Below are 114,652 nucleotides of genomic sequence, written 5' to 3'. Positions count from 1 at the left end.
AAGAAGACCGCATCGAGGAACACTGTCTCCAAGACGACTGCCTCCGCGCCGACGAAGGCGACTGTGCCCAAGCCGCGGCCGAAGGCCGTGGTCCGTGCCGCGCCCCAGCCCAACCCGTCCGACGAGGTCGACAGCACGTACCAGGACGACGATGTCGTCGTCAGGAAGTTCCTGTCGAACCGCCGCAAGCGCCGTCAGCTCCGTGCTCTGAAGATCGCCAGTTACGTGCTGATCGGCTGTTTCCTGGCAGCCCTGGGGCTCACCATCTGGCAGTTGACGATTCCTTCCATGTTCGCTGGGGTGTACGCGGGGCTGACCGGCGTCTTCGCCACCTGCATCGGCGTCTCCGTCACCGTCTACCACTACCGCCGCAAGAGCGACCGAGACGACCCGCGCACCTGACTACCGAACAACGGTCAACTACCGCGATGGGCCGCACAGAATGCTGGGCGGCCCGTCGCCGTACGAGACAGTGGCTTGGGTTCAGAAAGGGGGGTTGGTCGGAGGAGCCTTTCGTCGAAGTAGTCGGCGCAGGCCCGGACAAGTCAAAGATCGACGCGGTCCTGCGTGCCGTGTGCAGCATCAACGGCCCGGCCCCGACAGTCGGCGCCGGCCGGAGCCAGCTGCCGCATCGTCAAATTCGTGCGGTAGGACACGGCCACCAGCAGCACAGGCTCGGCCAGCGGCAACCGCCACGGACGCCCCCATCCGCACCCTTCGCCGCCGCGTTCACACACCGCCCTCAGCAGCCGTGCGAACTGATCCGCCCGAAGCCCGGTGAACGCATCAGCCGCGTGGAGGCGGATCGGCGTCACACCCGCCGGCCATAGCGGCGCTCCGGCCGGCCCGCGACGCCGTAGTGCAGGGACACATCCGCGCTGCCCGTGGAGTGGAAGTACTCCAGATAGCGGCGAGCGCTGACGCGGGAGACGCCGGTGAGGGCGGCGCATTCGGCGGCGGAGAGGGTGCCGTCGGTGCCACGCAGGGCGCGTTCGATCAGCTCGGCGGTCTCCACGCTCATGCCCTTGGGCAGGGTGCCGCCGGACGTGGGTACGGCTGTTCCGGCCAGGACGCGGTCCACGTCGGCCTGGCCCCGTACGACGGTGGTCATCAGGCGGCGGCGCTGGGTGGCGTAGCGCTCCAGGCGCGGCTGGAGGTCCTCGAAGTCGAAGGGCTTGAGGAGATAGTCGACGACACCGTGGCGTACGGCGCCGCGCAGCGCGTCGGCCTCGCGGGCGGCGCTGATGACCATCACGTCGCAGTCGTGTCCGGCAGTGCGCAGCCGTGGGATGACGTCGAGGCCGAACATGTCCGGCAGATAGAGGTCGAGCAGAACCAGGTCCGGGCGCAGCTCCGCCACGGCGCCGATCGCGCGCTCTCCGGTGCTCGCCGCGCCGACCACCCGGAACGGCTCGACACGTTCGACGAAGGTCGGCCTTCGCCTGACGACCGCCTCACGGCGCCTGCTGGGTACGCGCAGGCGCCCGGGCCTGGCCCCGTGGGGCCCTGCCCGGGCGCGTGTCCCCCGCCCGTCCGGTCAGCCGGTGGCGGTCAGTTGCTGCTGCGTGCTGCTCTGGGGCGCCGTCGGCTGGACCCGGCGCAGTCCGGTCAGGCTGACGAACACCAGGGAGAACACACCCGCTATGGCGAAGGCGGTGAAGCCCGCGGTGGTCGAGCCGGTGGCGAGCAACTGGCCTCCGAGCCACGGGCCGAAGACAGCGCCGAAGCGGCCCATGCCGGAGGTCCAGCCGACCGCGGTGGCGCGGTTGTCGTCATTGGAGCGAGCGGCCACGGTCGCGTAGATCATCGCCTGGGCGCTGAAGAGGAACATGCCGGTCAGGAAGACGACGGTGTAGGTGAGGGCCAGCGGCATGTGGATGCTGAGCGAGTAGATGCCGATGGCGGTGGCACCGAACCAGATCGCGGAGATGAGCGAGCCGCCGAACCTGTCGGTGAGCCGGCCGCCGATCAGCATGCCGACGATGCCGCCGAGGTTGATGACGATGACGAAGCCGATCGAGGACCCGAGGTTGTAGCCGTTGGCCTTCATCAGCGACGGCAGCCACTGCGAGACGCCGTAGACCAGCAGGAGGCCGCCGAAGGAGGCCACCCAGAAGAGCAGGGTCTGGACCCACAGGCCGCCGCGGAACAGGGCGGCCACGGCGCTGAATCGGTCGGCGGCGGCCGGGCGCTCCTTGTCGCGGGCTGCGAGTTCGACGCCGTAGCGGTCGGCCAGCGCCAGGGCTTCCGTGTCCCGGCCCTTGGCCTGCAGGAAGGCCATCGACTCGGGCAGGAACTTGGCGGCCAGCGGCACGCCGATGAAGAGCGGGATCACACAGATCCAGAAGGAGACCCGCCAGTCGCCGGTCCACAGCGCCACGAAGCCGGCGACGATACCGCCGGCCTGGTGGGCGGTCATCAGTGAGCCGACGATCAGGGCGCCGCGGCCGCGCGGGGCGTACTCGGTGACCAGAGTGATCGCGCTCGGCAGCAGGCCGCCGAGGCCGAGGCCGGCCAGGAAGCGGCCGAAGCTGAAGACGCCGAGGCTGGAGGCGGAGGCGCAGACGGCGGAGGCCAGGGAGAAGACGGCGGTCGACACGATGATGGTCTTCTTGCGGCCGACCCAGTCGCTGACGGTGCCGGAGGACAGGGCACCTATCAGCATGCCGAAGGTGGCGTACGAGCCGACGTCACCGGCCTTGCCGGGGTCGATGCCGAGCGCCTTCGTCTCGAGCATGTGCGGCAGCACGGAGCCGTAGATGAACATGTCGAGGCCGTCGAAGAGGACGACCAGCCAGCAGAGGCCGACGACGAGCGCGGCCAGTCTGCCGCCGCGAGCGGGCAGGGCGAGGGAGGAGGACATCGTTGTTTCCTCTCGTCCAGGAGGCGTGGGCCCTGGAAGGGGGATCGGTGAGGCGGGTCGATGCGGCGCGTGCGGCTGACCCGATTGTGCCCCAGACGCTAAGGATTGGTTTCAAGAGTGTCAACGATTTTGTCAACAATCCTAGAAACAATCTGGCCACCGTGAGGACGCTGCCACGGGGAGCTGAAAAGCAGGTGAGAAAGGCGCGGGCGACACATGATGACGTGCCGCCCGCGAGTGTGCGATGGCTGGAAACAGCCATGAAATCCTCGGCCGGGGAACGCCCGGCAGGAGGGATCAGCCGAGCGGCGGCGTGCCGTGGGTGTGGAAGGACTCGATGGTCTTCAGACCCCAGGCCTGCCCCTTCTTCCGCTCGTCCTCGGTCCAGATGACCAGGGGCCAGTCGGGCGCCAGGACCAGGCGGGTGAGCGGGTTGCACAGCTCGATGCGGTTGCCGCCCGGCTCGTAGACGTACAGGAAGAACGTCTGCTGGATGGCGTGCTTGTGCGGGCCGGTCTCGATGAACACGCCGGTGTCGATGGCGAGATCGGCGGCGCGCAGGATGTCCTCGCGGGTGTCCGTGGCGAAGGCGATGTGGTGCAGGCGCCCGTTCGAGCCGGTCCAGTCCTCGGTGTAGACGATGTCGTACGACTTGTTGCTGAAGGTCAGCCACTGGGCGGCGATCTTGCCGCTGTTGAGCCGGATCTGCTCGGTGGGGCGGGCGCCGAGCGCGTCGCGAAGGAAGTCGCCGTTGGGCGAGACGTCGGCGGCAAGGTAGTTGACGTGGTCCAGACGGCGCACGCCCACCCCGTGGCCGGGCTTGGCCTGCGGCTGGTTCTTCAGGGCCGGCTTCAGCTCGTCCGGCGCCCGGTACCACTCGCTCTCCCAGTACAGGGCGAGTTCATGGCCGTCCGGGTCGCTGGTGACGTACAGCGGGCCGAGGCCCGGTTCGTCCTCGACCCAGCGGCCCCTGCGGCCGCTGTTCTCGATCTCCTTGACGCGCCGCTGGAGGGCTTCCTCACTGGAGGCCCGGAGGGCTGTGCGGCGGATTCCCGAAGTCGAGTGGGCGGTGAGGGTCAGGCTGTGGTGTTCGTAGTCGTCCCAGGTCCGCAGGTAGACGGAGTCTCCCGAGCGACCGTTCTCGGTCAGGCCGAGGTAGTCGGTGAAGAACCGGACGCTGCCGTCCAGGTCCGGGGTGAGCAGTTCGACATGCCCGAGGTGGGCGATGTCTCCGAGGGGCGGCGCCATACGGGCCTCCTTAAAGGTGATGTGCGGCTCCGGCCGGCCGAGGGAAGACCGTGCCGTCGAAGATCTTCCGGGTGGTGCGTACGACGGCGGTGCGTCGGGCCACCGGGGCGGCGCGCTGAGGGCCGTACTCGACACCGGCTTCGATGTCGAGGAAGCCAGTGGGGTGTTCGATGCGCAGCCGGTCCCCCCTCTCGGGCAGGCGCGCCACGGCCTGCCCGACGCCGCCCTCCACGCGCAGCCCGGCGGCGACGCTCGCGGCGCCCAGGACTCCGATGGAGGTGTGGCAACGCACCGGGATGAAGGTGCGGGTCATGACGGCGCCACCGTGCCGGGGCGGCGCCAGCAGGGTCAGCTTGGGCACAGTGGTGTTCTCGACGTCGCCGAGGCCCATCAGCTTCCCCGCCTCCAGCCGGATCTCCCTCAGCCGGTCGGCGAGGGTCAGGTCCTCCTCCAGGTCCTTGGGCGACTCGTAGCCCGTGACGTCGAGGGAGGAGGCGGCGATCAGTACGGTCGGCATGCCGTTGTCCACGCAGGTCACCGGTGTGCCGGCGACGAGGTCGCGGGCCCGGCCGGTGGGCAGCAGTGGGCTACTGCCCTGCGGGAACTCGATCACCACCGGCGCGGCGGGGCCTGGCACACCGGAGATCTCGACGGAGCCGGTATACGCGACGCGCCCGCCGGGCGTGGGGAAGCTCGCGACGGCGAGATCCCCGGTGTTGCGCATACGGATCCTTACGGAGGTCCGCTCCTCCCCCGGCACGACCAGTCCGCGCTCGACAGCGAAGGGCCCCACCCCGGCCAGGATGTTGCCGCAGTTCTGCCGGTCGGACACCTCGGGTCGGTCGACGGCGACCTGCAGGAACAGGTAGTCGACGTCCGCCTCGGGGTCGGCCGATGCGGAGACCACGGCCACCTTGCTGGTCAGGGGGTGCGCCCCGCCCAGGCCGTCGATCTGGCGCGGGTCCGGGCTGCCCATCACGCGCAACAGCAGGTCATCGCGCGCGGCGGTGTCGGAGGGCAGCTCGTCGGCCAGGAAGTAGGCGCCCTTGGAGGTGCCGCCGCGCATGAGCATGCAGCGCACCTCCTCGAGTTCGGTCATGACTGCGCTCCGTCCCGCTCGTACGCCCCTCCCCGGACGTATTCCTCGTACGACTGGCAGGTGACGCCGAGTCGCACGAGTGTCTCGCGCAACCCGTAGCGGTCCAGGCCGAGTTGGCCCTCGATGAAGGCGGCGCGGGCCGCCGCCTCCTTGTTCTCGCGGGCTTCGGACGCCTCAGCGGCGCGCCGGGCGCCCTCGCGGGGCACGCACACCACACCGTCGTCGTCGGCGAGGATCACGTCGCCGGGCCGGACGATCTGGCCGCCGATGGCCACCGGTACGTTGACCGAGCCGCCGGTCGCCTTGACCGTGCCCTGCGGGCTGACCGCCGCGGCCCAGGCCGGGAAGCCCATGTCACGCAGCTCGGCGGTGTCCCGGATGCCCGCGTTGATGATCAGGCCGCGCACACCGCGCCGCTGGAGCGCCGTGGCGAACAGCTCACCGAACATGCCGTCGCTGGAGGGCGAGGTGGTGGTGACGACCAGGATGTCGCCCTCGCCGCACTGCTCGACGGCGGCGTGGATCATGAGGTTGTCACCGGGCCAGGAGAGCACCGTGACCGCGGTGCCCGCGACGCGCGTGCCCTGCTGGTTCGGGCGCAGGTGGGTGCCGAGCAGGCCGGTGCGGCCCATCGCCTCGTGCACGGTGGCGACACCGTACGCCCCGACCGCCTCGACGTCCTTCGCGTCGGCCTTCGGCGGATTGGTGACGATCAGGCCGCTCATGCCAGCTCCTTCGTGATCTGCGGGTACGGACGCATGTAGGCCTCGGCCATGGTTTTGTGGGCCAGGCCCAGGTTGGGGCCGGCGTTGCGCCTGAGCTGCATACCGCGGCGGACGGCGAGGTCGGTGTAGTAGTCCCACAGGTGCTGTTGGGCGCCGAGGCATTCCATGGCCTTGCGCTTGGTCTCCCACACCTCGGTGATGTCGAGAAGGACCTCGGGCTTGAAGCCGCTCATCTCGGGCTGGTGCGGCTCGAAGTAGAAGACCGGCGGAGCACCGATGATCTCGCCCGGACCGGGGTAGCCGATGGCCTGGGCGAGGACGCGGGCCTCCAGAGCCATGCGATGGGCGGCCGGGTGGTCGCCGTTGTACGGGTCCTCGGTTGGGTGGGTGAGAACGACGTCCGGCTGGGTCTCGCGGTAGACGGCCACGAGCTGATCGGTCAGTTCGGCGGTGGCGGTCAGCGGGTAGTCGCCGGCATCGAAGAAGCGGACCTCGCCGCCGAGGGTCGCGGCGGCGCGCTCCGCCTCGTCCCGGCGCATGGCCTTGATCTCTTCCAGCTTCTTGCCCTCGCACCACGCCTTGGCGGACTCGCCGCGCTCACCGAAGGTCAGGCACGCGATGGTGACCTTCTCGCCCCGGGAGGCGGCCAGGGCGATGGCTCCCCCGGCGCGCCACACGAAGTCCCCGGCATGCGCGGTGACGACCAGCGTCGATCGTGGGGTGTCGGGCGCTTTGCCGTGCGTCATTGCAGAAATCTCCTTGGTGGACAGGTATACGTCCACCTCGGTCTGGTCCGTCGCACAGCGCGCCGGCCGCGCGGTACGTCAGTCGCGCAGCGCGTCGATCACACTGCCGAGGTGGACGCGGACGGCCGCTTCGGCCGCCTGCGGGTCCCTGGCCCTGATCGCTTCGATCATGGCCAGGTGTTCACTCAGGGACTGCTGGGCACGCCCCGGTCTGAGCGCCAACTGGAAGCGGTGGCGCACCAGCTGAGCGTTGAGGCGCTCCAGGAGCTCCACGGCCACCTGCTGACCGGAGAACTCCCTGATCCGGGCGTGCACTTCGTGATTGAGCTCGGAGTAGGTCACCGGCTCGCCGTCGGCGACCGCCTTGGACATCGCCGCGCCCAAGTCGTCCAGCTCGGCCAGCTGTTCATCGCTGGCCGCGATGGCCGCCTTGGCCGCACACAGCGCTTCGAGGGCCATGCGGCACTCGGTGATGGCCACCGCTTCCTCGACCGTCACCACCCGCACCCTCGATCCGCGGTTGCGGATCCGCTCGACCAGTCCCTCCGATTCCAGCTCGATCAGCGCCGCCCGGACGCTGGCCCGAGTGACACCGAACTGTTCGGCGAGTTCGTTCTCCACCAGCCGCTGGGCCGGTGCCATCTCGCCGCGCAGAATCGCCTGCCGCAGCTGCACCAGTGCGTGCTGCTTGGCCTGCTCTCCGGTGCCTGGACGGGCTTCCTTCTGCATTGCGCCCTCCCTGAGTGAGTGCCTGTCGAACGTAAATCTAGTCCAACAAGATTGTCAACAATTTTGTTCTCCATGTTGGCGACAGGAACGGTCGGCGCTTCGAGCGCACGACTGCTGCGCGCGGGCCCCTGATGCCCCCTTCGTGACGGACAAGAGCAACTATGTCTGCATCAGTTGTGGACTGACCAATATCACCATGCAATTCTTTAACAACTGAACGCAAAATTCGGATCATCAAGCTCTCTCGCACCTGTTCCGCATCGACGCGACATCGCTCAAGGGCAGGAGAAGCATGACCGGACATCGTTGGAGAGGCTGCTTGTCGGCCGCTCTGCTGACATTCGCACTGGCTCTCACAGGACTCCCGGCGCTGACCACCACCGCGACGGCGGCCGGCGGTCCCGATCTCGCCGCGGGCAAGGCCGCCACGGCCGGCAGCTCGAAACAGGAGTACGGCGCGGCCCACATCACGGACGGCAACTCCGCTACGTACTGGGAGAGTTCGGGAGCGGACTTCCCCCAGTGGGTTCAGGTCGACCTCGGCGCGTCCAGCCGGGTGGACGAGGTGGTGCTGAAGCTCCCCCCGTCATGGGAAAGTCGTAATGAGACGCTCGCGGTCCAGGGCAGCGGTGACGGCACGAGCTTCGACACCATCAAGTCCTCGGCGTCGTACGCCTTCGCGCCGAGCGCGGGCAACACGGTGACGATCTCGTTCCCGGCCACTCAGACCCGCTACGTACGCATCAGCCTCACCGCGAACACCGGCTGGGCGGCCGCGCAGCTCGCCGAGCTGGAAGTGCACGGCGCGACCGACTCCTCGGGCAACCTCGCCGCGGGCAAGCAGTTCACGGCGAGCAGCTACACCCAGACGTATCTCCCCGCCAACGCGGGCGACGGCAACCGGGCCAGCTACTGGGAGAGCAGGAACGACGCCCTTCCGCAGTGGGTCCAGGTCGACCTCGGGTCCTCCGTGCGCGTCGACCGGGTGGTGCTGCGTCTGCCGGCCAACTGGGGCGCGCGGACCGAGACCCTTACGCTCCAGGGCAGCACGAACGGTTCGGACTTCAGCGACCTCACCGCCTCGAAGGCCTACGACTTCAACGCGGCGAACGACCAGTCGCAGACCCTCGGCTTCGACGCCACCACCACGCGGTACGTGCGCGTGCTGGTGAGCGCCAACACCGGTCAACCAGCGGGCCAGATCTCGGAGTTGGAGGTGTACGGACCCACCACGGGTGACACCCGGGCACCGAGCGCCCCCACCGACCTGGCCTACACCGAACCCGCCACCGGGCAGATCGAATTGACGTGGAAGGCCGCCACCGACGACGTCGGGGTCACCGGCTACGACATCTACGCCAACGGCGAGTTGAGGACCTCGATCGGCGGTGACGTCACGACGTACACCGACACCCAGCCCTCCTCAGTGACCGTCGCGTACTACGTGCGCGCCAACGACGCGGCGGGCAACGTGTCCGCCAACAGCAACACCGTGACCCGCAAGGGCGATTCGGGCGACACCCAGGCACCGACCGCACCCGGCAACCTAGCCTTCACAGAGGCCACCAGTGGTCAGGTCAAGCTCACCTGGCAGGCGTCGACGGACAATGTCAAGGTCACCGGCTACGACGTGTACGCCAACGGCACCCTGCGTCAGAGCGTCGCCGGTGACGTCACGACGTACACGGACAGCCGGCCCGCCTCGGCGACGGTGACGTACTACGTACGCGCCAAGGACGCGGCGGGCAACGTGTCCGCCAACAGCAACTCCGTCACGCGCACCGGCTCCACGAGCGACGATGCCAACCTCGCCGTGGGCAAGCCGATCACGGCGTCGTCCAGCGTGTACAGCTTCGCCGCGGAGAACGCCGACGACGACAGCACCAGCACCTACTGGGAGGGCGGCCCGGGCTCCTATCCGAACAGCCTGACCGTGCGGCTGGGGGCCAACGCCGACGTCAACTCCGTGGTCCTGAAGCTCAGTCCGGACGCGGCCTGGGCGACCCGTACGCAGCGGATCCAGGTCCTCGGGCGGGAGCAGAAAGCCGGCTCGTTCACGAATCTGGTGGACGCCAAGGAGTACTCGTTCGACCCGGCGAGCGGGAACACGGTGCGCATCACCGTCTCGGCCCGAGTCGCCGAAGTCCAGCTGGTGTTCACCGCCAACTCGGGAGCGCCCGCCGGGCAGGTGGCCGAGTTCCAGGTGCTGGGCAAGCCGGCCCCGAACCCCGACCTCGAGGTCACCGGCATAGCCTCGGTCCCGGACAACCCGGTCGAGTCCGACGCCCTGAAGCTGACCGCGACCGTGCGCAACACGGGTACGGAGGCCTCGGACGCCACCGACGTCCAATTCCAGCTGGGCGGCACCAAAGTGGGTTCCGCCTCCCTCGGCGCTCTGGCGGCCGGTGCCTCGGCGACGGTCACCGCGGACATCGGCGCCCGTGATGCCGGGACCTATCAAGTCGGCGCCGTCGTCGACCCGGACAACAAGGTCATCGAGCAGAACGAGGGCAACAACTCCTACACCAGCCCCACCTCCCTCGTCATCAAGCCCGTATCCACCTCCGACCTCATTGCCTCACCTGTCGGCTGGTCGCCGAGCGCACCGGCCGAGGGTGACACGGTCACCTTCTCCGTCACCCTGAAGAACCAGGGCACGATCGCCGCCGCGAACGCCAGCCACGGCATCACGCTCAGCCTGCTCGACTCCTCCGGTGCGACCGTGAAGACGCTCACCGGCTCCTACGACGGTGCCATCGCCGCGGGTGGCACCACCTCCCCCGTGAAGCTCGGCACCTGGACCGCCGGCAAGGGCAAGTTCACCGTGAAGACCGTGATCGCGGCCGACGCCGGCGAACTGCCGGTCAAGCGCGACAACAACACCAGCAGCCTGCCGCTGTTCGTCGGACGCGGCGCCGACATGCCGTACGACATGTACGAGGCCGAGGACGGCACGGTGGGAGGCGGCGCCCAGACCGTCGGGCCCAACCGCACCGTCGGCGACATCGCGGGCGAGGCCTCCGGCCGCAAGGCCGTCACGCTCAACAGCACCGGCAACTACGTGGAATGGACCACCAAGGCCGACGCCAACACCCTGGTGACCCGCTTCTCCATCCCGGACTCCCCGGGCGGTGGCGGCACGAACTCCACGCTCGACGTCTACGTCGACGGCGAGTTCCTCAAAGCCATCGACCTCACGTCCCAGTACGCCTGGCTGTACGGGGCGGAGACCGGTCCGGGCAATTCGCCGGGCTCGGGCTCACCGCGTCACATCTACGACGAGGCGAACCTGATGCTCGGTCGCACGGTTTCGGCCGGCAGCAAGATCCGTCTCCAGAAGGACGCCGCCAACGACTCGAAGTACGCGATCGACTTCGTGAGCCTGGAGCAGGTGTCGGCGATCCCCAATCCGGATCCGGCGACGTACGCGGTCCCGGCCGGGTTCGCGCAGCAGGACGTGCAGAACGCGCTCGACAAAGTGCGCATGGACACGACGGGCAAGCTCGTCGGCGTCTATCTGCCGGCCGGTGACTACGAGACGTCGAGCAAGTTCCAGGTGTACGGCAAGGCGGTCAAGGTCGTCGGCGCCGGGCCCTGGTACACCCACTTCCACGCGCCGTCGGCGCAGGAGAACACGGACATCGGTTTCCGGGCGGACGCCACGGCCAAGGGGTCGTCGTTCGCGAACTTCGCGTACTTCGGCAACTACACCTCCCGCATCGACGGTCCGGGCAAGGTGTTCGACTTCTCCAACGTCTCCGACGTCACCATCGACAACATCTGGAACGAGCACATGGTGTGCCTCTACTGGGGCGCCAACACCGACAGCATCACCATCAAGAACTCGCGGATCCGCGACATGTTCGCCGACGGCGTCAACATGACCAACGGCAGCACCGACAACCACGTCGTCAACAACGAGGCGCGGGCCACCGGTGACGACAGCTTCGCGCTGTTCTCCGCGATCGACGCGGGCGGAGCCGACGAGAAGAACAACGTCTACGAGAACCTCACGTCGATCCTGACCTGGCGCGCGGCGGGCATCGCCGTCTACGGCGGCTACGACAACACCTTCCGCAACATCCACATCGCCGACACGCTCGTCTACTCCGGTATCACCGTCAGCTCGCTGGACTTCGGCTACCCGATGAACGGCTTCGGCACGGATCCGACGACCTTGGAGAACATCTCGATCGTCCGCTCGGGCGGTCACTTCTGGGGTGGACAGACCTTCCCCGGCATCTGGATGTTCTCCGCCTCGAAGGTCTTCCAGGGGATCCGCGTCAACAACGTCGACATCGTCGATCCGACGTACAGCGGCATCATGTTCCAGACGAACTACGTGGGAGGACAGCCACAGTTCCCGATCAAGGACACCGTCCTCACGGACGTGACGATCTCCGGGGCGCACAGGAGCGGCGACGCGTACGACGCGAAGTCCGGCTTCGGACTGTGGGCCAACGAGCTGCCGGAGGCCGGGCAGGGTCCTGCCGTCGGTGAAGTCACCTTCCACAACCTGAAGTTGAGCGAGAACGTACAGGACGTGAAGAACACGACGTCCACGTTCAAGATCAACCTGCTGCCCTAGCGACACCCTGCGCGGCAGGTGGTGGCACGCCGGGTGACGGGGCCTCCGGTGCCCCGTCACTCAGGCATGCAAGGCGTCAGGAGCCCATCATCTCGCGGACCAGCGGTGCCACTTCGGTGCCGAACAGCTCGATGTTGGTCATGAGCGCGGAGTGCGGCATGCCGTGCATCCCGTACTTGAGGTCGAAACGGGTCGCGTCGAGGTCCTTGAGGGTGGCCGTGATCTTGCGGGCCACGGTTTCGGGCGATCCGACGTGCAGCGCGCCACCGGGGCCGACATCGCGCATGAGGCTCTCGCGGGTGGGGGCGCGGAAGCCGCGCTGCTTGGAGACGCTGCGGATCACGGCTTCGAAGGCGGGCAGAAACTCCTCCAGCGCCTGTTCGTCGGTGGCGGCGACATGGCCCGGCGCATGTACGCCGACGGGTCGCCGGGGTTGCCCGAACTTCTCCAGTGCCTGCTGGAACAGCTGCGAGAACGGCGCGAAGCGGGCCGTTTCGCCCCCGATGATCGCGAGCATCAGCGAGAACCCGTACCGGGCGGTCCGGACGACCGACTGCGGGCTGCCGCCGACGCCGACCCAGGTCGGAATCGCTCCCGACTCGCTGTGCGGGTAGACGGACATGCCGTCGAGGGAGGGGCGGGTGTTCCCGGACCAGGTGACGGGCTTCTCCTGCAGGAGCTCGGCGAAGAGTTCGAGCTTCTCCTCGAACAGTTCCTCGTAGTCGCTCAGGTCATACCCGAAGAGCGGGAAGGACTCGGTACTCGATCCCCTGCCGAGGATCACCTCGGCGCGACCGCCGGACACGCCGTCGAGGGTGGCGTAGCGCTGGAAGACACGGACGGGATCGTCGGAACTGATCACCGTCACCGCCGATCCCAGGCGGATGTGCGACGTGCGCGCCGCGATGGCCGCGAGCACGACGTCGGCAGCTGAGAGCGGCATCGTGTCGGTGTGGTGCTCGCCGATGCCGAAGTGGTCCAGGCCGACCTGGTCGGCGAGGACGCCTTCCGCCACCAGACCGCGGATGGCCTGGCCGTGGGACAGCGACCTGCCCTCGGCGTCGTTCGTCACGTCACCGAACGTGTCGAGCCCCAGCGTGACACCTCCCCCGCCGGTCGGATCGATCGAAGGGTTGGACATCTCGTACTCCTCGGTTCTTCGCTCGGTGCCTCAGGGCGCGATGCGCTGCAGTGCCTCGACGAGCAGCGTCAGGTCGGTGCCTTCGAGGTGGTCGAAGACATGGCGCCGGGCGCTGGCCAGATGGGCGGGCCACGCCTCCTCCAGCCGGGCGAGGCCCGCGTCGGTGAGAACGGCGTTCCACCCACGGCCGTCCTCGTCGCACCTGGTCCGTTCGATCAGGCCCTGTTTCTCCAGACGGGTGACGACGCGGGTCATTCCGCTCAGCGAAAGGTTGGCGGTGGCGGCGAGCTCACTCATCCGCATCCGCCGGCCCGGGGCCTCGGAGAGGTGCATCAGGGCCGTGTACTCGGAGACCGGCAGATGCTGCTCGCGCATCATGTCCGCGTCGATCACACGGGGCAGGACGATCATCACGCGACCGAGTTGGCGCAGCAGCGCTTCCTCGTCCGCACTCAGGGGTTGCAGTGGCTGCTCGGCGGTCGGCATGCATCACATCCTACTTGCTTGACGCAGCAAGCATTGCATGATTACTTGACGGAGCAAGTACTTCTCGCTGATGGATCCGCTGGACCGGAGACATCGGATCGAGATGACCAGAGAGTCTTTGAGGGACAGCCATGACCAAGATCGGAATCATCCTCGGCAGCACCCGCCCCGGACGCAACGGGGAGGCCGTCGCCCGCTGGGTGCACGAGGTCGCCGCGCAGCGCACCGACGCGGAGTTCGAGCTCGTCGACCTGCTCGACTACAAGCTCCCCCACCTCGACGAGGCGTACCCGCCGTCACTGGGCCAGTACACCCAGCCGCACACGCTGAACTGGGCCGACAAGATCGCCTCGTTCGACGGCTTTGTGATGGTGACGCCGGAGTACAACCACTCCACCTCCGGCGCACTGAAGAACGCCATCGACTTCCTGTACGCCGAGTGGAACAACAAGGCCGTGGGGTTCGTCAGTTACGGCTCGGCCGGCGGCACCCGCGCGGTGGAACATCTTCGCCTGATCGCCGGCGAACTCCAGATGGCCGACGTACGCGCCCAGGTCGCGCTGTCGCTGTTCACCGACTTCGAGAACTTCAGCGTCTTCAAGCCCGGCGACTTCCAGCGCGAGGCCCTCGGCACCACGCTGGACCAGGTGGTGGCCTGGAGCCGGGCTCTGGCCCCACTGCGCGCCGCCTGAGGGAAGCGCTCACCGCGCCGGTGCCCGCGGCATGACGCGGACACCGGCGAGCCTGTCGAGGATGCACTGGTCGGATCGGGGCCGGGCGCCGCGGGCTGCCCGGTGCTCCTGGGAGTGTCAGGGACAGTCACCTCCGGGAGAGCCGACCTACCGTGGTCGACATGGACACCACGAACGCGCTCGGTGCGTTCCTGTGCGTCGGCGGGAACCGGTGCGGCCGGAGGATGTCGGCCTGCGCAGTACCGGGCTGCGGCAGGTGACCGGGCTGCACCGGGAGGAAGTGGTGATCCCCGCCGGGATCAGGCACCTCCTTTGATGGGTCATGTCGAGTGGGCCATGACGCCCGCTTGATCGACCTCGGCGGCCACCCGAGAGCCTGCGAGCTCCGTGCTAGCATGACCGCGCGATTGCCAGGAATCCTGTCGGTTGGCGACTCGGCTCGACGAACGGAACCGTATGTCCCTCCTCGCCCGGCCCGCGGTGGCGTCCTTCGCCGCCACATCGATGCAGCGCCTCGCTCTGTTGGCGGACCGGCGTTCGGGCGGCCGGGGCTCCGCGGCCGCTTCCCACAGCCGCCTTCCGGAATTCCCGCGCAGCGTAAGCGAGTTGAAGATCCCGACCTCGGTCGCCGACGCCCGGGTCGTGGTGTACCTGCCGACCACCGAGGGTCCACCTCCGCCGGTTCACGTCAACTTCCACGGCGGCGGCTACGTCATGTCCCAGACGGAGATCGACGATCCGCTGTGCCGTTTCCTCGCCGCGGAGGCGGGAGTCGCCGTGATCAACGTGGACTACGTCGTCGCCCCGCAACACCGGTTTCCCGCCCCGCCCCGGCAGGCCTTCGAGGTCGTCCGGTGGATCGCCGGACACGGCGGCGAACACGGCTGGGACGGCAGCCGCCTCTCCGTCGGCGGACAGAGCGCCGGAGGCGGTCTCGCCGCGGCCGTGGCCCGTCAGGCTCTCGAGGAAGGCGGGCCTTCGATCGCGCTGCAGGTCCTTCACTACCCGCCGCTCGACCTCGCGACCAGCGACAAGGACAAGCGCGCCGCCATTGCCAAGCCGCTGCTGCGCCCGTGGATGGCTGAAGTCTTCGACACCTCGTACGTTCCGGACCCGCGCCGGCGCACCGACCGGCTGGTGTCGCCCGCCCATCCGTCGGACACCGCCGATCTCTCCGGCATCGCCCCGGCCCTGGTGATCACAGCGGAGTTCGACCTCCTCAAGGCGGAGGGCGAGCGGTACGCCGAGCGCCTTCGGCAGGCCGGGGCCCTTGTCGAATACCACGACGTCCCCCAGGCCGATCACGGTTACGACGTCAACGACGACGTGAAGGCCCGGGAGGTCTACGCCCTGATCGCCCGGCATGTGCGGCGCGCCGTGAACGCCGAGGCGCCCGACGCCGGTTGAGCGGGCGTGAGACCGCCGCGGACGGACCGGACGGGCGCCTCGGGCGGGACGGGGTGGGCGGACACGTCAGGGCCGATGAGGGGCCCGGGCGCATCGGGGCTCCCTGAGGCGCCGGCACCCTTCGAGCGCTGATGAGGCGCCCGAGCCCTTAGGGGCCCGATGAGGCGCCCAGGACGTCGGGGCGGAGCGAGTGGCCGGGCGCGTCGGGGCGGACGAGGTGGCCAGGGTGTCCCACCGCACCTGGTACGCCCCGGCCATCCGCCCCTCCATCCCCCTTCATGGAGACTGTGCCGGCCCTACGACCGGGCCTCGGGGGGTGTGATGCCGAACTTCCCGGCGCTCTCCGTCAGTTCGCGTCACACCTTCGGCGCCACGGGTACCCCGCTGCTCGGCACGCTCCACGGCCACCGCGGCGCTGCGCTCGCCGGGATAGAACACGCCCTCCGCGCCGTCCGCCGACGGCAGCCCCTTGAGGGTGCTCAGGGTGGCGTCGACCGTCGCGGCGAAGTCCTCCGCATCGCCGAAGGCCGCCGGGTCGATGGCGATGAGCAGGGCGTTCTGGCGGTGTTGATCGGCCAGTCGAGGACCTCGGAGATGCCGAGGCCCGTGATCCACTCAAGCTCCTCGGGCGTGAACTCCCAGTGCCTGGTGAACTGTTCGATGGTGTCGGTGTAGGTGATGCCGTGGCCGAGCAGGCGGGTGATGTCGGTGCCGTAGAAGCAGCGCCGCGGGCCCATCCTGTCGACCATCTCGCGCACGTACTTCTCGATGTTCTTGTTCGGGAAGGGCTGCGTCGAGTAGCCGGGCAGCGCCGAGACCTTTGACGTAGATGTTGGGGTGCTCGGCGAGGTCGGCGGTCTCCTGGACCCAGTAGCCGATCGCGTCGTCCACGCAGCGGGCCATGATGCCCATGCGGTCGATGATGATCTTCAGGCCGGGGTGCTTGGCGGCGATCTGGCCGAGCTCACGCTTCCAGATCGGGGCGTGCACCATGGTGGGGATGGAGAGCTCCTCGGCGATCGGCCAGTACCAGTCGTTGGTGCCGTCGATCATCCAGTTACGGTCCTGCGGGCGGTGGAAGGTGAGCCGGGTGCCCTTGATGTGCGGGTTCTGGGCGAAGTCCTTCAGCAGGGCCGTGCCCTCGACCGGGTCGTCCTGCGGGACGCGGGCCATGATGTCGAAGCGGTCCGGGTGCGCCTCGCAGGCCTCCAGGGCGTAGTCGATGCGGTTGCCCTCCCACGACGGAGGCAGGATCAGCGCCCGGTTGACACCGGCCTCGTCCATGAGCTCAAGGGCTTCCTCGTACGAGAAGGGGTCCTCGCGGTGCCCGTTGAGGCGGATGCGCTCCCGCGCGCCCGGGACCCAGGGGCGCTCCGGGGTCTCTTCCTTCCAGATGTGGATCTGCGTGTCGACAACGAACATGTCTTCAACTCTTCCTTTTTAAGCGGGTGTTCGGGTGCTACGGAAGGAACGCTAGGCGGGACCCGAGGCCTTGCCGAGTCCTGGGAGTGCAAGCTGTTCTTGCGTGAAAGTGCGCTGCACCCAGGGCATTTTCAGATTGCGGAGGCGTCGTCGAGGACGGCGTCGACGATGTGCTCGGCGATCGCCATGGACGCCGTGGCGGCCGGCGAGGGCGCGTTGCGCACGGCGGTGATCCGGCCCACCTGGTGGATGCGGAAGTCGTCCACGAGCGTGCCGTCCGGGTCCAGGGCCTGGGCGCGCACCCCGGCCCCGCCGCGGACCACGTCGCGGACGCCGACCCCGGGGACGTACAGCTCGGCGTCCTTCATGAAGGCCGCCATGGACAGCGAGCTGCGGTACTCCTTGATGCCCGTCCTCCAGTGCTGGGCGGCCATCTTCCAGGAGCCGGGGTAGGCGGCGAGTCCGGCGAGGTCCTTCAGGGAGAACCTGCTGAGCCTGTAGCCCTCCCTGGCCAGGGCCAGGACGGCGTTCGGCCCGACCTCGACCGAACCGTCGACCCGCGGGGTGAAGTGCACGCCGAGGAAGGGGTAACGCGGGTCCGGGACCGGGTAGATGAGACCGCGCACCAGGTCCGTGCGCTCCGGTTTGAGGAGCATGTACTCGCCCCGGAACGGGATGATCTTCGGTTCTCTCTTGTCCTGGGCGAGCTTGGCGACGGCGTCCGAGTGGAGGCCCGCGCAGAGGATCAGCCGGTCGACGCGGACGCGTTCCTGCCCTGAGGCCACCTCGATGCCGCCCGGGACGGTGGTGATGGAGGTGACCGGGAAACCGAGCTTCACCTCGCCGCCCGAGGCCTCGATGTCCCTGGCGAACTCCCGTGCGATCGCCGGATAGTCGGTGATCGCGGTGCGCGGGGAGTGCAGCGCCGCGATGCCCCCGGCGTGGGGCTCCAGCTCCTTGATCTCCTCCTTGGAGATCTTCCTCAGGTCGGGTACGTGATTGTTCCTGGCCCGCGCGTAGAGGTTGTCCATCCGGCCCAGCTCGTCCTCGCGCACCGCCACCACGAGCTTGCCGATCTGCTCGTACGGCAGCCCCCGGTCCTGACAGTACTCACGCAGGACGGCCACGCCTCGCACGCACAGTTCCGCCTTGAGGCTGCCCGGCGCGTAGTAGATGCCGGCGTGCACCACGCCCGAGTTGTGCCCGGTCTGGTGGACCGCGACCTCCCGCTCCTTCTCCAGCACCACGACCCTGGTGCCCGGGCGGCGCAGCGCGCTCTCCCGGCCGGTGGCCAGGCCCACGATGCCCGCGCCCACGATGCCGATCGTCTCGTCAGCCATCGGCATCCTCCTCTCTCTCGACACTGAGGGCGCGCTCAGGCGCCCAGGTGAATGGCGACCGTCTTGACGCGGGTGGAGAACCGCAGGACCTCCTCGCCCTGCTCCTTGTAGGCCGTACCGGAGTCACGGAACCCGCCGAAGGGCAGATGCACGTCCCAGCCGGTGGTGGTGGTGTTCACCGCTATCTGCCCGCACTCGGCCTCGTCCGCGAAGTGGTGGGCGCGGGCGAGATCGCGGGTGAACACGGCGGCGGCGAGCCCGAAGTCGGAGTCGTTCACCGCCTCGACGGCCTGCGCGAAGTCGTCGACGGCGCGGACGGCTAGGACCGGTCCGAAGACCTCCTCGCGCCAGATCGCCGTCTCGGCGGTGACGTCGGCGAGGACGGTCGGCTGTACATAGCAGCCGTGCGCCCGCTCGCCCTCGGTGTCCGCCCTGCCGCCGGTGAGAACGGTGGCGCCCTGCTCGATCGCGCGGCCCAGGTCCGCGAGGACGGAGTCGCGCTGCTGGGGACTGGACAACGGGCACAGGGTGGTGGCCGGGTCGCTGCCCGGGCCGATGGTCAGCGCCTCGACCTCGGCGACGAGGAGCCGGGTGAACTCCTCGTACACCGGCCGCTCGACGACGACCCTGCTGGTGGCGGTGCAGCGCCGCCCGGCCTGACCGAAGGAGGCGGCGACGACGGCCTTCGCGGCGGTCGGCAGGTCGGCGTCCCCGAGGACCACGGAGGCGCTCTTGCCGCCGGGTTCGCCCTGGAAGCGGACGTTGCGGTCGGCGAGACGGCGGCGGATCCGGTTGCCCACCGCGTTGGAGCCGGTGAAGGTGATGCCGACGATCCGCGGGTCGTCGAGGAGCGCCTCCTCGATCTCCGCGGTGCGGCCCGTCACCACGTTCAGGACTCCGGCCGGCAGGCCCGCGTCGTGCAGGGCGCGGGCGAAGTGCAGTCCGGAGAGCGGGGTCTCGGTGGCCGGCTTGAAGACGGCCGCGTTGCCTGCCGCGAGCAGCGGGGCCAGCTTGCGGGCCGGGGTGATCAGCGGATCGTTCCACGGGCTGATCACGAGGATCACGCCGATCGGTTCCCGCTGGATGTGCGTACGTGTGTGGGGGCGAGCGTCGTGCAGCAGGGTGCCGTAGCCCTGGCGGGCCAGGCCGGCGTAGTAGTCGAGGAAGTCGGCGGCCTTCAGGGTCTCGCCGCGGGCCTCGGCCGTGGTCTTGCCGTTCTCGGCGGTGACGTCGGCCGCGATCCGCTCGACCCGCTCGCGGATCAGCCGCGCCGCGTCGGTGAGGATGCGCGCCCGCTCGAAGGGGCTGGTGCGCTTCCAGCCGGCGAACCCGCGCTCTGCGTGGTCGTAGGCCCGGGCGACGTCCTTGGCGGCGAGCGCGGGGATGCGGGCGACCGGGGTGCGGACATCGGCCGGGTCGTGGGCATCGATCCACTCGCCGGTCGCCACCCACTCTCCACCGGAGAGGGTTTCCAGGGTTCGCATGAAGATCACTTCCTTCGTCCGCCGCGGTGCGGGTCCGCGGTCTGCGCAGTCGGCGGCCGCAGTGGGCCAGATGCGACAACACACCATGTCGGGGCAGGGCCGCCAGCCCCGCGCAGGCAGGCATTGCTTGCGCCGCGCGCGGTTCGACGGACGGGTGATCCGTGCTGGAATCGGCAGGCCGGACGGCGTGTTCCATGCCGCCGGGAGCCCATATTCCGCTGAGGAGAGACAGCCATGGCCTACGCAGTCATCGCCCGCTACCACTGTGAGCCCGCCGACGAGGCCACCGTGCGTGCCGCGCTGCTCAAGGTGCGCGAGCACACCCGTGCCGAGCCTGCGAACCTGGCGTACGAGGTGCACGCCGAGGCGGACCGGCCGGGGAGTTTCGTGCTGTACGAGCAGTACACCGACCGCGCCGGTTTCGACGCGCACAAGGCCGCCGACCACTTCGAGGAACTGATCGTGGAGACCGTGTGGCCGCTGCTGACCGAGCGCACGGTGACCTTCGCCGAGGTCCTCTGAGGCCCCGCCGGGAAGCGCGGGCACGCTTCCCGGCTCCCCTGCGGGCCACCGGCTCAGAACTCGTTGCCCCAGCAGTAGCGGGCGAGCGTCTCCACCGCCGTGCCGCCAGGGCCTCCACGGCCAGCGCGTCCTCGAAGGAGAGCGCACCGGGAGCGGCGGGTTCGGCGGCGACCTGGCCGAGCAGCAGCGGGTTGTCGAGCTGGATCAGGCGGACACCGCGGGACACCAGGAGCTGGATCTCCGCCCGGATGATCTCCGCGAGGGCCTCGCCGAGTTCGCGGGCCGAGGCCGGGCCGCCGGAGCCGACCAGTTCGGGGTCGAAGGTGGTGGCGGCCAGGTAGGCCGGGGACGGCAGCGATGCCTTGGGAGCGATCACCGTCAGCTGGGCGAGCCGGGCAGCCCAGTCCGCGAGCAGCGGGCCGTTGGCCTTGGGCAGGGACTCCGCCACCCAGCCGGCCAGACCCTCGGGTGTCACCTCCTGTGTACGACGGAAACCGGAGACGGCGTCGAAGACGGCGCCGCGGAAGTCCTCGCGGGGAAAGTCCCCGTCGGTGACGACCGTGGAACGGATCCTGCGCTGGAAGGCCACCGCCTCCTGGACCGCCGCGACTTCGGCCTGGTGCAGGGCCTCGGGATCGCCCGCCGCCCGGGCCGCGCGGAGCTCGGCGGGGCGGACCAGGCTGCCGCGGGGTGAAGGGACTTGTAGTCGAAGCCCCAGTTATCTGGTTGGTGCTGACCGCTGTCGGCTCGGCCGTCAGTGGTGCGGCCGGGCGTCCGAGTCCGGCCAGCCCGGCGACGGCGAGCAGGAGGACGGCGCAATGAATGCCTGCGCGTCTCAAGAGGCGTGTGAGACACAGCGTGTTCGAAATAGGGGACATACGGCTCTCCCTTGAGCGGTTTATTCGCAGACTCGAACAAAAGTCAACGAGACTCGCCATATGGGAGCGGTCTTGTCTGTCCCGCGTCAAGTCCCTTGCCGGAACGGGCCGTTCACCTTCGGCCACCAGGCGCGTGGTGTCCGTGAGGGCGGCGGCGGCCCGCCCCTGCGCTCGCGATACCTTCGCCCTGACGCGGCCCCCTTCGGCCGTGAACAGATTTCAAGCGTCGGGATGGTCATGCGCGAGGATGCGATCGTTGAGGCGGCCGCCGGAGTTCATCTGGTCCACGGCAGCAACACCAACTGGGTGGTCCTGACCGACGGCGACGCCGTCACTCTGATCGACACGGGGTATCCCGGGGACCGCCAGGAACTCCTCGCGTCGTTGGAGGCACTCGGCCACGCGCCCGAGGCAGTCAGCGCCGTGCTCATCACCCACGCGCACAACGACCACCTCGGCTCCGCCGAGTACCTCAGCGCCACCTACGACATCCCGGTCCATCTGCACGAGGCGGAACTGCCGCACGCGCGACGCGAGTTCCTCCAGCAGGTCAGTGTGGGGCAGGTGATGCGCCAGGCATGGCGCCCCGGCGTGCTGCCGTGGGCGGTTCACGCCATCCGGTCGGGCGGGACCACGGACGTCCACATGACCCGGCCCGAGGCGTTCCCCAAGGAGGGGCCGCTCGACCTGCCCGGCCGTCCGCTTCCGGTGCACACGCCGGGCCACACCGCGGGTCACTGCGTCTACCATCTGCCCGATGCCGGAATCGTGATCTCCGGTGACGCCCTGGTCAGCGGTCACCCGACTTCACGTGTACGGGGCCCGCAGCTGCTGCCGACGATGTTCGACGCAGACCGCGACGGTGCTCGCGCGTCGCTCGGGCGCATCGAAGCTCTCGCGGCAGATGTCCTGCTCCCGGGTCACGGTCCCCTGTACCGCGGCCCGTTGCGCGAGGCCGCCGCACGCGCACGGGAGCTGGCCGGCTGACGCGGTCCGGCTGAACCGCCGCCGGATGGGCCGGCAACGCGTCCCGGTTGCGGGCCGGCGCAGCACCGCCCTGCCCGCCTACGCGCTCCCGCTGTCGGGTCTGCTCGCCCTGTCCACGGCCGCCTTCCGCGCCATTATGACCCAACTGCTGCCCGCGGGGCACTGTCCCCGACGGCCTCAGATCTCGGCGTCTCCGACGGGCGCGCCGGGTTCCTGGTGACCCGTTACGCGCCGACCTCCTCCTCGCCGCCGCCCCGCGCACGGCGGCGCTGCGCGATCTGCCCGGCCGCCAGGTGCCGATGGGGACACTCGTGGGCTTCGCCTGCTGCAACGTGCTCACCGCCCTGTCGTCCTCGTACCCGCTGACCTTCGTGGCCCGGCTCGTGGCCGGGGTCATGGGCCGCACGCTGTGGGCGATGCTCGTCGGGTATGCGGCCCGGATGGTTCCGGCCGAGCGGCGCGGTCGCCCCATCGCGCTCGTGCCGGCGGGCATCACCTTCGCACTGTCAAGGAAGTGTCCGCGCTCACCGCACCGGCCGAAGTCCTCGGCCAGGGCGCGGCCTTCACCGTACTGGCCGTGCTGACCCTCACACTCGCGGGCTGGGTGCGGCGGCGGGTGCCGGCCTTCCCCGGCGAGCCGACGGGCACCCGCGGGCCCCCGCCGTACTCCGCAGCTCCGTCGCCGCGTGGGGCGGCGCGTTCGGCGGAGCGCCCACCCTCATCCAGACCGCGCTGGTCGACGCGTCCGGCCCGGCCCACGGTGACGTGGCCACGTCGCTGCAGACCACCGTCCGCAAACGCGGGATCGCGGCCGGTTCCCTCACCGGCGCGCTCGTCCTGAAGCGTTCGGGTGCCGGAGCACTCCCCTGGACATCGCTCCCGCTGATCGCGGCCGCGCCGACCGCAGTGGCCGTGGGGCGCCGACGCGCCTTCCCCGCACGGATCTCCGCCGCAGGGTCCGGCCCGTCGGCGCGTCGACGTCACGGATCACACCCAGCCGGCTGATGTGGCGCGCGTCCGCCTGTCGCACCGCGGCGCAGGCCCACGACGAACCGCCTAGCCGAGCTCCAGCGTCGTGACGCCGTAGACCCGCTCCTGGGCGAACGGCCTGACCGGGCCCGTGTACATACGCGCCGTTTCGAAGGAGGGGGCGAGGCCGAGTTCCTCGACAAGGGCGATGCCCGCGGCGTTCGTCTCGGGGACGTCGATGGCCAGCTCGCTCCCGGCGGCGAGGGCGGACAACTGGGCGAACAGCGCCCGGGCGTCCTCGGCGGTGTCGGCGAACAGCGGTCCGACGCGCAGGGAGTCGCGGGCCGGGCGGATCACGGCGTAGCCGGTGAGGTGCCCGTCGTCGGCCAGGCGCACGAAGGTACGGTGGCCCGGCCCGGTCAGCCACCGCTCCAGGAAGCGCGGGCGGTCGGCGGGACAACAGGCGCTGTCGTACGCCGTGATCGCCGCGAGATCCGCCTGCTCGGCGGGCCGGACTCCCGACGGCACCTCCCGCACGGGGGCGACTCCACCGAAACGGACGGTGCGGTGGGCGAGCTCGAATCCGGACTGACGGTAGTTGTCCTGCTGCGCGACCACGCCGTCGAGGCCGACCGTGCGGCCGCCGGCGTGCGCGAGGGCCGTCTTCCAGGTGGTGATGCCATAGCCCCGGCCGCGCAGGTCGGGGCGTACGAGGTAGAACCCCAGGAAGGCATAGTCGGCGCCGTAGTTGACCACCGAGACGGCCGAGACGGGTTCTTCGCCGATGCGGCCGATGAAGAAGCCCTCAGGGTCCTGGGCGAAGAAGCTCGCGCTGTCGGACAGCCCGGGATTCCAACCCTCGTCCGCCGCCCATCCGCCGACCACCTTCCAGTCGTCGAGCGAGGCGTGAGAGACGACGAGATCTTCGGGTCCCGGAGAGGTCATGTGGACGCTCCATTCCATACGGGTCGCGGTGGTGCGGTGGTCGGTCGCACCCGCAGCATCCTTCCCGATCTCCACGCCGTTCGCAGCGGCAATCACCGGGTGTGGGAGGGGATTTGGCTGGCATCCCTCGTATACCTGAGCGGATCCCTCTTCCGGCGTCGCCGACCGCCCGTGCAGCCTAGGGTTGCCCTTCTTGACTTCTCCCCCTCGTGAACGAGGGGGATTCTCACGGCTCGCGCTGTGAGGGTTTCTGATTCACCGCCGACTGCCCGCCCGGAGTACTCCGTTGAGGTCTTACACCAGCTCCACAGACCGACACCGCCAGCCCGGCGGCCTTGAGGTTGTTGGCCGCGTTCACGTCCCGGTCATGGACCGTCCCGCAGTCGCAGGTCCAGGACCGGACATTCAGCGGCATCTCCGCCTGGAGACTGCCGCAGGCGGAGCACAGCTTGGAGGACGGGAAGAAGCGGTCCATCACGATCACTTCCCGCCCGTACCAGGCGGCCTTGTACTCCAGCATGCTCCGCAACTCCGCCCACGCCGCGTCACTGATCGCGCGGGCCAGACTGCGATTCCTGACCATGTTGCGCACACTCAGGTCCTCGATCACGAGCGTTTGGTTTTCGCGCACGAGTCGAGTTGTCAGCTTGTGCAGGTGATCCCTGCGGCGGTCGCTGATCCGGGCATGGATGCGGGCGACCTTGCGCCGGGCCTTGGCCCGGTTAGCCCCCTCACCCTTGGCTTTGCGGGCAAGCGCCCGCTGGGCGTGGGCAAGGCGGGCGCGGTCGCGGCGCTCATACCGCGGGGTGGAGATCTTCTCCCCGTTGGACAGGGTCACCAGATGGTCCAGGCCGACATCGATACCGACCGCTGTGTCCGTCGCGGGCAGCGGCGTGATGTCGGGGTCTGCACACAGCAGGGACACAAACCAGCGCCCCGCACTGTCCTGGGACACGGTCACCGTGGACGGCTCCGCGCCCACGGGGAGCGGCCGGGACCACACGATCGCCAGCGGCTCACTCATCTTCGCCAGCGTCAGTCTCCCCTCACGGAAGCGGAACCCGCTGGTGGTGTACTCCGCAGACTTCCGCGACTTCTTCCGGCTCTTGAACCGCGGATACCTGGCCCGCTTGCCGAAGAAGTTCGTGAACGCCGCCTGCACATGCCGCAGCGCCTGCTGCAACGGCACCGACGACACCTCACCCAGATAGGCGAACTCTTCGCTCCTCTTCCACGCCGTCAACATCGCCGACGTGGCGTTGTAGCTGACCCGCTCCTGCCGCGCCCACGCCTCGCTACGCGCGGCGAGCGCCATGTTGTAGACCTTCCGCACACACCCGAACGTGCGCGACAGCTCAACCGCCTGCACATCAGTCGGATAGAAGCGGTACCGATACGCCCGCTTCACAGGGCCAGTCTTCACAACTCACAAACTATCAAATCAACCTGCCCTCCCCTGCAGGCAGTTGGGGCTGAACGGTGATCCGCCCTCAGGGCGAATCGTCTTCCCCTGCCCGGCTCCGCAGGAGTCCGCTTCCTCTCCGCCCTGAAGGGCGGAGTATCCACGGAGGTAACCAGATGAGCATCGAACGCGTGACCTTGCGCCCGGTGGCCGAAGACGACCTGCCCGCCATGGAGCGGTTCCTGATGGAGCCGCGGACAGCCGAACCCTTCCAGTGGTTCGGCTGGTGGGACCTCCGGCGCTGGCGACGCCAGTGGGCGGAGACCGGCCTGATCACCGAGGACTCGGGCCAGCTGATGGTCGTGCGGGACGACGAGCGGCTGGGTTTCGTCGCCTGGCGGAAGATCGTCTCCAGCCGGACCACGCACTACTGGAACATGGGAATCGCTCTGCTCCCGGAGGCGCGCGGCAAGGGCGTGGGGACCGAAGCGCAGCGGCAGCTGGTCCGGTACCTCTTCGCCCACACGCACGTGATGCGCATCGAGGCCGACACCGAGTCGGACAACATCGCCGAGCAACGCGCTCTGGAGAAGGCCGGATTCACCCGTGAGGGCGTGCTGCGCAGCGTCGTGTTCCGCGACGGACGCTGGCGCGACGGAGTGCGGTACAGCATCCTGCGCGATGACATTGACGCGGACGCGTCACGCGGCTAACTTCCGAGAGCGCTCTCACTCTCCCTCTCGATCAGAGGTCGACCCGTGATGACAACGTTGTCTCACCTGTCGCGCTGTCTGCGAAGAGCCCTCCCCCTCGTCCTCGCCATCTCTGCGGGGTTCGCCCTTCCCCAGCCGTCCGCGGCCGCACCCACAACGACCGTCGACGACTGGAACAGCCACGGCGTCGGAGCCCTGCGCGCCTGCGGCAAGGCCGGCGACCGCAGCGACATCGCGTGCACCGCGTGGGCGCGTACGACATGGAACGCGGGCGAGCGGCGGACGGCCGCCGCGACGTCCCAGATGATGTTCTACGACAACTCCACCGGCCTGTTCGCCACGGCCGGTTGGTGGAACTCGGCCAACGCGCTCACCGCCGTGATCGACAACATCCGGGTCACCGGCATGGGCAGTTACCGGTACGCCGTCGCCACCACCTACGATCGCCAACTGGACGCACAGGGCGGGCAGTTCCGCAACGACTACATCGACGACACCGGTTGGTGGGGACTCGCCTGGGTGGCGGCGTACGACCTGACCGGCGACAGCCGTTACCTGGACACCGCGCGGGCCGACGCCGACCACATGGCCGCGTACTGGGACACCACGTGCGGCGGCGGGGTGTGGTGGAGCACCGCGAGGACGTACAAGAACGCGATCGCCAACTCGCTCTACATCCAGCTCAACGCGGCGCTGCACAACCGCATCCCCCGCGACAGCGGCTATCTCGCGCGCCCGGGCCGGCTGGTCCTGGTTCCGGTCGACGGGCATGGTGAATTCCGCGCACCTGGTGAACGACGGCATCAGCCTGTCGACCTGTCGGAACAACGGCGGCGACGTGTGGTCGTACAACCAGGGCGTACTCCTCGGAGCGCTCACCGAGCTGAACCGTGCGACCGGCGACGACGCGCCGCTCACCACAGCGCGGCAGATCGCGGACGCGGCCACCACCTCGTCCACCCTCAACACCGCGGACGGGATTCTGCGGGACCCGTGCGAGAGCGGGGACTGCGGAGCGGACGGCCCGTCCTTCAAGGGCGCCCATCTGCGCAATCTCGGCAAGCTCGATTCCGCCCTGCCCGACCATCCGTACACCACGTATCTGAGGAGGCAGGCCGACGTCGCGTACGGCAAAGACCGCAACGCCCTCGATCAGTACGGTCTGCGCTGGTCAGGCCCCCTGGACGGGATCGACGCGGCCCGGCAGCAGAGCGCTGTCGATCTGCTGAACGCCGCCGGGTGAGGGAGCCGAGGAGGCCCCACCGGTCATGGGCCCGGTGGGGCCTTCCGTCCTCGGTGTGCCGTGGATCAGCGCACCGAGGCGGGCCGGAACCGCCGGTAGAGGACGGCCCCGCCCAGGAGCAGGGCCGCGCTCCCGGCGATCGCGGGCACCGTCTGGTCCGCGCCGGTGTGGGCGAGGGAGGCGACGGGCTGATGCGGGGCGTGCCGGGGCGCCTGGGGACGCGGGTGCGCCTTGGGCGGGGTGGACGGCTTGGGGGGCCCGACGGGGTGGTGGGGGACACCCCCTGAGGTGTTCGTGGACTCGTTGCCGATCGCCGCGCTGCCGAGACCGACCGCCGTCACGGAGTTGCCGCTGACGTTCACCGGCACATGCACCGGAAGCTGTACGTCGTTGCCCGAGAGCACACCCGGCGAATCCTTTCCGCTTCCATGCGCGACGGCACCGCCGTGCATCGGGCCGGGCTGCCCGGCCCCGCCACCGTCGCTCTCGTTGGCGCAGCTGTTGCCCACGGCCGGATTGAGCAGCCCCACCACGTTCACCGTGTTCCCGCACACGTTCACGGGAACGTGCACCGGAAGCTGGATGGTGTTGCCGGAGATCAGCCCGGGCGAACCTGCCGCGGCACCGTCCGCCCCGGAGTCGGCGTACGCCGGCATGGTCACGGCCAGCGCGCCCGAGGCGGCGGCAGCGGCGATCAAACCATTTCGGGTAACCCGATTCATAGGTTCCCTGCCTTCCAGACATGGTCGCGGGCACTCGCCCGCATGGCGTAAAACGCGGAACAACCATCCGAGTTATGGCTTATCGGTCTTTCACCCCTTCGAGCGGCACGGTTTTCGATCTGGTGTGCGAGACGTGCGAGGGAACGGGCCGTCGCGCGGCGCGCGGGCCATGGCACGACGGCCCCTTCCGCTCGCCCAGAGGCGTAGCTCCGGACCCGCGCTTATCGTGAGCGAGGGGGTATCGCCGGTCCACCGCCGGGGGTCCCTGGAGGCATGCATGCTGTCCGTGCACCAACGCTGCGCGTTCGCCGGAGCGGCGACCGTGACCCTGGCCCTGCTGGCGGCCGGGCTGCCCGCGGTGGCGACGGCCGCCGACGGCCCGGATCTGTCCCGTTTCTACCGCCAGAAGATCACGTGGTCGGCGTGCAAGGGCGGCGGGATGCCCAAGGACCTGCAGTGCACAAAGGTGACCGTCCCGCTGGACTACGCGCACCCGGATGCCGGGACGCTCGACGTGGCGCTGGCCCGATATCGGGCCACGGGCAAGTCGAGGGGTTCCGTGCTGTTGAACTTCGGCGGCCCCGGAGTGGGAGGGATCAGCCAGCTCGCCCTCGCGGGCAAGGACTTCATGGGCCTGACGAACGGCTACGACGTGGTGACCTTCGACCCCCGCGGCGTCGGCCGGTCCTCACCCGTCAGCTGTGGCGAGGGCGCCGACGAGGCCTCCAACGCGATCGACGGCAACGCCGACAGCAGTGATCCGCAGGCCGCCCTCAAGGTCGTGAAGAAGGCCGCCGAGCTGTGCACCAAGCACTCCGGTCCCGTACTGCCACACATAGGCACGGTCAACGCCTCCCGGGACATGGACGTCATGCGCCAGGCGCTCGGCGACAAGAAGCTCAACTACCTCGGATTCTCGTACGGGACGCGGCTGGGCGCGGTGTACGCGTCCCAATTCCCCAAGAGGACCGGCCGGCTGGTGTTCGACGGAGTGGACACGCTCACCGAACCGCTGTCCGAACAGGGCCTGGTGAGCGCGGAGGCGCAGCAGACCGCCCTTGAGGACTTCCTCACCTGGTGCACGAAGGACATGGGCTGTCCGTTCGGGCAGGATCCGCGCAGCGCGCGACAGCAGGTCGTCCAGCTCGTCGACTCGCTCGACAAGGACCCGGTCCCCACCGACCTCGGCCAGCAGTTCTCCGGCCAGGACCTCGTGGGCGCCCTCAGCCAGGCGATGTACAGCAAGGGTTACTGGCCCACGCTCGAGCGGGCCCTCGAGCAACTCGTCGAGGACGGTGACACCCGCGGACTCACGCAGCTGTCGGGAGGCGTCGCCTTCCCGGGCGCCGCCGCGGCTGCCCGCCAGGGCGGCGGCCTCGTCGACGAACAGGACATCCCCATCGACAACCTTCCCGCCGCCCTGATGGCGATCAACTGCGCGGACGACCCCGACCGGCCCACCGCGGAGCAGGTCACCAAGGACATCGACAGGCTCCGCGCCTCGTACGAGGAGGCGTCCCCCGTCTTCGGCCAGTTCCGGCTCACCCAGGTGCTGCTGTGCTATGGGCGCCCCAAGGGCACCGACTACATCCGTGACAAGGTGCGCGACGTCCACACCCCGAAGATGCTGCTCATCGGCACCCGGGGCGACCCTGCGACCCCGTACCGCTGGACCCTGGAGACCGCCAAGCGGCTCGGCTCGTCGGCCGTCGTGCTCGACAACAGGGGCGAGGGGCACACCGGCTACACGTCCTCCAAGTGCGTACACCAGAAGGTCGACGACTTCCTGCTGTACGGGTCCCTGCCGGACAGCGGCAGCTCGTGCGGGCAGGAATCCGACGACTGAACCTGGGTTCCACGAGCCGGGAAGTGCCACAACCACGTAACACGGACGACTCGCACCCAACTCACCTACAACCCCTCGTGCATCCCGGCCGTCGGAGTGAGCAGGCGTCGCCGCGACCGGGCGCGCCGTAGCTGCAGGTGACCACACCAGGGGGAACTCCACCGATGCGCATCCGAACCGTTCTCGTCCTTTCGACAGCCGCCACCGCGCTGCTCCTGGCCGTGCCGCAGAGCGGCTCGGCCGCACCGCGGAGTGCGCAGGCCCTGAAGGCCGCTCAGCCCGCGAAGTGTGCGGAGAAGGCGCTCAAGCTACGGGCCGAGCAGTCCGCGAACTCCACCGTCGTGCACATCGGCGTCACCAACCTCTCCACGCGCGCCTGCACCGTCGACCGGATCCCCACCGTCACCTTCGGCGACCTCGACGGCGCCGCTCTGCCGACTCCCGCCGGGGAGAGCGGGCCCTACCGCGTCGGCGCGGGCAGGACGGCGTACGCGGCCGTGCGGACGATCGCCGATCGGGCCGACCCGGAGGCCCGCCGGGTGGACTCCGTCGGGGTCTCCGCGAACCCTGCGTACCTCGGACGGTCCTTCACCGCGAAGGAGCTGGGCGCCGGTGACGCCGTCCTCGTGTGGGAACCGGTGACGACGTGGTGGAAGTCGTCCGTGGCCGCTGCGGACAAGGCACTCGGTCTCAGCTGAGCGACACTTCCGGGGCGTACATCTCCATCCAGAGCGCCAGATCGAGGGTCCGTTCGAGGCCGCGCCGCGACGCCTGCGTGATCTGCGGCGTGTCGCGGTGTGCGGCCCGGCGGACCCTTTCGCGGTCGACGAGGTCGAAGACCCGGTGCGAGGGGCGGGCCAGCAGGTCCCTGACGTGCTCCTGGAGGGCGATCGCGTACTTGGGGTCCTGAGTGGACGGATAGGGGCTCTTGACCCTGTCGTACACGGACTTCGGGATCAGGTCCACGGTCGCCTCCCGCAACAGGCTCTTCTCCCGGTCGTCGAAGGACTTCAGGGACCAGGGCGTGTTGTAGACGTACTCGACCAGCCGGTGGTCGCAGAACGGCACCCGGACCTCCAGGCCGACGGCCATACTCGCGCGGTCCTTGCGGTCGAGCAGGATCCGTACGAAGCGGGTCAGGTGGAGGTGGCAGATGCGGCGCATGCGGTACTCGAAGTCGCTCTCGCCGTCGAGGCGCCGAACGTCGGCGACGGCCGTGCGGTAGCCCTCGGCGATGTACGACTCCAGGTCCAGCGCCTCGGCGACGTCCGGTCGCAGCACCTCGGCGTCTTCGCCGAAGTGCTGCCCGAAGCGCACGAGCCAGGGGAAGGTGTCGGCACGGCGGGCCTCCTCGTCGAAGAACTGCAGGTAGCCGCCGAAGACCTCGTCCGCCGACTCCCCGGAGAGCGCGACCGTGGAGTGCTCGCGGATGGCCCGGAACAACAGGTAGAGCGAGGCGTCCATGTCACCGAAGCCCATGGGCAGGTCACGGGCTCGGATCATCTTCGCCCGTACGTCCGGATCGGCGAGGGCGTGCGAGTCGAGGACGATGTCCTGGTGGTCGGTGCGGGAGGCGCGGGCCACGTCGTGCACGAAGGGCGTGTCGGGCGTAGCGCGCAGTTCGTCGGCGACGAAGTGGTCGGCCTGGCCGACGAAGTCGACGGCGAAACTGCGGACCTTCTCGCCGTGCTCGGCGAGCTGCCGGGCCGCGAGTGCGGTCATGGCGGAGGAGTCGAGGCCTCCGGAGAGCAGGGTGCAGCGCGGCACGTCGGCGACGAGCTGGCGGCGCACGATGTCCTCGAGGAGCGAGCGGACGGTGGCGATGGTGGTGTCGCGGTCGTCGGTGTGCGGCCGGGTCTCCAGCTGCCAGTAGCCATGGCGGCACAGTCCGCTGCGGTCGACGGTGACGACGGTGCCGGGCTCGACCTCGTGCATGCCGTCCCACACGGCGTGCCGGGGCGTCTTGACCAGTGCGAACAGTTCCCGCAGGCCGTCGAGGCGGACCCGGGGGCGGACCAGCGGGTTGGCCAGGATCGCCTTGGGCTCGGAGCCGAACAGGACGCCGTCGGGCGTCGGGTGGTAGTAGAAGGGCTTGATGCCCATGCGGTCGCGGATCATCACCAGCTTGTCGTGGCGACCGTCCCAGACGGCGAACGCGTACATGCCGTTGAGCCGCCCGGGGAGCCGCTCGCCCCACTCGAGATAGCCGCGCAGGACGACCTCGGTGTCGGAGTCGGTGGAAAAGCGGTGCCCGCGGTCGGACAGCTCGCGGCGCAGCTCGGTGAAGTTGTAGGTCTCCCCCGAGTAGACCAGCGCGACGGTGCCGTCCGGCGTCTCGGCGGTCATCGGCTGGCGCCCGCCGGGCAGATCGATGATGGCGAGCCTGCGGTGTCCGAGGGCGGCGGGACCGTCGACCCAGGTGCCCTGGTCGTCGGGTCCGCGGCAGGACATCGTCTCGGTCATTGCATCCAAAGTCCCGGTCTCGGTGCGCAGGTCGCGGTCGAAGGAGACCCAGCCGGTGATGCCGCACATGCGTTACCTCCTGCGTCCGGTTCACGTGGAGCGCGGCGCCGACCTGTGGTTTTCCGGGGACGGAGCGCTTCCACAGAACCAGTTGTATTCAGCAGCTATATGATGAGACTGTTTCATGTGCGCAGGGCCGTCAACACGTCCGTAATCCGATCGGTCCAGTCACCCCCACTCTTTCGGCCGCGCTTTGCCCTCGCCGGACCCGCGCACTGGGCCTGCGCCCGGCCGCGTCCCACGGGAATCGGCCATGGGCAAAGACTTGCCCAACCACCGGGATCAGCCCGAGCGGAATGCTCGCTTTCGCCCCTTTCCCTCCCATGGGTTTGACTCATGGTGTGCGCCGGATGCTCTTGCTGCTGCTCGTCGCCCTCGGCGCCGCCGGGGCGCTGGTCCTGGTGCGCGCCGTCTCACCGTGGTGGTGGTTCGGCGCGGGTCTTCTGCTGGCGCTGACCGTGCTCGGCGTGTGGGACCTGGCGCAGCGCCGCCACTCGTTGCTGCGGAACTATCCGCTGCTCGGCCGCCTCCACTTCCTCATGGAGGCGCTGCCTCCGGAGCCGCGGCGGTACGTCGTCAAGCGGAGTTACGACGGCCGCCCGTACGGCCGTGAGGTGCGCAGCATCGTGTATGAGCGCGCCAAGGGCGTCGAGGCCGAGGAGCCGTTCGGCACCGAGCGGGACATGTACCAGGACGGGTACGAGTTCCTCCAACCGTCGATGCTCCCGGTCGAAGTCCCTCGGGAGCCGCCCGTGGTCCGCGTCGGAGGTCCCGACTGCACCCAGCCGTACGACATGGCCCTGCTCAACGTCTCCGCGATGAGTTTCGGGGCACTGTCCTCCCACGCGATCCTGGCGCTCAACAGAGGTGCGGCGCTGGGCCGTTTCGCGCAGGACACCGGCGAGGGCGGCCTGTCGGAGTACCACCTGCGGGGCGGCGGGGACCTGATCTGGGAGATCGGCACGGGGTACTTCGGCTGTCGTACTCCCCAAGGGGGCTTCGATGCACGGGAGTTCGCGGACAAGGCCGCACTGCCGGAGGTCAAGTGCGTGTCGCTGAAGCTTTCCCAGGGAGCCGAGGCCGGCACCGGCGCGGTGCTGCCCGGCACCAAGGTGAACGCCGAGATCGCCCGGGCGCGCGGCGTCCCTCAGGGCAGTGCGGTGATCTCATCGCCGTACCACCAGGTGTTCTCGACCCCGCGTGAAATGGTGCGCTTTCTCGCCCGTATGCGGGAGTTGGCGGGTGGAAAGCCGACCGGTTTCAAGCTCTGCGTCGGCTCGCGCCGCCAGTTCCTCGCGGTCTGCAAGGCGATGCTCGCCGAGGGGGTCACGCCCGACTTCATCGTGGTCGACGGATCGGAGGGCGGCTCCGGGGCGGCGCCGCTGGAGTTCGCCGACAACCTCGGCATGCCGCTCACCGAAGGGCTGATCACCGTGCACAACGCGCTGGTCGGTGCGGGGCTGCGCGACCGGGTGCGGATCGGCGCGAGCGGGAAGGTCGCCCTCGGCGCGGATATCGTCAAACGGCTGGCGCAGGGCGCGGACTACACGAACGCGGCCCGCGCGATGCTGTTCGCCGTGGGCTGCCTCCAGGTCCGGCGCTGCCACACGAACAGATGCCCGGTGGGCGTCACGACACAGGACCCGCGCCGGGTCCGCGCCCTGGACGTGGCCGACAAGTCCGAGCGCGTGCACCGCTACCAGCGGGCGACCGTGCGCAGCGCGAGCCGGATCATGGCCGCCATGGGGGTACGGGATCCGGGCGAGCTCGGGCCTCACCAGTTGTTCCGGCGTACGGACCCGACGACTGTGCGGTCGTACGCGGAGCTCTACGAGTGGCTCGCGCCCGGGGTCCTGCTCCAGGAGCCGCCCGCCTCCTGGGACATGGACTGGGCCGCCGCCGATCCGGACGCCTTCTGAGGCTCAGAAGTCGACGGCGTCGCGCACGACGGGGCAGGTCATGCAGTGGCCGCCGCCCCTGCCCCGCCCGAGTTCGGCGCCGACGATCGTGATGACCTCGATCCCGGCCTTCCGCAGCAAGGTGTTGGTCTGGGTGTTGCGGTCGTAGGTGAACACCACGCCCGGTTCCAGGGCGACGGCGTTGTTGCCGCTGTCCCACTGCTGCCGCTCGGAGGCGTACACATCGCCGCCCGTCTCGACGACCCGCAGCTCGGAGAGGCCGAGCGCCTTGGCGACGACGTCGGTGAAGGGGCGCGAGCCCTCATCGGTGAGGTCGATGCCGGGCGCCTTGTCGCTCGGGCGCAGGGAGAAGGTGTGGACCCCGTCCATGATGGTCGGGTAGAGCGTGACCAGGTCGCGGTCGGCGAAGGTGAAGACGGTGTCGAGATGCATCGCCGAGCGCAGCTTCGGCATGCCCGCGATGATGACGTGCTCGGCGGCCCCGTTCCGGAACAGCGCGGCCGCGACCTGGGTGATGGCCTGGCGAGAGGTGCGCTCGCTCATACCCATGAGCACGACCCCGTTGCCCACCGGCATGATGTCACCGCCCTCGAACGTGGCCTGGCCCCAGTCCAGTTCGGGGTCACCCCACCACACGGTGGAGCCCGCGAAGTCCGGATGGAAGGTGTAGATCGCCTTCATCAGGAGTGTCTCGTCGTGTCGGGCGGGCCAGTAGAGCGGGTTGAGCGTGAGGCCGCCGTACAGCCAGCACGTCGTGTCGCGGGTGTAGAGGGTGTTGGGCAGCGGCGGCATCAGGTATTCGCGCACGCCGGTCGACTCGCGGGCCAGCGCGAGATAGCCGGAGCGGAACTCCTCCGGCAGGTCGACGGTGGCCAGACCGCCGATCAAGTACTCGGCGAGCCGGGTGGGTTCGAGGGACTGAAGAAAGGCCCGGGTGTCGTCGATGAGTCCGAGTCCGACCTCGTTCGCGACGATCTTCCGGTCCAGGAGCCAGTCCTTGGCCACCGGGAGCGCCATCGTCTGGGCGAGCAGGTCGTGCAGTTCCACCACGCCCACGCCCCGCTCGCGCAGCTTGTCGACGAAGTCGGCGTGGTCGCGCTGCGCGTTCTCCACCCACATGACGTCGTCGAAGAGCAGGTCGTCGGAGTTGCTGGGGGTGAGCCGGCGGTGCGCCAGGCCGGGTGCGCAGACCAGCACCTTGCGCAGCCTGCCGACCTCGGAGTGGACGCCGTACGCCGGACGGCTCGTGGTGTCTTGACTGGTCACGGTGTGCCTTTCTCCGGGGCAGACAGGTCGGCCGGATCAGAGACTGATCCAGCCCAGCGCGAGGGCGACGATCCCCAGAACGGCCCCGGCGATCGAGACGACGAGGATGACGAGTTCACGGGGCGCGAACAGCCGTCTGCCCTGCTCTCGGCGGGCCATCAGGAACAGGACCGTGGCCGGCGCGTAGATGATGAAGGAGACGAGGAGGTACTTCAGCCCGGCGGCGTAGAGCAGGAACGCGGTGTAGACGGTGGCGAGCGCGGCGATGACGAGATCACTGCCGAGGCGCCCCCGCGCGATCTTCACCGCGAAGGCCGCCGCCAACAGGAAGGGGATCAGCGTCAGCGCACTGGTCAGATCCAGCGCGAAGTTGAACGCATCGTCCGAGAACAGAGTGACGACCAGCACGACTTGGGTGAGCAGCGTCGACAACACCAGCGCGGGCACCGGCACATCCGCCGCGGTGGACCGGCTCAGGAATCGCGGCATGTCGTCGTCCTTGGCGGCGACGAACAACACCTCGGCCGCCATCAACGTCCAGGCGAGATAGGCACCGAGCACCGAGACGATCAGGCCGACGCTGACGAAGACCTTGCCCCAGGTGCCGACGGCGTGCTCCAGGACTCCGGCCATCGACGGCTGTCGAAGCTCGGCGATCTCGCTCATCGGCATGATGCCGTACGACACGATGGTGACCGAGGCGAAGACGGCGAACACGCTCAGGAAACCGAGCATGGTCGCCCTGCCGACGTCTTCGCGCCGCTTGGCGTGCCGGGAGTAGACACTCGCGCCCTCGACTCCGAGGAACACGAAGACCGTGGCCAGCATGGTGCCCTTGACCTGCTGGAAAAGCGAACCGGCGTAGTCGGCGCCGGCGAAGTTGTCGGCGAAGACCTGCGGATTCAGATAGAAGAGCGCCAGGATCACGAAGACGAGGATCGGTACGACCTTGGCCACGGTGACGATCCGGTTGATGGCCGCGGCCTCCTTCACCCCTCGGCGGATGAGGAAGAAGAACGCCCACAGGCCGACCGAGGAGAGCACCACCGCAAGGAGGGTGTCCCCGTCGCCGAGCGCGGGCGCGATCGCCCCGATGGTCGACATGATGAGCACCCAGTACGTCACGTTACCGACGCACGCGCTGGCCCAGTAGCCGAAGGCGGAGAAGAAGCCGAGGTACTCGCCGAAGCCCGCCTTCGCGTACGCGTAGACGCCCGCGTCGAGGTCGGGCCTGCGGATCGCCAGCCGTTGGAAGACGAAGGCCAGCATCAGCATCCCGGTACCGGCGACGGCCCAGGCGATCAGGGCGCCCGCCACGCCCGTCTCCTGAGCGAACCGGCTCGGCAGCGAGAAGACCCCGGCCCCGACCATCGAGCCGACGACCATCATGGTGAGGGTCAGCAGCGTCAGTTTGGCGGCCGGCGCCACCTGGGTTTCCGTGTCGGCCTGCGGCATGGATGTCCTGCGGAGACGGGCATCGTCGTGCGGCGACCACGATGCGGGAACGTCATCTGGCGACCCGAGTGACACTAACAATCAATTGCCCCAAATGCCCGATAGGCGAATCGGCCCTATGGTGCTGATATGGAGCACGCACTCAGCCCCGCGACCCTCACCGAGCTGCGCAGGCCGCGGCCCTATCCGGCGGTGTCCGTGCTGACGCCGACACACCGCCGCGAACCCGACAACGCACAGGATCCGGTCCGGCTCCGCAACGTCGTGGCCGAGGCCAAGAAGCAGCTGGAAGCCGACCCCTCGGTCACCCGCGAACGGCGCACTGATGTCGTCGAGCAGCTCGAGCGGGCACTGGCCGAGGTCGATCTGGCGCACGCCGAGGACGGCCTGGCGATCTTCGCAGCGCCCGGTGAGCACCAGGTCTGGTCGCTGGCCCGCACCGTGCCCGAGCGCGTGGTGCTCTCGGACACCTTCCTGACCCGCAACCTCGTCGCCGCGCAGGCCTCCGAGCGCCCGTTCTGGGTCCTCGCGGTCTCGCCCGACCGGGTGACGCTGTGGAACGGTGGCGCCGGTCATGTCGTCGAGGACCGATCGGGTGGCTTCCCACTGACCAGGGACCGCGAGAATTTCGACGCGGAGCGCCAAGAGCAGATCGGCGACATGCCGAGCACCTTCCGCGACGAGGGCACCCGCCACTTCTTGCGCGACGCGGACACCGCCCTCGCCACGGTCCTGCGCGAACAACCGCGGCCGCTGTACGTCACGGGCGAGCAGGCCGCGCTCTCACTGTTCGATGAAGTCGGCACCGTCACCAAGGACGCCGTCCACGTGCCGCACGGCGGTCTCGCGCACGGCACCCCCAACGCCGTGTGGCAGGCGGTCCAGCCGATGATCGCCGCCGAGGACCGCAAGAACATCGACACGGTGAGCCGTGAGCTGGAGGCGGCCCGCGGCCGCAAGGCGTTCGCCGCCGGTGTCGACGAGGTGTGGCAGAACGCCTCCGACGGCCGCATCGGGCTCCTCGCAGTCGAGGAGAACTACCGCGTGACGGTCCGCGACGACGGCGGCGACCATCTGGTCCCGGCCGAGAGCGGTGACCTGGACGCTCGGGAGGACATCGTGGACGAGATCGTCGAGCGCTGCCTGGACACGGGCGCCGAGGTCCGATTCGTCCCTGACGGCAGCCTCGAGGATGCGAAAGGCATCGCCGGGGTACTGCGTTACTGATCTTTCCGGCCGAGAATCGGAACACGGGGACCGAGCTGTCGGCGGAAAGGTGCGGAGCGCGTGAGTGAGCTGTTGGGTGTGGCGGTGCTGGGGGCCGGACACATGGGTGCCGACCACATACGGCGAATCGACCAAGTGGTAAGTGGTGCGAGGGTCGCCGCGGTGGCAGACCCCGACACCGGCCGGGCCAAGGACGCCGTGGCCGGCATCGACGGTGCCTCGGTCCACACCGAGGTGTCGGCCGCGCTCGACGCGCCCGGCGTCCGGGCGGTGTTGATCGCCTCCCCCGGGCCCGCGCACGAGGAGGCGCTGCTCGCGGCGTTCGAGCGCGGTCTGCCGGTGCTGTGCGAGAAGCCGCTGGTGCCGGAGTCGGCCGGGGCGCTGCGCGTGGTGGAGGCCGAGACGCGGCTCGGGCGGCGACTGGCGCAGGTCGGGTTCATGCGCCGCTACGACGCCGAGTACATGCGCCTCAAGTCGCTGTTGGGCAGCGGGCGGTTGGGCCGTCCGCTGATGCTGCACTGCACGCACCGCAATGTCTCGTCCCCTCCCGGCTTCACCTCGGCGATGCTCGTCAACAGTTCCGTCTCGCACGAGATCGACGCGGCGCGCTGGCTGCTGGGCCAGGAACTCACGGCCGTGACCGTGCTCCGTCCGCGGTCGGCCTCGAACGCCCCGGAGGGTTTGCTCGATCCCCAATTCGTGCTGTTCGAGACCGCGGACGGGGCTCTCGTCGACGTCGAGGTCTTCGTCAACTGCGGCTTCGGCTATCAGGTGCAATGCGAGGCGGTCTGCGAGGCGGGGAGCGCGCGGATCGGGGACGAGCACGCGATGGTGGTGACGACGGCGGGCGGTGCGAGCGAGGAGGTGGCCCAGGACTACCTCGTACGGTTCGCCGATGCCTACGACCGCGAGGTGCAGGCATGGGTGGACGCCACCCGGGCCGGCCGGGTCACCGGGCCCAGTGTCTGGGACGGGTATGCCGCGTCCGCCGTCGCCGAGGCGGGCGTCCGGGCACTGGAGAACGGCGGCCGGGTGACCGTCGAACTCGCCCCGCGCCCGGGCCTGTACGCGTGAACCGCGACGGTGGGCGCTCGGGCCCGCCGTCGTACCGGATCAGCCGCTGACGCTCGCCACGCCCGTCTCGATGTGCCCGGTGAACCGACGGGACCAAGTCGCGTCGGAGTCGACGGTGATCGTGAAGTCGTACCAACCGTCCTGGTACGCCACCGCGTTGAAGAAGTCCTCCTGCGATCCGCCCGCGGTGACGGTGTACGTCCAGGGACCGTCGCTGCGGTAGTGGTTGGAGGTGATGGTGAACTTCACCGAGGCGGCGGAGGAATTGGCCATCTTGAAGTAGATGGCCAACTTCCCGCTGTCGGGCTCGGCCGCGTAGCGCATGCTCACTTCCGCCGACTTGCCCGCCTTCGTCGCGTCGCCCTTGAAACGGCGCAGGAAGCGGTTGGGGCCGACCATCGGGATGTCGTACTTCCCGTCGCCGTACCCCGAGCCGACGTTGAGGTAGTCGAAGGCGGTGCCGCCCGCGTCGACCGTGTACTGCCAGGGGGGTATCGCGGTAGGCGCCCGGGTGGACGGAGAAGTGCGCGGCGCTCCTGGCGGGCGTGCCCTGGTTGGCCATGGTGAACCAGGCGAGGATCTTGCCGCTCGTGACTGACCGCCGACCGCGTCCGGCCCGTCGGCACATGTCCCGTCAGGACCCGGGCAGTTCGCGTATCCCGAGCTGCTGCACCAACAGCAGGCTGTCCGCGTTCGCCCAGTACTCGGCCAATCGGCCGCCCTCCACGCGGAGGGTGTCGGTTCCCGTGAACGCGACCTCGCTGCCGATCGCCTCCTGGGGAGCCCCGGGAAACCCGCCACGGTAGATGCCCCGCGCCTGCCAGCGGACCACCAGATACTCATCGGTGGCGATGGGCCCCACCTGGATGCCGAAGGTGAGGTCGCTCAGCAGGGAGTGGATGCCGGAGATCCACTGGTTCAGCGCCTCCCGGCCGCGGATCTCGTCAGCGCCCGATCCTGTGATCGGCGCCGCGTGGGCGACGAAGTCGGGGGCGATGATCTTCTCGGTGAGGGAGAGGTCGTTGTTCCAGAGCTCCTTCCAGGGCTCGGCGAGGGCGGCGTTCTCCTGTACGGACATGGGTTCTCCTCGGGCGTGTCGATCTTGGGCGTAGGGATGTCGGAACGAACGGATTTCAGTGGGCGCCGGATGCGTCCGGGGCCGGATCCGGGACGAGGATGACCTTGCCGGTGACGGTGCCGGACTCGGCCAGCCGCATGGCTTCCGCGGCCTGGCTGAGCGGGATGCGGGCCGCGACCTGAGCGGTGATGGAACCGTCGGCGAGCAGGGCGAAGACGCGACCGAGGTCGGTGCGCAGACGGTCGTGGAAGACGGCAGGACGGCGTTTGCCGGCCCAGATGTTGTAGAAGTGCGTACGCCGGCCGTTGGGCAGGAGCTTCCAGAGGAACAGCCGCCCGACGAGCTTGAGGACGGGCAGTTTGGAGGATCCGGCGACGTCTCGGGTGGCCGCGGTGCCGTACGAGACGAGCGTGCCGCCCCGCGCCAGCAGCCTGAAGGAGTCGACGATCCCGTCACCGCCGATGTGGTCGAAGACGGCGTCGACACCGCCCGGCGCCAACTCCCGTACCTTGGCGGGCAGATCGGTGGCGCGGTAGTCGAGGGGAGTCGCGCCGAGCGCGCGCACCGCGTCATGGTGCCGGGGCGAGGCGGTGCCGATCACACGGATGCCGGCGTGCATGGCCAGCTGGACGAGGGTGGAGCCCACACCGCCGTTCGCCCCGTGCACCAGCACGGTCCCTCCGGCGCGGACCTCGGCGATGCGGTGCAGCATCTGCCAGGCCGTGATGCCGTTGACAACCACCGTTTCGGCGTCCGCGGGGTCCAGCGCGCCGGGGACCTCGACGAGATCGGTGACGGGCAGGACGACCCGGCTCGCCCAGCCGCCCACCTTGGTCAGGGCGGCGAAGCGCCGGCCGACCAGTGACGGGTCCACCCCCGGCCCGGTCCGGGCCACGACGCCGACCAGGTCGTAGCCGGGCACGAAGGGGAACGGCGGCTGGTCGTAGTACTTGCCACGGCGCATCTGCTGTTCGGCGAACGACACTCCGGAGGCCTCCAGGGCCAGGACGACCTCACCGGCCGCCGGTTCCGGCGCGGGGCACACGCGGATCTCGAGGCCGGAAGGCTCCACGACACCCGGGAGGACGACTTCGGTCATCGCATCGGCCACGGTCTCCGCGTTCATGAGGGCCAGAGCTCCTTAGTTATTGGTTCTCGTGTTCGTGATAGGTTCTAACCAAAGCTTGCTCCTCTATATTCCGTAAGTCAAGAGCCACCCACCGAAGACGAAGAGGCGATGACATGGCGGCAGAGAGCCGGACCGAGCCCGGCCTGCGCGACCGGTTCCGTGCGCAGGTACGGCAGGAGGTCAAGACCGCGGCACTGCGGCAACTGGCCGAGGGCGGCCCGGAGGCGCTGTCGCTCAACGCCATCGCCAAACAGGTGGGCATGACAGGCCCCGCGCTCTACCGCTACTTCACCAACCGGGACAGCCTGCTGACCGAGCTGGTCATCGACGCCTACGGGGACCTGGCCTCCGCACTCTCCCGCGGGGCCGACGCCGGCGCGACGGACCCGGTCGCCCGCCTGACCGCGGTCGTTCAGGCCTACCGCGCCTGGGCACTGGCCGAGCCGCACCGCTACCGGCTCCTGTTCCGGGCGCCGCTTCAGGGCTATGACGCACAGTCCACGAGCCTGGTCGAGGCCTCGCAGCCCGCCATGGAGGTCGTACTGGAGGTGGTGGGCGCCCTCGCGAAGCCGGGCACGGCGGTCCCGGAAGGCCCGGCGGCCCAGTTCCGGGAGTGGATGAAGCACCACAGGATCGAGGACGTGCCGGAGGCGGTCGCCGCGCGGACCACGATGCTGTGGGCCCATCTGCACGGGCTGGTCGGCCTGGAGATCGAGGGCAACTTCACCTCGATGGGCATCGACCCGACTTCCCTCTACGAGGCCGAGGTGAGGGACTTCGTGCGCTCACTCTGAACCCGGGCGAGTTTGCCGGGTCCGGTGACAGAGAAGGCTTCGCACAAATGCCCCTCGAACAGAAGGATGAACGGCGGGCTCATGCACCCCAGCAGACCGTCAACTCACGTAGGCCGTCTACGACTTGGTCACACCGGACGCGTACCGAATCGATACCGCACGCCCGGTCCGGGAGGACTGCGGCATATGCCAGAAGCACCACCGTATCGTGTGTTGCCAAATCCCTTACAGCGCGTCGCAGGCTGTGCAACAGTCGTAACGGTCCTTCCGTCAGCCTTGGTCGTACCGTCCCCGCATCGGAGTACGTCATGCCCTCCCATCTCTCTGCGGACCGCTCAGCCGCTCAGCCGCCCCAGCGCGGCTCGGTCGACGCGCTCATCTCGCAGACGCGGCGGCTGCGCGGTGAGGTGGACGCCGTACGGCGTGACGCTCCCGTCGACGGCGAGGACCCGCAGGGACGCTGGCAGCGCGCGCTGTGCAATCTGGCGATGCACCAACTCAACGATCTCGACGAGCACTTGGCCCAGCTGCGGGACGGACCGCCGCCCGTGCCCGTTCAACCCGCAGCCGTCCCCGCCGCCCGAGCCGTGCCGGCCGCATCCCGGCGCGGCTCGCTGCTGAGCCGGGTCGGCAGCGCCGAGTGGAACCTGCTGACGGACGAGGCCAGTTGGTCCGGTGAGCTCTATCAGATCCTGGGCCGCGACCCCGCCGCTCCCCCGCTCACGCTCGACGAACTGCCGTCGCTGGTAGTCGACGAGGACCGGCCGAAGCTGACGGCGATGGTCACGGACTGCCTGATCGACGCCAAGCCCATCGACGGCGAGTTCCGCGTGGTGCGCCCCGACGGCGGAGTGCGGACCGTGCACATGATGGGCGAGCCCGTGCTCGATGCCGATGGCAGCACCGCCTCGATGTGGGCCGTGTTGCGCGACGTCAGTGAACTGCGCCGCAGCCAGCGGACGGTGAGCGAGACCCGTGACTCGCTGCAGCGCGAGCGGCACATCGCGCAGACCGAGCACCGGCTCGCGGTCGAGCTGCAGGAGGCCGTGCTGCCGCCGTGGCGTGGTTCCCTGCGGTTCCCGCAGCGGGGCGCGCAGACCCTGGACCTGACCGCCCGCTATCTTCCCTCGTCGACCAGCGCGCTGGTCGGCGGCAACTGGTACGACGCTCTCGAACTGCCCGACGGCGACACCCTGTTGAGCGTCGGTGACCTCACCGGCCACGGAGTGGCCGTGGCCTCGGGCATGGCGATGCTCCTCGGCGCCCTGCGCGGCATGGCCGTGACAGGAACCCAGCCGGGCCAACTCCTGTCCTGGCTCAACCAGTTGCTCGACGCCTCCGTCCAACCTGCCCTCGGCGGCGCCGTCTGTTGCCGCTATCGGCCCCAGACCCACACCCTCAGCTGGGCGCAGGCAGGACACCCCGCCCCGCTGCTGTTCCGCAACGGGACGGGGCGCGCACTGGCAGCGCCCGACGGCGTGCTGCTCGGAGCGACATCGGGTGCCGTCTACGGGCAGGCCGAGGAGAGCCTCGAAGAGGGCGACCTGCTGCTCCTGCACACCGATGGGCTGGTGCCCCGGGAATGGCGGTCCCCTCGCTCGAGCGAAGCCGAGAGTGGGGGACGCACGGTGGCCGTCCAGAGGCTGCTCGACCTGGCCCCGCGCTTCGACGGAGCCCGCTCGGCCCAGGACTGTGTACGGATGGTTGTCGAGGAATTCGGCGAGACCGAGCGCGAGGACGATGCCTGCGTGCTCATCGCCCGGGTCGGCTCCTGACGACGCTGTCCATCGGGGTCATGCCATGACCCCGGTTCGGAGACCAACCCGTGTTACCGACACGGGCCCCCTTACGCCCGCGCGCTGTTGCCGCCTCTGGGCTTCAACGAGCCGTTGGGAAGGGCGAGTTTGATCTCCTCACGCAGGTCTTGGATCTTCGGATAGCTGGAGTACTGCCCGGTGAGCCGGTACATCTCGCGCAGCCGGTCCCAGGTGCGGTGGGAGGAGTTGGCCCCCATCGACGTCAGGGCCAGCCGTGCGTACCGATCGGCCTGTTCGGGGTCGTCGGCGATGAAGCAGGCCGACGCGAGGGAGATGTGGTCGAAGATCTTCGACCGGTCCCGGCCCGACTCGCGCAGCTTCAGTGCCTCCTTCGCATGGCGCTGCGCGGTGGCCGCCGCGGCCGGCTCGTGTTCGGCGAGGGTGCGATAGGCCAGAGCCTGCATGCCGTGCATGTCGGCCTCGTCGAACAACTGCATCCAGCTCGGCGGAGGTACGTCACCCCGGTCGGAGACGAACAGGTCCTCGGCCTGACCGAGCGTGCGCCGCATGGCCTGGCCCTTGCCCATGGATGCCTGTGCCCAGGCCTCGATGGTGTAGAGCATGGCCTTGGTGCGGGGCAGCACCTCGTCGCCGGAACCGGACTTGGCGAGCTTCATGAGGTCGAGTGCGTCGTCGGGCCGGCCCAGATGCACCATTTGGCGAGCCGCTCGGGAGAGCGCCTCCCCGGCGCGGGGCCGGTCACCGCCCTCTCGGGCCGCGTGGGCGGCGATGATGAAATACTTCTGGGCCGTGGGCTCCAGGCCGACGTCGTGCGACATCCAGCCCGCGAGGACGGCGAGGTTGGCGGCGACGCCCCACAGGCGCCGCTGCAGATGGTCGGGGTGTCGGTAGGAGAGCATGCCTCCCACTTCGTTGAGCTGACCCACCACAGCCTTGCGCTGCAGCCCGCCGCCGCGGGCCGCGTCCCAGGCCCGGAACACCTCGACCGAGCGCTCCAGTTCTTCGATCTCCTGCGACCCGATGGGGGCGGCCTCGTAGCGGTCGAACCCAGCGGGGTCGGCGTGCAGGGGATCGTCGAATTGGGGAGCGTCGGCCGTGAGGGCCGGATCGGTGTGGAGCCAGTCGTGCATGGCCGTACTGAGTGCGGATCCTGCGGCGAGCGCGGCACCCGCGCCCACCAAGCCGCGTCGGTTGAGCATGAGGTCCATTCCCGTGAATTCGGTGAGGACCGCGGCGGTTCGCTCGGGCGCCCACGGCACACCGTCGGGATGTTCCGCATTCCCGCCGCCCTGCCGTTTCCCCACACGCCCGTGCCGGACCAGACCGAGGTCCTCGATGGTCACGACACGGCCGAGACGCTCGGTGAACAGAGCCGCCAGCACCCTCGGCACCGGATCGCGCGGGATCTCTCCCATGTCGATCCAACGCCGCACCCGCGAGGTGTCGGTCGCCAGTTGGGGGTGGCCCATGGCCGCCGCCTGTCGGTTGACCATCCTCGCGAGTTCGCCCTTGGACCAGCCGGCGAGGCCGAACAGGTCCGACAGGCGGGTGTTGGGTTGTCCGTTCACTTCAAGCCCCCAGGTTCTCGGCTGAATTGACAGTAACCGCCTGTCAGTTGCTGAGCGACTATTCGCCAGGGTTCGCCAGGGTGCGCCAGATGGTCTGCCACTGGGCACCGGGTGTCAGGTAGGAACGCGCCACCCCGACCCGGTTGCCCCAAGGACATTCCCCAGGGTGCACCAGGGCGGCCGGGGCGGGTAGCGCGGCAACTTGCAGGCACACGAAGGGATCTGTATCGCCCATGTACGCAGCATCGTCCTCCGTGTCCGCTCCGCCCCGGTCGCTGCACCCCCGCCCGGGCGGCGGCGGCCCTTACCTCGACCCCGCGCGCCAGGCGGCGGCCCCTGTGCTCGGCGCCGGCAGGACACGGCGCGTTCCGGGGCTCGGCACCCAACCGCTCAGCGGGAGACTCGACTTGTCCGGCCCCCAGGGCGCGCAGCTGCGCACGGCGATCGCGTCGGTGCACCGGATCTGCCCGGAGTTCGCTCCGGTCCAGGTGCTGCGCCGCAGCGGACGGTCCGTGCTCCTCGTCGGTACGACGGGGCGCAGCACTGCCGTCGCCAAGTGTTTACTGGACCACTCCCCCATCTGGACCGAGCGGATCCGGCATGAAATAGCTGCCTACCGCTCGTTCGTGCGGCACCGGCCGCCGGTGCGGGTGCCCCGGCTGATCGCGGCGGATCCGGACAACTGCACGCTGGTGATCGAGCGGATGCCGGGCCGGGTGGCCGCTCTGCAGCGGCATCCGGCGGAGGCCCCACCCCGCGCGGACATCCGGGCGGCGCTGGGCGCGATCTGCCGGCTGAACGCGTGGCGGCCGCCCGCGGGGACGTTCGACGCCCCGCTGGACTACGCGGAGCGGATCTCCCGTTTCCATGAGCTGGGTCTGCTCACGGACCGGGACATGGGCGATCTGCAGAAACTGGTGCACGGCATCGCCCACTCGGCGGGCCGGCAGGGCATGGGCCAGTTCTGTCACGGCGACGCACTCCTGTCGAACATCCTTCTCTCACCGGCCGGTCCAGTGCTGGTGGACTGGGAGCACGCGGGCTGGTATCTGCCGGGGTACGACCTGGCGACGCTGTGGGCGGTGCTCGGGGATGCCCCCGTGGCCCGACGGCAGATCAGCCAGCTGGCGCAGTCGGCGGGGCCCGCGGCGCGCGACGCCTTCCTGGTGAACCTGATGCTCGTCCTCACCAGGGAGATCCGTACGTACGAGACGGCTCTGCAGCGTTCGATGCACGACACGACCCCGGCGGCACCGGGACCGGCCCACCCGGGTGCTGCGCCGTCCGGCGAGGAACAGCGGCTGCTGCTGAGGCGGCTGCACGACGACTGCCAGTTGGCCCGTCGGGCCGTTCGAGCGGCGGTCGGCACTCGCTGACGGGGACGGAGGTCCGCGGTTGCGCCAGGGACAGGGGCGCACCGCGGACCTTCGTCGTGTCCGGCGGCCCCAGCGTGCGAGCGTGTCCCAGGCGTCCCCCGTTCGGGTTATTGGTCCACTCCACTGACGCCCCGCAGGCCGGGTGACCGCCGCCACGAAAACCCTTTCACCCACCATTGACGTGGGAAATCGCCTGTCTCTGGGCATGATTGACGGATCGTCGGAAAGCGGGTACCACTGACGCACGATCGGCCCCCGCACGCCCCATCGCGCTCGACCGTCCCAGGAGACTGCATTGCGAGCATCCGCCACCGACCCCAACGCCACCGCCGGCCACAGACGCGCGCGCAGGACGGCGGGAGCCATCGCCTCCGCGGCACTGCTCCTGCCGTTGCTCGGCGCGGCCCCGTCCAGCACCGCCGCGCAGGCCCCCTCCGCGCAGTTGCAGCGGGCCTTCGCCGACGCGGCAGCCGAGTACCACGTGCCGCAGAGCGTCCTTCTCGCCGTCTCCTATCTGCAGTCCCGCTGGGACGCGCACGCCGGTGCCCCGAGCGTCAGCGGCGGCTATGGCCCGATGCACCTCACCGACGCCCGTACGGCGATCGCCGAGGCACCGCATCACAGCGAAGGCACGGAGGACGCCCGCGGCGACAGCTCACGTGCGGCGCTCCTTCCCGACGCGAAGGTTCCGGAGAACTCCGAACTCCCATCCCGGCTCAAGACATTGACGAAGGCGGCCGAACTCACCGGCCTCTCGGCGGAGCAGCTGCGTACGGACGCCGCGGCGAACGTCGAAGGCGGCGCCGCGCTCCTCGCCGCCGCGCAGCAGGACCTCGGCGAGCCGCTGAGCGACGACGCGGCCGACTGGTACGGGGCCGTAGCGCGCTTCTCGGGCGCGGACGACAGTGCGACGGCGGCGACGTACGCCGATGACGTGTACGACGTGATCCACGAGGGCGAGGAACGCCTCACCGACGCCGGACAGCAGGTGGCACTCGCCGCCCAGCCCGAGGTGAGCCCGGACACGGCACAGCTCCGGCGGGCGGGACTGCGTGCGGCCTCGGCCGCCGGCACCGAGTGTCCGGACAGCGTGGCCTGCGAGTGGGTTCCGGCTCCGTACGAGGAGTTCGGCGAGGGCGACTACGGGAACCACGACCTCGGCGACCGGCCCGCCTCGCAGAGCATCAAGTACATCGTCATCCATGACACGGAGGGCACCTGGGACGGCGTCCTGAAACTGGTCCAGGATCCGACCTATGTGTCGTGGAACTACACCCTGCGGTCGACCGACGGTCACATCGCCCAGCATGTGAAGGCCAAGGACGTCGCCTGGCACGCGGGCAACTGGTACATCAACGCCAAGTCGATCGGCCTGGAGCACGAGGGCTTCCTCGCCTCGCCGGATGCCTGGTATACGGAGGAGATGTACCAGGCCTCGGCGCGGCTGGTGAAGTACCTCTCCAAGAAGTACGCCATTCCGCTGGACCGGCAGCACATCATCGGACACGACAACGTGCCCGGCCCGACGACGTCGACCATCCCCGGCATGCACACGGACCCGGGCCCGTACTGGGACTGGCAGCACTACTTCACGCTGCTGGGGCACCCCTTCCACGGCGCCACGAAGCAGGGCGGCGGGCTGGTGACCGTGCTGCCCGACTTCTACAAGAACCAGCCGGTGTACACGGGCTGTGTCACCAAGGACGAGCCCTGCGCGGCACACGGCTCCAGCGAGGTGCGGCTCTACTCCCAGCCGGACGAGACCTCACCCCTCATCAAGGACATCGGTCTGCACCCCAAGGGCGACGCCTCGACGATCGACGTGAACGACGTCGCCTCGCGTGTCTCCACGGGGCAGCAGTACGCGGTCGCCGGCCGCGACGGCGACTGGACGGCGATCTGGTACCTGGGGCAGAAGGCCTGGTTCAAGAACCCGAAGAAGCAGCCGACGGCGGTGAACGCGTCGGGCTCGGTCATCACGCCCAAGGACGGTCTCCAGGAGATCCCGGTCTACGGTCGCGCCTACCCGGAGAAGGAGGCCTACCCGACGGGGGTGCCCGTCCAGTCGGTCTCGCCCCTGCCCTACCAACTCCTCGCGGGCCAGGAGTACGCGGTCGGCGACAAGGTACCGGGCGAGTACTTCTACGCGCCGACCTTCGACACGGCACCCCACAAGGTCGTGATCGGCACGGACATGTACTACGAGATCCAGTTCGGGCACCGGGTGGCGTTCGTGCGGGCCGCGGACGTGAAGGTGATGCCGTCGCACTCGTAAGGGCGGACCCGATCCGCGTACGTCGGGCCCGGGTTCAGGAGGCCTTCGGCTCCTGAACCCGGGCCCGACGTCACGAAAGGCGCCACCGTCAAGCAACTGCGGCAGCAGGAGGGTGGCGACATCATCGTGCTCGCCGGCGCCGACATCATCCGGCAACTGCTCGAGGCCGGGAACTGGACCGCCTCGGCATCACCTGGTGCCCGGAGCTCGTCGGCGGCGGCGAACGCCTGTTCACCGACGGCTCGACCGCGTCCTCATCCTGGTCGCCGACCTCCACGAGCGTCACGGACACGGGCGCTGTCTGCCTCCTGTACGACCGGAGCCGCACCGGCCGGTGACGTGCGGCGCCGGCCGGCACTCCGGACGCCCGTCACACAGACGAAGGACGGCTGGCTCAACCCTGCTGGAAGAGCTCCGCGGGCAGGGGCTTCAGCAGCGTGTAGAGGTCGTCGGTGATGGGGCGGTCCCAGGCGGCGATGGTCACCAGGACATTGTCGCTGCGGTCGAACTGCACGCACGAGATACGGGTCTCGGAGAGCTTGAGACGGCGCACGATCAGGAGGTTGTCGCCCTGCATCACCGGCATGTCCTCGGTCCCGGTGACGGTGACCTCCTCGTCGTTCTCCAGCGCGAGCAGCAGCTGGGCCACCTCGAAGGGGACCTCGCCCTCGGCGACGTCACGGGCCGGGGAGCCCTCCGGCAGATTGCCGATGATCATCGCGGGGCCGCGGCCGCCGAACAGGTCATAACGCAGGAAGACGCCCTGGCAGCTGCCGTCGGGGGCGGGCAGCAGGCCCGCGCCGAGATTGCCCGGCCAGTCGCCCGGATCCATGGCCAGAACATCGAAGTCGGGCCCGGCGGGCGTGGCGCTGCGGCGGCGGAGGAAGGACATGCCGCAATGGTACGTGCACGGACGCGAACCGGGCCCCAGGGGCGCCCCGTCCGAGCGCTCGGGGAGACGGTGCACCCCCGTGTCGGGACAGCCGGACCCCGGCTATTGCGCCACTTGTCCGCCCAGTGCGGAGTCGAGTCCCGTGCGGTCCGTGCCCACCTTCCGGTACACAGCCGACAGCAGGCGCACGACGGTCGGCTCGTCGGTGTGGAGTTCGTCGGCGATCTCGGCCGTGCCGCGGCCCCGGACGGTGAGGCCGGCGGCGGCGCGCTCGCGGGCCGTCAGTGTGTCCGTCTCGGTGCTGTGCAGCCGACGCGGCCGCAGTCCGGCGGCGGCCAGCTCGTCGCGGGCTTCTTCGACGAGCCCGTCGGCCGCGCACTGGACGGCCGCGTCGAGCCCCCGGTAGAGGTGTTCGGCGGCTTCCTTCGGGCGTCCGACGCGGCGCAGTTCGGTGCCGAGCGCGACCAGGGCGCAGGCGAGCTCGTACGCGGCCGGGGAGCGTTCCAGATGCCCGACGGACTCTTCGAGGAACTTGACGCGGGCCGAGCCGGAGGAGACATCGGCGGCGGCGCGCAGTGCCTGGCCGATCGCGGAGGGCGTGCCGTACTGGCGGGCGCGGTTCACCGCTTCGAGTGCCGTGGTGACGGCGCGCTCCGGGGCGTCGTGGCTCTCGGCACGGGCGAGGTGGAGCTGCCACGGGCACCAGGCGGGGTTGCGCATGCCGCGCGGGTCGAGGCGGCGCCCGGCCGCGGCCAGCTCGGCGGCGGCGTCCTTGGTGAGACCGCGGGCGAGCAGCAGCTCGCCGTGCACGGTCTGGACGTCGGGGAAGGTCACGGCGGCCGGGAAGGGTGCCCCGAACGCGTAGTCCTCGCCGGTCTGCGCGGCCTCGGTGATCCGGCCGCGGGCGAGCAGGATCTCGATGAGGATGCCGACGGCGTACCAGTGCACGGGGGTGCCTGGTCCCACGCGCTCGGCGAGCCGCAGGCCCGCCCGGACGAAGTCCTCGGCCTCGGCGAGGCGGCCGCGGCGGTAGCGCAGGTACCCGAGCAGCGTGTACCCGAAGGAGAGGTGCGCGCCGTGCCAGCCCTGCGCCTCGAAGTCGGCGATTCCGGTGGCGAACAGCTCCTCCGTGCGCCCCGGCCGGTCCGCGTACATGAACGTGAGCGCGACCAGGACGGGCACTTCGAAGCCTCGGTCGGCCTCGGCCCAGCCGAAGCCTCCGGCGAGGGCGCGTTCGGCGTGGTGGAGAGCGATGTGGGCGGGTTCGCCGCGCAGGGTGGCGTCCCAGGCGCGCAGACCGATGACGTAGCGCTCGGTGAGTTCGCGGCCGGTGAGCCGGTCGGCGAGGCGGGCCAGCCGGCGGGAGCGGGCGGGCGAGTCGGGTTCGTCGGCGCGGAACGCGTCCCACATGAACTGCTCGGACTGCATGCGCAGCCGTACCCGGGCGTCGCCGGTCACGCGGATCTCGCGGGCGAGCGTCTCCGAGGCCTCGGCGAGGCGGTCGCTGTGGGCGAGGACCTGGGAGAGGCGGTAGACGATGTGGTGGCGCAGTTCCGGCGCGGCGATGGGTTCTTCGAGGGCGGCGCGCAGATGGTTGACCGTGGTCGCCGGTTCGGTGAGCAGGGAGGCGCAGCCCAGTTCGTACAGGACTGCGGCCCGCTCCTCGAAGGGCGGCGGTTCACGCAGGGCGCGGGCGAGATAGCGGCGGGCGGCGTCGGGTGCTCCGGCGCGGAGTGTCTCGCGGGCGGCGGCGCGCAACTGCTGGACGATCCAGGGGTCGCCGTCGGGGTGCGTCTCCAGGAGGTGGCGTGCGGCAGCGGACGGGCCGAGGCCTTCGTCGACGACACACCAGGCGGCCTGGCCGTGCAGCGCGACGCGGACGCCGCCGGGGATGGCGCGGTAGACCGCGGTGGCGATGAGGGGGTGGACGAACTCCAGGATGTCGGCGCCGGTGAGGATACGGGCGCCGCGCAGGGCGTCAGCCGCGTCGGCGGCCTCCTCGGAGCCGAGGCCCGCGACGGCGGCGGCGAGCGTCGGATGGATCTCGGTGCCGAGCACCGCGCAGGCCCAGGCGAAGCGGACGGTCGACGGGCCGAGGCGTTCGAGACGGGCGATCAGCCCGCTGCCCTTGACGGCGGCCGCCAGGTCGCGCAGCAGGTGCGCTCCGGCCTCCGTCGGGATCAGTCCGCGGTCGCGTACCTTCGCGGTCAGCTCGACGGCCTCGAAGGGATTGCCCGCGGTGACCGCCCAGCACTCACGGCAGAACGCGTCGTCGGCCTGGGTGCCGAGATCCTCCCGTACGAGACGGGCGACGGCCGCCGCGCTGAGCGGTTCGAGGTCGATGGGGCGCTGGCCCGCGCGACCGGGCAGACCCCTGAACGTCTCGGCATGGTCGGGGAGTTCGTCGGGCCGGTAGGCGACGACGAGCAGCAGCGGGAGTTCCTCGGCGCGCGGCGCGAACGCGGCGAGCCAGCTGAGCGACTCCGGGTCGGCCCAGTGCGCGTCGTCGAGGACGAGCACCATCGGGGCGCGCTGCACCGCGAGATGCGTGAGCACCCAGTCGAGGCCGTCGCGCAGTCCCTGCTGGTCGGGCGGGGCGCCCTCGGACGGCGCGCACAGGCCGAGCGCGGGGCCGACGATGGCGTACCAACTCCCGAGCTGGGACCTGAGTTCGGGCTCCGGGGATCCGGCGAGCTGCGGCTGCAGGAGCTGGCGGGCGACGTGGAAGGCGACGCGCTGCTCCTGGTCGCCACCGCGCGCGGACAGCACGGTGCAGCCCTTGGCCGCGGCGCGGCGGCGCACTTCGGCGAGGAGGGTGGTCTTGCCGATTCCGGCACGGCCGGCGAAGGCGAGAAGCGCGCCGCGGGGGCGCTCGGGTGGCTCGCCACCGTCCCTGTTCAGTCCGGTGAGCTCGCTCAACGCGTCCTCGGCAGCGGCGAGTTCACTCTCGCGCTCGAAGAGCGTCCGTCGACTCCGTAGGCTGCGCTGGCCCATGATGCACCCCCTGCCACGGTGGTGCAGCCGGCGCGGGGAGCAGGTGCGTACCGTGACCTACAGGCACCTCAGCGTACGCCCGGAGCGGGTCGACGGTGCCCACTCGACCACTTCTGACCGGAACAGTCGGACAACGACTTGCGGACTATGCGGACTTCTTGTGCCGCTCGTGGTGACGGGCGACCCTGGCGCGGTTTCCGCACGACGGTGTGCACCACTCCTGGCGCGGGTGCTCCTTGATGAAGTACCGCACGCAGCGCGGCGCGTGACAGGCGCGCAGACGTCGCCGGTCGGGACTCGCGAGAAAGGCCGTCGCGGCGCGGGCGAGGACGGCCGTGAGCGGAATGTCCCCGCTCGGGGCCTCCTCGCGTACGACAGGGTCGGCGCCCTCGTCCCATACGAGCACGGGAACGGTCGCGGCGAGCCCGGCCGCCGCGTTGAGTCGTTCCACGGCCTGGGGCACGGGAAGCAGCCGGGCGGCGTCGGCCGGGCTCGGCTCACCCGGGCGTACGGCGCGGGCGAAGAGGGCACGGACGGCGGCGCGGAGGTCACGGACGGCGGTGAGCGTGGCCGGATCGGCGACGAAGCGGCCGGCTCCGGGCAGCGTGTCGCGGTGCGCGTGGACCCAGGCGGTCAGCCCCGTGGGGTCGGCTAGATCGTCGGCGACACCGCCGTGTCCGTCGTGCCGGATGGTCAGGGCGAGGTCCAGGGCGAGCCGGGCATCCCCGCCGATCGAGTCCTCCATGACGCTAATGATAGATTCATCGATTTCCATTAGCCCAGGAGGAGGTCGCTCACTCCTCGGCGACCGCCGGCGGCACCACCGCGACCGGGCTCGCCGCATGCAGGAGGACGGCCTGGGTGACCGAGCCGATCATGCGGGCGGGCGCGAGGAGGCGGCGACGGTGCCGGCCCACGACCAGGAGTTCGGCGTCTTTCGAGGCCGCGACGAGGTGGCCGGCCGCGTCTCCCGGCGGAACGTGGAGATCGACCTGGAGATCGGGGTGTCGTGCGCGATGCGGGGCGACGAAACCGTCGGCCAGAGTCCGGGTCTCGCCCTCCACCGCACTCTGGTCGAGGGTGGCGGGGGCGAAGTCACCGGGCACGGCCCACGTCGGGTCCGGCCAGGTGTACGCGGCGACCACCTGGAGGCGGGCGGCGCGCAGGGCGGCCTCCTCGAAAGCGAAGGCGAGCGTGGCCTCGTCGGGGCTGTCCACGTGAAGACCTGCGACGACACGCGGCCCCGGTGCGACGGGGGGTGCGTCGGGCACCTCGCGTCCGGGGCGCGGTACCACGACCACCGGGCAGTCGGCGTCCCGCGCCGCGGCCATCCCGCTGGAGCCGAGCAGCAGGCCGACGAAGCCGCCGCGGCCCCGGGAGCCGAGCACCAACAGCTGGGCCGCGGAGCCGAGTTCGGGCAGTACGGCGCCCGGGGCTCCCTCAAGAGCGACATACTCCGTCGCCGGCAGGTCGGACCGGCCCGCCAGGTGGGTGCGCACCTGCTCGAGTACATGATCGTCGGCCGGATCCGGTGGTCCGGCGACCAGAACGTCCGGCTGCCCCCAGGGCGCGTACTGCCGCACATGGACCACACGCAGCGGCGCCCGGCGCATCCGGGCAGCCGTGAGGGCCCAGCCCAGGGCGCGCAGGCCGTCGTCCGATCCGTCGACCGCCGCGATGACCGGCAGGGTGCTCATGGAATCCTCGCCTTCGGCACGCCATTGATCTTCCTCGGGCCAGCCTGACTCAAGGACAGCCACATGACGGGCCGATAGGGCGTGTGTCCGGAAATCCGGAGGATCTCCTCGCCGGTGCGGGCGGTGGGGCAGAGGGCGCGGTCGGTCCGCACGGCGGCCGGACGTCGCGGTCACAAGGCCGCGCGACCTACCGCCGCCGGGCAGGGCTGCCGCGGCACAGCGCGAGGACACCGCCCCTCCCCCGTACGCGGGAGGCGGGGCGGTCCGACCGCTGTCGGCTCAGGTCAGATCGAACTCGCCCTCGCGGGCCCCCGATACGAACGCGCCCCACTCCGCGGGTGTGAAGATCAGGGAAGGGCTCTGGGGCCGGCCACTGTTGCGCATCGCGATGAAGCCCTCGACAAAGGCGATCTGGACGTCTCCCCGCCCTCGGCTGCTGGACTGCCATTCGGCGTTGCTGAGGTCCAGCTCCGGCTTGTCCCAGCCCGCGAGCGGGTGCTGCTCGATGGTGCTTTCGGCCACGTCCGTGCTCCTCCCGGTTCGTCGTCCGCGGTCAGCCTAGCGATCGGTTCGGGCGGCGGACAGGCCACGTGAGGAGGACGGTTTCAGAAGGCGGGCGGCGCGGACCCGACCAGCCACATGGAGAAGAACTGGGATCCGCCGCCATAGGCGTGTCCCAGCACCCTGCGAGCGCCGTCCACCTGGTGTTCTCCGGCCTGCCCACGCACCTGAAGTGCCGCTTCGGCGAAGCGGATCATGCCCGAGGCGCCGATCGGATTGGTGGAGAGGACCCCGCCCGACATGTTGACGGGCAGGTCTCCGTCCAGTTCCGTCACCCCGGACTCGGTGAGCTTCCAGCCCTCGCCCTCCTCGGCGAAACCGAGGTTCTCCAGCCACATCGGCTCGTACCAGGAGAACGGCACGTACATCTCGACGGCGTCGATGTCACGGCGCGGGTCCGCGATGCCGGCCTGCCGGTACACGTCGGCCGCGCAGTCCTTGCCCGCCTGCGGCGAGACGAAGTCCTTGCCCGCGAAGAGGGTGGGTTCACTGCGCATCGCGCCGCCGTGCAGCCAAGCGGGCGGCCGCGGCGAACGGGCCGCCCCCGCACGGTCGGTGAGGATCATCGCGCAGGCCCCGTCCGAGGACGGGCAGGTCTCCGAATAGCGGATCGGGTCCCACAGCATGGGCGAGGCCTGGACCTTCTCCAGCGTGATGTCGTGCTCGTGGAGATGCGCGTAGGGGTTCTTCAGCGCGTTGCGGCGGTCCTTGTACGCGACGAGCGAGCCGACCGTGTCGGGTGCGCCGGTGCGCCGCATGTACGCGCGCACGTGCGGCGCGAAGAAGCCGCCGGCCCCGGCCAGCAGCGGCTGCTGGAAGGGGATCGGCAGCGACAGGCCCCACATGGCGTTCGACTCGGACTGCTTCTCATAGGCCAGGGTCAGGACGGTGCCGTGGACGCGTCCCGCGATGAGGTTCGTGGCGACCAGCGCGGTCGATCCTCCGACGGAGCCCGCCGTGTGCACCCGCAGCATCGGCTTGCCGACCGCGCCGAGCGCGTCCGCGAGATACAGCTCGGGCATCATGACGCCCTCGAAGAAGTCGGGCGCCTTACCGATCACGACGGCATCGATGTCGGCCCAGGTCAACTCTGCGTCGTCCAATGCGCGTTGGGCCGCCTCGCGGACCAGTCCCGCGATGGACACGTCCCGGCGGGCCGCCACGTGCTTGGTCTGGCCGATGCCAACGACGGCCACGGGCTCCTTGCTCATCGGGCATCCCCTTCGAGTACGGCGACCAGGTTCTGTTGGAGGCAGGGGCCTGAAGTGGCGTGCGCGAGCGCCCGGTCCGATTCGCCCCGGTGGATGCGCGCGGCGGCCTCACCGAGGCGGATCAGCCCGGCCGCCATCACCGGGTTGGCGGCGAGCGCACCCCCGGAGGGGTTGACCGTGACACTCTCCTCGAGCCGCAGCGCCTTGCGCAGGACCACCTCCTGGGAGGTGAAGGGCGCATGCAACTCGGCGGTGTCGACGGGGCGTTCGAAGACTCCCGCCTTCTCCGCGGCCAGGCGCGTGGACGGCGAGTCGGTCAGATCGCGGACGCCGAGGCCGTGCGCCTCGATGCGGTGGTCGATGCCCCGGATCCAGGCGGGCCGTTCGCACAGCTCGCGGGCCCGCTCACCCGCCGCGAGGATCACGGCGGCGGCACCGTCGCCGATGGGCGGGCAGTCACCGGTACGCAGGGGACGTACCAGGTAATCGCCTTGAGCCACCGAACCACGCAGCTGCGCGTGGGAGTTGGTGGCCGCCGAGGCACGACTGCGGGCCGCGACGGAGGCAAGAGCGGGCTCGTCGGTCTCGCCCGCGTCGAGGAGCGCCTGGGCCTGAAGCGCCGCGAGCGCGACGGAATCCGGCCACAGCGGTGCCACGTAGTACGGGTCGAGCTGCCGGGTCAGAACGTCCCGCACGGAACCGGGCGAGGACTTGCCGTACGCGTACACGAGCGCGGTGTCGATCTCCCCGGTGAGCAGCTTCGTCCAGGCCTCGTACAGTGCCCATGCGCCGTCCATCTCCACGTGCGACTCGGAGATCGGCGGCCAGGCGCCCACCCCGTCGAGCGCCATCGTGAAGGAGAAGGCGCGGCCCGCGAGATAGTCCGTGGAACCGGAGCAGGTGAAGCCGATGTCGCTGGTCTTCAGACCCGTCTGGTCGAGGACGTCGTGCAGGACCGGGATGAGCATCTCCACCTCGGAGAGCTCGTCGCTGGTGCGCCGGTGGTCGGTCTGCGCGAAGGCGACGACGGCGATGTCCCTGATGGGCGGCATCTACAACAGCTCCTTGTACGTCTCGTAGTCCGCGTCGGGTTCGCCGGTGGGCCGGTAGTGATCCGGGTAGCGGCCGCCTTGCGTCCACACCGGCTCCACGCGCAGGCCCATGCGCACCTCGTCGTAGGAAATGCCGCCGATCCGGCCGTGCAGCGCGAGGTCGGCGCCGTCGAGGGCGATGTGCGCGTAGACGTACGGCACTTCGATGTCGAGGTTCTTCGCCTTGATGTTGACGATGCAGTACGTGGTGACCGTGCCGCGCGGCCCCACCTCGACCTGTTCCGATGTGGCGACACCGCAGGTGGGGCAGGCACCCCTCGGCGGGACGTACACCTTGCGGCAGGACGGGCAGCGCTCACCGACGGTGCGCTGATCGGAGAGGGCCTTGATGTAGCCGGTCTGGGCGCGACCGGGCGAGTAGACGTAGTCGAGGCGGGCGGGGGCCACGATGCCGGTCACCATGTCCTCGAACCGGCCGCTGTGGCCCGTGAGTTCCGCGATGCCCCCGTACGGTTCGAAGCAGGCGATGTCCGTGATGGCACCGGAGCGCTCCGCGGCCCAGCGGATGCGGACGCGCATACCCGTGCGTACGGCGTCGGGGCCAGGAGCGTCGAGGGCGTGCAGGAGGGCGGTGTCAGCACCGTCGAGTTTCACCAGAGCCCAAGCAAAGGGGGTGTCGAGGGGCTGACCCCGGCGGGGTTCGTGGTTCCAGGCCCAGGTGGTGACCGTGCCGGTGGGCGCCACCTCGACCAGGTCGCGTATCTCCTCGGCGGTGACCGGGTCGTACTCGACGGGCGGGACCAGGGTGCGGCCGTCCATGGTCTTCACTCCGAGGACGACGCGCTCGCGCAGGCCGGTGAGGAAGGCGCTCTGGACGGGGCCGAGCGAGCGAGTGAAGGGGAATTCGACGACGAGCGGTGCTTTGAGGACTTCGGGCATCCCGGGTGTCTCCTTCGGAGGGTCGGACACGCCCGTCCCCTAAGAGCTGGGGCGCGCCCGGGCGCGGGCTTCGGATCAGGCGCGCCGGTAGACGGGCGGGCGCTTCTCGGCGAAGGCTCGGGAGCCCTCCTTGGCGTCGGCGGTGTCGAAGATCGGCCAACCGCGCTTGAGTTCGGCGGCGAGCCCGTCGGTCTCGGTCATCTCGGCGGTCTCGTACACCGAGGCCTTCACAGCCTCGACGGCCAGCGGGCCGCAGGCGTTGATCTGCTCGGCGAGGGCGAGGGCCTTGTCCAGCGCTGTGCCGTCGGGGACGACATGGCCGATCAGACCGATGTCGGCGGCCTCCCGGGCCGTGTACGGGCGTCCCGTGAGCAGCATTTCGAGGGCGTGGGTGCGCGGGATCTGGCGTTGCAGCCGGACCGTCGAACCGCCGATCGGGAACAGACCGCGCTTGACCTCGAAGAGCCCGAAGGTCGCAGACTCACCGGCGACCCGGATGTCGGTGCCCTGGAGGATCTCCGTGCCGCCCGCGACACAGTGCCCTTCGACGGCGGCGATCACCGGCTTGCGGGGCCGGTGGTGGCGCAGCATCGCCTTCCAGTGCAGATCGGGGTCGGCCTTGAGCCGGCCCCGGTACTGCTCGCCCTCCATCCCGTTTCCGGCCAGCGCCTTGAGATCCATTCCGGCGCAGAAGGCACCGCCCGCTCCGGTGAGCACGATCGAGCGGATCGCGTCGTCCTCGTCGGCCTCGACCCAGCCGTCGTACAGGCCGACCAGCATCGGCAGCGAGAGCGCGTTCTTGGCCCCGGGCCTGTTGAGCGTGAGTACCAGTGTCGCGCCTTCGCGCTGCACGGTGAGGTGTTCCGTCCCACCCATTGCCGTCCTCCCGTCTCAGGAACGAGAACAGGTTGCAGGAGGGGCGGAGCCAGTACAAGGGTTTCCTGACAGACAGTCAGATTTCTTCTGCCGGGACCCTTCACAGTTGGATGCGGCTTTGCTCTGATGACCGTCGAGCCGAGTGCAGCCACGGACGTACGGGATCAGGAGGAGCGGTGGAGTACAACCTTGCCGACCTGTTCGAGTCGGTCGTCGACGTCGTCCCGGGGCGCGAGGCGCTCGTGTACATCGACCATCCCGGCACGGGTGCGGAGCGCCGGCTGACGTACGCCCAGCTGGACGCGGCCGCGAACCGCGTCGCGCACCACCTGATCGACAGCGGCATACGCCCCGGCGAACACCTCGGACTCCACCTGTACAACGGCGTCGAGTACCTGCAGACCGTCCTGGGCTGCCTGAAGGCTCGGATCGTGCCGGTCAACGTGAACTACCGCTATGTGGAAGAGGAGTTGGTCTACCTTTACCGGGACGCGGACCTGGTGGCCCTGGTCTTCGACGCGGAGTTCACGGACCGGGTGGCGGCGGCGCTGCCGCACGCTCCGGCGCTGCGGCATGTCGTACGGGTGGGCTCCCCCGCACCCGGTGCGGCCTCGTTGGACGCGGAGGAATTCATGGACGCCGCGGCCGCCGCATCCCCCGAGCGGGGATTCCCGCCGCGCTCGGCGGACGACCAGTTCATCATCTACACCGGTGGCACGACGGGGATGCCGAAGGGCGTGATGTGGCGGCAGGAGGACCTGTTCTTCTCCGGCCTCGGCGGCGGCGCTCCCACCGGCGAGCCGGTCAAGAGGCCGCAGGAGCTCGCCGAACGCGTCGCGTCCGGCGGGGAGGGGATCACCTTCTTCCCCACTCCCCCGCTGATGCACGGCACCTCGACGCTCACCGCTTTCATCGGCTTCAACTTCGGCCAACGCATCGTGATCCACCGCAAGTTCGTACCCGAGGAAGTCCTGCGGACGATCGAGAAGGAGAAGGTCACGAGCGTGTCGCTGGTCGGCGACGCGATGCTGCGGCCCTTGATCGACGCGCTGAACGGGCCCATGAAGGGCACCGACTGCTCCTCGATGTTCAGCGTGTCGTCCTCCGGCGCGATCATGTCGGACACGGTGCGCGAGCAGTTCCAGGCACTGGTCCCGAACGTGATGCTGCTGAACAACTTCGGCTCGTCGGAGTCGGGCTTCAACGGCACCGCGACGGCCGACTCGGGCCCGGCGCGCGGCTTCCGGGTACGCGTCAACTCCCGTACGCAGGTGGTGGATCCTGTCACGTACGAGCCGGTCGCCGTCGGCGAGCCCGGCCGCATCGCCCAACGCGGCCATGTACCCCTCGGCTACTACAACGACCCCAAGAAGACCGCCGAGACCTTCTTCCAGAAGGGCGACGAGCGCTGGGTGCTCCTCGGCGACATGGCCACGGTCGACGAGGAGGGCATCGTCACCGTCCTCGGCCGCGGCTCCCAGTGCATCAACACCGGCGGTGAGAAGGTCTATCCGGAAGAGGTCGAGCAGGCCCTCAAGTCGCATCCGGACGTGTACGACGCCTTGGTCGCCGGGGTGCCCGACGAGACGTGGGGCAACCACGTCGCCGCGGTCGTCCAGCTCCGCGAGGGCGCGGGCCACCCGTCCCTGGAGGACATCCAGAGCCACTGCCGCACCCACCTCGCGGGCTACAAGATCCCCCGCCAACTCGTCATCACGGACACCATCCAGCGCTCGCCGAGCGGGAAGGCGGACTATCGGTGGGCTCGGACGGTGGCGGCGGAGGCGTCTCACTGAACACCTCGTGAGCTTCCGGTGGTTGGCCGGACGAAGGTCGCATCGAGTGCTGCCGCCGTGAGGAAGCCGGCAGCGGCCACCACCACCGACCGATACAGTCCCGCCACCAGGTGGGTCGCGATCAGCGTGCCGAATGTCCCGGCGGCCGTCGACGACCCGTCGCGGGCCCGGATGTTCTTGGCCCTCGCGGGTGGCGGGGCGCTGCCCGCGAGCGCGCTTGTGGCCGGGGCGAAGTCGCCCGGTCCACGGCCAGCGGCCTTCTCAACAGACTGTGTGAGGCCCGCCTGGTGACCGTCGAACTCGACCGCCGCCACCGCTACCACCGCCTCGCAACCCCCGATGTCGACCGCGCCCTCGAACAACTCGCCCTGATCGCCCGCACATTGCCTGCGCGTTCGCTGAATGCGGACGGCGGGCGAGGGCGCTGCTGCGGGCCCGGCTCTGCTACGACCGCCTGGCGGGGCGACTCGGCGTCGCCCTGATGAACGTCCTGCTGGAGCGCGGAATCCTCGTTCCGGACGACGCCGCCGCGCTTCAGCCGGGGCCCTGACCGTACGAGAGAGCGGGCAGCGACGCACCCGCTGTCGGCGCGAGCCTGCCGGAGTCAGCGCCAGTCAGGAGCGCCCGCGGCAGGCGGCAGGAGTGTTTCGATCTTGGTCTGGATCTCCCGCATGACAGAGACGATGCGGCCCTCGTGGTCCCGGGTGAGCCGGTGCACCGGCACCGAGCAGCTGATGGCGTCGGTGGCCGGGCTGTCGTAGCGCAGGGCGAAGCCGAAGCCCGCGATGCCGGGCACGGTCTCCTCGCGGTCGATGGAGTAGCCGCGCTCGCGCACCCCAGCGAGGTCGGCGATCAGGGTGGTGCGGTCCGTGTGGGTGTTCTCGGTGAGGGCGGACAGCGGATCGGGAGGCAGCGGGAGGTCGTCGTCGGGGCGCTCGGCGAGGAGGGCCTTGCCGAGGGCGCCGGCGTGGGCCGGGATCCGGCGGCCGACGCGACTGATGGTGCGCGCATACTCATGGGACTCACGGGTCGCGAGGTAGACGACGTTCGGACCGTCGAGCCGTGCCATGTGGATGGTCTCGCCAAGCGCGTTCGAGGCCTCGTCGAGGTACGGGCGGACGATCCCCACGTACCGGTCGCTGTCGAGATAGCTGGTGCCCGTGAGCAGCGCGCGGATCCCGATGCCGTAGAGGGAACCGGTGGTGTCGGTGCGCACCCAGCCGCAGTCGACGAGGGTCCGCAGCAGCTGGTACATGCTGCTGCGCGGCACGCCCAGCTCCTCGGCGAGTTCGTCGAGGCGCGAGGGCCGGTCGCCGCGGTCGGCGAGCAGTTCCAGCAGCGCGACGGTGCGGGCCGCCGACTTCACTTCACGGACCCCTGGGCTCTCCGGCATGGGCCCCATCGTAAATCCGCGCCGTCGCACCCATTGACCTCGCAGGGTTCACGAACCTAGCCTCCATTCTCATACGTAGACGCCATCTGCATATAGGGATGAGATTGATGACAGGGTTCAGCGCGGAGGTCGAGGGCGTGGTCCAGCGGCTGCGGGACGGCATGGCGGGTGGGGTGCTGTCCTTCCCACTCACGAGCTTCCGGGAAGACGGCGCACTCGACCTGGAGTCCTACCGGGCCTACCTGACCGCCCAGTTGGCCACCGCGCCGGGCGCGGTGTTCCCCGCCTGTGGCACCGGCGAGTTCAGCGCGCTGGACGAGGACGAGTACCGCGCGGTCGTCGAGGCCACGGTCGAGATCGCCGGCGGGCGGCTGCCCGTGGTCGCCGGTATCGGCTACGGCTGGGCGCAGGCGGTGCGGTTCGCCCGGATCGCCGAGGAGGCGGGCGCGGACGCCGCGTTGGTGCTGCCCCACTATCTGGTCGAGGCCCCGCAGGACGGCCTGGTCGAGCAACTGCGCCGGATCGCCGCCGGCACCCGGCTGCCGCTGATCGCCTACCAGCGCGGCCCCGTCGCCTTCACCCCCGACGGCCTGCGTCGGATCGCGGACATCCCCACGGTCGTCGGCCTCAAGGACGGGCACAGCGACCTCGACCGGCTCCAGCGCCTCACGCTCGCCGCCCCCGACGGTTTCCTCTTCTTCAACGGCGCCGCCACCGCCGAGATCCAGGCCCGCGCGTACGCCACCATCGGCGTCCCCGCCTACTCGTCGGCCGTCCACGCCTTCGCGCCCGAGATCGCCGACGCCTTCTTCGCCGCGCTGCACAACGACGACGAAGCGACCACGACCAAGCTCCTGCGCGACTTCTACGTCCCGCTGGTCGAGCTGCGCGACCGGGTGCCGGGCTACGCCGTCTCCCTGGTCAAGGCCGCCGCCCGGCTGCGCGGCCTGCCCGTCGGTCCGGTACGCGCTCCGCTCACCGACCCCGGCCCGGCCGACCTCGCCGACCTGGAGACGGTCCTCGACAACGGTCTGAACCTGGTCGGCGCCGTACGACGCCTCGGCTGACGAAGGCCGTACGACCCCGCGCGCCAGGCGAGGACCGCCCCACACCGCGCATGACCACGGCCCTACGACACCGCGCCTGGCGAAAGCTGTACGCCCCCCACCTCACCACGCGCGACCACCTCGCAGGTGACCCCACACGGCCCGGACGGGACCCGGGCCGCCCCTCACGTGTACTCCGGCTGCCCGCTCCACAGTTCAAAGGGGAACTGCCATGCCTCTCCTCGTAGTCGGGATCAGCGTTCTGATTCTGCTGCTCCTCATGACCAAGCTGAGACTGAACGGCTTCGCCGCCCTCCTCCTCGTGGCGGTCGGCGTCGGCGTCGTCCGCGGGATCCCGCTGGAGAAGATCCCGGACGTCCTCTCGGAGGGCATCGGCGGCCAGGTCGGCGACACGATGCTCACCATCGGGCTCGGCGCCATGGTCGGCCGTGTCATGGGCGACTCCGGCGCCGCGCAGCGCATAGCCGGGAAGCTCCTGGACGCCTTCGGCCCCCGCTGGGTCCAGGTGGCCATGGTGGTCACGTCCATGCTCATCGGCGTCACCATGTTCTACGAGGTCGCCTTCATCATCATCGTGCCCATCGCGTTCACGCTGGTCCGGGTCACCGGGGCGAGGCTGCTCTGGGTCGGGCTGCCGATGTCGATCGCCCTGTCCACCATGCACAGCTTCCTGCCGCCGCACCCCGGCCCCACCGCCGTGGCCTCGACCTTCCACGCGTCCATCGGACTGACCCTGTTCTACGGCCTGTTCATCGCCGTACCGGTCGGTGCGCTCATCGCGCTCGTGTGGCCGCGCCTGCCGTTCATCAAAGCGATGAACCCGGCCATCCCCAAGGGGCTGGTCAGCGAGCGCGAGTTCACGGACGAGGAGATGCCCGGCCTGGGCTGGTCGCTGGGCGTGGCCCTCTTTCCCGTCGTCCTGATTGCCGGGGCCGCGGTGACCGATCTGGCCACCTCCGCCGAGAACCCGTCCCTGCACTTCGTCGCCTTCATCGGCTCGGCACCGATCGCGCTGCTGCTGACCCTGCTCCTGGCGATCTGGGCGTTCGGACCGCGGATCGGCCGGAGCCTCGACGAGGTCAGCGCCTCGTGCACCTCGGCGGCCCAGGCGATGGCGATGATCCTCCTGGTGATCGGCGCTGGAGGCGCGTTCAAGAACGTCCTCGTCGAAGGCGGGATATCCGACTACATCAAGGACGCCACCGACAGCTGGTCCATCTCGCCGATCATCCTGGCCTGGCTCATCGCGGTCATCCTCCGCATCGCGCTCGGCTCGGCGACCGTCGCCGTCGTCACGGCCTCCGGCGTGGTGCTGCCGCTGTTGGCGGGCAGCGGGGTCCATCCCGAGATGATGGTGCTCGCCGTCTCCTGCGGCTCCATCGCCTTCTCGCACGTCAACGATCCCGGATTCTGGCTGTTCAAGGAGTACTTCAACCTGTCGGTCATCGACGCGATCAAGGTCCGCACCAGCTATACGACGGTGCTCGCGATCCTCGGCCTGGGCGGCGTCCTGGCTGTCGAGTGGGCCCTCGACGTCCTCAGCCTCTGATCACCGCGCCCGCGTCACCCCTGTACACAAGGACTTCGATGAGCATGAACACGAGCATGAGTACGAGCAGGAACAAGCAGCCGACCGTCACCGACTTCTCCGTCTTTCCCGTCGCCGGCCGGGACTGCATGGAGCTGAACCTCTCGGGCGCGCACGGCCCCTACTTCACCCGCAACATCGTCGTCCTCAAGGACTCCGAGGGCCGTACCGGTCTCGGCGAAGTCCCCGGCGGGGAGAAGATCACCCGGACACTGCGGGACGCCGAGTCCCTCGTCGTCGGCGCGAAGCTGGGCGACTACAAGCGCGTCCTGCGCGAGATCGGGAACCGCTTCGCCGACCGTGACGCCGGTGGACGCGGTGCGCAGACCTTCGACCTGCGGACCACCGTCCACGCGGTCACCGCCGTCGAATCGGCGCTCCTCGACCTGCTGGGGCAGCACCTCGACGTGCCGGTCGCGACGCTCCTCGGCGACGGTCAACAGCGGTCCACCGTAAGGGTGTTGGGCTACCTCTTCTACGTCGGCGACCCCGACCGCACCGACCTCGAGTACGTCCGTGAACCCGACGCGGACGTGGACTGGTACCGCATCCGGCACGAGGAGGCCCTGTCGCCCGAGGCGATCGTGCGGCAGGCCGAGGCGGCCTACGACCTCTACGGCTTCCGGGACTTCAAGCTCAAGGGCGGTGTCCTGCAGGGCGCCGAGGAAGTGAAGGCCGTCCGCGCGCTCAAGGACCGCTTCCCCGAGGCCCGGATCACCCTCGACCCCAACGGCGCCTGGTCGCTGCGCGAGGCCATCGAGCTGTGTACGCCCCTGGTCGGCACACTCGCCTACGCGGAGGACCCCTGCGGAGCCGAGGGCGGCTACTCCGGGCGCGAGATCCTGGCCGAGTTCCGGCGCGCCACGGGACTGCCGACCGCGACCAACATGATCGCCACCGACTGGCGGCAGCTGACCCACGCCCTGGCCCTGCAGTCGGTCTCCATCCCGTTGGCCGACCCGCACTTCTGGACGATGCAGGGCTCGGTGCGCGTGGCCCAGCTCTGCAACGCCATGGGCCTGACCTGGGGCTGCCACTCGAACAACCACTTCGACATCTCGCTCGCCATGGTCACGCACTGCGGAGCGGCAGCCCCGGGCGAGTACAACGCCCTGGACACGCACTGGATCTGGCAGGAGGGCCTGGAGCGGCTCACCACTGCCCCGCCGCGCATCGTCGACGGCGAGATCGCTGTCCCCGACGCCCCCGGCCTGGGAATCCAGCTCGACATGGACCGCCTCCTCGCGGCGCACGAGCTCTACCGCGAGAAGGCCCTGGGCGCCCGGGACGACGCGCTCGGGATGCGGTACCTCGTCCCGGGCTGGGAGTTCGACGCCAAGCGCCCCTGCCTGGTGCGCTAGTGCTGTGACCGCACAGGCCCGCAGGATTGGCACGGGGATCGGCTCCCCCCTCGGCGCGGCGATCGGCTCCCCGCTGCTCGCGGCCTGCCGACGTGCGCGGATAATGCCCGCCATGACGTCAGAGACAGATCGGTCCAGGTGGTGGTTTGCGCTGCGCGGCGGTGCGGCCTTCTTCCTGGGCGGAGGCCTTGGGACTTTCGCGTACAGGATGTTCTCCAACCGGTCAGCCATTGCGCTGCCGTGGGGCTGGTTGCTGTTCGGAGCGGTCGTGACAGCGTCCCTGAGCGGACTGGTTGCCGGGCGGCGTCGGGGCTGAGCCGGCCACCTGTTGGGCTGTGCGGTCAGGCTGCGGTCTTGGGGGGCGTCCGCCTCAGCGGACGCCCCCTCTCTCTCTACGGATGCCGGCCCGTTCCTTGCGCTCGGCGGCCACGACGTCGCGATGGCGGGCGCCGGCGGTGCGCCGGCACAGGCAGGCGTGCAGGGCGTGGGTCTGCACGAAGGGGGGCGCAACCGCCCGGCCCCGCCCTGGAAAGCGCCTCGGGGCCTGGCACCGGTCGGGGGCCTCCCGAGCTACCCGCGTCGCCCGGCTTCCTCGGCCAGCCGCTCCAGCCGGTCGCGATGGTTCTCCCACCACGCCGAGTCCCCGGGCGCCATGTTGTCGCCGCCCTTCCGCAGTCCCGCGACACCGTCGATGAGTTCCCGGACGATGTCGGCGTGCCCCGCGTACCGATCGGTCTCGGCGATCATATGGACGAGGCTTCGGTGGAGCGTCACCTCCATCCGCTCCCCCCATGCCACACGCCCGACCGCGTCGAGCGGCAGCGAGTCGATCGTCACGTCCGAGTGGGCGCACGCCCGGCGATACAGCGCGACGATCTCCTCACTCGTCTCGTCGGCCGTCGCCCACAGGTCCGAGTTCGGCTCGGCATCGCCCGCGATCCAGAGCGGCGGCCCGCCGAACGGCCGCCCGTAGGTCGCGCCGAAGTACATCGCCTCGGCACCGGCCGCGTGCTTGACCAGCCCCAGCAGATTGGTACCGGTCGGGGTCATGGGGCGGCGAAGGTCGTATTCGGTCAGCCCCTCCAGCTTCCACAGCAGGGCATCGCGCGCATCCTGCAGGTAGAGGTGGAGGTCCGCCTTGGGATCTGATCCGGTCATCGCGCCAGTCTGCCGCTCACCCGATCTTTGTCCACCAAGTTTGCCGGCGACCTCTTGCACTGAGCCATGACACCTGAATTACTGATCCCGAACAGCGCGACCGAATGATCGGTCGCCCGTAATGGTGCGGTTGGTGAGGGAGAAGTCCCTATGACGGAATCCACGGACCCCAAGGACCTGCTCGACGCCGGAGAGCGGCTCGACGCGGACGGACTGCGGGAACTCCAGTTGGAGCGGCTGCGGGCGTCGCTGCGGCATGCGTACGAGAACGTGCCGTTCTACCGGGAGTCGTTCGACAAGGCGGGGGTGCGCCCGGACGACTGCCGTGCGCTCGCCGACCTGGCGCGATTCCCGTTCACGGTCAAGGCCGACCTGCGCGAGAACTACCCGTACGGAATGTTCGCCGTACCCCAGGACCGGATCCGGCGCATCCACGCATCGAGTGGTACGACCGGCCGCCCCACGGTCGTCGGCTACACGGAGAACGACCTTTCCATGTGGGCCGACATGGTGGCCCGCTCGATCCGTGCGGCGGGCGGGCGCACGGGTGACAAGGTCCATGTGGCGTACGGCTACGGGCTGTTCACCGGCGGGCTCGGCGCACATTACGGCGCCGAACGGCTCGGCTGTACGGTGATCCCCGCCTCCGGAGGCATGACGGCCCGTCAGGTCCAGCTGATCCAGGATCTGAAGCCCGAGATCATCATGGTGACCCCCTCGTACATGCTGACGCTGCTCGACGAGTTCGAGCGGCAGGGCGTCGACCCGCGCGGCACTTCCCTGCGCGTGGGGATATTCGGGGCCGAGCCCTGGACCGAGGAGATGCGGCGAGAGATCGAGGAGCGGTTCGCGATCGACGCGGTGGACATCTACGGCCTGTCCGAGGTGATCGGCCCGGGTGTCGCCCAGGAGTGCGTGGAGACGAAGGACGGGCTGCACATCTGGGAGGACCACTTCTATCCGGAGATCGTCGACCCGATCACCGGCGAGGTGCTGCCGGACGGCGAGGAGGGCGAGCTGGTCTTCACCTCCCTCACCAAGGAGGCGATGCCCGTCATCCGATACCGGACACGGGACCTGACGCGCCTGCTGCCCGGCACGGCACGCGTCTTCCGCCGGATGGAGAAGATCACCGGCCGCAGCGACGACATGGTGATCCTGCGGGGGGTCAATCTCTTCCCGACGCAGATCGAGGAGATCGTGCTGCGCACACCGGGAGTCGCGCCGCACTTCCAACTGCGTCTGACCCGTGAGGGCCGCCTCGACGCACTCACCGTGCGGGCCGAAGCGCGGCCCGGCGCCACTCCCGAGCTCCGCGAGGCGGCCGCACAGGCCATCACGGCGGCCGTGAAGGACGGCATCGGCGTCTCCGTCACGGTCGAGATCGTCGAACCGGAGTCGCTCGAACGGTCGGTGGGGAAGATCAAGCGGATCGTGGATCTGCGTCCGCGTTGAGGTCGGCAGGGCGGCCTCGGTGAAGGGCCCGGTCGACACACTGCTCGCCAGGTACGGCCCGAAGGTGCCGGACTTCGCCACCTGCGTCTGCCACGCCGGCAGCGCGAAGATGCTCGACGCGATGGCCCTCGGACCGGGTCTCGAAGGGCCGGCGCTGCATCATGCGCGCAACGTGCCGGCCCACTGCGGCAACATGGCCTCCGTCACCGTGCTGCACGCCTGCGTGACACCGGGCCGACCCTTTTGAGCCGGGAAATTGGGGTGTCGTGCTCGCGGTGGGCCCCGGACTCGCTTACGCGACCGTGCTGTTCAGATATCCGCAGTAGAGCCCGAAGAGGAGTGGGAAGAGGGGTCCGGAGACCTGTCCGAGAACCGGTCCCGCAGCTCCCGCTTGAGGATCTTCCCGCTCGCATTGCGCGGCAGTTCGTCCACGAACAGGACCCGCTTGGGCGCCTTGAAGTGGGCGAGCTTCTCGCGGGCGTGGGCGATGAGTTCGTCCTCGGTGACCTCGCCGCGGGGGACGACGACGGCGGTGACGGCCTCGATCCAGCGCTCGTCGGGGAGGCCGATCACGGCCACTTCGGCGACCTGGTCGTGTGTGTAGAAGGCGTCCTCGACCTGGCGTGAAGCGACCAGTACGCCACCGGAGTTGATGACGTCCTTCACCCGGTCGACGACGGTGAAGTACCCGTCGGCGTCCCGCACGGCGAGGTCCCCGGAGTGGAACCAGCCGTCGCGGAAGGCCTCGGCCGTCTCCTCGGGCTTGTCCCAGTAGCCCTCGCACAACTGCGGTGAGCGGTAGACGACTTCACCGGGTGTGCCGTCCGGCACGTCCTTGCCGTTCTCGTCGACCACTCGAGCGTCCACGAAGAGGACCGGGCGGCCGCAGGAGTCCATCCGCCCCTTGTGCTCGTCGGGTCCGAGGACCGTGGCCAGGGGGCCGATCTCGCTCTGGCCGAAGCAGTTGTAGAAGGCCAGCTTCGGCAGCCTTTCGCGGAGCCGCTCCAGGACGGGCACCGGCATGATCGACGCGCCGTAGTACGCCTTGCGCAGCCCGCTCAGGTCGCGGGTCGCGAAGTCGGGACGGTTCGACAGGCCGATCCACACGGTGGGCGGGGCGAAGAGGCTGTCGGCGCGGTCGGCCTCGATCAGGTCGAAGAGCTGGTCGGCATCGGGCGAGTCGAGGATGACGTTCGACGCGCCGACCGCGAGATACGGGAGCAGGAACACGTGCATCTGTGCCGAGTGGTACAGCGGCAGCGAGTGCACGGGCCGGTCTCCCGCGCTCAGGTCGAGGGCGGTGATCGCGCTCAGGTACTCGTGCACCAGGGCGCGGTGCGTCATCATCGCGCCCTTGGGCAGGGCGGTCGTGCCCGACGTGTAGAGCAACTGCACCAGTGTGTCGCCGCGCGGCTCGGCGCCGTCGTACGGAGGGGCCGTGTCCAGCCGGGCGAGCAGCGAGTCGTCGGCGTCGTGCAGCGGCAACGTACGTACGCCGTCCGGGAGTTGACCGGCCAGTCCGGGGTCGGTCAGAACCAACGCGCTCCCGGACTGGTCGACGATGTACGCGAGGTCGTCGCCGGTCAGGTTCTGGTTGACCGGCACGTGCACCAGTCCCGCGCGGGCGCAGGCGAGGAAGCCGATCAGGTACGCGTCCGAGTTGTGGCCGTAGGCGCCGACCCGGTCGCCGGGGGCGAGCCCCTGGTCCAGGAGCACGCTCGCGGCACGGGAGACGGCCTCGTCGAGTTCCGCGTAGGTCCACGAGCGCTCGCGGTAGTCGACCGCGACGCGCGCCGGGGTGCGCCGGGCGCTGCGCCGCAGCACCCCGTCAACCGTGCTCCCGTGTCCAGGCGTCATGACACATGATCCTCGGTCCGCGGCGCGGGGAGGTCAAGCAGGACGCAGGAACCAGGTCATGGAGGACGCCGGGACGGCGTGGGGACGACATCGAGGAGGACACCGGGACGACGTGGAGCAGCAGTTCGCGAACCGGGTGCCCGCGGGTGATCTCATCGCGGACGACACGGCTCGTGCGTGTGCCGCACTCCGGGCGGCACCGCAACGGGCAGTGATGGCAAGGCCGTTGACGTGACCGAGGCATGCGGTGTGCTGGGGGCATGGGACCACAGCATGAACGCCGACAGCCGGGGCGCGCTGCTCTTCGACCGGTCGGGTGGGACGGCAGCCGCCGTCCGGTGGCGCGCACCCTCCTGACGTACTCCCAGTCGTCGAACCCGAACTCGCCGCACTACAGCGACCAGACGCGGCTGTTCTCGGGCGAGCGGTGGGTGACGTCACGGTTCTGCGAGAAGGACATCATGTCCTCTCCGGGGCTGCGGGTGATCCACGTCAGCGACCACCGCTGACCGCAGGAGGCGCGGTGTACGGGCGCCGCGCCCCCACATTTCACAGCGTCATGTGGCCCAGCTTGTCGGGGCTGAGAACCGCGTAGATGCCGTCGATTCGCCTCTCGTGGCGTGTTCTGTGCCGGAGAGGGGGAACTTGTCGCGCCCGGTGGCTCCCGGGGGCGTTTCGGCATCGGAACAGGCGAGTCCGTCTCAATGGTGCAGGGCATGAATGACCTCCACCACAGAAGTGGGCCGGTGTCACACCGCCCGTGTGCGGCCCTCCCAGTACGGATCCCGCAGCCGCCGCTTGTACAGCTTCCCGTTCGGATCGCGCGGCATGACCTCGATGAAGTCGAGGCTCTTGGGGCGCTTGTACCCGGCGAGCCGTCGCTCGCAGTGGTCCAGGATGGCGGCGGCGAGTGCCGGGCCCGGTTCATGGCCGGGGGCGGGCTCGACGACGGCCTTGACCTCCTCGCCCCAGTCGTCGTGCGGGATACCGAAGGCGGCGGCGTCGGCGACGGCGGGGTGGGTGAGCAGCGCGGCCTCGATCTCGGCCGGGTAGATGTTGACCCCGCCCGAGATGATCATGTCGATCTTGCGGTCACGAAGGAAGAGATAGCCGTCCTCGTCGAGGTAGCCGAGGTCTCCGACGGTGAAGAAGGCGCCGATGCGGTTCTTGTTCGTCTTGGCCTCGTCCTTGTGGTAGGAGAATCCGCCGGTGCTCATCTTCATGTAGACGGTGCCGAGTTCACCCGGCGGCAGCCGGTTGCCGTCGTCGTCGAAGACGGCGAGTTCGCTGATGGGCCACGCCTTGCCGACCGTGCCGGGCTTCTTCAGCCAGTCCCCGGCGGTCGCGAAGGCGCCACCGCCCTCACTTGCCGCGTAGTACTCCTCCACACTGTGGCCCCACCACTCGATCATGGCTCGTTTCACATGGTCCGGGCACGGGGCGGCGCCGTGGATGGCATGCCGCATGGACGACACGTCGTAGCGTGCCCTCACCTCGTCGGGAAGCGCCAGCAGACGGTGGAACTGGGTTGGGACCATATGGGTGTGCGTGCACTTGTGGACGTCGATGACACGAAGCATCTCCTCGGGCGTCCACTTGTCCATCAGCACCAGACGATGGCCGATGTGCAGGGACGCGCCCGCGAATTGCAGCACGGCGGTGTGGTAGAGCGGCGAGCAGACCAGGTGCACATTGTCGTCGTAGGGCTTGATGCCGAAGATACCCAGGAAGCCACCGAGGTACGACTCCTCGGGGAGCTTGCCGGGCAGCGGGCGCCGGATGCCGCGGGGGCGCCCCGTGGTACCCGAGGTGTAGTTCATGACCCAGCCGAGGGTCCGGTCCGCGGGCGCCGACTCGGGCTGCCCGTCGAGGAGTTCGGCGTACGGTCGGAAGCCCTCGACCGATCCGACCGCGTAGCGATGCGTGGCCGGGAGCTTCGCCTCGTCGGCGGCGTGCCGGGCGGCGTCCGCGAACCGCTCGTGGGCGACGAGGACCTTCGCACCCGAGTCGGAGACGATCCAGGCGATCTCGGGGCCGACGAGGTGGTGGTTGACGGGGACGAGGTAGAGGCCCGCCTGCGAGGCGGCGAGGTAGGCGACGAAGAACTCGACGCCATTGGGCAGGACGACCGCGAAGGCGTCGCCTCGTTCGAGGCCCGCGGCGCGCAGTCCGTGGACGAGTTGGTTGGCCGCGGCGTGCAGCCGGCCCGCAGTCCACTCCTCTCCTCCGGGTGTGATGAGCGCGATGCGCCCGGGCTCGGCGGCGGCCTGGGCCCAAAAACCGTTCGGCGGTGTGCTCACGACCGGGCGCTCCTTCCCGCGATGCGGATGATGCGATCGACGGCCCGTTCGAAGCCCCGCGTCAGATCGTCGAAGACGGACTGGACACTGCGTTCGCTGTTCATCCGGCCGACGATCTGCCCGACGGGAGTACCGAGCAGTGGCTCCGCCTCGTACTTCTGGATGCGCGAGAGCGCCTCGGCCACGAGCAGGCCCTGGAGCGGCATGGGGAGCGTGCCGGGTCCGTTCGGGTCGTCCCACGCGTCGGTCCACTCGGTGCGCAGCTGGCGCGCCGGCTTGCCCGTCAGGGCGCGGGAGCGGACGGTGTCGCCGGATCCCGCAGCGAGCAGCTTCCGCGTCACGGCACGTGAGTGCATCTCGGCCTCGGTGACGGTCAGCCATAGGGAGCCCAGCCACACACCTTGGGCGCCGAGACTGAGCGCGGCGGCCACCTGCTGTCCGCTGCCGATGCCCCCTGCCGCCAGTACGGGCAACGGGTCGACGGCGTCCACGACTTCGGGGGTGAGCACCATCGAGGCGATCTCCCCGGTGTGCCCGCCCGCCTCGTAGCCCTGGGCGACGACGATGTCGATGCCGGCCTCGGCGTGCTTGCGCGCGTGCCGGGCGCTGCCCGCGAGCGCGGCGACCAGTACGCCCTTGTCGTGGGCGCGGTCCACCACGTCGACGGGCGGTGAGCCCAGCGCGTTGGCGAGCAGTTTGATCGGATAGTCGAAGGCGACGTCGAGCTGGGTCCGGGCGACCTGCTCCATCCATCCCGTGATCCGCCATCCGGACGCCTCTCCCTCGGCGAGTTCGGGCACGCCGTATTTCGCGAGGGTGTCCTTGACGTATTGCCGGTGCCCCTCCGGGATCATCGCCTCGACATCGGCTTCCGTGACGCCTTCGACCTTCTTGGCGGGCATCACGACATCCAGCCCGTAGGGCCTGCCGTCGACGTTCGCCTCGATCCAGTCGAGGTCGCGCTTGAGGTCTTCGGGTGCGGTGTAGCGGACCGCGCCGAGCACACCGAATCCGCCCGCGCGGCTGATGGCCGCGGCGACAGCGGGAAACGGCGTGAAGCCGAAGATGGCGTGCTCGACTCCCAGTTTCTTGCTCAGCTCCGTCTGCATGGCCGCAGGATGCCGCAGTCCTCCGGACGAGGGAAGGGGTTTTCTGATGCTCCGTCAGATTGCTTCAAGCCACCGGGGGAGTCTTGACACACCAGCGCCTGACAGGAAAGTTTCACTCCGCAAGGCGAACCGGGAAAGATACTTTCAGGCGGCGCGGCGGGAGGCTCCTCGATGACCGAAGGTGCGAAGGACAGAGCGGACGGCGGGCTGACCCGTCGTCAATGGGGCCGAAGGGTACTGGCCGTGGGCGGAGCCCTGGCCATCGCGCCCTTCCCGGCAGGCCCGGCGGAGGCGTCGGACGCGGCCGGCTGCCCGACGCTGCGCCACGGTACGCCCGAGCGAGCGGGCCTGCTGCCGGAGCACCTGCGCCAACTGGTCGCCGACGCCGAGGCGTTCCTCGGTCCCTCCCCCAAGCACCCCTGGTACGCGGGCGCCGTGCTCCTCGCCGGACGCGGCGGTACCGTGGCCCTGCATCAGCCGATCGGCATGGCGGTGCGCTACTCGGCGTACGACGAGAAGACGGACACCGGCATCGAGTTCCCGGCCGACCAGCAGATCGCGGCCGCCGAGGACACCGTCTACGACCTCGCCTCCGTCTCGAAGCTGTTCACCTCGATCCTCGCCGTGCAGCAGATGGAGCGCGGCGCCCTGGAGCTGGAGGCCACGGTCGCCTCGTACCTCCCGGAGTTCGCCGGCGGCGGCAAACAGGACATCACGATCCGTCAACTCCTCACCCACACCTCGGGGTTCCGCGCCTGGATCCCGCTCTACACCGCGCCGACCCGGGAGGGAAAGCTCCAGCTCATCTGGGACGAGGCACCGCTCAACCCGCCCGGCACCAAGTACCTCTACTCGGATCTGAATCTGATCTCGCTCCAGCTGGTCCTGGAGAAGATCACCGGCCGCAGCCTCGACACACTCCTCCACGACGAGATCACCGCGCCGCTCGGCATGCGCCGCACCTGCTACAACCCGCCCGCCTCTTGGAAGCCGAAGATCGCCGCCACCGAGGACGCCCGGCTGCCCTGGTCGGGGCTGAACCGCGGACTCGTGTGGGGCGAGGTGCACGACGAGAACGCGTACTCCCTGGGCGGGGTGGCGGGCCACGCGGGCGTCTTCTCCTGCGCGTGGGATCTCGCGATCCTCGGCCGTACGCTGCTGAACGGCGGCGCGTACGGCAAAGCGCGCATCCTGAAACCGGAGACGGTGGACCTGATGTTCACCGACTTCAACACCTCCTTCCCCGGCGACGAGCACGGCCTCGGCTTCGAGCTCTACCAGCACTGGTACATGGGCGCGATGGCCACGCCGCGCACCGCGGGCCACACCGGCTTCACCGGCACCTCGCTCGTCCTCGACCCGACGACCGACTCCTTCCTGATCGTCCTCGGCAACTCCGTCCATCCGGTGCGCGGTTGGCGATCCGGCTCCGCTCCCCGGGTCGCCACCGCGAACAATCTGGCGCGGGCCGTACCGGTGCGTCCCGCGCGCGGCCGTACGTCCTGGTTCTCCTCAATGGCGAGCGCGGCGACGGCGACACTGACGCTGCCCGCGCTCGACACCACGGCGGGCCCCGCGCGCATGCACTGCGCTCTGTGGTGGGACACCGAACCCCAGTCGGACCTCCTCTTCCTGGAAGCCTCGACCGATGACGCGACGACCTGGCAACCGGTCCCCTTCACAACGGTGCTGCCGGGCGAGGACCGGGAGGAACACCCGGCCGGTACGGCCACCGGCTGGTCGGGGCGGGAATGGCACCGGCTCACTGCGGATCTGCCCCGGGCGCCGCGGCTCGCGCTGCGCTGGCGGTACACGACCGATCGGCTGTACGTCGGCCGTGGCGTGTACGTCGACGGGCTGCGGGTCGAGGCCGGGGACCGGGTCGCCTTCGACGAGGCACGGCCCGCCGACGCGGCGCGGATCGAGTCGGTGGGCTGGGCGGCGTCCCGGGACTGAAGGCGCGAAGGGGGGTCGCCGCCGTCCGGCCCTCCCGCGAGGGCGAGTTCGCGGACGTGCGCCTGCGTCCTCTGACCGATTCCAGGGTCGTCGGTGGCGGCGTCGCCCTCGTCACCTTCGAGCGGCCGCACCGCGAGGTCGAAGGCCGCTAGTGCCGCGTCAGCCACGGTTCGCCCCGGGCAAACCTTGGCTGACGCGGCACTAGGCCTTGTCCTCCAGTACGGCCATCGCCGCGTTGTGGCCGGGCACCCCGCTCACCCCGCCGCCTCGTACCGCTCCCGCCCCGCACAGCAGCACGTTCGCGTGCCGGGTCTCGACGCCCCAGCGGCCCGTCCCCTCCTGCGCGTACGGGAAGGCGAGGTCGCGGTGGAAGATGTTGCCGCCGGGCAACCGCAGGTCGCGCTCCAGGTCGAGCGGGGTCTTCGCCTCGATGCACGGGCGGCCGTCCGCATCGGTCGCGAGGCAGTCGGCGAGCGGTTCGGCCAGATGGGCGTCCAGCTGCGCCAGGGTCGACTTCAGCAGCTCTTCCCGTACGGCGTCGTTGTCGCGCTCGAACAGCCGGGCGGGTGTGTGCAGGCCGAAGAGGGTGAGGGTCTGGTAGCCCTGCTCGACCAGGTCCTGGCCCAGGATGCTCGGGTCGGTGAGCGAGTGGCAGTAGATCTCGGAAGGCGGCGCGGTGGGCAGCTCCCCGGACGCGGCCTGGGCGTGGGCTTGCGCCAACTGTTCGTAGCCCTCGGCGATGTGGAAGGTCCCGGAGAACGCCTCGCGCGGGTCGACGGAGGTGTCGCGCAGCCTCGGCAGCCGCTTGAGCAGCATGTTCACCTTGAGCTGCGCGCCCTCGGCGGGGGTGGGCGGCTCGTCGCCGGTGAGGTGCGCGAGCTCCTGCGGCGAGGCGTTGACGAGGACGTGCCGGGCCGCGACGACGCCTTCCCCGTCCGCGGTCCGGTAGGTGACCTCGGCGGCCTCGCCGTCCGTCTCGATCCGCAGCACCTCGTGGCCGGTGGCGATGACGGCGCCCGCGCTGCGCGCCGCCGCGGCGATCGCGTCGGTGAGAGCGCCCATGCCGCCGACCGGCACGTCCCAGGCGCCGGTGCCGCCACCGATCACGTGGTAGAGGAAGCAGCGGTTCTGCCGCAGCGAGGAGTCGTGGGCGTCGGCGAAGGTCCCGATGAGGGCGTCCGTCAGGACGACCCCGCGTACGAGATCATCGGCGAAGTACTCCTCGACGGCGGTGCCGACCGGCTCCTCGAAGAGCATCCGCCAGGCGTCCTCGTCATCGACGCGGCCGCGCAGCTCGTCGCGCGTCGGGAGCGGCTCGATGAGCGTCGGGAACACCCGCTGGGCGACACGGCCGGTCATCCCGTAGAAGCGCTGCCAGGCTTCGTACTCGCGGTCCGAGCCGGTCAGCCGGGAGAACGCCTCACGGGTGCGCCGCTCGCCGCCGCCGACGAGCAGTCCGGTGGGCCGGCCGTCGCGCTCGACGGGCGTGTACGACGAGACGGTGCGCCCACGGACCCGGAAGTCGAGGCTCAGATCCCGGACGATCTTCCGGGGCAGCAGGCTCACCAGGTACGAGTAGCGCGACAGGCGCGCGTTGACCCCGGCGAACGGCCGGGTGGACACGGCGGCGCCCCCGGTGGTCCCCAGTCGCTCCAACACCAGTACGGACCGGCCGGCCCGGGCCAGGTAGGCGGCGGCGACCAGTCCGTTGTGGCCCCCGCCGACGATCACGGCGTCGTATCCCTCGTGTGCAGGCATGGTTCTTCGTAGCACGTGATGATCTACGTCGGCCAGGGGTGCGCGGCAGGCGGCGGGCGGCCGTATGGGGCGCGTCCGCGCCTACCGGCCGGGGTCGGCGAATTCCAGCCCGTCCGGCGTTTGCGGACGAGGCCGTGCGGGCCGACGGGGGCCTGGGGGCGAAGCCTCCAGATGCGGAACGGGCGGGGCGGAGCGCGCGAAACCCCATCCCCCGCTCAATGTCCCCCGGCCGCCCGCTGCTGCCGCAACGCCGCCACCCGCCGATACAGCTCGACAGCCTCCTGGCCACGACCCAGCTGCTCCAGGCAGTGGGCCTCGTCGTTCCGGCTGGCGAGGGCGTCGGGATGATCGGCGCCGAGGACCCGCTCGCGGGCGGTGGCGACGCGGCGGTACTCGATGAGCGCGTCGGCCCAGCGGCCGAGCCAGCCGAGGCCGACGGCGATCTCGCGGCGGCTGACGAGGGTGTCCGGGTGGTCGGCGCCGAGGACGCGCTCGCGGATGGCGCAGACGTCGCGGGACTCGGCGAGGGCCTCTTCCCAGCGGCCCATGCGGCCGAGGTTCACCCCGAGGCCGTGCCGGGCGCGCAGCGTTTCGGGGTGCGCGGGGCCGTGCACCCGGGTGCGGTCGTCGATCAGGTCGCGGTACAGCTCCAGCGCCTGCGCGCTGCGGCCGAGCCGGCCGAGGCTGATGCCGACCTCGTAGCGGGCGGCGAGCGTGTCCGGGTGGTCCGGGCCCAGCGCCTGCGCACGGGCCTCGGCAACCTCCTGATAGGTGTGCAGGGCCTCGGGCCAGCGCCCCAACTGGCCGAGCGCGTAGGCGACTTCGTACCGGGTGACGAGCGTGTCGGGGTGGGCCGGGCCGAGCACCCGGGCGCGGGCGGCGGCGACCTCGCTCGCCATCCGGTACGAGTCCTCCAGACGCCCGAGCCTGCTCAGGTTGAAAGCGAGGTTGTGGCGGCAGCGCAGGGTGTCGGGATGGTCGGGTCCCATCGCGCGCTCCCGGGCACCGAGCACGGACGTATAGGTCTGATGCGCCTCGAAGTGACGGCCCAACTGGCCCAGTACGTACGCCATTTCCTGTCTGGCGGCCAGCGTGTCGGGATGATCGGCGCCGAGCACCCGCTCCCTGCCCCGGGCGACATGGGCGTACTCGCGCAGCGCCTCGGCGGGCCGTCCGGTGCGGCTGAGCGTGAAGCCGACCTCGTAGCGGCTGGCGAGGGTGTCCGGGTGGTCGGGCCCGAGGGCGTGTTCCCGTTCGGCGGCGACCGCGCGGTGCACCTCGCCCGCCTCGGTCCAGCGACCGAGCCGCCCCAGGCTCAGACCGGCGTTGTGCCGCCCCGCCAACGTGGTGATCAACTCCGGTGAGGGGGTGGGCCGTTCGCTTCGCACGGACTCGCGTGCGAGGGCCGTGGAAGGGCGGGCGATCCACTCTCCGGTGAGGCCCGCGGCCGCGTCCGGCGGCGTGGTGCGCAGGCCGGCGCCGGTCGCCTTGTGGCCGGTGGTCATACCCCGAGTCCAGGACGGAAGCCGGGGTTCGCGGGACGGCGGCTGTTCGGGGCGGGACTGCGCCGAGGGCGCCAAGGGACCCTGCTCCGCGGCGGGGCGCCGCAGGGCCGGGGTCACGACGGTTGGCACGTACACCGGGGTGGTGCGGCCCGCACTGATACGGCGGCCGAGTTCACGTGCGTCCTGCGGGCGCTGTTCGGGCCGTTTGGCGAGCAGGTCCAGGATGATCTTCTCGACGTACTCGGGGAGTTCGGCCCGGTGGCTGCGGGGCGGTGCGGGCGGCGTGTCGCGGTGGCCGACGAGGACGGCCCAGGCGTCGTCGAGGTCGAACGGCGGGGCCCCGGTGGCGATTTCGTAGAGCACACATCCGAAGGAGTACAGGTCGCTGCGCTGGTCGACATGGGCGCCGCTGATCTGCTCCGGCGACATGTAGTGCGGGGTGCCCATCGCGATTCCGGTGCCGGTCAGCCGTGCCGTGAAGCCGATGTCGTGGCCGAGCCGGGCGATCCCGAAGTCGCAGATCTTCACCGTGCCGTCGGCGAGTCGCATGATGTTCGCGGGCTTCAGGTCCCGGTGCACAATGCCCTGTTGATGGGTGTACGCGAGCGCGGCGGCGACCTGGTCGCCGATCTCGACGACATCGGCGACCGGCAACGGATGCTGTTTGTTGTCCTCCAGGAGCTGACTCAGATTGCGGCCTTCCAGCAGCTCCATCACCAGATACAGCACGCCGTCGGCCTCGCCGAAGTCGTGCACGACGGTCACCCCGCGGTGCTGGAGGGCGGCGGCCACCCGGGCCTCGCGCCGAAACCTCTCCCGCAGAACACGGGTGAAGGACTGATCGTGGTGCGGGCCGAGCGGCTTGAGGCACTTGACCGCCACCTGCCGGCCCAGCGACTCGTCGCGCGCCCGCCACACCTCGCCCATGCCGCCACGCCCGATCAGATCGAGCAGTCGGTACCGGCTCTGGATCAGCCTGGTCTCCGCCATCTCGTGCGATCGCCCCCGTCGCTGCTCAGCCCCGCGCCCTCCCCCGGCCCGTCCAGTATGGCGACCTATCTGCCGACTTTGTATGGCGCAGGGCGCGAGCCGGGGCCGAGCCGTGACATGGCGCGCACAATGTGTTTGGGCGGGAGTTGCCAGCGCAGACGTGCGGGAATACAGCGCAGCAAGGTGCCCGTGACACGCAGGCGCCGTGTCACCGCGGCGGTCGGCGGGGCCGCCCTGCCGTACAACGCGTGGGCGTACGGCGGCAGAGAGGCGTACGCCAGATGCGCCACGCGCCGCCACAGCAGTGCGCGCGCCGGGAGGAGCAACGGGTGGGTCGGCGGACGCATCAGGAAGTCGTCCACCTCGCGCGCCTCGGGCCCCGCCGCCAGTTCCGGCAGCACCTTCTCGAAGTAGGCCGCCAACTCCGCCTGATTCGCCGGTGCGTCGGCCGGGTCAAGGCCCACCAGCCGGGCGCTGACGCGGTGTTCACCAATGTAGCGGTCGGCCTGCGCGTCCGTGAGACGGAACCCTGACCGGCGCAGCACGTGCAGATAGGAGTCGATCTCCGCGCAGTGCACCCACAGCAGCAGCTCGGGTTCGTCGATCCGGTACCGCTCCCCGGTGTCCGGGTCGGTGGCCTCGAGCATCGTATGGATCTTCCGTACCCGCGCGCCCGCCTTCTCGGCGGCTTCGCCGGTGCCGTACGTCGTCGTCCCGACGAAGTTCGCGGTCCGCATCAACCGGCCCCAGGCATCACGCCGGAAGTCCGAGTTCTGTATGACCCCGCGCACCGTGCGCGGATGCAGGGCCTGGAGATAGAGCGCACGGATCCCGGCGACCCACATCATCGGGTCGCCGTGCATCTGCCAGGTCACCGAGGAGGGCCCGAAGAGCCCCGGGTCACCCGCCGGAAAGGCCTCCACACCAGCAGGCTAATGCCGGACCCGCGGCATCCCCAGACCGATCCACGAGATGATTTCGCGCTGGATCTCGTTGTTTCCGCCGCCGAATGTGAAGATCACCGCCGATCGGTAGCCGCGTTCCAGTTCGCCGTGCAGGACCGCGCCGGCGGACCCCTCCTTGAGAACACCGGGTGCGGCGGCAATCTCCATGAGCCAGGCGTAGGCGTCGCGGCGCGCCTCGGAGCCGTACACCTTGACGGCGGAGGCGTCCTGCGGGGTGAGGGTGCCTTCCTGGACGGCGTTCACCATCTGCCAGTTGAGGAGCTTCATGGCGTCGAGCCTGGTGTGGATCTGGGCCAGGCGGCGGCGCACCCACGGGAGGTCGACGACGCGACGGCCGTCGGCGAGCTTGGTCTCCATGGCCCAGCGCTGGACGTCGTGCAGGGCGCGGATCGCCATGGTGCCGTGGGCGGCGAGTGTGACGCGTTCATGGTTGAGCTGGTTGGTGATCAGCCGCCAGCCCTTGTTCTCCTCGCCGACCCGGCGCGCGACGGGGACGCGGATGTTCTCGTAGTAGCTCGCGGTGGTGTCGTGCGAGGCGAGGGTGTTGATGATCGTGCACGAGTAGCCGGGGTCGGAGGTCGGCACCAGCAGCATGGTGATGCCCTTGTGGGGCGGGGCGTCCGGGTCGGTGCGCACGGCGAGCCACACCCAGTCGGCGGTGTCGCCGTTCGTCGTCCAGATCTTCTGCCCGTTCACGACGTACTCGTCGCCGTCCCGTACCGCCTTGGTCTTGAGCGCGGCCAGGTCCGTGCCCGCGTCGGGCTCGCTGTAGCCGATCGCGAAGTCGATCTCGCCGGAGAGGATCTTCGGCAGGAAGTACGCCTTCTGCTCCTCCGTGCCGAACTGCATGATCGTGGGACCGACGGTGTTCAGCGCCATCAGCGGCAGCGGCACCCCCGCCTGGGCCGCCTCGTCGAAGAAGATGAACTGCTCCATGGGGCTCAGCCCGCGCCCGCCGTACTCCTTGGGCCAGCCCACGCCGAGCCAGCCGTCGCTGCCGAGGCGGCGGATGGTCTCGCGGTAGAAGCGCTTCTGCGCGGCCGGGTCCGCGTAGCGGGCGTAGGCGTTGTCCGGCACCAACCGGGCGAAGTAGCCGCGTAGTTCGGTGCGCAACCGCTGCTGCTCCGGCGTGTATTCGAGATGCACGGCGCCTCCTGGCTCCCCAAGGCCGACCTGACGGCGCACACCGTAGAACGCGTTTCAGAAATTGGGAATGGCGATGCGCGTTCCACGACCGGGACCGGACTTCCCCACGCACTCTCCTCAGCGCAGGGTGGCGAGGAAATCCGTGCACGCCTGGGCGCATTCGTGGCAGGCCTTCGCTCCGTCCTCCGCGCCGACGTACCCGTCGAAGGCCTGCGCGCACTCCAGGCAGACGGTGCGGCACCACTCCACCTGAGCGCGGATGCCGTTCTCGTCCTGGTGGATCTGTTCGGACAGTACGAGGCAGGTCGCGTCGCACACCTCCGCGCACATGACGCCCTTGCGGCGCAGGAGTTCCTGTTCCCGCGGCCCGTCCGGATCCATCACGCTCGCGCGCAGCGCGCACGCCCGCGCGCACTCGGTGCAGGCCTGGGCGCAGGCGAAGCGGTCCTCCAGGAACCGGATGGACTCCCGCTCGGATTGCTGGTGTCGCTGGGATTGCTCGGATGTCGTCGATGTCACAACGCGCGGGTAGCCGGGGAGAATCGCGTCAAACCCGGAGCGCCACAGGGGCGTTGCCTACGCGCCCGACGCCTCCGCCACCTCTCGCGAGATCCGCTCGAACTGCGCCCCCATCGCCTCGGAGAGCGCCTTGGCGGCCGTCAGCGGACGGACCATGACCATGAAGTCGTCGATCCTGCCGTCCTCGTCGAAGTGCAGGAAGTCGCAGCCGTTGATCTCCTTGTCGCCCACCTTCGCCTCGAAGAGCAGCGCGTGGTCCCTGCCGTCGGTACCGGCGATCTCGCGGACGTACCGGAAGTCGGTGAAGACGCGGGAGACACCGCGCAGGATGGCCGCGGTGATCGCCTTGCCCGGGTAGGGCTTGAAGGCGACGGGGCTGGTGAACACGACGTCGTCGGCCAGCATCTCCTCGATCGCGCCGAAGTCTCCCGCCTCCACGGCCTTGCGGAAGGAATGCATTACGCTCACCTCTTATACTCAACTAATTGATTAGGTGCGGATCAGATTAGTCGCGGGGGTGTGTGCCGTCTAGCCTTGAGGCATGGCATTGCGCAACGCGGTCCTGGCCGCGCTTCTGGAGGGCGAGGCGTCGGGGTACGACCTGGCCAAGGGGTTCGACGCGTCGGTGGCCAACTTCTGGATGGCGACTCCGCAGCAGTTGTATCGCGAGCTGGACCGGATGGAGTCCGAGGGGCTCATCGAGGCCCGGCTCGTCCAACAGGAACGCCGGCCGAACAAGCGGGTGTTCTCCCTGACGGAGGCGGGTCACGACACCCTGCGCGCGTTCACCGCGGAGCCGTCGAAACCCGCGGCCATCCGCGATGAGTTGATGGTCAAGGTCTACGCCGTCGACGAGGGGGATGAGGAGGCCGTACGGGCGGCGATCACCGAGCGACTGGAGTGGGCTCGCGGCAAGCTGGCCCACTACGACCGGATCCGCGCCCGGCTCCTCGACGGACACACCGAGGACGAGTACCTGGCCGGCGCCGAGCGCGTCGGCCCGTACCTCACGCTGATGGGGGGCCGTGCCTACGAGCGGGAGAACATCCGTTGGGCCGAGCAGGCCCTGCGGATCCTGGAGCAGCGCGCCTCCGTACCGCGATAGTTCCGCCCCTCCGGGCTCCTCGAGTGTCGCCCCCCAACCCGGAGAGAGCCATTGGAAGTCCTATACCTGCAAACGGCTTCCCTATTGGTCACCTATGCCCGACCCGCATACCGTCGAGGACATCGCCGCCCTGACGATCTGAGCGCGAAACGTCAGGGCGTTCGACGGCCCACGCCGGTTCACGAAGGCGTACGGCCAAGACCACTCCCCCAGGTCCGTCAGGGCCCGCACCCTCGGAGAGACACACCATGTCGAAGATCCTTTTCGTGATGACCGGCGTCGACTACTGGACGCTCGCCGACGGCACCCGGCACCCGACCGGCTTCTGGGCCGAGGAGGCCGTCGCCCCGCACGAGGCCTTCAAGGCCGCCGGCCACGAGGTCGTCGTCGCCACGCCGGGCGGCGTCGTGCCGACCGTGGACAGGGGCAGCCTGGCGCCGGAGGTGAACGGCGGTCAGGAAGGCGCCGACCGGGTCGCGAACGCCCTCGCCTCGATGGTCGAACTCCAGCAGCCGATCAAGCTGGAGGACGTGGACCTGGACGACTACGCGGCCGTCTTCTACCCCGGCGGCCACGGCCCCATGGAGGACCTCGCGGTCAACGCCGACTCGGGCCGGCTCCTCACCCTCGCGCTCGACTCGGGCAAGCCGCTCGGCGTGGTGTGCCACGCCCCGGCCGCGCTGCTCGCCGCCACCCGCGAGGACGGCGGCAACGCCTTCGCGGGCTACCGGGTCTCCGCCTTCACCAACGCCGAGGAGACCCAGGCGGGTCTCGCCGACAAGGCCAAGTGGCTGCTCCAGGACCGGCTGGTCGAGGCGGGCGTCGACTTCCAGGAGGGCGAGCCGTGGGCGCCCAAGGTGGTCGTCGACCGCAACCTGGTCACCGGCCAGAACCCGTCCTCCTCCACCCCGCTCGCGGCCGAGCTGCTCAAGAAGCTGGGCTGACCCCCATGGCCGCCGACCGGCTCGACGAGGTCCTCGACGCCGCCTACGACTGCCTCACCCGGTACGGCGTACGGCGCACGACGATGGACGACATCGCCTCCGCCATGGGCGTGTCCCGGTCAGCGGTCTACCAGTACGTCCGCAGCAAGGACGACGTCTTCCGCCGCCTCGCCGGACGCCTGCACGAGCAGGCGCTCGACCGGGCCCGGCAGGCGGCCGCTGAGGACGCCCCGCCCGCCGAGCGCGTGCGGGGTGTCCTCGCCGCCAAGCTCGGCCTGGTGCTGCAACTGGCCGGCGACTCGCCACACACAGCCGAACTCCTCGACGAGAAGGCCCGGTTGTTCGGCGACATCTGCCACACCTTCACCGGCGACCTGCGCCGCCTCCTGATCGCCCTCTTCGCCGAGGCGGACCCCCGGGCCGGCGTCGAGCCCGCGGAGGCCGCCGACATCTGCTTGGCCCTGGTCGTCGGCCTGGAGTCCGCGCCCGACGGCAGGCATTTGCTCGCCCCGGCGACGGACGCGCTGTTGACCGGGTTGCTGGGCCCCGCCTCGATCTAGTGTCTGTCGCGGCACTAGCCGGGTCCGACTCGGTCCGGTTCTATCCAGGACGGGATCAGTTCCGCGGTGGGACCGTGGCGGACCGGCCTGCCGTCCTCCAGCAGGTGCACGGTGTCGGTGTGGGCGGCGATCAGATGGAATTCGTGGCTGACCGGCGCGACGGCCATGTCCCGTTCAGCGCACAGACGTTGGAGTTCAATCGGTGTCCCTCACCGCCCGCGCCACCGCCCTTCCGGCACCGGCCCCGGCCTGACCGCGCGGTGGCGCCGTCGTCCCGCGGACTTCCAGGGCCGGGGCAGTGAGGACGACCTCGCCCGGGCGGGCGGGGTCCTCGATCCGGGCGAGAAGGCGCTGGGCGGCGCGGCGGCCGACGTCGTGGCTGGCGTTGTCCACGGTGGTGAGCCACAGGTGCCGCAGGCGTGAGAGGTACGTGTTGTCGTAGCCGACGAGGGAGAGATCGCGCGGCACCTGGAGACCGAGTTCCTCGGCGGCCGACAGGGCGCCCACACAGGCGATGTCGTTGAACGCGAAGACGGCGGTGGGCCGTTCAGAAACACTGAGCAGCCGGACCGTGGCGCGGTAGCCGCCCTCCTCGGTCAGGTCGCCCTGCTCCACGATCGCCGCCTCGGCCAGTCCGTGCTCGCGCATGACCGCCTCGAAGCCGCGGCGGCGCAGCTCACCGACCATGCCCTGGCCCGCGATGTGGGCGATCCGCCGGTGGCCCAGGCTGATGAGGTGCTCGGTGGCGAGGCGTGCACCGTGCTCGTCGTCGCCCGCGACGATGTCCACGCCGGGCAGCACGGGCTCCCGGGCGCCGGCGACCACGGTGGGAATCTGCCCGGCCGCCGTACGCAGCGCCTCGGAGACCGGCAGCGTGCCGACGGCGATCAGCCCGTCGACCCCCAGGTCCATGAAGGTACGGGTGAGGTCTTCACCGAGGCGCCGGTTGAGGTGGCCGTCGGCGAGCAGCATGTGCAGACCCGAGTCGTGCAGCCGGGAGTTCAGACCGTCGAGCAGCTCCACGAACCAGGGGTTGCGCATGTCGTTGAGGAGCACTCCGACCGTGCGGGTACGCCGCTCGCTGAGGCTGCGCGCGGCGGCGTTGGGCCGGTAGCCGAGCTCCTCGACGGCGGCCAGCACGGCCTGTCGCTTCTCGTCACGGACCTGGTCGGAGCCGCGCAGTACGAGGGAGACCAGCGACTTCGACACTCCGGCCCGTTCGGCGACGTCGCGAATCGTCGGTGCTCTCATAGTCTGGACCGTTCCATATGCTGGGTGAGCTTGTCAAAGGCCTTGACACCTCCCACAACGGCGTTCAGGGTGAGGCCGAGAAGTTATTGGACCGGTCCAAAGAGGGGCAGTCATGGTGCGTACGCTCGGCGTTGCCGTCGTGGGGTTCGGCTGGATGGGGCGGGTGCACACCCAGGCGTACGCCCGCGTGCCGCACCACTTCCCGCAGCTCCCCCTGCGACCCGAACTGCTCGCCGTCGCCGACGAGGTGCCCGGCCGCGCCGAGAAGGCCGCGGCCCAGTACGGCTTCGCCACCGCGGCCCGGGATTGGCGTGAGGTCGCCGCCGACCCGCGCGTCCAGGCAGTGAGCATCGCCGCTCCGAATTTCCTGCACCGCGAGATCGGCACCGCGATGGCCGAGGCCGGCAAGCACATCTGGATCGAGAAGCCGGTGGGCCTGACCGCCGAGGACGCCCGCGCGGTGTCGGGCGCGGTGACCAAGGCCGGGGTCCAGGGCACGGTCGGCTTCAACTACCGCAACGCGCCCGCCGTGGCCGCCGCCCGCGAACTGATCGCCTCCGGCGAGCTCGGCACCGTCACCCATGCCCGCATCCGGCTGTTCAGCGACTACGCGGCGCATCCGGAGTCCGCGCTGACCTGGCGCTATGAGCGAGAGCGGGGCGGCAGCGGCGTCCTGGGCGACCTGGCATCGCACGGCGTCGATCTGGCGCGCTTCCTGCTCGGCGAGATCGAGGCGCTGACCGCGGACACCGCGATCTTCCTGCCGGAGCGGGCCCGCCCGACGGGCGCGACCGCCGGCCACACGCGCGCGGCCGGCGGTGAAGTGGGCCCGGTGGAGAACGAGGACTACGTCAACTGCCTGCTGCGCTTCGCCTCCGGCGCGCGGGGCGTGCTGGAGGCCTGCCGCGTCTCCGTCGGCGAACAGAACAACTACGGCTTCGAGGTGCACGGCACGAAGGGCGCGGTGTTCTGGGACTTCCGGCGGATGGGCGAACTGGGGGTCAGCCGGGGTACGTCGTACCAGGACCAGCCCGTGAGCACCGTGTACGTCGGCCCAGGGGACGGAGAGTACGCCGCGTTCCAACCGGGCTCAGCGAACGGCATGGGCTACGACGACCTCAAGGTCATCGAGGCCCACCATTTCCTGCGGTCCATTGCTGACAACACCCCCTACGGCGCGACGCTGGTTGACGCGGTTCACAGCGCGGCCGCGCTGGATGCCATGTCACGCTCCGCCGAGCGGGGTACGTGGGTGTCACCGGCCTGAACGACGCCGGGATCGTACGGTCGGATCGGTCCGATCAACGGCGCCCGCCGGCTCACCAGCGCCGAGCCGGCGTCTCGGGTGGAACGCGACGAGCCCGAAGGACGCTGATCACGCACCGCGCGGCCCCTGCAGAGCGCAGCTTCCGGTACCGATCGCTCCGTGCCCTCCGGCCAGGTCCGCAGGGTCCCCCGCAGTCGCCCCGACTTTCTGTTATCGGCCGCGTTCCACGGCGTCTCCTGTGCGTAGGCATCCCAGGCACCGAGCGCGAAGGAACCACGTCAGTGACAGCACAGATCAGTCGCCGGAACATGCTGAAGATCGCCGGTGCGGCCGCGGGCGCCGCCGGAGCCGGCGCTGCCGTCACGACAGCTCCGGCGTCGGCGGCGGGCGGTGTCTTCGCGCATCCAGGCCTGTTGCACACCGGGGCCGACCTGGCCCGCATGGCGGCCAAGGTGAAGGCCGGGGCTCAGCCCTACACGGCGGGTTTCGCCAGGTTGACGGCCAACCGGCATGCGCAGAGCACCTGGACGGCCAACCCCCAGGCGACCGTCTACCGCGGCTCGGGCACACCCGAGAACTACGCCACGCTCTACAACGACATCCACGCCGCCTACCAGAACGCCCTGCGCTGGCACGTCACCGGGGACACCGCGCACGCCGACACCGCCCGCGACATCCTCAACGCCTGGTCGGCCAAGCTGACCGGACTCGACGGCAGCGCCGACCGGTTCCTCGCCTCGGGGCTCTACGGCTACCAGTTCGCCAACGCCGCCGAGCTCATCCGCGACCACGACGGCTTCGAACTGGCCCGCTTCCAGAAGATGATGCTCAACGTCTTCCACCCGCTGAGCGAGGACTTCCTGGCCGGCCACAACGGCGCCTACATCACCAACTACTGGGCCAACTGGGACCTGACGAACATCGCCTCCGTCCTCGCCATCGGCATCCTGTGCGACGACCGCGCCAAGGTCGACCGGGCCGTCGCGTACTTCAAGCACGGCGAAGGAATGGGCTCCATCAAGAACGCCATCCCGGTCGTGTACTCCGACGGCCTCGCCGAGTGGGCCGAGGCCGGCCGCGACCAGGGCCATGCCCTGCTGGGCGTCGGTCTGATGGGCACCATCTGCGAGATGGCCTGGAACCAGGGCATCGATCTGTACGGCTACGACGACAGCCGCTTCCTCAAGGGCGCCCAGTACGTGGCCAAGTGGAGCATGGGCGCAGACGTGCCCTACACCCCGTACACCCGGAGGAAGGGCGCGCCCGGCATCTGGTCGGGCACGGAGACCGCGTCCGCGGCGGCGGCCGTCGACCCGGCCATGGCCCGGCCGATCTGGGCCATGATCGCCAACCACTACACCAAGCGCCGAGGGCTGGACGCGCAGTACCTCACGCGCATCGCGGCCCGGTTCTCGCCCGAGGGCGGCGGTGGGGACTACGGCCCCAACAGCGGGGGCTACGACCAACTCGGCTTCGGCACCCTGGCGTTCACCCGTGCCCGGGCCACCGCGGCCGAGGTGTCGGCGTCGCCGACACCGTCCACCGCCGGATCCGGCGCATCGGAGTCCACCGCCGGTTCCACCGAGCCGGGCGCCGCCACCCCCTCCTCCGGCACGAGCCCGCTCGGCGGGAAGAGCGGCGACCTGGCTGCCACCGGCTCCTCGGATCTCCCCGCCTGGACCGCCGCCACCGGAGTCGCCGCTCTCGCGGGCGGTCTGCTTCTGCTGCGCCGCCGCGGCCGGGCCCGTCGCGACGCCGAACAGTGACGAGCGGTCCGGTACCGGGCGTAGGACCGCGTAGACGCGAGTCCGTGCACGCACCGCCTCACAAACGGACGAGCAGCTGGAACTCGAAGGCGTACCGCGAGGCGCGGTAGATGTGGGTGCCGTACTCGACCGCGCGGCCGGTGTCGTCGTAGGCCGTACGCCGCATGGTGAGCAGGGCGGCGCCCGCGGGTTCGTGCAGCCGCTCGGCCTCCTCCTGTGTAGCCGAGCGGGCTCCCACGGACTGGCGGGCGCTGTGCAGGGTGATGCCGGCAGCGCGCATCATGCGGTACAGGCCGGTCGACTCCAGTCGGGCGGTGTCGACGTCCAGCAGTCCCTCCGGGATGTAGTTGCACAGCGCCGCGACGGGCTGGCCATGGGTGAGGCGCAGTCGGTCCACGCGGTGCACACCGCTGCCCTCGGCGATGCCCAGCGCCGCCGCGACCTCCGGGGAGGCGGACTCGACCTCGTTGTGCAGCACCTGGGTCGTGGGGCTCTGTCCGGCGGTCTCCAAGTCGTCGTAGAGGCTGCTCAGTTCCAGTGGACGTTTGACCTGGCTGTGCACCACCTGGGTGCCCACGCCGCGGCGGCGGACCAGGAGCCCCTTGTCGACCAGGGTCTGGATGGCCTGGCGGACGGTGGGGCGGGACAGGCCGAGCCGCCCCGCGAGCTCGACCTCGTTGCCGAGCAGGCTCCCGGGGCTCAGCACGTCGCGCTGGATCGCGGACTCCAGCTGTTGAGCGAGCTGGTAGTAGAGCGGGACGGGGCTGCTCCGGTCGAGCCCGAAGTCGATGCCGGCGAGTGCGGCGGCGGCGCTCGCTCGTATGGATCCGGCGGTCCGGTGAGTGGAAACCCTTGCCATCGCATCGTCCTGACGTTCGGTCCTGAAGGCGGCCGGTGCAAAAGGCTGCGGGTCCGTTCCCGCACCGGCCGCCGCTTGAGTCCGGAAACGGCTCAGGAGTGGCTGGGGAAGCCGAGGTTGATGCCTCCGTCGGCCGGATCGGGCCACCGGGTGGTGATCACCTTGCCCTGGGTGTAGAAGGCGATGCCGTCGTTGCCGTAGATGTGCAGGTCGCCGAAGAGGGAGTCCTTCCAGCCGCCGAAGGAGTGGTAGCCGACGGGCACCGGGATCGGCACGTTGATGCCGACCATGCCGGCCTGGACCTCCAGCTGGAAGCGGCGGGCGGCGCCGCCGTCCCGGGTGAAGATCGCGGTGCCGTTGCCCCAACGGGAGCTGTTGATGAGCTCGATGGCGTCGTCGTAGGTGTCGGCACGCACGACGCACAGGACCGGGCCGAAGATCTCGTCCCGGTACGCGTCCGCCGTCACCGGCACCTTGTCGAGCAGCGAGACGCCGAGGAAGAAGCCGTCCTCGTGGCCCGCGACCACGTAGCCGGTGCCGTCGACGACGACCTCGGCCCCCTGGGCCGCCGCGCTCGCCACGTACGAGGCCACCTTGTCGCGGTGCTCGCGAGTGATGAGCGGACCCATCTCGGAGGCGGGGTCATGGCCCGGTCCGATCTTCAGTCCCTTCGCGCGCTCGGCGATCTTGCCGACCAGCTCGTCACCGGTGTCGCCGACCGCGACCACGACGGACACCGCCATGCACCGCTCACCGGCCGAGCCGTACGCGGCGTTGATGGCCTGGTCGGCGGCGAAGTCCAGGTCGGCGTCGGGCAGGACGAGCATGTGGTTCTTGGCACCGCCCAGGGCCTGGACACGCTTGTCGTGCTCGACGCCCTTGAGCTGGATGTACTTGGCGATGGGCGTGGAGCCGACGAAGGAGACCGCGACGACGTCCGGGTTCTCCAGGAGGCGGTCCACGGCGACCTTGTCGCCCTGCACGATGTTCAGCACGCCGTCCGGCAGCCCGGCCTCGGAGGCCAACTCCGCCAGCCGGAAGGAGGCCGACGGGTCCTTCTCGCTCGGCTTGAGCACGAAGGTGTTGCCGCAGGCGATGGCGAGCGGGAACATCCACATCGGCACCATGGCCGGGAAGTTGAACGGCGTGATGCCGGCGACGACGCCCAGCGGCTGGCGGATCGAGGCGACGTCCACCCGGGTCGAGACCTGCGTGGACAGCTCGCCCTTGAGCTTCTCGGAGATGCCGCAGGCCAGCTCGACGATCTCCATGCCGCGGGCGACCTCGCCGAGCGCGTCGGAGTGGACCTTGCCGTGCTCGGCGGTGATCAGCTCGGCGATCTCGTCGCGGTGGGCGTCCAGCAGTTCGCGGTACTTGAACAGGATCGCCGTGCGCTTGGCGAGTGAGGTGCTCCCCCAGCTCTCGAAGGCGGCCTTCGCGGTGGCGACGGCGGTGTCCACCTCGTCGGCCGAGGCGAAGCCGACCTGCTTCTCCTGGGCTCCGGTGGCCGGGTTGTAGACCGGGCCGAAGCGTCCGGAGGCGGACTCGACGGGCTTCCCGCAGATCCAGTGGGTGATGGTCTTCATGGTGCGGGGGCCTTTCGTGGGCGGGGAGTTCACAGGAGTCAGAGGTGGCGGCGGCGCGCTGCGGCGTGGCCGTCGTACTGTTCACGGGCGTTCATGGCGGCTTCGCGCGAGGCCACTTCGGCGACGGGTACGTCCCACCAGGCTTCGGCCGGAGGGGCGGTGGGCGTCGGGTCGGTCTCGACATACACGCATGTCGGCCGGTCCGAGGCCCGCGCCGCGGCCAACGCGTCCCGCAGTTCCCGTACGGTCTTGGCGCGCAGGACGTCCATGCCGAGGCTGGCGGCGTTGGCGGCGAGGTCCACCGGGAGCGGGGCCCCGGAGAAGGTGCCGTCGGCGGCCCGGTAGCGGTAGGCGGTGCCGAAGCGCTCGCCGCCGGTCTCCTCGGAGAGGCCGCCGATGGAGGCGTAGCCGTGGTTCTGGATCAGCACCAGGTTGACGGGCAGGCCCTCCTGGACGGCGGTGACGATCTCGGTGGGCATCATCAGATACGTGCCGTCGCCGACCAGCGACCAGACCGGTGTGCCGGGCGCGGCCTGCTGGACTCCGATGCCTGCCGGGATCTCGTAGCCCATGCACGAGTAGCCGTATTCCAGGTGGTACTGGCGCGGGCTGCGTGCCCGCCACAGCTTGTGCAGGTCGCCGGGGAGCGAACCGGCCGCGTTGATGACCACGTCGTCGTCGCCGACGACCGCGTCCAGGGCGCCGAGGAGCTGGGTCTGGGTGGGCACGGCGGAGTCCTCGGCCCGGTAGGCGGTCTCGACCACTTCCTCCCAACGTGCCTTGCCCGCGCGGTACTCGGCTTCGTACGCCTTCGCCACCCGTTGGCCGGACAGACCCTCTGCGAGCGCCTCAAGGCCCGTCCGCGCGTCCGCGACCAGTGTGCGGGCGGCGAGTTTATGAGCGTCGAAGGCGGTGATGTTGAGGTTGACGAACCGGACGCCGGGCTCCTGGAACAGCGTGTGGGACGCGGTCGTGAAGTCGGTGTAGCGGGTACCGACCCCGATGATCAGGTCGGCGGTGCGGGCGATGTCGTCACAGACGGCGGTGCCGGTGTGGCCGATGCCGCCGAGGTCGGCGGGGTGGTCGTGTCGCAGGGAGCCCTTGCCCGCCTGCGTGGAGGCGACCGGGATGCCGGTGGTGTCGACCAGGGCCTTCAGCGCGCCCTCGGCCTCGCTGTGGTGCACTCCCCCGCCGACGACGATCAGCGGGCGCCCGGCGGCACGGATCTCGCGTACGGCTTCGGCGAGTTCGACCGGATCGGGTGCCGGACGGCGTACGTGCCAGACGCGCTCGGCAAAGAACTCCTGCGGCCAGTCGTACGCCTCCGCCTGCACATCCTGCGGCATGGCGAGGGTGACGGCACCGGTCTCGGCCGGGTCGGTCAGGACCCGCATCGCGTTCAGGGCGGACGGGATCAGCATCTCGGGGCGGGTGATCCGGTCGAAGTAGCGGGAGACCGGGCGCAGGGTGTCGTTGACGGAGACGTCGGCCTCGACGGGGTGCTCCAGCTGCTGGAGCAGCGGGTCGGCCGGGCGCGTCGCGAAGTAGTCGCCCGGCAGGAGCAGCACAGGGAGGCGGTTGACCGTGGCGAGGGCCGCGCCGGTGACGAGGTTGGTGGCGCCGGGGCCGATGGACGTGGTGACGGCCTGCGCGGACAGGCGGTTGAGCTGGCGGGCATAGCCGACCGCGGCGTGCACCATGGACTGCTCGTTGCGGCCCTGGTGGAAGGGCATGGTGTCCTCGCCGGCCTCCAGCAGCGCCTGGCCGATGCCCGCCACGTTGCCGTGGCCGAAGATGCCCCAGGTGCCGGCGATCAGCCGGTGCCGTACGCCGTCGCGCTCGCTGTACTGCGCCGACAGGAAGCGCACCAGTGCCTGGGCGACGGTGAGACGGCGGATGGGGGTGCTCATCAGGACTTCTCCGGTGCCGTGTAGAGGGGAAGGCGGGGGTCGACGGGCCGCTCGGGCCAGGTGGTGCGGATCCAGGCGTGGTCGGGGTGATCGCAGATCAGCCACGCGCGGTCGGCGCCGGGACCCGCCATGACGTTGAGGTAGTACATGTCGTGTCCTGGCACGGCCATGGACGGTCCGTGCCAGCCGTCCGGGATGAGGACGACGTCGCCGTCGCGCACCTCGGCCAGCACGTCGGTGTTGCTGCCGCGGCCCGAGGGCGAGACCCGCTGGTAGCCGAGACCGGGCGTGCCCTCATGGGCTGCGAACTCGAAGTAGTAGATCTCCTCCAGCTCCGATTCCTCGCCGGGCCGGTGCTCGTCGTGCTTGTGCGGCGGGAAGGAGGACCAGTTGCCGCCGGGTGTGATCACCTCCACGGCGATCAACTTGTCGCACTCGAAACCCTGTCCATCAGCGCCTCCGGCGCGAGCTGCCGCACCGAAGTTGTTGACCTGGCGTGAGCAGTTGCCGGTGCCGCGCATCTCGACCGGTACCGAGGAGGCGGGCCCGTAGCGGGCCGGCAGCCGGCGGGCGCAGCGGGCGCCGGTGAGCGCGAACCGCCCGCCGTCGCGCGAGGCGATCGAGACCTGAGCGTCCCGGGGGACGTACGCGAAGTCGCTCACCCCGCTGAAGACGCTGTCGCGCCCGGCGAGCCGGAACGTGTCGCCGCCGACGGCGACGGTGCAGCCGCCCGACAGCGGGAGCACGATCCACTCGCTGTCGCCGGTGTCGAAGACATGCCAGCCGCCGGGCGGCAGTTCGAGGACGCGCAGGCTGGAGTATCCCCAGTCGGCGGACTCGGGCGTGACGTCGACGGCGTAGGCGTCAGTGGTGGCCTTGCCCGCGGGAAGGTGGTGCGTGGTGGTCATCGGGTGGCTCCTGTACGGGGCTCAGAACAGGCTGAACGGGGATTCAGAGCAGGCCGACGGCGGTGTCCACCGCGGTCTCCACGCTGCCCTCGGCGGGGTACAGCAGCGACCGGCCCACGACCATGCCCTGGACGGTGGGCAGCCGCAGGGCCTTGCGCCATCTCTCGTACGCCCCCTCCTGGTCCCTGCCGACCTCGCCGCCGAGCAGCACGGCGGGCAGGGTGGACGCCTCCAGTACCTCGGCCATGTCGTCGGGGTCGTCGGTGACCGGCAGCTTGAGCCAGGTGTAGGCGGAGGTGCCGCCCAGGCCGGAGGCGATGGCGATGGACCGGGTGACGGCCTCGGCGCTCAGGTCGTTGCGGACCGTGCCTTCCACCCGGCGGGATATGAACGGCTCGACGAACAGCGGCAGTCGGCGGGCGGCCATGTCGTCGACGGCGCGGGCCGTGGTCTGCAGGGTCTCCAGGGAGCCGGGGTCGTCGTAGTCGATGCGCAGCAGGAGCTTTCCGGCGTCGAAACGGAGCCGCTCGATGTCCTCGGCGCGGTGGCCGGTGAAACGGTCGTCCATCTCGAAGGAGGCGCCCGCGAGCCCGCCGCGGTTCATGGAGCCCATCACGACCTTGTTCTCCAGGACGCCCAGGAGCAGCAGGTCCTCCAGGATGTCGGCGGTGGCCAGCACCCCGTCCACACCAGGCCTGGACAGCGCGACGCAGAGGCGTTCCAGGAGGTCGGCGCGGTTGGCCATGGCCAGGCGGTGCTCGCCGACGCCGAGGGCGCCGCGCGCGGGGTGGTCGGCGGCCACGATCATCAGGCGGCCGCTGTCGCCGATCAGCGGGCGGCGGACACGGCGGGCGGCCGCTTCGGCGATGGCCTCCGGGTGCCGGGCGCGCACCGAGACGAGGTCGGGGATGCTGATGCTCAAGACAGGCTCCGTTCAGGGGTGGCGTCGGGCGGCCGCGTATGCGGTGCGCCTCGGCCGCGGACTCGGTCAGCCGCGTGCGAGGAGGTCCTCGACCTCGGACTCGGTCGGCATCGCGGAGGAGCAGGCGAGCCGGGAGGCGACGAGCGCGCCTGCGGCGTTGGCGTACCGGATGGTCTTCTCCAACTCCCAGCCGGACAGCAGACCGTGGCAGAGCGAGCCGCCGAACGCGTCCCCGGCGCCGAGGCCGTTGACGACCTCCACCGGTACCGGCGGGACCTCGGCGACGGTGCCGTCGCGGTGGACGGCCAGGACTCCCTTGGGGCCCTGTTTGACGACGGCCAGTTCCACACCGGCGTCGAGGAGGGCCTGGGCGCAGGCCCGTGGTTCGCGTGCCCCGGTGGCGATCTCGCACTCGTCGAGGTTGCCGACGGCGACCGTGGCGTGGCGCAGGGCCTCGGCGTAGTACGGGCGCGCGCTGTCCGGGTCCTTCCAGAACATCGGGCGCCAGTCGAGGTCGAAGACCGTGGTGCCGGACTTGGCGCGCGCCTTCAGGGCGGCGAGGGTGGCCGAGCGGCTGGGCTCCTCGCTCAGGCCGGTGCCGGTGATCCAGAAGATGCGGGCCGCGCGCAGGGCGAAGAAGTCCAGCTCGTCGGTGTGGATCTCCAGGTCCGGAGCCTTGGGGCGCCGGTAGAAGTACAGCGGGAACTCGTCCGGCGGGAAGATCTCGCAGAAGGTGATCGGCGTGGGATACGCGGCCACCGGTGTGACCCAGCGGTCGTCGACGCCGAACTCCTTGAGCGCCTGGTGGAGATAGGTGCCGAAGGGGTCCTGGCCGGTGCGGGTGATCACCGCGGTGGCGCGGCCCAGGCGCGCGGCGGCCACCGCGACATTGGCGGCGGAGCCGCCGAGGAACTTCCCGAAGGATTCGACCTGCGCGAGCGGCACACCCGTCTGCAGGGGGTAGAGATCGACGCCGATACGTCCCATGGTGATGACGTCGAAGGATTCAGCGGACTCAGGCATGCGTGACGCTCCTGATGCGTGGGATGCGGGCAACGGGGCGCCCGGTGCCTCTTAGGTGTAGGACGCGCAGCAAGCTCCTGTCAAGACTTTGTACTGACATTCGGACCTGCTCAGGAAATGATGTCTTAACAAAGTATTGACAGGCGGGTGCAACAGGGACTTGTATCCCGTCCCAACGAAACAGCCACGCCACCGGCTCAAGACCCGGACCTGCCGTCCGAGCCCCCTACGGGCCCCGCGCCCCGCGCCGTCCCGTTCCCCCGTCGCACAGTGAGGTGCTGGAAGATGGACCGCACGTTTCACCCCCGCTCTCGCAGAATCGCCCCACTCGTCGCGACAGTCGCGGCGTCCGCGCTGCTCATAGCCGGCTGCTCCAGCAGCTCCGGTGGCAAGAAGTCCGAAGAAGACGGCGCCGCCGCCTCCGCGGGCAAGGCCAGTACCCCCCGCATGACGATCGCGATGGTCACCCACGCCCCCTCCGGCGACACGTTCTGGGACATCGTCCGCAAGGGCGCGGAGGCCGCAGCAGCCAAGGACAACGTCAAGCTGGTGTACTCCTCCAACCCGAGCGCGGGCGAGCAGGCCAACCTGGTGCAGAACGCGATCGACCAGAAGGCCGACGGCATCGCGATCACCCTCGCCAAGCCGGACGCCATGAAGGACGTCGTGAGCAAGGCGAAGTCGGCCGGCATTCCCGTGGTCGGCCTCAACTCCGGTGTGAGCGACTGGAAGAAGCTCGGCCTGATGGAGTTCTTCGGGCAGGACGAGACGGTGGCGGGCGAGGCGCTCGGCAACAGACTGAACTCCGAAGGTGCCAAGAAGGCCGTCTGTGTGATCCAGGAGCAGGGAAACATCGGCCTCACCCAGCGCTGCGACGGCGTGAAGAAGACGTTCAGCGGCAAGACGGAGACCCTCTACGTCAACGGCACCGACATGCCGTCCGTGAAGTCCACGATCACCGCCAAGCTCAAGCAGGACAGCGCCATCGACTATGTCGTCACCCTCGGCGCCCCGTTCGCCCTGACCGCCGTGCAGTCGGTGGGCGACGCGGGCAGCAAGGCGAAGATCGCGACCTTCGACCTCAACAAGGACCTGACGACCGCCATCAGCAAGGGCACCATCCAGTTCGCCGTCGACCAGCAGCCCTACCTGCAGGGCTACCTGGCGATCGATTCCCTGTGGCTCTACAAGAACAACGGCAACTACAGCGGCGGCGGTGAGCAGCCGGTGCTGACCGGGCCGGCCTTCGTCGACAAGTCCAACGTCGGCTCCGTCGCCAAGTTCGCCGCGAAGGGCACCCGGTGATGAGCATGGCCCAGCAGGCTGCGCCGGCGGTGCCCTCACCGCCGGCCCCCGGCCCGAGCAAGACCGACGGACGGACCGCGCAACGCCCCCTGGTGTTCAGGGTGCTCGCGCGGCCCGAGGTGGGCGTCTTCCTCGGCGCCGTAGCGGTGTACGTGTTCTTCCTCGTCTCGGCGCCGCCGGTCCGCGACGGCGGCTCGATGGCCAACATCCTCTACCAGTCGTCGACCATCGGGATCATGGCCCTGCCCGTGGCGCTGCTGATGATCGGCGGCGAGTTCGACCTGTCGGCCGGTGTCGCGGTCATCACCTCGGCGCTGACCGCGAGCATGCTCAGCTACCAACTGACCATGAACGTCTGGGTCGGCGTGATCGTCGCGCTCCTCGTGTCGCTGGCGGTCGGCTTCTTCAACGGCTGGATGGTGGTCAAGACCGGGCTGCCCAGCTTCCTGGTCACCCTCGGCACCTTCCTGATCCTCCAGGGCGCGAACCTCGCGATCACCAAGCTGGTCACCACCAACGTCGCCACCGACGACATCAGCAACATGGACGGCTTCGACCAGGCGAAGAAGATCTTCGCGTCGTCCTTCGACGTCGGCGGCGTCCAGGTGAAGATCACCATCGTGTACTGGCTGATCTTCGCGGCCCTGGCCACATGGGTGCTGCTGCGCACCAAGTACGGCAACTGGATCTTCGCGGTGGGCGGCAACCAGGACTCCGCACGGGCCGTCGGTGTGCCGGTGACCTTCACCAAGATCTCGCTGTTCATGACCGTGGGCTTCGGCGCCTGGTTCGTCGGCATGCACCAGCTGTTCTCCTTCAACACCGTGCAGTCCGGCGAGGGCGTCGGCCAGGAGCTGATCTACATCTCCGCGGCGGTGATCGGCGGCTGTCTGCTGACCGGCGGCTACGGCTCCGCGATCGGCCCGGTCTTCGGTGCCTTCATGTTCGGCATGGTCCAGCAGGGCATCGTGTACGCCGGATGGAACCCCGACTGGTTCAAGGCCTTCCTCGGCGTGATGCTGCTCGGCGCCACGCTCATCAATCTGTGGGTCCGCCGCACGGCGACCCGGAGGTGAACTGACTCATGACCAGCAACGGATCCGGAACGGCGGGCGCCGTCCTCGCCGACACCCCGCCCGAGGACGGCACCGCCGCCCTCGTCGAGCTGCGCAACGCCGGCAAGTCCTACGGCAACATCCGCGCCCTGCACGGCGTCTCCCTCGCCGTGCACCCCGGCAAGGTGACCTGCGTGCTCGGCGACAACGGCGCCGGCAAATCAACCCTCATCAAGATCATCTCCGGGCTGCACCAGCACACCGAGGGCGAGTTCCTCGTCGACGGCGCTCCCGTGCGCTTCTCCACACCGCGCGAGGCACTCGACAAGGGCATCGCCACCGTCTACCAGGACCTGGCCACCGTCCCGCTGATGCCGGTATGGCGGAACTTCTTCCTCGGCTCCGAAATGACCAAGGGCCCCTGGCCCGTACGCCGCCTCGACATCGCGAAGATGAAACAGACCGCCGACGAGGAACTGCGCAACATGGGCATCGTCCTCGACGACCTCGACCAGCCCATCGGCACCCTCTCCGGCGGCCAGCGCCAGTCCGTGGCCATCGCCCGCGCCGTCTACTTCGGCGCCCGGGTCCTGATCCTGGACGAGCCGACCGCCGCCCTCGGCGTCAAACAGTCCGGCGTCGTCCTCAAATACATCGCCGCCGCCCGCGACCGCGGCCTCGGCGTCATCTTCATCACCCACAACCCCCACCACGCCTACATGGTCGGCGACCACTTCAGCGTGCTCCGCCTGGGCACCATGGAGCTCAGCGCCGACCGCAGCGAGGTCAGCCTGGAAGAACTCACCAACCACATGGCCGGCGGCGCCGAACTCGCCGCACTCAAGCACGAGTTGGCCCAGGTACGCGGCGTCGACGTCGAGGAGCTCCCCGAAGCGGAGGACCTCCAGGCGCCCGTGGCGGCCTCGTCCGAAGGGACCCCCTGAGATGACCACGCCCCTCGACCGCATCCGGGTCGGCTCGGCCCCCGACTCCTGGGGCGTCTGGTTCCCCGACGACCCGCAGCAGGTGCCCTGGGAACGGTTCCTGGACGAAGTCGCCGAAGCCGGCTACTCCTGGATCGAACTCGGCCCGTACGGCTATCTGCCGACCGACCCCGCCCGGCTCACCGACGAGGTGAACAAGCGCCGACTGAAGGTGTCGGCCGGCACGATCTTCACCGGGCTGCACCGCGGACCCTCGGTCTGGGAGTCCACCTGGAAGCACGTCAGCGAGGTCGCCGCCCTCACTCAGGCCATGGGCGCGAAGCACCTGGTGGTCATCCCGTCCTTCTGGCGCGACGACAAGACCGCCGAGATCCTGGAGCCGCCGGAGCTGACCGCCGAGCAGTGGGCCCACCTGACCAAGGGCATGGAGCGGCTCGGCCACGAGGTCAAGGAGACGTACGGCCTCGACATCGTCGTCCACCCGCACGCCGACACCCACATCGACACCGAGGACCACGTCGAGCGCTTCCTCGACTCGACCGACTCCGAGCTGGTCAATCTCTGCCTGGACACCGGGCACTACGCCTACTGCGGCGGCGACAGCGTGAAGCTCATCGAGACCTACGGCGAGCGGATCGGCTATCTCCACCTCAAGCAGGTCGATCCCGACATCCTCGCCGACGTCGTCAAGAACGAGGTGCCGTTCGGCCCCGCCGTCCAGGGCGGCGTGATGTGCGAACCCCCCTCCGGAATACCGGAGTTGGAGCCGGTGCTGGTTGCGGCCCAGCGCCTGGGCGTCGAGCTGTTCGCCATCGTCGAGCAGGACATGTACCCCTGCGAGCCGGACAAGCCGCTGCCCATCGCCGTGCGCACCCGCACGTTCCTCCGCTCCTGCGGCGCCTGAACCACCCGAAGGGACCACCGAACACCATGACCCAGCGCGGAACGCTCGGCATCGCCGTCATCGGCACCGGCCGGATGGGGGCCGACCACGTACGCCGAATCACCGAGGTCATCAGCGGGGCGCGGGTGACCGCCGTCGCGGACCTCGACGCGGAACGGGCCAAGCAGCTCGCCGCGGGCATCGACGGCTGCACCGCGTACACCGACCCGTCCGCGGCCATGGCCGCGGACGACGTCGACGCCGTGATCATCGCCTCGCCCGGCCCGGCCCACGAGGCGGCGCTGCTCACCGCCTTCGAGCACGACCTGCCGGTGCTGTGCGAGAAGCCGCTCACACCGGACGCGGCCTCCGCGCTGCGCGTCATGGAGGCCGAGCAGAAGCTCGGCCACCGGCGGGTCCAGGTCGGGTTCATGCGGCGGTACGACGCCGAGTACATGAAGCTCAAGTCACTGCTGGACAGCGGCGAACTGGGCCGGCCGCTGATGCTGCACAACCGGCACCGCAACGCCGACGTCCTGCCGTACTTCACCGAGCAGATGCTCATCAACGACTCCGTGGTGCACGAGATGGACGTCGCCCGCTGGCTGCTGGGTCAGGAGATCACCGCGGTCACGGTGATGAAGCCGAAGCCCTCCGGCAACGCGCCCGAGGGCCTGTCCGACCCGCAGTTCGTCGTCTTCGAGACGGACGGGGGCACCCTGGTCGACGTCGAGATCTACGTCAACTGCCGCTTCGGCTACCAGGTGCAGGCCGAGGCGGTCTGCGAGAACGGCACGGCACGGATCGGCGAGGCCCACGGGATGCTCGTCAACACGGCGGGACGGTGGGGCGGTTCCATCGCCCCGGACTTCGTGGAACGGTTCGTGGACGCGTACGACCGCGAGGTGCAGGCCTGGGTCGACGCGACGCTGCGCGGCGAGGTCACCGGGCCCAGCAGCTGGGACGGATACGCCGCCGCGGCCGTCTGCGAGGCGGGGGTCCTCGCCCAGGCGCAGGGCCGTCGGACCGAGGTCGAACTGATCGAACGCCCCGCCCTCTACCGCTGACCCGCCGGAAGGCACTCCCCCATGTGCATCTCGCCGGCGCCTTCGACCACACCGCCTCCCGCGGCAACCGGTACATCCTCGATCCGCCCGGCACCGCGGCCCGTATCCACCAGCACCTGGACATCGGGCAGGGTGAGGTCGACTTCGACGAGCTGTTCCGCGAGCTGAAGTCCCACGACTTCGACGGCACCCTCACGGCCTGCGTGTTCGCCTGGGAGGAACGGGCCGAGGAGTCGTCGGCCCTCATGCGCGAGAAGACGCCGAGCACCTCGCCCGCGTGCCTCAGAGGTGGATGTGGCCGTGCACGCGGGCGGCGAGCACGGCGACGTCGTCCTCCGCGGGGCCGCTCATCAGCTGGGCCAGGACATCGTCGACGATCTTGTCGAGACTGTCTCGTGGAGAGAGTCTCAGGCGAGTGAGGCGGCGCAGGGAGTCGTCGATGTCCTCGTCCCGGCGTTCCACCAGGCCGTCGGTGTAGAGCAGCAGCGTCCCGCCGGGCACTCCCGGACGCGTGACGGTCTCGTACGAGCCGAATCCGGTGCCCAGCGGTGGACCCACGGGAAGGGGCACGATCTCGGTGTGTCCCTGCGGAGTGAGCCGAACGGGAGGCAGGTGTCCCGCGTTGGCGTAGGAGACGGTGTTGGCACGGGGGTCGCCGAGGGCCAGCAGGCAGGTGGCGACCCGGTCGAAGCCGGCGTCGGCGACCATGCGGTCGGCGTGCTGGAGCATCTCGTGCGGTCGCAGTCCGGTATCGGCCAGTGCCCGCAGCATGGACCGGTAGTGGCTCATGGCGACGGCCGCCTCGACTCCGTGACCCATGACATCGCCGATGACCAGGAGGTTGCGGGCACGGGAAAGGGCAAGGGCGTCGAACCAGTCGCCGCCGACCACCGTGGTGTCGTCCGCCGGCAGATACCGGAAGGCGGTCTCCAGGTTCGGGTGGGGGACGGTCGGCTCGGTCAGCAGGGCCCGCTGCAGCTCCAGCGCCATCGCGTGCTCGCGGGCATAGCGGAAGGCCCGGTCCAGGGCCCGGGCGGCGCGGGCCGCCAACTCCTTTGCCACCAAGGCGTCTTCGCGCGTGAAGGGGGGTGAGGGGCGGACGCGGACCATCGAGAGGGTGCCGAGGAGCCGGTCCTCGGTCCCCAGGGGTGTGATGAGGACGGAGTGGACCCCGACGGCGCGATACCGGGCGATCCAATCGGCGTACGCCCCCTCGAGCACGTCGCCCGCCGAGAGGTCGAACATCCAGGACTCGCCGGCGTCCAGCCGCCGCCGGATCGGTGATCCCGCCTCGTATTCCAGAGACACACCGGTCGCGCCGATCTCCCGCAGTGTGGCCCTGAACTGCGGAGCGGCGCTGACGGCGGCCCGGCGCAACCGCATCACGCCGGGCGGAGTCTGCCGCCGCGCGCCCGGCCGGTCCTGCTGGAACAGCTCCACGCCCGCGGCGTCCGCGAGCTCGGGGACCACGAAGTCGGCCAGCTCACCGCAGGTGGCGTCGATGTCCAGGGCCGTGCCGATCCGCGTGACCGCGGTGTCCAACAGCGCCATACGCTGGTGGGCGCGCTCCAACGCGTGCAGAGTCTGGCGCGGTTCGGTGATCTCCAGACCGACGCCGACCAGCCCGACACCCTTGCCGTGCTCGTCCTCCAGCCGGTGGTACGTCGCCCGCCACAGCCGGCGCGCAGGAGGCGAGGGGGCAAGGGTGAACCCGGTGAGGACCAGTTGGCGGGGGCGCCCGTCCCGGAGCACCTCACGCAGGACCTGCTCGGCGCGATGCGCTCCCGGCAGGACGTCGGTGAGACTGCGGCCGAGGTGGGCCTCGGCGGACAGCCCGTCCACCCGGGCCATGCGCGGGTTGACGTACCGGAAGCGCAGTTCGGTATCGAGTACGGCCACTGCGGCCCTCGTGCCTTCCACGATCCTGCGCAGGATGCGGTACTCACGGCCGAGCGGCAGGCCCGCGACAAGGCCGCCCGCCGCCGCCAGCACCGCCTCGACGTCGCTGGAGATCAGGGGCTGCGCGGCAGGAACATCCGGCGCCACCGGCCTCCTCCTCGACTCCCGGGAGTCCGCGACCCACTGAATATCCATGATCGGTCACGCGGGCGTGCCGCGCACGCGCGTGAGGTCAGCGGGCGGCGAGCAGGGCCGCGCAGGCGGTCGCCGGACCCCCGGTCAGAGGGGCGGGCCATTGCTCCTGAAGCCGGGCAGGGCCCGCGGAGGGGCGCACGGCATTCCCTCCATGCTGCTCGCGCCGACCCTGCGCGCCACAGCACCGCTCTACTCGCCCGCGGAAGGAGCGGCCGGTGCGGTGCTGTCGCGGACCACGAGTCTCGTGGGGACGAGCGTGGTGCCGTGCTCCGCCCCCTTGTGGCGCATCCGTCGCAGTACTCCCTCGACGCACAGGCGTCCCACTTCGGCGAAGTCCTGGTGGACGGTGGTCAGGGGAGGCAGGAAGGAGCCGGCCTCGGGGATGTCGTCGAAGCCGATGACGCTGACGTCGTCGGGGATCTTGCGGCCGCGCTCGTGCAGGGCCCGCAACAGCCCCAGTGCCATCTGGTCGTTGGCGGCGAACACCGCCGTGCAGTCCTTCTCGCCGGCGAGTCGCAGACCCGCGCGGTAGCCGGACTCCGCCGACCAGTCGCCTCGTACGACGGGTGGCAGGACACGGCCCGCCCCGGCGAGTTCGGCGCGCCAGGCGTCGGCACGGCGTTGTGCCGCGAAGGACTCCTCGGGACCGGCCAGGTGCCAGACGGTGCGATGCCCCAGGTCCAGCAGGTGGCGTACGGCGGCATGGGCTCCGCCGGCCTGATCGGTGTCGACCACGGTGTAGCGGTCGCCCGCGTCCGAGTCGGCGACCACGACCTGGACGTGGGGCGGCAGGGAGATGGTCGCCGCGTCGAGCAGATGCACTTCCATGATGACGATGACGGCGTCGACGGCGAGCTCGCCCAGCCGGGAGAAGGCGCCGCGCACCTCGTCCTGGGTGGGGACGGCGACGGGCAGGAGCGTGACGGCGTAACCCTCCTGGGCCGCGGAGGTGGCGATCGCCTCCAGGGTGCGCATATTGCCCGTGGTGGAGAGGTTGAAGGTGATGACGCCGATGGTGCGGAACTCGCCGCGTTTGAGGGCCCGGGCGGCGCTGTTGGGCCGGTAGCCCAGCTCCTTCATGGCCGCGAGCACCTGCCGCCGGGTCTCCTCGTTGACGCCCGCGTAACCGTTGGACACCCGCGAGACCGTCTGCGACGAGACGCCGGCCAGGCGGGCGACATCCGCCATGGACGCACTCGGTGTGCGCCGCGCGGCCCGCTTCTCCGTACGCGTGCGTGCCCGATCGCTGCTCATCGAGGCACCGTCCGCTGTGTCCACCCGTCTCCCTCGATTACCTGAGTCGCCGTTTCATCAGGCGACCCTTGACCGCCGACATGGGGGCAGTGTAGACATGCCGCCATCAGATGTTTACGTAAACATAACAGCCCGAGGGCTCCTCCGGGCCCTGATGTTTGCGTAAACATCGCGGCGGCGTACGACGCCGGTTCCGAGATGGACGAGCGAGGAACGACATGACAACGCTTCAACCACCCGCGGCCGCGACACGGCCCCCGACCCGACCTCCGGCGAAACGGGACCGCCGTTCCTGGACAGGGTGGGGGTTCATCGGCCCGTTCGCGGTGGTCTTCGCCTTTGTCTTCCTGGCTCCGATCGCTTACTCGCTCTACCTCAGCCTCTTCCGGACCCAGCTCATCGGCGGCACCACCTTCGTGGGCCTGGACAACTACCAACAGGCCCTGCAGGACCACCAGTTCTGGGACTCCCTGGCACGTGTGTCGCTGTTCCTGCTGGTGCAGGTGCCGATCATGCTGGGCATCGCCCTGCTCGTCGCGCTCGCGCTGGACAGCGGGCGACTGTACGGCAGGGACTTCTTCCGGATCTCGATCTTCCTGCCGTACGCGGTGCCCGCCGTGGTCGCCACCCTCATGTGGGGCTTCATGTACGGCACCCGGTTCGGCCTCGTGAGCGACATCAACGACGCCCTCGGCGTCTCGCTGCCCAACCCGCTCGGGCCCGACCTGATCCTGGCGTCGATCGGCAACATCGTCACCTGGGAGTTCGTCGGCTACAACATGCTGATCTTCTACTCCGCGCTCCGCGTCATCCCGCACTCGCTGTACGAGGCCGCGCAGATCGACGGCGCCGGACAGATCCGCGTCATCACCGCCATCAAGCTCCCGGCGATCCGCGGCGCCCTGGTCATCGCGACGATCTTCTCGATCATCGGCACGTTCCAGCTGTTCAACGAGCCGAGCATCCTGCAGAAGCTGGCGCCCAACTCCATCACCACCGACTACACCCCGAACTACTACACGTACTCGCTGTCCTTCTCGGGCCAGCAGAACAATTACTCCGCGACGGTCGCCATCGTCATGGGCGTGATCACCATGGTCATCGCCTACGTCGTCCAGCTGCGCGGCATGCGCAAGGGAGCGTGAAGCGATGAGCGGCTCTGTCACCACCGTCTCCCGGCCCGCACCTCCTTCGACCGGCTCCTCCGGCGCCGTGCCCCGGCTGCGCAAGCCGCGTCGGCACAGCCCGGGGCGCCCGCGGCGCAGTGTGCTGCTGACCTTCCTCACCGGTCTGATCCTGCTCTACTCCCTCGTGCCACTGGTCTGGCTGGTCATCAGCGCCACCAAGACCCAGGAGGGGCTGGCTCATTCGTTCGGGTTGTGGTTCAACGGCGACTTCGCCCTGTGGGACAACATCAAGGAGACGTTCACCTACAACGACGGCGTCTTCTCCCGCTGGCTGCTGAACACCGTGCTGTACGTGGTGCTCGGGGCCGGGGGTGCCACCTTGCTCGCGGTACTGGGCGGTTACGCACTGGCGAAGTTCAACTTCCCGGGCAAGCGCGCCGTGTTCGCCGTCGTCATCGGTGCCGTCGCGGTGCCGGGCACCGCCCTCGCCGTACCCACCTTCCTGATGTTCAGCAAGATGGGCCTGACCGACACCCCGTGGGCGGTGATCATCCCCTCCCTCATCTCGCCCTTCGGCCTCTACTTGATGTGGGTGTTCGCCACCGAGGCCGTGCCCGCGGAGCTGATGGAGGCCGCCCGCATCGACGGCGCGGGCGAGCTGCGCACCTTCTTCCAGGTCGTCCTGCCGCTGCTGGCGCCCGGCATCGTGACCGTCTCGCTGTTCACGATGGTCGCCACCTGGAACAACTACTTCCTGCCGCTGATCATGCTCAAGGATCCCGACTGGTATCCGCTGACGCTGGGCCTCAACAGCTGGAACGCCCAGGCCGCTACCGCCGGCGGCACCCCCGTCTTCCACCTGGTGATCACCGGCTCACTGATCACGATCCTGCCGCTGATCGCCGCGTTCCTCCTGCTCCAGAAGTACTGGCAGTCCGGGCTCGCCGCCGGAAGCGTCAAGGAGTAACCCTCATCAAGCCCCCGCAACAACCCATCTCCCCCACATTTCTCACCCCTCATCAGGCACGGTTTCGGCCACGACGAAGTGGAAGCACGTCCATGCACATGAACCCTCGCCGCCTGCTGCGCGGCCTCGCCCTGGTCTCCGCGCTCGCCCTGGGGGCGACCGCCTGCGGAGGCTCCGACGACAGCGGCTCCAGCTCGAAGCCGGTCTCCGCGAAGGACGTCGACGCGGCCCTGAAGAAGGGCGGCAACCTCACGGTGTGGGCCTGGGAGCCCACGCTCAAGCAGGTCGCCGCCGACTTCGAGAAGGAACACCCCGCGGTCCACGTCAACTTGGTCAACGCGGGCACCGGCAACGACCAGTACAAGGCCTTGCAGAACGCCATATCGGCGAAGAAGGGCGTCCCCGACGTCGCGCAGATCGAGTACTACGCGCTGGGCCAGTACGCCCTGACCAAGGGGCTCGACGACCTGACGCCGTACGGCGCGGACAAGCTCGCGAGCAAGTACTCCCCCGGCCCGCTGAACGCCGTGAAGGCCGGCACCAAGAACATCTACGCCCTGCCCATGGACTCCGGGCCCATGGCGCTGTTCTACAACAAGAAGGTCTTCGACAAGTACAAGATCAAGGTGCCGACCACCTGGGACGAGTACCTGACCGCGGCCCGTGCCCTGCACAAGGCCGACCCCAAGGCATACATCGCCAATGACACCGGCGACGCGGGCGAGACCACCAGCCTGCTGTGGCAGGCCGGTTCGCGGCCCTACAAGGTCGACGGCACCAAGGTGACGATCAACTTCTCCGACGCGGGCGCCAAGAAGTACACCGACGTCTGGCAGAAGCTCCTCGACGAGAAGCTGCTCGCGCCCATCTCCGGCTGGACCGACGACTGGTACAAGGGGCTCGGCGACGGCACCATCGCGACCCTCGCCACCGGTGCCTGGATGCCCGCCAACTTCGCCACCGGCGTGAAGGGCGCGTCCGGCGACTGGCGCGCGGCTCCGCTGCCCGCGTGGACCGCGGGCGACAAGGCCAGCGCCGAGAACGGCGGCAGCTCCCTCGCGCTGCCCACGCTGGGCAAGAACAAGGAACTCGCCTACGCCTTCGCCGAGTACGCGAACGCCGGCAAGGGCGTGCAGACCCGCCTCAAGGCGGGCGCCTTCCCGGCGACCACCGCGGACCTCCAGTCCAGCACCTTCCAGAACACCGAGTTCCCGTACTTCGGCGGGCAGAAGGCCAACAAGATCTTCGCCGATTCGGCCGCGAACGTCGCCTCGGACTGGTCGTACCTGCCCTACCAGGTCTACGCCAACTCGATCTTCAACGACACCGTCGGCAAGGCCTACGTCTCCGGAACCAAGCTGACCGCCGCTCTGACGTCCTGGCAGGACGCCTCGGTCAAGTACGGGAACGAGCAGGGCTTCACCGTCCAGAAGTAACCGCCTGAAGGCTGCCGCTGAGGAGCGATCGCTCAGCGGCAGCCGCCGGGAAACACCTACGTACCTCGCGCCGCCCCGTGCAGCACACCGGAAGGACCGCCATGATCTCCACCCTCCTGTCCCAGTTGCAGCACGGGCCGGACGGTGACCCCACCCCACGCCTCGCGTACGGCGCCGACTACAACCCTGAGCAGTGGCCGCGCGAGGTGTGGGAGGAAGACGTACGGCTGATGCGCGAGGCCGGCGTCACCATCGTCTCCGTGGGGATATTTTCCTGGGCCCGCATCCAACCGGCCGAGAACGAGTGGGACTTCCGCTGGCTCGACGAGGTCATGGACCTGCTGCACGCGGGCGGTATCGGGGTCGACCTGGCCACCGCGACCGCCTCCCCGCCGCCCTGGCTCAGCACGGCGTACCCGGAGATCCTCCCGGTGACCGCCTCCGGTGAGACGCTGTGGCCAGGGGGGCGGCAGCACTGGCGTCCCACCTCGCCCGTCTTCCGCGACCACGCACTGCGCCTCGTGCGGACGATGGCCGAGCGGTACGCGAACCATCCCGCGCTGGTGGCCTGGCACGTCTCCAACGAGCTGGGCTGCCACAACATCTACGACTACTCCGACGACGCGGCCCACGCCTTCCGTGAGTGGCTGCGCGCCCGCTACTCCACTCTCGACGGCCTCAACCACGCCTGGGGCACCGCGTTCTGGTCCCAGCGGTTCAGCGACTGGGAGCAGATCCTGCCGCCCCGCCTGGCCGCCTCCTACCCGAACCCCACGCAGCAGCTGGACTTCAAGCGCTTCTCCTCCGACGCGCTGAAGGAGTATCTGCGCGCGGAGCGGGACCTGCTGCGCGAGATCACGCCCGGTGTTCCGGTCACCACGAACTTCATGGTGATGGGCGGCACCAAGGGGATGGACTACGCCGACTGGGCCGACGAGATCGACTTCGTCTCCAACGACCACTACGTCATGCCCGGCCCGCAGGACCGGGACGAGCTGTCCTTCTCCGCCAACCTCGTCAGCGGGATCGCGGGCGGGCATCCGTGGTTCCTCATGGAGCACTCCACCAGTGCCGTGAACTGGCAGCCCGTCAACCTGGCCAAGCGGCCCGGCGACCTGGCCCGTGACTCGCTGCTGCACGTCGCGCACGGCGCCGACGCCGTGTGCTTCTTCCAGTGGCGCCAGTCGGCGGCCGGCGCCGAGAAGTACCACTCGGCGATGGTGCCGCACGCCGGGCCCGACAGCGAGGTGTTCCGCGCGGTGGCCGATCTCGGCCACACCCTGCGGACGCTCGCTCCGGTGGCCGGAACCGAGCGCGAGCCTGCCCGGGTCGGCATCGTCTTCGACTGGGAGTCGTGGTGGGCGAGCGAACAGGACTCCCACCCGACCTCCCGCCTCGACTACCGCCAAGAGGCGCTCGACTGGTACTCCGCCCTCCTCGCCCTCGGCGTGCGCGCCGACATCGTCACCACCCGGACCGACCTCGACCGGTACGAGCTGGTGATCGCCCCCGTGCTGCACATGGTGTCCGCGGCGCTGTCCAAGGAGCTCACGCGGTACGTCGAGCAAGGCGGCCACCTGGTCACCACGTACTTCTCCGGTGTCGTGGACGAGAACGACCACATCTGGCTGGGCGGGTACCCCGGAGCACTGCGCGATCTGCTCGGCATCCGCATCGAGGAGTTCGGACCGCTGCTCGACGGCGCCACGGTCGAGCTGGAATCGGGGTGGGACGGCGCCGCCACGGGCACCCTGTGGACCGACCGGATCACCGTCACCGACCCGGATGTGGAGGTGCTGTCCCACTACCGCGACGGCGCGTACGCCGGCCGCCCTGCTGTCACCCGCCGCACGGTGGGCCGGGGTTCGGCCGCGTACGTCTCCACCCGGCTCGGCGTGGACGGCCTCACCGGCCTGCTGCCGCGGCTGCTCGTCCCCGCCGGTGTCCGCAGTGAACTGCCCGACGGCGCACGGGGCAGCGTCGAGCTGATCGTGCGCCGCGGCGCCGACAGCCGCTATCTGTTCCTGGTCAACCGCACCGACGAGACAGTGCCGTTGACCGGACTCTCCGGGGAACTCCTGATCGGCCGGGCGGATGCCGACGGCACGCTCGTACTGCCGCCCCGGGACGTCGCCGTACTGCGACAGCCCGCCCTCTGACACCCCCTGACCGACTGATCCGAGGGTCACACCGTCGTGTCCTGCGCCCGCAGGGCACGACGGTCCACCGCAGCGACCACAGACGAGTTGGGAGCACACGTTGGCACGCCGTACCCGCACAAGACGGCTTCTGGGAACCATCGGAGTCACCGCCCTGGCCACCGGGGCAGCGCTGATCACCGCTCCACCGACGCAGGCCGAGACCTCGACGGCCGCTGCCTCGACCGTCACCGTCCGGCCCGACCCCTCGTACAAGGCGGACAGCTTCGAGGGCTGGGGCACCAGCCTGGTCTGGTTCGCCAACGCGACCGGCGACTACCCGGCGGAGATCCGCGAGAAGCTCGCGAAACTGCTCTTCGACGACGACGGCCTCGCCCTCAACATCGCGCGCTACAACATCGGCGGCGGCAACGCCCCGGACGTCAAGGACTATCTCCGGGCCGGCGGAGCGATCCAGGGCTGGTGGAAGGCGCCGGCGGGCACCACCCGTGCGGACACCGACTGGTGGAGCGCCGACGACGCGGCCCACTGGAACCCGGACGCCGACGCCACGCAGCGCTGGTGGGTGGACCGGATCAAGAAGGACATCACCCACTGGGAGACGTTCAGCAACTCACCGCCCTGGTTCATGACCAAGAGCGGCTATGTATCCGGCGGCTTCAACTCCACCGAGGACCAGCTCAAGGCGGACTCCGTCGACGACTTCGCCGCCTACCTGGCGGGTGCCACCAAGCGGCTGGAGCAGGCGCACGGCATCAAGGTCGACACCCTCGACCCGTTCAACGAGCCCAACACGGGTTACTGGGGTACGCGTCTTGGCGCCGACGGCCAGCCGGTCGGCGGCCGTCAGGAGGGGGCCCACATCGGCCCGGAACTCCAGCAGAAGGTGATCCGCGCGCTGGCCCCCGCTCTGAAGAACGCGAAGACCGGTACGAAGATCTCCGCGATGGACGAGACCAACCCCAACATCTTCACGCAGAACTGGAACACCTACCCCCAGGACGTGCGCGACCTCGTCGGTCAGATGAACGTCCACACCTACGGCACCGGCGGCCGTACCAGCGTGCGCGACCTCGCCAAGGCCGCGGACAAGCCGCTGTGGATGAGTGAGGTGGAGGGCGACTGGGGCGACGGGCAGAGCTTCACGGACATGCGGCCCGGCCTCGGGCTGGCCCAGCAGATGGTCGACGACCTGCGCGAACTCGAGCCCAAGGCCTGGGTGTTCTGGCAGCCCGTCGAGGACTACGACAACATGAAGCCCGGCGGGGAGTCCGCCAAGGGCGGCAACTGGGGCAGCATCCAGCTCCCCTTCAGCTGCACTTCCACGGACACACCGGCCACCTGCCCGATCCGCACGAACACGAAGTTCGACACCGCCCGCAACTTCACGCACTACATCAAGCCCGGCGACCGGCTGATCAAGACCGACGACACCTCCAGCGCCGCCGCGGTCTCCAAGTCGGGCAACGCGGCGACGATCGTCCATGTCAACGGCACGACCAACGCGCGTACGGTGACGATCGACCTGTCCAAGTTCGGCCGCATCGCCCACAACGCGACCGTGACGCCCGTGGTGACGAGCGCCGAGGGCAAGCTGGAGCGACAGACTCCCGTCGAGGTCACCGGCCGGCAGGCCACCTTCACCGTGCCCGCCCAGTCCGTGACATCCTTCCTCGTCAAGGGCGTGTCCGGCGTGGCGAAGGACGCCGCCCTGCTCCAGAAGGGCCACACCTACCAGCTGACCGGCGTCCAGAGCGGCAAGGCGCTCACCGTGGCGGACGACGGCACCAAGCTGGTCATCAAGGCGCCGGGCACCGATGCATCCGGCCTGGGACAGCAGTGGCGGCCGGCCCGGATCAGCGGCGCCACCGGCAACCTGCAGCGGTATGTGTTCACCAACCCGACGGAAGGAAAGCGGTTGGCCGTGCGCGACGGCGTCCCCGTCCTGGAGGCGGACAGCGGCCGGCGTGACAAGGCCACCCAGTGGATCATGTCGACGACCGGCGACGGCACCTGGACCCTCGTCAGCGCCGCCACCGGCCGTCTCCTGGAAGTGGGCGGCCAGGCCACCGCCGACGGATCCGCCGTCACGATGTGGACCCCGAACTCCGGATCCAACCAGCGGTGGAAGATCTCCGACGTGACCGAGCAGGCCGGTTCGTAGCCCTTCTGGCGACTCGCCTCTGCGCCCCCACAGCACCGGGGGGCGCAGAGGCATTCGCTGTCTTCAGGCGCTCCAGGTCCAGTCGGCCACCTCGGGCAGGTCGGTGCCGTGTTCGCGGATCCAGGCGTGGTGGCGGGTGCGGGCGTCGGCCATTTGCTGGCGTACGGCGGCGGCGCGGACGCCGAGGCCGGGGACGCGGTCGATGACGTCCATGACCAGGCGGTAGCGGTCCAGGTCGTTGCGCACGACCATGTCGAAGGGGGTCGTGGTGGTGCCCATCTCCTTGTAGCCG

At 69.9% G+C, this 114,652-nt stretch carries 96 protein-coding genes and 5 pseudogenes (1 of these 101 cut by a window edge); 42 read left to right on the top strand and 59 right to left on the bottom strand.

All coding sequences use genetic code 11. The annotated features are described in order from the left end of the window. A protein-coding gene (locus ACIBK0_RS38065) for a hypothetical protein (RefSeq protein ID WP_399090281.1) crosses the window boundary here: on the bottom strand, positions 1–32 show its 5' end (the start). The gene continues 127 nt to the left of window position 1, outside the view; only the first 32 of its 159 coding nucleotides appear in the window; its start codon is at positions 30–32; its stop codon lies beyond the left edge, outside the window. Between the two features lie 31 nt (positions 33–63). Between ACIBK0_RS38065 and ACIBK0_RS38060 the strand changes: the two genes are divergently transcribed. Continuing rightward, entirely contained in the window at positions 64–402 is a 339-nt protein-coding gene (locus ACIBK0_RS38060) for a hypothetical protein (RefSeq protein ID WP_399090278.1), read from the top strand. A gap of 212 nt (positions 403–614) precedes the next feature. On the opposite strand, the pseudogene ACIBK0_RS38055 reads toward ACIBK0_RS38060, so the two are convergent. The 8 genes and pseudogenes from ACIBK0_RS38055 to ACIBK0_RS38020 all read right to left on the bottom strand — a co-directional run. Beyond that, positions 615–815 (bottom strand): annotated as a pseudogene (locus ACIBK0_RS38055) (hypothetical protein); the annotation flags it as partial. After that, positions 812–1,480, bottom strand: a complete 669-nt coding sequence (locus ACIBK0_RS38050) for a response regulator (RefSeq protein WP_399090318.1) — start codon at positions 1,478–1,480, stop codon at positions 812–814. The pseudogene ACIBK0_RS38055 and the gene ACIBK0_RS38050, both read right to left, overlap by 4 nt. A gap of 57 nt (positions 1,481–1,537) precedes the next feature. Beyond that, the gene (locus tag ACIBK0_RS38045; protein ID WP_399090275.1) at positions 1,538–2,863 is read right to left on the bottom strand and encodes an MFS transporter; all 1,326 of its coding nucleotides are present in this window, start codon (positions 2,861–2,863) and stop codon (positions 1,538–1,540) included. Between the two features lie 297 nt (positions 2,864–3,160). Then, positions 3,161–4,111 (bottom strand): catechol 2,3-dioxygenase, encoded by a 951-nt coding sequence (locus tag ACIBK0_RS38040; protein ID WP_399090272.1) that lies wholly within the window; start codon positions 4,109–4,111, stop codon positions 3,161–3,163. A gap of 10 nt (positions 4,112–4,121) precedes the next feature. Next, positions 4,122–5,210: a 4-oxalomesaconate tautomerase gene (locus ACIBK0_RS38035; RefSeq protein ID WP_399090269.1), complete on the bottom strand. Its 1,089-nt coding sequence runs from the start codon at positions 5,208–5,210 to the stop codon at positions 4,122–4,124. Continuing rightward, on the bottom strand, positions 5,207–5,935 hold the full coding sequence (locus ACIBK0_RS38030; protein WP_399090266.1) for a 4-carboxy-4-hydroxy-2-oxoadipate aldolase/oxaloacetate decarboxylase: 729 nt from the start codon (positions 5,933–5,935) through the stop codon (positions 5,207–5,209). The genes ACIBK0_RS38035 and ACIBK0_RS38030 overlap by 4 nt, the downstream gene beginning before the upstream one ends. Then, positions 5,932–6,681 (bottom strand): PIG-L deacetylase family protein, encoded by a 750-nt coding sequence (locus ACIBK0_RS38025; protein WP_399090263.1) that lies wholly within the window; start codon positions 6,679–6,681, stop codon positions 5,932–5,934. The genes ACIBK0_RS38030 and ACIBK0_RS38025 overlap by 4 nt, the downstream gene beginning before the upstream one ends. Before the next feature lie 78 nt (positions 6,682–6,759). After that, positions 6,760–7,410 (bottom strand): GntR family transcriptional regulator, encoded by a 651-nt coding sequence (locus ACIBK0_RS38020; RefSeq protein ID WP_399090260.1) that lies wholly within the window; start codon positions 7,408–7,410, stop codon positions 6,760–6,762. Between the two features lie 292 nt (positions 7,411–7,702). Here ACIBK0_RS38020 and ACIBK0_RS38015 point away from each other — a divergent pair, with 292 nt between their 5' ends. Next, on the top strand, positions 7,703–11,998 hold the full coding sequence (locus ACIBK0_RS38015) for a discoidin domain-containing protein (protein WP_399090257.1): 4,296 nt from the start codon (positions 7,703–7,705) through the stop codon (positions 11,996–11,998). 76 nt (positions 11,999–12,074) lie between these two features. On the opposite strand, the gene ACIBK0_RS38010 is transcribed toward ACIBK0_RS38015, so the two are convergent. After that, entirely contained in the window at positions 12,075–13,139 is a 1,065-nt protein-coding gene (locus ACIBK0_RS38010; RefSeq protein ID WP_399090254.1) for an LLM class flavin-dependent oxidoreductase, read from the bottom strand. A gap of 30 nt (positions 13,140–13,169) precedes the next feature. Next, the gene (locus tag ACIBK0_RS38005; RefSeq protein ID WP_399090251.1) at positions 13,170–13,625 is read right to left on the bottom strand and encodes a MarR family winged helix-turn-helix transcriptional regulator; all 456 of its coding nucleotides are present in this window, start codon (positions 13,623–13,625) and stop codon (positions 13,170–13,172) included. A 131-nt stretch (positions 13,626–13,756) separates the two neighbouring features. Here ACIBK0_RS38005 and ACIBK0_RS38000 point away from each other — a divergent pair, with 131 nt between their 5' ends. Together ACIBK0_RS38000 and ACIBK0_RS37995 are read left to right on the top strand one after the other, a co-directional pair. Beyond that, positions 13,757–14,317, top strand: coding sequence for an NADPH-dependent FMN reductase (locus ACIBK0_RS38000; RefSeq protein WP_399090248.1), 561 nt, complete (start codon positions 13,757–13,759; stop codon positions 14,315–14,317). A 456-nt stretch (positions 14,318–14,773) separates the two neighbouring features. Next, a complete protein-coding gene (locus ACIBK0_RS37995) occupies positions 14,774–15,724 on the top strand; it encodes an alpha/beta hydrolase (RefSeq protein ID WP_399090245.1) in 951 nt (316 codons plus the stop codon). A 276-nt stretch (positions 15,725–16,000) separates the two neighbouring features. Here ACIBK0_RS37995 and ACIBK0_RS37990 read toward each other — a convergent pair whose 3' ends face one another. From ACIBK0_RS37990 to ACIBK0_RS37975, 4 genes are all read right to left on the bottom strand, one after another. Continuing rightward, positions 16,001–16,339 (bottom strand): Ldh family oxidoreductase, encoded by a 339-nt coding sequence (locus ACIBK0_RS37990; RefSeq protein WP_399090243.1) that lies wholly within the window; start codon positions 16,337–16,339, stop codon positions 16,001–16,003. Further along, a complete protein-coding gene (locus ACIBK0_RS37985; protein WP_399090240.1) occupies positions 16,340–17,146 on the bottom strand; it encodes an amidohydrolase family protein in 807 nt (268 codons plus the stop codon). A 131-nt stretch (positions 17,147–17,277) separates the two neighbouring features. Next, on the bottom strand, positions 17,278–18,486 hold the full coding sequence (gene lhgO / locus ACIBK0_RS37980; protein WP_399090237.1) for an L-2-hydroxyglutarate oxidase: 1,209 nt from the start codon (positions 18,484–18,486) through the stop codon (positions 17,278–17,280). Between the two features lie 35 nt (positions 18,487–18,521). Further along, entirely contained in the window at positions 18,522–19,970 is a 1,449-nt protein-coding gene (locus tag ACIBK0_RS37975; RefSeq protein ID WP_399090234.1) for an aldehyde dehydrogenase family protein, read from the bottom strand. A gap of 234 nt (positions 19,971–20,204) precedes the next feature. Here ACIBK0_RS37975 and ACIBK0_RS37970 point away from each other — a divergent pair, with 234 nt between their 5' ends. The 3 genes from ACIBK0_RS37970 to ACIBK0_RS37960 all read left to right on the top strand — a co-directional run bounded on the left by ACIBK0_RS37970 (position 20,205) and on the right by ACIBK0_RS37960 (position 22,941). Beyond that, the gene (locus ACIBK0_RS37970) at positions 20,205–20,492 is read left to right on the top strand and encodes a putative quinol monooxygenase (protein WP_399090231.1); all 288 of its coding nucleotides are present in this window, start codon (positions 20,205–20,207) and stop codon (positions 20,490–20,492) included. A 1,115-nt stretch (positions 20,493–21,607) separates the two neighbouring features. Further along, entirely contained in the window at positions 21,608–22,357 is a 750-nt protein-coding gene (locus ACIBK0_RS37965) for an MBL fold metallo-hydrolase (RefSeq protein WP_399090228.1), read from the top strand. A 299-nt stretch (positions 22,358–22,656) separates the two neighbouring features. Then, complete coding sequence (locus ACIBK0_RS37960) at positions 22,657–22,941, top strand: hypothetical protein (RefSeq protein WP_399090225.1); 285 nt, start codon at positions 22,657–22,659, stop codon at positions 22,939–22,941. Between the two features lie 472 nt (positions 22,942–23,413). Here ACIBK0_RS37960 and ACIBK0_RS37955 read toward each other — a convergent pair whose 3' ends face one another. Continuing rightward, on the bottom strand, positions 23,414–24,271 hold the full coding sequence (locus ACIBK0_RS37955; protein ID WP_399090222.1) for a GNAT family N-acetyltransferase: 858 nt from the start codon (positions 24,269–24,271) through the stop codon (positions 23,414–23,416). Between the two features lie 226 nt (positions 24,272–24,497). Next, positions 24,498–25,694 carry an RNA-guided endonuclease InsQ/TnpB family protein gene (locus ACIBK0_RS37950; RefSeq protein ID WP_399090219.1) on the bottom strand — a complete coding sequence of 399 codons (1,197 nt, stop codon included), beginning with the start codon at positions 25,692–25,694 and terminating at the stop codon, positions 24,498–24,500. Between the two features lie 155 nt (positions 25,695–25,849). Here ACIBK0_RS37950 and ACIBK0_RS37945 point away from each other — a divergent pair, with 155 nt between their 5' ends. Both ACIBK0_RS37945 and ACIBK0_RS37940 read left to right on the top strand, forming a co-directional pair. Continuing rightward, positions 25,850–26,386 (top strand): GNAT family N-acetyltransferase, encoded by a 537-nt coding sequence (locus ACIBK0_RS37945; protein ID WP_399090216.1) that lies wholly within the window; start codon positions 25,850–25,852, stop codon positions 26,384–26,386. A 162-nt stretch (positions 26,387–26,548) separates the two neighbouring features. Then, positions 26,549–27,629, top strand: a pseudogene (locus ACIBK0_RS37940) (glycoside hydrolase family 76 protein); the annotation flags it as partial. A 65-nt stretch (positions 27,630–27,694) separates the two neighbouring features. Here the strand turns inward: ACIBK0_RS37940 and ACIBK0_RS37935 are convergent. Further along, positions 27,695–28,351, bottom strand: a complete 657-nt coding sequence (locus tag ACIBK0_RS37935) for a chaplin family protein (RefSeq protein WP_399090213.1) — start codon at positions 28,349–28,351, stop codon at positions 27,695–27,697. Between the two features lie 277 nt (positions 28,352–28,628). On the opposite strand from ACIBK0_RS37935, the gene ACIBK0_RS37930 reads away from it, so the two are divergent. Continuing rightward, positions 28,629–30,197, top strand: a complete 1,569-nt coding sequence (locus tag ACIBK0_RS37930) for an alpha/beta hydrolase (RefSeq protein ID WP_399090210.1) — start codon at positions 28,629–28,631, stop codon at positions 30,195–30,197. Between the two features lie 164 nt (positions 30,198–30,361). Beyond that, the gene (locus ACIBK0_RS37925) at positions 30,362–30,895 is read left to right on the top strand and encodes a DUF4232 domain-containing protein (protein WP_399090207.1); all 534 of its coding nucleotides are present in this window, start codon (positions 30,362–30,364) and stop codon (positions 30,893–30,895) included. Here ACIBK0_RS37925 and asnB read toward each other — a convergent pair. Then, a complete protein-coding gene (gene asnB / locus ACIBK0_RS37920) occupies positions 30,888–32,729 on the bottom strand; it encodes an asparagine synthase (glutamine-hydrolyzing) (RefSeq protein ID WP_399090204.1) in 1,842 nt (613 codons plus the stop codon). The genes ACIBK0_RS37925 and asnB overlap by 8 nt on opposite strands. 341 nt (positions 32,730–33,070) lie before the next feature. On the opposite strand from asnB, the gene ACIBK0_RS37915 reads away from it, so the two are divergent. Continuing rightward, positions 33,071–34,639: an FMN-binding glutamate synthase family protein gene (locus ACIBK0_RS37915; RefSeq protein WP_399090201.1), complete on the top strand. Its 1,569-nt coding sequence runs from the start codon at positions 33,071–33,073 to the stop codon at positions 34,637–34,639. Positions 34,640–34,642: 3 nt separating this feature from the next. Here the strand turns inward: ACIBK0_RS37915 and ACIBK0_RS37910 are convergent, their stop codons facing one another. Beyond that, a complete protein-coding gene (locus tag ACIBK0_RS37910) occupies positions 34,643–35,905 on the bottom strand; it encodes an arginine deiminase (protein WP_399090198.1) in 1,263 nt (420 codons plus the stop codon). A gap of 36 nt (positions 35,906–35,941) precedes the next feature. Beyond that, a complete protein-coding gene (locus tag ACIBK0_RS37905; RefSeq protein ID WP_399090195.1) occupies positions 35,942–37,360 on the bottom strand; it encodes a basic amino acid/polyamine antiporter in 1,419 nt (472 codons plus the stop codon). 129 nt (positions 37,361–37,489) lie between these two features. Between ACIBK0_RS37905 and ACIBK0_RS37900 the strand changes: the two genes are divergently transcribed. Together ACIBK0_RS37900 and ACIBK0_RS37895 are read left to right on the top strand one after the other, a co-directional pair. Further along, positions 37,490–38,587: a chemotaxis protein gene (locus ACIBK0_RS37900; protein ID WP_399090192.1), complete on the top strand. Its 1,098-nt coding sequence runs from the start codon at positions 37,490–37,492 to the stop codon at positions 38,585–38,587. 60 nt (positions 38,588–38,647) lie between these two features. Continuing rightward, positions 38,648–39,661, top strand: coding sequence for a Gfo/Idh/MocA family protein (locus ACIBK0_RS37895; protein ID WP_399090189.1), 1,014 nt, complete (start codon positions 38,648–38,650; stop codon positions 39,659–39,661). A gap of 39 nt (positions 39,662–39,700) precedes the next feature. Here the strand turns inward: ACIBK0_RS37895 and ACIBK0_RS37890 are convergent, their stop codons facing one another. From ACIBK0_RS37890 to ACIBK0_RS37875, 4 genes and pseudogenes are all read right to left on the bottom strand, one after another. Then, positions 39,701–40,060, bottom strand: coding sequence for a phospholipase domain-containing protein (locus ACIBK0_RS37890; protein ID WP_399090315.1), 360 nt, complete (start codon positions 40,058–40,060; stop codon positions 39,701–39,703). Between the two features lie 18 nt (positions 40,061–40,078). Then, positions 40,079–40,156: pseudogene (locus ACIBK0_RS37885) on the bottom strand (hypothetical protein); the annotation flags it as partial. Between the two features lie 139 nt (positions 40,157–40,295). Next, on the bottom strand, positions 40,296–40,739 hold the full coding sequence (locus ACIBK0_RS37880; RefSeq protein WP_399090186.1) for an ester cyclase: 444 nt from the start codon (positions 40,737–40,739) through the stop codon (positions 40,296–40,298). 55 nt (positions 40,740–40,794) lie between these two features. Beyond that, a complete protein-coding gene (locus ACIBK0_RS37875; protein ID WP_399090183.1) occupies positions 40,795–41,865 on the bottom strand; it encodes a medium chain dehydrogenase/reductase family protein in 1,071 nt (356 codons plus the stop codon). Positions 41,866–41,981: 116 nt separating this feature from the next. Here ACIBK0_RS37875 and ACIBK0_RS37870 point away from each other — a divergent pair, with 116 nt between their 5' ends. Together ACIBK0_RS37870 and ACIBK0_RS37865 are read left to right on the top strand one after the other, a co-directional pair. Next, positions 41,982–42,662, top strand: a complete 681-nt coding sequence (locus ACIBK0_RS37870) for a TetR/AcrR family transcriptional regulator (RefSeq protein WP_399090180.1) — start codon at positions 41,982–41,984, stop codon at positions 42,660–42,662. A gap of 308 nt (positions 42,663–42,970) precedes the next feature. Then, the gene (locus ACIBK0_RS37865) at positions 42,971–44,437 is read left to right on the top strand and encodes a PP2C family protein-serine/threonine phosphatase (protein ID WP_399090177.1); all 1,467 of its coding nucleotides are present in this window, start codon (positions 42,971–42,973) and stop codon (positions 44,435–44,437) included. Between the two features lie 71 nt (positions 44,438–44,508). On the opposite strand, the gene ACIBK0_RS37860 is transcribed toward ACIBK0_RS37865, so the two are convergent. Next, positions 44,509–46,008 (bottom strand): hypothetical protein, encoded by a 1,500-nt coding sequence (locus ACIBK0_RS37860; protein ID WP_399090174.1) that lies wholly within the window; start codon positions 46,006–46,008, stop codon positions 44,509–44,511. A 233-nt stretch (positions 46,009–46,241) separates the two neighbouring features. Between ACIBK0_RS37860 and ACIBK0_RS37855 the strand changes: the two genes are divergently transcribed. Together ACIBK0_RS37855 and ACIBK0_RS37850 are read left to right on the top strand one after the other, a co-directional pair. Beyond that, positions 46,242–47,384, top strand: a complete 1,143-nt coding sequence (locus ACIBK0_RS37855) for an aminoglycoside phosphotransferase family protein (RefSeq protein ID WP_399090171.1) — start codon at positions 46,242–46,244, stop codon at positions 47,382–47,384. Between the two features lie 295 nt (positions 47,385–47,679). Then, on the top strand, positions 47,680–49,659 hold the full coding sequence (locus ACIBK0_RS37850; protein ID WP_399090168.1) for an N-acetylmuramoyl-L-alanine amidase: 1,980 nt from the start codon (positions 47,680–47,682) through the stop codon (positions 49,657–49,659). A gap of 394 nt (positions 49,660–50,053) precedes the next feature. On the opposite strand, the gene ACIBK0_RS37845 is transcribed toward ACIBK0_RS37850, so the two are convergent. The 9 genes from ACIBK0_RS37845 to ACIBK0_RS37805 all read right to left on the bottom strand — a co-directional run bounded on the left by ACIBK0_RS37845 (position 50,054) and on the right by ACIBK0_RS37805 (position 59,881). Beyond that, positions 50,054–50,551: a hypothetical protein gene (locus ACIBK0_RS37845; protein WP_399090165.1), complete on the bottom strand. Its 498-nt coding sequence runs from the start codon at positions 50,549–50,551 to the stop codon at positions 50,054–50,056. Between the two features lie 102 nt (positions 50,552–50,653). Continuing rightward, a complete protein-coding gene (locus ACIBK0_RS37840; protein WP_399090162.1) occupies positions 50,654–53,545 on the bottom strand; it encodes an ATP-binding protein in 2,892 nt (963 codons plus the stop codon). A 145-nt stretch (positions 53,546–53,690) separates the two neighbouring features. Continuing rightward, the gene (locus tag ACIBK0_RS37835; RefSeq protein ID WP_399090160.1) at positions 53,691–54,290 is read right to left on the bottom strand and encodes a CGNR zinc finger domain-containing protein; all 600 of its coding nucleotides are present in this window, start codon (positions 54,288–54,290) and stop codon (positions 53,691–53,693) included. 49 nt (positions 54,291–54,339) lie between these two features. Further along, positions 54,340–55,242, bottom strand: a complete 903-nt coding sequence (locus tag ACIBK0_RS37830) for a universal stress protein (protein ID WP_399090157.1) — start codon at positions 55,240–55,242, stop codon at positions 54,340–54,342. A gap of 279 nt (positions 55,243–55,521) precedes the next feature. Continuing rightward, positions 55,522–55,764: a DUF397 domain-containing protein gene (locus ACIBK0_RS37825; protein WP_028799506.1), complete on the bottom strand. Its 243-nt coding sequence runs from the start codon at positions 55,762–55,764 to the stop codon at positions 55,522–55,524. An 83-nt stretch (positions 55,765–55,847) separates the two neighbouring features. Then, a complete protein-coding gene (locus ACIBK0_RS37820) occupies positions 55,848–57,014 on the bottom strand; it encodes a thiolase domain-containing protein (RefSeq protein WP_399090153.1) in 1,167 nt (388 codons plus the stop codon). Continuing rightward, positions 57,011–58,066, bottom strand: a complete 1,056-nt coding sequence (locus ACIBK0_RS37815) for a thiolase domain-containing protein (protein ID WP_399090150.1) — start codon at positions 58,064–58,066, stop codon at positions 57,011–57,013. The genes ACIBK0_RS37820 and ACIBK0_RS37815 overlap by 4 nt, the downstream gene beginning before the upstream one ends. Further along, positions 58,067–59,005 (bottom strand): Zn-ribbon domain-containing OB-fold protein, encoded by a 939-nt coding sequence (locus ACIBK0_RS37810; RefSeq protein WP_399090147.1) that lies wholly within the window; start codon positions 59,003–59,005, stop codon positions 58,067–58,069. A gap of 75 nt (positions 59,006–59,080) precedes the next feature. Then, positions 59,081–59,881: a crotonase/enoyl-CoA hydratase family protein gene (locus ACIBK0_RS37805; protein ID WP_399090144.1), complete on the bottom strand. Its 801-nt coding sequence runs from the start codon at positions 59,879–59,881 to the stop codon at positions 59,081–59,083. 176 nt (positions 59,882–60,057) lie between these two features. Here ACIBK0_RS37805 and ACIBK0_RS37800 point away from each other — a divergent pair, with 176 nt between their 5' ends. Beyond that, entirely contained in the window at positions 60,058–61,677 is a 1,620-nt protein-coding gene (locus tag ACIBK0_RS37800) for an acyl-CoA synthetase (RefSeq protein ID WP_399090141.1), read from the top strand. On the opposite strand, the gene ACIBK0_RS37795 is transcribed toward ACIBK0_RS37800, so the two are convergent. Continuing rightward, positions 61,671–62,039 (bottom strand): hypothetical protein, encoded by a 369-nt coding sequence (locus ACIBK0_RS37795; RefSeq protein WP_399090138.1) that lies wholly within the window; start codon positions 62,037–62,039, stop codon positions 61,671–61,673. The genes ACIBK0_RS37800 and ACIBK0_RS37795 overlap by 7 nt on opposite strands. 242 nt (positions 62,040–62,281) lie before the next feature. Continuing rightward, positions 62,282–63,070, bottom strand: coding sequence for an IclR family transcriptional regulator (locus ACIBK0_RS37790; protein ID WP_399090135.1), 789 nt, complete (start codon positions 63,068–63,070; stop codon positions 62,282–62,284). Positions 63,071–63,177: 107 nt separating this feature from the next. On the opposite strand from ACIBK0_RS37790, the gene ACIBK0_RS37785 reads away from it, so the two are divergent. The 3 genes from ACIBK0_RS37785 (at position 63,178) to ACIBK0_RS37775 (ending at position 67,086) form a co-directional block, all read left to right on the top strand. Then, positions 63,178–64,137: a 5-dehydro-4-deoxyglucarate dehydratase gene (locus ACIBK0_RS37785; protein ID WP_399090132.1), complete on the top strand. Its 960-nt coding sequence runs from the start codon at positions 63,178–63,180 to the stop codon at positions 64,135–64,137. A 211-nt stretch (positions 64,138–64,348) separates the two neighbouring features. Then, the gene (locus ACIBK0_RS37780; protein ID WP_399090129.1) at positions 64,349–65,686 is read left to right on the top strand and encodes a gluconate:H+ symporter; all 1,338 of its coding nucleotides are present in this window, start codon (positions 64,349–64,351) and stop codon (positions 65,684–65,686) included. Between the two features lie 56 nt (positions 65,687–65,742). Continuing rightward, positions 65,743–67,086 carry an enolase C-terminal domain-like protein gene (locus ACIBK0_RS37775; RefSeq protein WP_399090126.1) on the top strand — a complete coding sequence of 448 codons (1,344 nt, stop codon included), beginning with the start codon at positions 65,743–65,745 and terminating at the stop codon, positions 67,084–67,086. Positions 67,087–67,456: 370 nt separating this feature from the next. Here ACIBK0_RS37775 and ACIBK0_RS37770 read toward each other — a convergent pair whose 3' ends face one another. Together ACIBK0_RS37770 and ACIBK0_RS37765 are read right to left on the bottom strand one after the other, a co-directional pair. Continuing rightward, positions 67,457–67,582, bottom strand: a complete 126-nt coding sequence (locus ACIBK0_RS37770; protein WP_399090123.1) for a hypothetical protein — start codon at positions 67,580–67,582, stop codon at positions 67,457–67,459. Positions 67,583–67,656: 74 nt separating this feature from the next. After that, positions 67,657–68,244, bottom strand: coding sequence for a DinB family protein (locus ACIBK0_RS37765; RefSeq protein WP_399090120.1), 588 nt, complete (start codon positions 68,242–68,244; stop codon positions 67,657–67,659). Between the two features lie 150 nt (positions 68,245–68,394). Here ACIBK0_RS37765 and paaK point away from each other — a divergent pair, with 150 nt between their 5' ends. Together paaK and ACIBK0_RS37755 are read left to right on the top strand one after the other, a co-directional pair. After that, entirely contained in the window at positions 68,395–69,699 is a 1,305-nt protein-coding gene (gene paaK / locus ACIBK0_RS37760) for a phenylacetate--CoA ligase PaaK (RefSeq protein ID WP_399090117.1), read from the top strand. A 19-nt stretch (positions 69,700–69,718) separates the two neighbouring features. Beyond that, complete coding sequence (locus ACIBK0_RS37755; RefSeq protein ID WP_399090114.1) at positions 69,719–69,946, top strand: hypothetical protein; 228 nt, start codon at positions 69,719–69,721, stop codon at positions 69,944–69,946. Positions 69,947–70,008: 62 nt separating this feature from the next. Here the strand turns inward: ACIBK0_RS37755 and ACIBK0_RS37750 are convergent, their stop codons facing one another. Then, positions 70,009–71,556: an acyl-CoA synthetase gene (locus ACIBK0_RS37750; RefSeq protein WP_399090111.1), complete on the bottom strand. Its 1,548-nt coding sequence runs from the start codon at positions 71,554–71,556 to the stop codon at positions 70,009–70,011. Positions 71,557–71,599: 43 nt separating this feature from the next. Here ACIBK0_RS37750 and ACIBK0_RS37745 point away from each other — a divergent pair. After that, positions 71,600–72,065, top strand: a pseudogene (locus ACIBK0_RS37745) (penicillin acylase family protein); the annotation flags it as partial. Between the two features lie 240 nt (positions 72,066–72,305). On the opposite strand, the gene ACIBK0_RS37740 reads toward ACIBK0_RS37745, so the two are convergent. Continuing rightward, positions 72,306–73,856 (bottom strand): acyl-CoA synthetase, encoded by a 1,551-nt coding sequence (locus tag ACIBK0_RS37740; RefSeq protein ID WP_399090108.1) that lies wholly within the window; start codon positions 73,854–73,856, stop codon positions 72,306–72,308. Then, positions 73,853–74,965 (bottom strand): NAD(P)H-dependent flavin oxidoreductase, encoded by a 1,113-nt coding sequence (locus ACIBK0_RS37735; RefSeq protein ID WP_399090105.1) that lies wholly within the window; start codon positions 74,963–74,965, stop codon positions 73,853–73,855. The genes ACIBK0_RS37740 and ACIBK0_RS37735 overlap by 4 nt, the downstream gene beginning before the upstream one ends. 171 nt (positions 74,966–75,136) lie before the next feature. Between ACIBK0_RS37735 and ACIBK0_RS37730 the strand changes: the two genes are divergently transcribed. After that, positions 75,137–76,921, top strand: coding sequence for a serine hydrolase (locus ACIBK0_RS37730; RefSeq protein ID WP_399090102.1), 1,785 nt, complete (start codon positions 75,137–75,139; stop codon positions 76,919–76,921). A 201-nt stretch (positions 76,922–77,122) separates the two neighbouring features. Here ACIBK0_RS37730 and ACIBK0_RS37725 read toward each other — a convergent pair whose 3' ends face one another. The 6 genes from ACIBK0_RS37725 to ACIBK0_RS37700 form a co-directional block, all read right to left on the bottom strand. Then, positions 77,123–78,679 (bottom strand): phytoene desaturase family protein, encoded by a 1,557-nt coding sequence (locus ACIBK0_RS37725; protein WP_399090099.1) that lies wholly within the window; start codon positions 78,677–78,679, stop codon positions 77,123–77,125. A gap of 215 nt (positions 78,680–78,894) precedes the next feature. Further along, positions 78,895–81,174, bottom strand: a complete 2,280-nt coding sequence (locus tag ACIBK0_RS37720) for a tetratricopeptide repeat protein (RefSeq protein WP_399090096.1) — start codon at positions 81,172–81,174, stop codon at positions 78,895–78,897. Positions 81,175–81,239: 65 nt separating this feature from the next. After that, positions 81,240–82,037 carry an oxygenase MpaB family protein gene (locus ACIBK0_RS37715; protein ID WP_399090311.1) on the bottom strand — a complete coding sequence of 266 codons (798 nt, stop codon included), beginning with the start codon at positions 82,035–82,037 and terminating at the stop codon, positions 81,240–81,242. 69 nt (positions 82,038–82,106) lie between these two features. Next, entirely contained in the window at positions 82,107–83,285 is a 1,179-nt protein-coding gene (locus ACIBK0_RS37710) for an acyl-CoA dehydrogenase family protein (protein WP_399090093.1), read from the bottom strand. A 117-nt stretch (positions 83,286–83,402) separates the two neighbouring features. Beyond that, positions 83,403–83,804 (bottom strand): ferredoxin, encoded by a 402-nt coding sequence (locus ACIBK0_RS37705; protein ID WP_399090090.1) that lies wholly within the window; start codon positions 83,802–83,804, stop codon positions 83,403–83,405. Between the two features lie 57 nt (positions 83,805–83,861). After that, on the bottom strand, positions 83,862–84,263 hold the full coding sequence (locus tag ACIBK0_RS37700) for a nuclear transport factor 2 family protein (RefSeq protein ID WP_399090308.1): 402 nt from the start codon (positions 84,261–84,263) through the stop codon (positions 83,862–83,864). 82 nt (positions 84,264–84,345) lie between these two features. Here ACIBK0_RS37700 and ACIBK0_RS37695 point away from each other — a divergent pair, with 82 nt between their 5' ends. The 3 genes from ACIBK0_RS37695 to ACIBK0_RS37685 all read left to right on the top strand — a co-directional run bounded on the left by ACIBK0_RS37695 (position 84,346) and on the right by ACIBK0_RS37685 (position 86,413). Next, positions 84,346–84,909, top strand: coding sequence for a PadR family transcriptional regulator (locus tag ACIBK0_RS37695; protein ID WP_399090087.1), 564 nt, complete (start codon positions 84,346–84,348; stop codon positions 84,907–84,909). A 248-nt stretch (positions 84,910–85,157) separates the two neighbouring features. Continuing rightward, a complete protein-coding gene (locus ACIBK0_RS37690) occupies positions 85,158–85,853 on the top strand; it encodes a type 1 glutamine amidotransferase domain-containing protein (protein ID WP_399090084.1) in 696 nt (231 codons plus the stop codon). Between the two features lie 5 nt (positions 85,854–85,858). Next, positions 85,859–86,413: a TetR/AcrR family transcriptional regulator gene (locus ACIBK0_RS37685; protein WP_399090081.1), complete on the top strand. Its 555-nt coding sequence runs from the start codon at positions 85,859–85,861 to the stop codon at positions 86,411–86,413. Between the two features lie 14 nt (positions 86,414–86,427). On the opposite strand, the gene ACIBK0_RS37680 is transcribed toward ACIBK0_RS37685, so the two are convergent. Together ACIBK0_RS37680 and ACIBK0_RS37675 are read right to left on the bottom strand one after the other, a co-directional pair. Beyond that, entirely contained in the window at positions 86,428–86,580 is a 153-nt protein-coding gene (locus tag ACIBK0_RS37680) for a hypothetical protein (protein ID WP_399090078.1), read from the bottom strand. A 28-nt stretch (positions 86,581–86,608) separates the two neighbouring features. Next, positions 86,609–87,664, bottom strand: coding sequence for a LacI family DNA-binding transcriptional regulator (locus ACIBK0_RS37675; RefSeq protein WP_399090075.1), 1,056 nt, complete (start codon positions 87,662–87,664; stop codon positions 86,609–86,611). 112 nt (positions 87,665–87,776) lie between these two features. Here ACIBK0_RS37675 and ACIBK0_RS37670 point away from each other — a divergent pair, with 112 nt between their 5' ends. Both ACIBK0_RS37670 and ACIBK0_RS37665 read left to right on the top strand, forming a co-directional pair. Beyond that, a complete protein-coding gene (locus ACIBK0_RS37670) occupies positions 87,777–88,931 on the top strand; it encodes a Gfo/Idh/MocA family protein (RefSeq protein ID WP_399090072.1) in 1,155 nt (384 codons plus the stop codon). A 308-nt stretch (positions 88,932–89,239) separates the two neighbouring features. Further along, positions 89,240–90,697 (top strand): alginate lyase family protein, encoded by a 1,458-nt coding sequence (locus ACIBK0_RS37665; protein WP_399090305.1) that lies wholly within the window; start codon positions 89,240–89,242, stop codon positions 90,695–90,697. Between the two features lie 58 nt (positions 90,698–90,755). On the opposite strand, the gene ACIBK0_RS37660 is transcribed toward ACIBK0_RS37665, so the two are convergent. The 6 genes from ACIBK0_RS37660 to iolC form a co-directional block, all read right to left on the bottom strand. Continuing rightward, positions 90,756–91,556, bottom strand: a complete 801-nt coding sequence (locus tag ACIBK0_RS37660) for a GntR family transcriptional regulator (RefSeq protein ID WP_399090069.1) — start codon at positions 91,554–91,556, stop codon at positions 90,756–90,758. A gap of 92 nt (positions 91,557–91,648) precedes the next feature. Continuing rightward, positions 91,649–93,142 carry a CoA-acylating methylmalonate-semialdehyde dehydrogenase gene (locus ACIBK0_RS37655; protein WP_399090066.1) on the bottom strand — a complete coding sequence of 498 codons (1,494 nt, stop codon included), beginning with the start codon at positions 93,140–93,142 and terminating at the stop codon, positions 91,649–91,651. A gap of 38 nt (positions 93,143–93,180) precedes the next feature. Further along, on the bottom strand, positions 93,181–95,052 hold the full coding sequence (gene iolD, locus ACIBK0_RS37650) for a 3D-(3,5/4)-trihydroxycyclohexane-1,2-dione acylhydrolase (decyclizing) (protein ID WP_399090063.1): 1,872 nt from the start codon (positions 95,050–95,052) through the stop codon (positions 93,181–93,183). Next, positions 95,052–95,960: a 5-deoxy-glucuronate isomerase gene (gene iolB, locus ACIBK0_RS37645; RefSeq protein WP_399090060.1), complete on the bottom strand. Its 909-nt coding sequence runs from the start codon at positions 95,958–95,960 to the stop codon at positions 95,052–95,054. The genes iolD and iolB overlap by 1 nt, the downstream gene beginning before the upstream one ends. 43 nt (positions 95,961–96,003) lie before the next feature. Then, the gene (locus ACIBK0_RS37640; protein ID WP_399090057.1) at positions 96,004–96,882 is read right to left on the bottom strand and encodes a deoxyribose-phosphate aldolase; all 879 of its coding nucleotides are present in this window, start codon (positions 96,880–96,882) and stop codon (positions 96,004–96,006) included. Positions 96,883–96,948: 66 nt separating this feature from the next. After that, a complete protein-coding gene (gene iolC, locus ACIBK0_RS37635) occupies positions 96,949–97,905 on the bottom strand; it encodes a 5-dehydro-2-deoxygluconokinase (RefSeq protein ID WP_399090054.1) in 957 nt (318 codons plus the stop codon). A gap of 285 nt (positions 97,906–98,190) precedes the next feature. On the opposite strand from iolC, the gene ACIBK0_RS37630 reads away from it, so the two are divergent. The 6 genes and pseudogenes from ACIBK0_RS37630 to ACIBK0_RS37605 all read left to right on the top strand — a co-directional run. Continuing rightward, positions 98,191–99,210: a sugar ABC transporter substrate-binding protein gene (locus ACIBK0_RS37630; protein WP_399090051.1), complete on the top strand. Its 1,020-nt coding sequence runs from the start codon at positions 98,191–98,193 to the stop codon at positions 99,208–99,210. Then, the gene (locus ACIBK0_RS37625; protein WP_399090048.1) at positions 99,210–100,286 is read left to right on the top strand and encodes an ABC transporter permease; all 1,077 of its coding nucleotides are present in this window, start codon (positions 99,210–99,212) and stop codon (positions 100,284–100,286) included. Before ACIBK0_RS37630 ends, ACIBK0_RS37625 begins: the two co-directional genes overlap by 1 nt. Positions 100,287–100,294: 8 nt before the next feature. Then, the gene (locus tag ACIBK0_RS37620; RefSeq protein WP_399090045.1) at positions 100,295–101,209 is read left to right on the top strand and encodes an ATP-binding cassette domain-containing protein; all 915 of its coding nucleotides are present in this window, start codon (positions 100,295–100,297) and stop codon (positions 101,207–101,209) included. A gap of 1 nt (position 101,210) precedes the next feature. After that, positions 101,211–102,113: a sugar phosphate isomerase/epimerase family protein gene (locus tag ACIBK0_RS37615; RefSeq protein WP_399090042.1), complete on the top strand. Its 903-nt coding sequence runs from the start codon at positions 101,211–101,213 to the stop codon at positions 102,111–102,113. Positions 102,114–102,139: 26 nt separating this feature from the next. Continuing rightward, complete coding sequence (locus ACIBK0_RS37610; RefSeq protein WP_399090039.1) at positions 102,140–103,159, top strand: Gfo/Idh/MocA family protein; 1,020 nt, start codon at positions 102,140–102,142, stop codon at positions 103,157–103,159. A 14-nt stretch (positions 103,160–103,173) separates the two neighbouring features. Further along, positions 103,174–103,416, top strand: a pseudogene (locus tag ACIBK0_RS37605) (TIM barrel protein); the annotation flags it as partial. Between the two features lie 25 nt (positions 103,417–103,441). Here ACIBK0_RS37605 and ACIBK0_RS37600 read toward each other — a convergent pair. Both ACIBK0_RS37600 and ACIBK0_RS37595 read right to left on the bottom strand, forming a co-directional pair. Beyond that, the gene (locus ACIBK0_RS37600; RefSeq protein ID WP_399090037.1) at positions 103,442–105,205 is read right to left on the bottom strand and encodes a SpoIIE family protein phosphatase; all 1,764 of its coding nucleotides are present in this window, start codon (positions 105,203–105,205) and stop codon (positions 103,442–103,444) included. Between the two features lie 237 nt (positions 105,206–105,442). Continuing rightward, positions 105,443–106,531, bottom strand: a complete 1,089-nt coding sequence (locus ACIBK0_RS37595; RefSeq protein ID WP_399090034.1) for a LacI family DNA-binding transcriptional regulator — start codon at positions 106,529–106,531, stop codon at positions 105,443–105,445. A 194-nt stretch (positions 106,532–106,725) separates the two neighbouring features. Between ACIBK0_RS37595 and ACIBK0_RS37590 the strand changes: the two genes are divergently transcribed. From ACIBK0_RS37590 to ACIBK0_RS37570, 5 genes are all read left to right on the top strand, one after another. Continuing rightward, on the top strand, positions 106,726–107,652 hold the full coding sequence (locus ACIBK0_RS37590; RefSeq protein WP_399090031.1) for a carbohydrate ABC transporter permease: 927 nt from the start codon (positions 106,726–106,728) through the stop codon (positions 107,650–107,652). Positions 107,653–107,656: 4 nt separating this feature from the next. Beyond that, a complete protein-coding gene (locus tag ACIBK0_RS37585; protein ID WP_399090028.1) occupies positions 107,657–108,601 on the top strand; it encodes a carbohydrate ABC transporter permease in 945 nt (314 codons plus the stop codon). A 92-nt stretch (positions 108,602–108,693) separates the two neighbouring features. Continuing rightward, entirely contained in the window at positions 108,694–110,037 is a 1,344-nt protein-coding gene (locus ACIBK0_RS37580; RefSeq protein ID WP_399090025.1) for an ABC transporter substrate-binding protein, read from the top strand. Positions 110,038–110,138: 101 nt separating this feature from the next. Next, positions 110,139–112,196 carry a beta-galactosidase gene (locus tag ACIBK0_RS37575; protein WP_399090022.1) on the top strand — a complete coding sequence of 686 codons (2,058 nt, stop codon included), beginning with the start codon at positions 110,139–110,141 and terminating at the stop codon, positions 112,194–112,196. 100 nt (positions 112,197–112,296) lie between these two features. Further along, positions 112,297–114,360, top strand: a complete 2,064-nt coding sequence (locus ACIBK0_RS37570) for a glycoside hydrolase (protein ID WP_399090018.1) — start codon at positions 112,297–112,299, stop codon at positions 114,358–114,360. A gap of 63 nt (positions 114,361–114,423) precedes the next feature. Here ACIBK0_RS37570 and ACIBK0_RS37565 read toward each other — a convergent pair. Further along, on the bottom strand, positions 114,424–114,652 hold a 229-nt coding region (locus ACIBK0_RS37565; RefSeq protein WP_399090015.1), incomplete at its 5' end, for a hypothetical protein.

Origin of the sequence: Streptomyces sp. NPDC050564, assembly GCF_044457265.1 — a bacterium.
In the GTDB taxonomy this organism is placed as follows: Bacteria; Actinomycetota; Actinomycetes; order Streptomycetales; family Streptomycetaceae; genus Streptomyces.
The sequence above is the reverse complement of the archived record's forward strand: the minus strand, read 5'-3'. Positions and strand labels throughout refer to the sequence as shown.

Excerpts from the sequence above, each read along its gene's own strand:
- ACIBK0_RS38045 (WP_399090275.1), bottom strand. The coding sequence starts at position 2,863 with ATGTCCTCCTCCCTCGCCCTGCCCGCTCGCGGCGGCAGACTGGCCGCG.
- ACIBK0_RS38040 (WP_399090272.1), bottom strand. The coding sequence starts at position 4,111 with ATGGCGCCGCCCCTCGGAGACATCGCCCACCTCGGGCATGTCGAACTG.
- ACIBK0_RS38035 (WP_399090269.1), bottom strand. The coding sequence starts at position 5,210 with ATGACCGAACTCGAGGAGGTGCGCTGCATGCTCATGCGCGGCGGCACC.
- ACIBK0_RS38030 (WP_399090266.1), bottom strand. The coding sequence starts at position 5,935 with ATGAGCGGCCTGATCGTCACCAATCCGCCGAAGGCCGACGCGAAGGAC.
- ACIBK0_RS38025 (WP_399090263.1), bottom strand. The coding sequence starts at position 6,681 with ATGACGCACGGCAAAGCGCCCGACACCCCACGATCGACGCTGGTCGTC.
- ACIBK0_RS38020 (WP_399090260.1), bottom strand. The coding sequence starts at position 7,410 with ATGCAGAAGGAAGCCCGTCCAGGCACCGGAGAGCAGGCCAAGCAGCAC.
- ACIBK0_RS38015 (WP_399090257.1), top strand. The coding sequence starts at position 7,703 with ATGACCGGACATCGTTGGAGAGGCTGCTTGTCGGCCGCTCTGCTGACA.
- ACIBK0_RS38010 (WP_399090254.1), bottom strand. The coding sequence starts at position 13,139 with ATGTCCAACCCTTCGATCGATCCGACCGGCGGGGGAGGTGTCACGCTG.
- ACIBK0_RS38005 (WP_399090251.1), bottom strand. The coding sequence starts at position 13,625 with ATGCCGACCGCCGAGCAGCCACTGCAACCCCTGAGTGCGGACGAGGAA.
- ACIBK0_RS38000 (WP_399090248.1), top strand. The coding sequence starts at position 13,757 with ATGACCAAGATCGGAATCATCCTCGGCAGCACCCGCCCCGGACGCAAC.
- ACIBK0_RS37995 (WP_399090245.1), top strand. The coding sequence starts at position 14,774 with ATGTCCCTCCTCGCCCGGCCCGCGGTGGCGTCCTTCGCCGCCACATCG.
- ACIBK0_RS37985 (WP_399090240.1), bottom strand. The coding sequence starts at position 17,146 with ATGTTCGTTGTCGACACGCAGATCCACATCTGGAAGGAAGAGACCCCG.
- lhgO (WP_399090237.1), bottom strand. The coding sequence starts at position 18,486 with ATGGCTGACGAGACGATCGGCATCGTGGGCGCGGGCATCGTGGGCCTG.
- ACIBK0_RS37975 (WP_399090234.1), bottom strand. The coding sequence starts at position 19,970 with ATGCGAACCCTGGAAACCCTCTCCGGTGGAGAGTGGGTGGCGACCGGC.
- ACIBK0_RS37970 (WP_399090231.1), top strand. The coding sequence starts at position 20,205 with ATGGCCTACGCAGTCATCGCCCGCTACCACTGTGAGCCCGCCGACGAG.
- ACIBK0_RS37965 (WP_399090228.1), top strand. The coding sequence starts at position 21,608 with ATGCGCGAGGATGCGATCGTTGAGGCGGCCGCCGGAGTTCATCTGGTC.
- ACIBK0_RS37960 (WP_399090225.1), top strand. The coding sequence starts at position 22,657 with ATGGGGACACTCGTGGGCTTCGCCTGCTGCAACGTGCTCACCGCCCTG.
- ACIBK0_RS37955 (WP_399090222.1), bottom strand. The coding sequence starts at position 24,271 with ATGACCTCTCCGGGACCCGAAGATCTCGTCGTCTCTCACGCCTCGCTC.
- ACIBK0_RS37945 (WP_399090216.1), top strand. The coding sequence starts at position 25,850 with ATGAGCATCGAACGCGTGACCTTGCGCCCGGTGGCCGAAGACGACCTG.
- ACIBK0_RS37935 (WP_399090213.1), bottom strand. The coding sequence starts at position 28,351 with ATGAATCGGGTTACCCGAAATGGTTTGATCGCCGCTGCCGCCGCCTCG.
- ACIBK0_RS37930 (WP_399090210.1), top strand. The coding sequence starts at position 28,629 with ATGCTGTCCGTGCACCAACGCTGCGCGTTCGCCGGAGCGGCGACCGTG.
- ACIBK0_RS37925 (WP_399090207.1), top strand. The coding sequence starts at position 30,362 with ATGCGCATCCGAACCGTTCTCGTCCTTTCGACAGCCGCCACCGCGCTG.
- asnB (WP_399090204.1), bottom strand. The coding sequence starts at position 32,729 with ATGTGCGGCATCACCGGCTGGGTCTCCTTCGACCGCGACCTGCGCACC.
- ACIBK0_RS37915 (WP_399090201.1), top strand. The coding sequence starts at position 33,071 with ATGCTCTTGCTGCTGCTCGTCGCCCTCGGCGCCGCCGGGGCGCTGGTC.
- ACIBK0_RS37905 (WP_399090195.1), bottom strand. The coding sequence starts at position 37,360 with ATGCCGCAGGCCGACACGGAAACCCAGGTGGCGCCGGCCGCCAAACTG.
- ACIBK0_RS37900 (WP_399090192.1), top strand. The coding sequence starts at position 37,490 with ATGGAGCACGCACTCAGCCCCGCGACCCTCACCGAGCTGCGCAGGCCG.
- ACIBK0_RS37890 (WP_399090315.1), bottom strand. The coding sequence starts at position 40,060 with ATGGTCGGCCCCAACCGCTTCCTGCGCCGTTTCAAGGGCGACGCGACG.
- ACIBK0_RS37880 (WP_399090186.1), bottom strand. The coding sequence starts at position 40,739 with ATGTCCGTACAGGAGAACGCCGCCCTCGCCGAGCCCTGGAAGGAGCTC.
- ACIBK0_RS37875 (WP_399090183.1), bottom strand. The coding sequence starts at position 41,865 with ATGAACGCGGAGACCGTGGCCGATGCGATGACCGAAGTCGTCCTCCCG.
- ACIBK0_RS37870 (WP_399090180.1), top strand. The coding sequence starts at position 41,982 with ATGGCGGCAGAGAGCCGGACCGAGCCCGGCCTGCGCGACCGGTTCCGT.
- ACIBK0_RS37865 (WP_399090177.1), top strand. The coding sequence starts at position 42,971 with ATGCCCTCCCATCTCTCTGCGGACCGCTCAGCCGCTCAGCCGCCCCAG.
- ACIBK0_RS37855 (WP_399090171.1), top strand. The coding sequence starts at position 46,242 with ATGTACGCAGCATCGTCCTCCGTGTCCGCTCCGCCCCGGTCGCTGCAC.
- ACIBK0_RS37845 (WP_399090165.1), bottom strand. The coding sequence starts at position 50,551 with ATGTCCTTCCTCCGCCGCCGCAGCGCCACGCCCGCCGGGCCCGACTTC.
- ACIBK0_RS37840 (WP_399090162.1), bottom strand. The coding sequence starts at position 53,545 with ATGGGCCAGCGCAGCCTACGGAGTCGACGGACGCTCTTCGAGCGCGAG.
- ACIBK0_RS37835 (WP_399090160.1), bottom strand. The coding sequence starts at position 54,290 with ATGGAGGACTCGATCGGCGGGGATGCCCGGCTCGCCCTGGACCTCGCC.
- ACIBK0_RS37830 (WP_399090157.1), bottom strand. The coding sequence starts at position 55,242 with ATGAGCACCCTGCCGGTCATCGCGGCGGTCGACGGATCGGACGACGGC.
- ACIBK0_RS37820 (WP_399090153.1), bottom strand. The coding sequence starts at position 57,014 with ATGAGCAAGGAGCCCGTGGCCGTCGTTGGCATCGGCCAGACCAAGCAC.
- ACIBK0_RS37815 (WP_399090150.1), bottom strand. The coding sequence starts at position 58,066 with ATGCCGCCCATCAGGGACATCGCCGTCGTCGCCTTCGCGCAGACCGAC.
- ACIBK0_RS37810 (WP_399090147.1), bottom strand. The coding sequence starts at position 59,005 with ATGCCCGAAGTCCTCAAAGCACCGCTCGTCGTCGAATTCCCCTTCACT.
- ACIBK0_RS37805 (WP_399090144.1), bottom strand. The coding sequence starts at position 59,881 with ATGGGTGGGACGGAACACCTCACCGTGCAGCGCGAAGGCGCGACACTG.
- ACIBK0_RS37790 (WP_399090135.1), bottom strand. The coding sequence starts at position 63,070 with ATGCCGGAGAGCCCAGGGGTCCGTGAAGTGAAGTCGGCGGCCCGCACC.
- ACIBK0_RS37785 (WP_399090132.1), top strand. The coding sequence starts at position 63,178 with ATGACAGGGTTCAGCGCGGAGGTCGAGGGCGTGGTCCAGCGGCTGCGG.
- ACIBK0_RS37780 (WP_399090129.1), top strand. The coding sequence starts at position 64,349 with ATGCCTCTCCTCGTAGTCGGGATCAGCGTTCTGATTCTGCTGCTCCTC.
- ACIBK0_RS37775 (WP_399090126.1), top strand. The coding sequence starts at position 65,743 with ATGAGTACGAGCAGGAACAAGCAGCCGACCGTCACCGACTTCTCCGTC.
- ACIBK0_RS37765 (WP_399090120.1), bottom strand. The coding sequence starts at position 68,244 with ATGACCGGATCAGATCCCAAGGCGGACCTCCACCTCTACCTGCAGGAT.
- paaK (WP_399090117.1), top strand. The coding sequence starts at position 68,395 with ATGACGGAATCCACGGACCCCAAGGACCTGCTCGACGCCGGAGAGCGG.
- ACIBK0_RS37750 (WP_399090111.1), bottom strand. The coding sequence starts at position 71,556 with ATGACGCCTGGACACGGGAGCACGGTTGACGGGGTGCTGCGGCGCAGC.
- ACIBK0_RS37735 (WP_399090105.1), bottom strand. The coding sequence starts at position 74,965 with ATGCAGACGGAGCTGAGCAAGAAACTGGGAGTCGAGCACGCCATCTTC.
- ACIBK0_RS37730 (WP_399090102.1), top strand. The coding sequence starts at position 75,137 with ATGACCGAAGGTGCGAAGGACAGAGCGGACGGCGGGCTGACCCGTCGT.
- ACIBK0_RS37725 (WP_399090099.1), bottom strand. The coding sequence starts at position 78,679 with ATGCCTGCACACGAGGGATACGACGCCGTGATCGTCGGCGGGGGCCAC.
- ACIBK0_RS37720 (WP_399090096.1), bottom strand. The coding sequence starts at position 81,174 with ATGGCGGAGACCAGGCTGATCCAGAGCCGGTACCGACTGCTCGATCTG.
- ACIBK0_RS37715 (WP_399090311.1), bottom strand. The coding sequence starts at position 82,037 with ATGCACGGCGACCCGATGATGTGGGTCGCCGGGATCCGTGCGCTCTAT.
- ACIBK0_RS37700 (WP_399090308.1), bottom strand. The coding sequence starts at position 84,263 with ATGCATTCCTTCCGCAAGGCCGTGGAGGCGGGAGACTTCGGCGCGATC.
- ACIBK0_RS37695 (WP_399090087.1), top strand. The coding sequence starts at position 84,346 with ATGGCATTGCGCAACGCGGTCCTGGCCGCGCTTCTGGAGGGCGAGGCG.
- ACIBK0_RS37690 (WP_399090084.1), top strand. The coding sequence starts at position 85,158 with ATGTCGAAGATCCTTTTCGTGATGACCGGCGTCGACTACTGGACGCTC.
- ACIBK0_RS37685 (WP_399090081.1), top strand. The coding sequence starts at position 85,859 with ATGGCCGCCGACCGGCTCGACGAGGTCCTCGACGCCGCCTACGACTGC.
- ACIBK0_RS37680 (WP_399090078.1), bottom strand. The coding sequence starts at position 86,580 with ATGGCCGTCGCGCCGGTCAGCCACGAATTCCATCTGATCGCCGCCCAC.
- ACIBK0_RS37675 (WP_399090075.1), bottom strand. The coding sequence starts at position 87,664 with ATGAGAGCACCGACGATTCGCGACGTCGCCGAACGGGCCGGAGTGTCG.
- ACIBK0_RS37670 (WP_399090072.1), top strand. The coding sequence starts at position 87,777 with ATGGTGCGTACGCTCGGCGTTGCCGTCGTGGGGTTCGGCTGGATGGGG.
- ACIBK0_RS37665 (WP_399090305.1), top strand. The coding sequence starts at position 89,240 with ATGCTGAAGATCGCCGGTGCGGCCGCGGGCGCCGCCGGAGCCGGCGCT.
- ACIBK0_RS37660 (WP_399090069.1), bottom strand. The coding sequence starts at position 91,556 with ATGGCAAGGGTTTCCACTCACCGGACCGCCGGATCCATACGAGCGAGC.
- ACIBK0_RS37655 (WP_399090066.1), bottom strand. The coding sequence starts at position 93,142 with ATGAAGACCATCACCCACTGGATCTGCGGGAAGCCCGTCGAGTCCGCC.
- iolD (WP_399090063.1), bottom strand. The coding sequence starts at position 95,052 with ATGAGCACCCCCATCCGCCGTCTCACCGTCGCCCAGGCACTGGTGCGC.
- iolB (WP_399090060.1), bottom strand. The coding sequence starts at position 95,960 with ATGACCACCACGCACCACCTTCCCGCGGGCAAGGCCACCACTGACGCC.
- iolC (WP_399090054.1), bottom strand. The coding sequence starts at position 97,905 with ATGCCTGAGTCCGCTGAATCCTTCGACGTCATCACCATGGGACGTATC.
- ACIBK0_RS37630 (WP_399090051.1), top strand. The coding sequence starts at position 98,191 with ATGGACCGCACGTTTCACCCCCGCTCTCGCAGAATCGCCCCACTCGTC.
- ACIBK0_RS37625 (WP_399090048.1), top strand. The coding sequence starts at position 99,210 with ATGAGCATGGCCCAGCAGGCTGCGCCGGCGGTGCCCTCACCGCCGGCC.
- ACIBK0_RS37620 (WP_399090045.1), top strand. The coding sequence starts at position 100,295 with ATGACCAGCAACGGATCCGGAACGGCGGGCGCCGTCCTCGCCGACACC.
- ACIBK0_RS37615 (WP_399090042.1), top strand. The coding sequence starts at position 101,211 with ATGACCACGCCCCTCGACCGCATCCGGGTCGGCTCGGCCCCCGACTCC.
- ACIBK0_RS37610 (WP_399090039.1), top strand. The coding sequence starts at position 102,140 with ATGACCCAGCGCGGAACGCTCGGCATCGCCGTCATCGGCACCGGCCGG.
- ACIBK0_RS37590 (WP_399090031.1), top strand. The coding sequence starts at position 106,726 with ATGACAACGCTTCAACCACCCGCGGCCGCGACACGGCCCCCGACCCGA.
- ACIBK0_RS37585 (WP_399090028.1), top strand. The coding sequence starts at position 107,657 with ATGAGCGGCTCTGTCACCACCGTCTCCCGGCCCGCACCTCCTTCGACC.
- ACIBK0_RS37580 (WP_399090025.1), top strand. The coding sequence starts at position 108,694 with ATGCACATGAACCCTCGCCGCCTGCTGCGCGGCCTCGCCCTGGTCTCC.
- ACIBK0_RS37575 (WP_399090022.1), top strand. The coding sequence starts at position 110,139 with ATGATCTCCACCCTCCTGTCCCAGTTGCAGCACGGGCCGGACGGTGAC.